This window comes from Microbacterium salsuginis, from assembly GCF_012524205.1.
Taxonomy (GTDB): domain Bacteria; phylum Actinomycetota; class Actinomycetes; order Actinomycetales; family Microbacteriaceae; genus Microbacterium; species Microbacterium salsuginis.
Genome location: NZ_JABACI010000002.1, coordinates 684,950 through 769,222, shown reverse-complemented (window position 1 = coordinate 769,222; position 84,273 = coordinate 684,950). Strand labels below are relative to the sequence as shown.

74 protein-coding genes (1 of these 74 running past the window's edge) are annotated in these 84,273 nt (G+C 69.8%); 46 read left to right on the top strand and 28 right to left on the bottom strand.

The window, feature by feature from the left end:
• The first annotated feature begins 114 nt into the window (after positions 1–114).
• The gene (locus HF576_RS10525) at positions 115–876 is read left to right on the top strand and encodes a hypothetical protein (protein ID WP_240948807.1); all 762 of its coding nucleotides are present in this window, start codon (positions 115–117) and stop codon (positions 874–876) included.
• On the opposite strand, the gene HF576_RS10520 is transcribed toward HF576_RS10525, so the two are convergent.
• Entirely contained in the window at positions 873–1,817 is a 945-nt protein-coding gene (locus HF576_RS10520) for a Ppx/GppA phosphatase family protein (RefSeq protein WP_168912730.1), read from the bottom strand. The two genes, HF576_RS10525 and HF576_RS10520, sit on opposite strands and share 4 nt — an antisense overlap.
• Positions 1,818–2,141: 324 nt before the next feature.
• On the opposite strand from HF576_RS10520, the gene coaA reads away from it, so the two are divergent.
• From coaA to HF576_RS10455, 13 genes are all read left to right on the top strand, one after another.
• On the top strand, positions 2,142–3,095 hold the full coding sequence (coaA, locus tag HF576_RS10515; protein WP_168912729.1) for a type I pantothenate kinase: 954 nt from the start codon (positions 2,142–2,144) through the stop codon (positions 3,093–3,095).
• A 394-nt stretch (positions 3,096–3,489) separates the two neighbouring features.
• A complete protein-coding gene (locus HF576_RS10510; protein WP_343234233.1) occupies positions 3,490–6,807 on the top strand; it encodes a choice-of-anchor G family protein in 3,318 nt (1,105 codons plus the stop codon).
• 75 nt (positions 6,808–6,882) lie between these two features.
• Positions 6,883–7,653, top strand: a complete 771-nt coding sequence (locus tag HF576_RS10505) for a DUF5819 family protein (RefSeq protein WP_168912728.1) — start codon at positions 6,883–6,885, stop codon at positions 7,651–7,653.
• A gap of 5 nt (positions 7,654–7,658) precedes the next feature.
• Positions 7,659–8,885, top strand: coding sequence for an HTTM domain-containing protein (locus HF576_RS10500; RefSeq protein ID WP_168912727.1), 1,227 nt, complete (start codon positions 7,659–7,661; stop codon positions 8,883–8,885).
• A complete protein-coding gene (locus tag HF576_RS10495; protein WP_168912726.1) occupies positions 8,882–10,318 on the top strand; it encodes a phytoene desaturase family protein in 1,437 nt (478 codons plus the stop codon). The genes HF576_RS10500 and HF576_RS10495 overlap by 4 nt, the downstream gene beginning before the upstream one ends.
• Positions 10,319–10,406: 88 nt before the next feature.
• Complete coding sequence (glmS, locus tag HF576_RS10490; protein ID WP_168912725.1) at positions 10,407–12,257, top strand: glutamine--fructose-6-phosphate transaminase (isomerizing); 1,851 nt, start codon at positions 10,407–10,409, stop codon at positions 12,255–12,257.
• A 104-nt stretch (positions 12,258–12,361) separates the two neighbouring features.
• Positions 12,362–12,751 carry a holo-ACP synthase gene (locus tag HF576_RS10485; RefSeq protein ID WP_168912724.1) on the top strand — a complete coding sequence of 130 codons (390 nt, stop codon included), beginning with the start codon at positions 12,362–12,364 and terminating at the stop codon, positions 12,749–12,751.
• Positions 12,748–13,872, top strand: coding sequence for an alanine racemase (alr, locus tag HF576_RS10480; protein WP_343234231.1), 1,125 nt, complete (start codon positions 12,748–12,750; stop codon positions 13,870–13,872). The genes HF576_RS10485 and alr overlap by 4 nt, the downstream gene beginning before the upstream one ends.
• Positions 13,873–14,047: 175 nt before the next feature.
• On the top strand, positions 14,048–14,494 hold the full coding sequence (gene tsaE / locus HF576_RS10475) for a tRNA (adenosine(37)-N6)-threonylcarbamoyltransferase complex ATPase subunit type 1 TsaE (RefSeq protein ID WP_205835171.1): 447 nt from the start codon (positions 14,048–14,050) through the stop codon (positions 14,492–14,494).
• Between the two features lie 77 nt (positions 14,495–14,571).
• Positions 14,572–15,231 carry a tRNA (adenosine(37)-N6)-threonylcarbamoyltransferase complex dimerization subunit type 1 TsaB gene (tsaB, locus tag HF576_RS10470; RefSeq protein WP_168912722.1) on the top strand — a complete coding sequence of 220 codons (660 nt, stop codon included), beginning with the start codon at positions 14,572–14,574 and terminating at the stop codon, positions 15,229–15,231.
• Positions 15,228–15,866, top strand: a complete 639-nt coding sequence (gene rimI / locus HF576_RS10465) for a ribosomal protein S18-alanine N-acetyltransferase (RefSeq protein ID WP_168912721.1) — start codon at positions 15,228–15,230, stop codon at positions 15,864–15,866. The genes tsaB and rimI overlap by 4 nt, the downstream gene beginning before the upstream one ends.
• Positions 15,863–16,945: a tRNA (adenosine(37)-N6)-threonylcarbamoyltransferase complex transferase subunit TsaD gene (tsaD, locus tag HF576_RS10460; RefSeq protein WP_168912720.1), complete on the top strand. Its 1,083-nt coding sequence runs from the start codon at positions 15,863–15,865 to the stop codon at positions 16,943–16,945. The genes rimI and tsaD overlap by 4 nt, the downstream gene beginning before the upstream one ends.
• A gap of 161 nt (positions 16,946–17,106) precedes the next feature.
• Entirely contained in the window at positions 17,107–17,535 is a 429-nt protein-coding gene (locus HF576_RS10455; RefSeq protein WP_240948805.1) for a hypothetical protein, read from the top strand.
• Positions 17,536–17,559: 24 nt separating this feature from the next.
• Here HF576_RS10455 and HF576_RS10450 read toward each other — a convergent pair whose 3' ends face one another.
• On the bottom strand, positions 17,560–18,747 hold the full coding sequence (locus HF576_RS10450; protein WP_168912719.1) for a THUMP-like domain-containing protein: 1,188 nt from the start codon (positions 18,745–18,747) through the stop codon (positions 17,560–17,562).
• Between the two features lie 164 nt (positions 18,748–18,911).
• Here HF576_RS10450 and HF576_RS10445 point away from each other — a divergent pair, with 164 nt between their 5' ends.
• From HF576_RS10445 to HF576_RS10435, 3 genes are all read left to right on the top strand, one after another.
• Complete coding sequence (locus HF576_RS10445; RefSeq protein ID WP_168912718.1) at positions 18,912–20,105, top strand: autotransporter outer membrane beta-barrel domain-containing protein; 1,194 nt, start codon at positions 18,912–18,914, stop codon at positions 20,103–20,105.
• 160 nt (positions 20,106–20,265) lie between these two features.
• On the top strand, positions 20,266–22,155 hold the full coding sequence (locus tag HF576_RS10440; protein ID WP_343234230.1) for a dynamin family protein: 1,890 nt from the start codon (positions 20,266–20,268) through the stop codon (positions 22,153–22,155).
• The gene (locus HF576_RS10435) at positions 22,152–23,780 is read left to right on the top strand and encodes a dynamin family protein (protein WP_168912717.1); all 1,629 of its coding nucleotides are present in this window, start codon (positions 22,152–22,154) and stop codon (positions 23,778–23,780) included. Before HF576_RS10440 ends, HF576_RS10435 begins: the two co-directional genes overlap by 4 nt.
• A gap of 662 nt (positions 23,781–24,442) precedes the next feature.
• Here HF576_RS10435 and HF576_RS10430 read toward each other — a convergent pair.
• The 3 genes from HF576_RS10430 to HF576_RS20120 all read right to left on the bottom strand — a co-directional run bounded on the left by HF576_RS10430 (position 24,443) and on the right by HF576_RS20120 (position 29,844).
• Positions 24,443–25,168: an IniB N-terminal domain-containing protein gene (locus HF576_RS10430; RefSeq protein ID WP_168912716.1), complete on the bottom strand. Its 726-nt coding sequence runs from the start codon at positions 25,166–25,168 to the stop codon at positions 24,443–24,445.
• 118 nt (positions 25,169–25,286) lie between these two features.
• Positions 25,287–27,833: a helix-turn-helix transcriptional regulator gene (locus HF576_RS10425; RefSeq protein WP_168912715.1), complete on the bottom strand. Its 2,547-nt coding sequence runs from the start codon at positions 27,831–27,833 to the stop codon at positions 25,287–25,289.
• Between the two features lie 19 nt (positions 27,834–27,852).
• Positions 27,853–29,844: an Hsp70 family protein gene (locus tag HF576_RS20120; RefSeq protein ID WP_205835084.1), complete on the bottom strand. Its 1,992-nt coding sequence runs from the start codon at positions 29,842–29,844 to the stop codon at positions 27,853–27,855.
• A 289-nt stretch (positions 29,845–30,133) separates the two neighbouring features.
• Here HF576_RS20120 and groES point away from each other — a divergent pair, with 289 nt between their 5' ends.
• Together groES and rarD are read left to right on the top strand one after the other, a co-directional pair.
• Positions 30,134–30,430, top strand: a complete 297-nt coding sequence (gene groES / locus HF576_RS10415) for a co-chaperone GroES (RefSeq protein ID WP_017203655.1) — start codon at positions 30,134–30,136, stop codon at positions 30,428–30,430.
• Positions 30,431–30,623: 193 nt separating this feature from the next.
• Positions 30,624–31,550, top strand: coding sequence for an EamA family transporter RarD (gene rarD / locus HF576_RS10410; RefSeq protein ID WP_168912796.1), 927 nt, complete (start codon positions 30,624–30,626; stop codon positions 31,548–31,550).
• Positions 31,551–32,033: 483 nt separating this feature from the next.
• Here rarD and HF576_RS10405 read toward each other — a convergent pair whose 3' ends face one another.
• The 3 genes from HF576_RS10405 to HF576_RS10395 are packed head-to-tail and all read right to left on the bottom strand — an operon-like array spanning position 32,034 to position 35,025.
• Positions 32,034–32,345 carry a metal-sensitive transcriptional regulator gene (locus HF576_RS10405; RefSeq protein WP_168912714.1) on the bottom strand — a complete coding sequence of 104 codons (312 nt, stop codon included), beginning with the start codon at positions 32,343–32,345 and terminating at the stop codon, positions 32,034–32,036.
• A gap of 35 nt (positions 32,346–32,380) precedes the next feature.
• Positions 32,381–34,816, bottom strand: a complete 2,436-nt coding sequence (locus HF576_RS10400) for a heavy metal translocating P-type ATPase (protein WP_168912713.1) — start codon at positions 34,814–34,816, stop codon at positions 32,381–32,383.
• Positions 34,816–35,025 carry a heavy-metal-associated domain-containing protein gene (locus HF576_RS10395; RefSeq protein ID WP_168912712.1) on the bottom strand — a complete coding sequence of 70 codons (210 nt, stop codon included), beginning with the start codon at positions 35,023–35,025 and terminating at the stop codon, positions 34,816–34,818. The genes HF576_RS10400 and HF576_RS10395 overlap by 1 nt, the downstream gene beginning before the upstream one ends.
• A gap of 236 nt (positions 35,026–35,261) precedes the next feature.
• Here HF576_RS10395 and HF576_RS10390 point away from each other — a divergent pair, with 236 nt between their 5' ends.
• Positions 35,262–36,542, top strand: a complete 1,281-nt coding sequence (locus tag HF576_RS10390; RefSeq protein WP_168912711.1) for an ABC transporter substrate-binding protein — start codon at positions 35,262–35,264, stop codon at positions 36,540–36,542.
• A gap of 167 nt (positions 36,543–36,709) precedes the next feature.
• Here HF576_RS10390 and HF576_RS10385 read toward each other — a convergent pair whose 3' ends face one another.
• The 4 genes from HF576_RS10385 to HF576_RS10370 are packed head-to-tail and all read right to left on the bottom strand — an operon-like array spanning position 36,710 to position 40,752.
• Complete coding sequence (locus HF576_RS10385) at positions 36,710–37,450, bottom strand: ABC transporter ATP-binding protein (RefSeq protein ID WP_168912710.1); 741 nt, start codon at positions 37,448–37,450, stop codon at positions 36,710–36,712.
• Positions 37,447–38,409 carry an ATP-binding cassette domain-containing protein gene (locus HF576_RS10380; protein ID WP_168912795.1) on the bottom strand — a complete coding sequence of 321 codons (963 nt, stop codon included), beginning with the start codon at positions 38,407–38,409 and terminating at the stop codon, positions 37,447–37,449. Before HF576_RS10380 ends, HF576_RS10385 begins: the two co-directional genes overlap by 4 nt.
• Positions 38,410–38,455: 46 nt before the next feature.
• Positions 38,456–39,436, bottom strand: coding sequence for a branched-chain amino acid ABC transporter permease (locus tag HF576_RS10375; protein ID WP_168912709.1), 981 nt, complete (start codon positions 39,434–39,436; stop codon positions 38,456–38,458).
• Positions 39,437–39,444: 8 nt separating this feature from the next.
• Complete coding sequence (locus HF576_RS10370) at positions 39,445–40,752, bottom strand: branched-chain amino acid ABC transporter permease (RefSeq protein WP_343234229.1); 1,308 nt, start codon at positions 40,750–40,752, stop codon at positions 39,445–39,447.
• 317 nt (positions 40,753–41,069) lie between these two features.
• Here HF576_RS10370 and guaB point away from each other — a divergent pair, with 317 nt between their 5' ends.
• Both guaB and HF576_RS10360 read left to right on the top strand, forming a co-directional pair.
• On the top strand, positions 41,070–42,572 hold the full coding sequence (guaB, locus tag HF576_RS10365; protein WP_168912708.1) for an IMP dehydrogenase: 1,503 nt from the start codon (positions 41,070–41,072) through the stop codon (positions 42,570–42,572).
• An 82-nt stretch (positions 42,573–42,654) separates the two neighbouring features.
• Complete coding sequence (locus tag HF576_RS10360) at positions 42,655–43,278, top strand: TMEM175 family protein (protein ID WP_168912707.1); 624 nt, start codon at positions 42,655–42,657, stop codon at positions 43,276–43,278.
• 94 nt (positions 43,279–43,372) lie between these two features.
• Here HF576_RS10360 and HF576_RS10355 read toward each other — a convergent pair whose 3' ends face one another.
• A complete protein-coding gene (locus HF576_RS10355) occupies positions 43,373–44,878 on the bottom strand; it encodes an MFS transporter (protein ID WP_168912706.1) in 1,506 nt (501 codons plus the stop codon).
• 93 nt (positions 44,879–44,971) lie between these two features.
• On the opposite strand from HF576_RS10355, the gene HF576_RS10350 reads away from it, so the two are divergent.
• A complete protein-coding gene (locus HF576_RS10350) occupies positions 44,972–45,613 on the top strand; it encodes a TetR/AcrR family transcriptional regulator (RefSeq protein ID WP_168912705.1) in 642 nt (213 codons plus the stop codon).
• A 71-nt stretch (positions 45,614–45,684) separates the two neighbouring features.
• Here HF576_RS10350 and HF576_RS10345 read toward each other — a convergent pair whose 3' ends face one another.
• On the bottom strand, positions 45,685–46,317 hold the full coding sequence (locus tag HF576_RS10345) for a TetR/AcrR family transcriptional regulator (protein WP_168912704.1): 633 nt from the start codon (positions 46,315–46,317) through the stop codon (positions 45,685–45,687).
• Positions 46,318–46,409: 92 nt separating this feature from the next.
• Between HF576_RS10345 and HF576_RS10340 the strand changes: the two genes are divergently transcribed.
• The 13 genes from HF576_RS10340 to HF576_RS10280 all read left to right on the top strand — a co-directional run bounded on the left by HF576_RS10340 (position 46,410) and on the right by HF576_RS10280 (position 62,753).
• Positions 46,410–46,811 (top strand): VOC family protein, encoded by a 402-nt coding sequence (locus tag HF576_RS10340; RefSeq protein ID WP_168912703.1) that lies wholly within the window; start codon positions 46,410–46,412, stop codon positions 46,809–46,811.
• A gap of 12 nt (positions 46,812–46,823) precedes the next feature.
• The gene (locus HF576_RS10335; RefSeq protein ID WP_168912702.1) at positions 46,824–47,171 is read left to right on the top strand and encodes a DUF1801 domain-containing protein; all 348 of its coding nucleotides are present in this window, start codon (positions 46,824–46,826) and stop codon (positions 47,169–47,171) included.
• A 117-nt stretch (positions 47,172–47,288) separates the two neighbouring features.
• Positions 47,289–47,567, top strand: a complete 279-nt coding sequence (locus HF576_RS10330; RefSeq protein ID WP_168912701.1) for a DUF2277 domain-containing protein — start codon at positions 47,289–47,291, stop codon at positions 47,565–47,567.
• Positions 47,568–48,079: 512 nt separating this feature from the next.
• Complete coding sequence (locus HF576_RS10325; RefSeq protein ID WP_168912700.1) at positions 48,080–49,768, top strand: ATP-binding cassette domain-containing protein; 1,689 nt, start codon at positions 48,080–48,082, stop codon at positions 49,766–49,768.
• Between the two features lie 251 nt (positions 49,769–50,019).
• The gene (locus HF576_RS10320; RefSeq protein WP_168912793.1) at positions 50,020–51,138 is read left to right on the top strand and encodes a GuaB3 family IMP dehydrogenase-related protein; all 1,119 of its coding nucleotides are present in this window, start codon (positions 50,020–50,022) and stop codon (positions 51,136–51,138) included.
• A gap of 80 nt (positions 51,139–51,218) precedes the next feature.
• Complete coding sequence (locus HF576_RS10315) at positions 51,219–52,076, top strand: SURF1 family protein (protein WP_205835163.1); 858 nt, start codon at positions 51,219–51,221, stop codon at positions 52,074–52,076.
• A gap of 305 nt (positions 52,077–52,381) precedes the next feature.
• Positions 52,382–54,283: a fibronectin type III domain-containing protein gene (locus HF576_RS10310; RefSeq protein WP_205835082.1), complete on the top strand. Its 1,902-nt coding sequence runs from the start codon at positions 52,382–52,384 to the stop codon at positions 54,281–54,283.
• 2 nt (positions 54,284–54,285) lie between these two features.
• Positions 54,286–57,552, top strand: coding sequence for a metallophosphoesterase (locus HF576_RS10305; protein WP_168912698.1), 3,267 nt, complete (start codon positions 54,286–54,288; stop codon positions 57,550–57,552).
• Positions 57,553–57,657: 105 nt separating this feature from the next.
• Entirely contained in the window at positions 57,658–58,203 is a 546-nt protein-coding gene (locus HF576_RS10300; protein WP_168912697.1) for a DUF3817 domain-containing protein, read from the top strand.
• Positions 58,200–59,783, top strand: a complete 1,584-nt coding sequence (guaA, locus tag HF576_RS10295) for a glutamine-hydrolyzing GMP synthase (protein WP_168912696.1) — start codon at positions 58,200–58,202, stop codon at positions 59,781–59,783. The genes HF576_RS10300 and guaA overlap by 4 nt, the downstream gene beginning before the upstream one ends.
• A 267-nt stretch (positions 59,784–60,050) precedes the next feature.
• Entirely contained in the window at positions 60,051–61,445 is a 1,395-nt protein-coding gene (locus tag HF576_RS10290; protein ID WP_168912695.1) for a glycosyltransferase, read from the top strand.
• Between the two features lie 79 nt (positions 61,446–61,524).
• A complete protein-coding gene (locus HF576_RS10285; protein WP_168912694.1) occupies positions 61,525–62,163 on the top strand; it encodes a ClpP family protease in 639 nt (212 codons plus the stop codon).
• Positions 62,160–62,753 (top strand): ClpP family protease, encoded by a 594-nt coding sequence (locus HF576_RS10280; RefSeq protein ID WP_168912693.1) that lies wholly within the window; start codon positions 62,160–62,162, stop codon positions 62,751–62,753. Before HF576_RS10285 ends, HF576_RS10280 begins: the two co-directional genes overlap by 4 nt.
• Positions 62,754–62,918: 165 nt before the next feature.
• On the opposite strand, the gene HF576_RS10275 is transcribed toward HF576_RS10280, so the two are convergent.
• Positions 62,919–63,644, bottom strand: a complete 726-nt coding sequence (locus HF576_RS10275; protein ID WP_168912692.1) for an MBL fold metallo-hydrolase — start codon at positions 63,642–63,644, stop codon at positions 62,919–62,921.
• A gap of 71 nt (positions 63,645–63,715) precedes the next feature.
• On the opposite strand from HF576_RS10275, the gene HF576_RS10270 reads away from it, so the two are divergent.
• Positions 63,716–64,240 carry a TetR/AcrR family transcriptional regulator gene (locus tag HF576_RS10270; RefSeq protein ID WP_168912691.1) on the top strand — a complete coding sequence of 175 codons (525 nt, stop codon included), beginning with the start codon at positions 63,716–63,718 and terminating at the stop codon, positions 64,238–64,240.
• A gap of 121 nt (positions 64,241–64,361) precedes the next feature.
• On the opposite strand, the gene ligD is transcribed toward HF576_RS10270, so the two are convergent.
• The 4 genes from ligD to HF576_RS10250 form a co-directional block, all read right to left on the bottom strand.
• Positions 64,362–65,606 carry a non-homologous end-joining DNA ligase gene (gene ligD / locus HF576_RS10265; RefSeq protein WP_168912690.1) on the bottom strand — a complete coding sequence of 415 codons (1,245 nt, stop codon included), beginning with the start codon at positions 65,604–65,606 and terminating at the stop codon, positions 64,362–64,364.
• Between the two features lie 60 nt (positions 65,607–65,666).
• On the bottom strand, positions 65,667–66,008 hold the full coding sequence (locus tag HF576_RS10260) for a helix-turn-helix domain-containing protein (protein WP_168912689.1): 342 nt from the start codon (positions 66,006–66,008) through the stop codon (positions 65,667–65,669).
• 70 nt (positions 66,009–66,078) lie between these two features.
• Positions 66,079–66,477: a type II toxin-antitoxin system VapC family toxin gene (locus HF576_RS10255; RefSeq protein WP_168912688.1), complete on the bottom strand. Its 399-nt coding sequence runs from the start codon at positions 66,475–66,477 to the stop codon at positions 66,079–66,081.
• Positions 66,478–66,588: 111 nt separating this feature from the next.
• The gene (locus HF576_RS10250; RefSeq protein WP_168912687.1) at positions 66,589–67,518 is read right to left on the bottom strand and encodes a Bax inhibitor-1/YccA family membrane protein; all 930 of its coding nucleotides are present in this window, start codon (positions 67,516–67,518) and stop codon (positions 66,589–66,591) included.
• 183 nt (positions 67,519–67,701) lie between these two features.
• Between HF576_RS10250 and HF576_RS10245 the strand changes: the two genes are divergently transcribed.
• From HF576_RS10245 to HF576_RS10235, 3 genes are all read left to right on the top strand, one after another.
• Positions 67,702–68,727: a glycerophosphodiester phosphodiesterase family protein gene (locus tag HF576_RS10245; RefSeq protein WP_168912686.1), complete on the top strand. Its 1,026-nt coding sequence runs from the start codon at positions 67,702–67,704 to the stop codon at positions 68,725–68,727.
• 79 nt (positions 68,728–68,806) lie between these two features.
• On the top strand, positions 68,807–69,826 hold the full coding sequence (locus HF576_RS10240; protein ID WP_168912685.1) for an ATP-binding cassette domain-containing protein: 1,020 nt from the start codon (positions 68,807–68,809) through the stop codon (positions 69,824–69,826).
• Positions 69,823–70,920, top strand: a complete 1,098-nt coding sequence (locus HF576_RS10235; protein WP_168912684.1) for an ABC transporter permease — start codon at positions 69,823–69,825, stop codon at positions 70,918–70,920. Before HF576_RS10240 ends, HF576_RS10235 begins: the two co-directional genes overlap by 4 nt.
• A 22-nt stretch (positions 70,921–70,942) precedes the next feature.
• Here HF576_RS10235 and HF576_RS10230 read toward each other — a convergent pair whose 3' ends face one another.
• On the bottom strand, positions 70,943–71,533 hold the full coding sequence (locus HF576_RS10230) for a TetR/AcrR family transcriptional regulator C-terminal domain-containing protein (protein WP_168912683.1): 591 nt from the start codon (positions 71,531–71,533) through the stop codon (positions 70,943–70,945).
• A gap of 163 nt (positions 71,534–71,696) precedes the next feature.
• Here HF576_RS10230 and HF576_RS20585 point away from each other — a divergent pair, with 163 nt between their 5' ends.
• Positions 71,697–74,675 (top strand): Ig-like domain repeat protein, encoded by a 2,979-nt coding sequence (locus HF576_RS20585; protein WP_168912682.1) that lies wholly within the window; start codon positions 71,697–71,699, stop codon positions 74,673–74,675.
• Between the two features lie 169 nt (positions 74,676–74,844).
• On the opposite strand, the gene HF576_RS10220 is transcribed toward HF576_RS20585, so the two are convergent.
• On the bottom strand, positions 74,845–75,585 hold the full coding sequence (locus tag HF576_RS10220) for an alpha/beta fold hydrolase (RefSeq protein WP_168912681.1): 741 nt from the start codon (positions 75,583–75,585) through the stop codon (positions 74,845–74,847).
• Positions 75,586–75,806: 221 nt separating this feature from the next.
• Here HF576_RS10220 and HF576_RS10215 point away from each other — a divergent pair, with 221 nt between their 5' ends.
• The 4 genes from HF576_RS10215 (at position 75,807) to HF576_RS10200 (ending at position 78,826) form a co-directional block, all read left to right on the top strand.
• Positions 75,807–76,601 (top strand): SDR family oxidoreductase, encoded by a 795-nt coding sequence (locus tag HF576_RS10215; RefSeq protein WP_168912680.1) that lies wholly within the window; start codon positions 75,807–75,809, stop codon positions 76,599–76,601.
• 26 nt (positions 76,602–76,627) lie between these two features.
• Entirely contained in the window at positions 76,628–77,533 is a 906-nt protein-coding gene (locus HF576_RS10210; protein ID WP_205835081.1) for an RNA polymerase sigma-70 factor, read from the top strand.
• Positions 77,530–77,946 carry a sigma-70 family RNA polymerase sigma factor family protein gene (locus HF576_RS10205; protein ID WP_168912679.1) on the top strand — a complete coding sequence of 139 codons (417 nt, stop codon included), beginning with the start codon at positions 77,530–77,532 and terminating at the stop codon, positions 77,944–77,946. Before HF576_RS10210 ends, HF576_RS10205 begins: the two co-directional genes overlap by 4 nt.
• Before the next feature lie 121 nt (positions 77,947–78,067).
• Entirely contained in the window at positions 78,068–78,826 is a 759-nt protein-coding gene (locus tag HF576_RS10200; protein WP_168912678.1) for an SDR family oxidoreductase, read from the top strand.
• A gap of 89 nt (positions 78,827–78,915) precedes the next feature.
• On the opposite strand, the gene HF576_RS10195 is transcribed toward HF576_RS10200, so the two are convergent.
• Positions 78,916–79,380: an SRPBCC domain-containing protein gene (locus HF576_RS10195; protein ID WP_168912677.1), complete on the bottom strand. Its 465-nt coding sequence runs from the start codon at positions 79,378–79,380 to the stop codon at positions 78,916–78,918.
• A 16-nt stretch (positions 79,381–79,396) separates the two neighbouring features.
• Between HF576_RS10195 and HF576_RS10190 the strand changes: the two genes are divergently transcribed.
• Positions 79,397–79,720: an ArsR/SmtB family transcription factor gene (locus tag HF576_RS10190; RefSeq protein ID WP_205835080.1), complete on the top strand. Its 324-nt coding sequence runs from the start codon at positions 79,397–79,399 to the stop codon at positions 79,718–79,720.
• Positions 79,721–79,728: 8 nt separating this feature from the next.
• Here the strand turns inward: HF576_RS10190 and HF576_RS10185 are convergent, their stop codons facing one another.
• The 6 genes in view from HF576_RS10185 to HF576_RS10160 are tightly spaced (each overlapping or abutting the next) and all read right to left on the bottom strand, a layout consistent with a single transcriptional unit that may run on beyond the window.
• On the bottom strand, positions 79,729–80,280 hold the full coding sequence (locus HF576_RS10185) for a hypothetical protein (protein WP_168912675.1): 552 nt from the start codon (positions 80,278–80,280) through the stop codon (positions 79,729–79,731).
• A complete protein-coding gene (locus HF576_RS10180; protein ID WP_168912674.1) occupies positions 80,277–81,350 on the bottom strand; it encodes a C45 family autoproteolytic acyltransferase/hydrolase in 1,074 nt (357 codons plus the stop codon). Before HF576_RS10180 ends, HF576_RS10185 begins: the two co-directional genes overlap by 4 nt.
• Positions 81,347–82,021, bottom strand: a complete 675-nt coding sequence (locus tag HF576_RS10175; RefSeq protein ID WP_168912673.1) for an FMN-binding negative transcriptional regulator — start codon at positions 82,019–82,021, stop codon at positions 81,347–81,349. The genes HF576_RS10180 and HF576_RS10175 overlap by 4 nt, the downstream gene beginning before the upstream one ends.
• The gene (locus HF576_RS10170) at positions 81,996–83,015 is read right to left on the bottom strand and encodes a P1 family peptidase (protein ID WP_343234225.1); all 1,020 of its coding nucleotides are present in this window, start codon (positions 83,013–83,015) and stop codon (positions 81,996–81,998) included. The genes HF576_RS10175 and HF576_RS10170 overlap by 26 nt, the downstream gene beginning before the upstream one ends.
• On the bottom strand, positions 83,012–83,791 hold the full coding sequence (locus HF576_RS10165; RefSeq protein WP_168912672.1) for an ATP-binding cassette domain-containing protein: 780 nt from the start codon (positions 83,789–83,791) through the stop codon (positions 83,012–83,014). The genes HF576_RS10170 and HF576_RS10165 overlap by 4 nt, the downstream gene beginning before the upstream one ends.
• A protein-coding gene (locus HF576_RS10160; RefSeq protein ID WP_168912671.1) for an ABC transporter ATP-binding protein crosses the window boundary here: on the bottom strand, positions 83,788–84,273 show its 3' portion. 489 nt of this gene lie beyond the right edge of the window; only the last 486 of its 975 coding nucleotides appear in the window; its start codon lies off the right edge, out of view; it ends in the stop codon at positions 83,788–83,790. Before HF576_RS10160 ends, HF576_RS10165 begins: the two co-directional genes overlap by 4 nt.

Here is an 84,273-nt window from a genome sequence, read left to right as displayed (position 1 = left end):
GCCGGGCCCCGTCGCCCGCGCGGGGGGGGGGGGGGGGGGGGGGGGTGGGGGGGGGGGGGGGGGGGGCCCCCCCCCCCACGACCATCCGCACGCCGGGTCGGGGATAATCGGTGGATGCAGCAACCAGCGCCCCGTTCTCGCCGCCCGGCCGGCGAGACCAGAGCGCTCATGCTCAAGGTCGCGGTCGAACGCGTCAACGCCGAGGGCCTGCGGCTGGGGTACGAGAACATCGAACTGGAAGACCTGATCCGCGTCGCCGGGGTTCCGCGCTCCACGGTCTTCCGCATCTGGCCCGATCGCACGGCCTTCGTCGCCGACCTCGTGCGCGCCCTCTTCGAGGCCGATCCGAACTTCGGCGCGGGCTTCGATCCGCCGACCATGTCACTCCTCGACGAGGTCATGACGGCGAACGCCGACGCGATGCGCACGCCCGAGGGGCGTCAGGTCGCCCTTCGTGAGGCGGTCCGGGCCACCGTCGCCCACAATATGGTCGCCGTCGAGACCACCGTGGCCTGGCGCGTCTATCGCACGATGTCGGCGGCCCTCGCGAGCGGGGATGCCGTGCCGGGCGGCGAGAACATCCGCGTGCAGCTCGCCGAGATCGTCGATCGGTACGTGGAGCGCATGGCCGAGGTGTATCGCGCGCTCAACGCTGCCTTCGGCCTGCGCATGCGCGACGGACTCAGCGAGCGTGACCTCGCCGTCGCGATCATCGCGGTGATCGACGGCATGGGCGACCACCGCCGCATCAGTCCCGCTCTGATCGGCAGTGCGCATGACGTCGCGCTGGGGCCGGAGGGGGCACGGGCGTGGCACCTCGCCGCCATCGCCGTCTACGGCGTGTACACCGCGATGACCGAGGGTTTGCCCGACTAAGCGTCGGGGGCGCTCCAGCTGAGCGACTCGATGTAGCGCAGCAGCACGCCCTCGCGCAGCGCCCACGGCGACACCTCGAGCTCTTCGACCTCCATCGCCTTCATCGCCTCGTGCAGCACGACGGCGCCGGCGACGATCTGGAACGTGCGGTCGGCCGTGATCCCGGGCAGCTCCTGCCGCATCCCGGCGGGAATCCGGGCGATCCGCGGGATCCACGCCTTCAGCTCCCGCCGGGGGAGCACCATGCGCTCGATGCCCGACCAGCCAGGGACCGGGTATCCGGCGAGCTTCGCGAGCGACCGGATCGCCTTGGACGAGCCCACCACGTGATCCGGCCGGGGCAGCGACCCGAACGCCTCGGCGACCGGCGCGAGCGTCGCCCGGGCATGCGCGCGCAGGCGGTCCACGGCATCCTCTCCCGGCGGGTCGTCGGGAAGGAACTCGATCGTCATACGCCCGGCGCCGAGGGGGACGGATGCCGCGGCATCCGGCAGCTCGTCGGCACCGGCGGCGAGCTCGAGCGAACCTCCGCCGATGTCGAACAGCAGGATCTGGCCGGCCGACCAGCCGAACCAGCGGCGCACGGCGAGGAAGGTGTAGCGCGCCTCGGTCTCGCCGCCCAGCACCTGCAGCGGATGACCGAGGGCGGCCTCGATCCGGGCGATGACGTCGGCGCCGTTCGCCGCCTCGCGCACGGCGCTCGTCGCCGTCGCGAGGAGTTCGTCGACGTTCTCGGCCGTCGCGAGGGCGCGGGCCTCGGCGACCGCCGACTCGAGCGCCGCGACGCCATCCTCGGTGATCGCCCCGTCGGCGTCGAGGTAGCGCATCAGGCGCAGCACGGTGCGCTTGCTCGTCGTGGCGAGCGGCCGGCCTCCCGGTCGGACGTCGGCGACGAGCAGATGGACGGTGTTCGACCCGATGTCGAGAACTCCCAGGCGCACGGGCTCAGCGTAGCGGCCTGCCGGGTGGACGCCGCTTCGCGCTCCCGTCGCGGGGGATGGGGTGCACATTTGCCGGATCCGGAAACCGGATCTCCGTCGCGTTTCCGGAGCGATTGCCGGCCGCGCGTCCGGAAACAAGCGCAATGTCCGGTTTCCGGATCCGGCGTCGGCGCGGCACCCGGCCTGGACTCGGATCGTCCGCGCGCCGCCGGGCCCGGCCGCGCGGCTGTGCCCACACGGCCGGAGGCTCCGCCCGACGCGCTAGCGGCGAGTGGAGGGGCCGTGGGGGCCGCCTTCGCTTCGTCACCGGATACGATGGGCGCGATGTCACCGGATGACGCTGCGACCCTCGCCCCCGCCCACTCGCTGTACCGCGAGATCGACCGCGCGGACTGGGCGCGGATGGCATCGGGCATGGCTCAGCCGCTCACCGAGACCGAGATCGTGCAGATCCGGGGGCTCGGCGACCGGCTCGACATCGCCGAGGTGACGCAGGTGTACGTGCCGCTCTCGCGCCTGCTCTCGCTCTACGCCCAGGCGACGAAGCGCCTCGGGGCCGAGACGGCCGACTTCCTCGGCGAGCCCGATTCGACGACGCCGTTCATCGTGGGCGTCGCCGGTTCGGTCGCCGTCGGCAAGTCCACGATCGCGCGTCTGCTGCGCGAGCTCACGAGCCGCTGGCCGGGGACGCCCCGCGTCGAGCTCGTCACCACCGACGGCTTCCTGTACCCCAACGCCGAGCTCGAGCGCCGCGGGCTCATGGAGCGCAAGGGCTTCCCCGAGTCCTACGACCGCCGCGCGCTGGTGTCGTTCCTCACGGAGGTCAAGAGCGGGGCGCCCGAGGTGCGCGCGCCGTTCTACTCGCACATGCGGTACGACATCGTGCCCGACGCGGTCGTGACGGTGCGCCGGCCCGACATCGTGATCGTCGAAGGACTGAACGTCCTGCAGCCGCCGCCGACTCCGAACGACGTCGCCGTCAGCGACCTCTTCGACTTCTCGATCTTCGTCGACGCCGCGCCCGAGCACATCACCCAGTGGTACGTCGACCGCTTCCTCGCGCTGCGGCGTGCGGCGTTCAGCAATCCGAACTCGTTCTTCAACGTCTTCGCGCAGCTCAGCGACGACGAGGCCGTCGATCGGGCGCTGCACTTCTGGAACACGATCAACCTGCCCAACCTCGAAGAGAACGTGCAGCCCACGCGCCACCGCGCGAACCTGGTGCTGCAGAAGGCCGCCGACCACACGGTGGAGTCGGTGCTGCTGCGCAAGCTCTGACGGATTCCGGATGCTGTTGCCCCGGCATCCGGATCCGGCGACGTGTGGTGGCATTTCTGTGATGTGGACAGGGGATATTAGCCAAGGCCGCGGCTGCTGTCCACCACCGGTTTCCTGACCTCAGCAATCGGGTGAAATCTTCACAGAATGCTTGCGGCAAGCTCACAGGTGTGCGCTAGGTTTGGCGACGTCCGGCCATTTTCGGCCGGTCGTCCTCGCCTTCGGCGACGACATTGTCAACTGGATAACACGGTCAGCACCTTGGGGGGTTGCTTTGCAACGCGAACGCGATGTCGCACGTGTACGGAGTAAGAATCGGATAAGAAGCGGGCGAAGTGCATTCGTTCGGGCGGGCGCTGTCGTTGCCGCGAGTTCTCTCGCCATCTTCGGCGGAGTGTCAGCGGCGCACGCGGGCCCAGGTGACTCGTCGAACGCGTCGGGCACCTTCCTCGGCGGATCGATCCTCGAGTTCATCGATCTCGATGCGATCGCCAACATCGACGGTGCCCAGGCATCGAACGATGGCACGCCCCCGGTCGTCACCGAGGCGAACAACCTCGACCTCACGGCGCTGAGCCTGGTCAACCTCGAGAGCCCGGGGGGCATCCAGATCCCCATCGACTTCGTCGACGCGGGCGTCGTCGGGCAGTACGCGAGCGCAGGTCCCAACGGCGACTCGGTCGGCGCTTCTGGGCTTGTCGGTTCGGGCGGAGCGATCGGCACCGGCGCGACGCCGCTGCCCGGCGTCGCTCCCGGACCGCTCAGCGTGGACCTCACCGGCGCCGTGGACTCTCTCATCGGTTCCGTTCCGGCGGCACTCGTCGACGAGCTCGCGGCGGTCAATCTGACCCTCGGTGCCGTGAGCGCCAGCGCTTCACAGGCTGCTCCGGACGCACCCGAGGGCGACTACGACATCGCCAGTGCCGAGCTCACGATCGAGAGTGAGACAGTCGACGCTCTCACCGACGCGCTCACCGGCACCGTCGGCGGACTCCAGACGGAACTCGATGGGCTCCAGGAAGCGATCAACGGCGGGCTCGCAGACGTCCTCGGCATCCTCGGTGGCGTGCTCGACGTCGGTGTCACTGTCGGCACGACGAGCCTCACCGACGCGATCGCGGATCTCCTGACCAACCCGTTGACCGATCCGGCTTACCCGGGTGTGTCGATCAACCTCGGTGACGGCACGATCACGGTCGACCTCGACGAGATCCACGAGCTGAACGGACAGGATCCGAACACGGAGATCCTCGACGGCGACACGATCGAGGCGATCCAGGATTCGGTGCTCGCGCTGATCGACGGTCTGCTCGACGACGTGGTGCAGGACCTCACCGACGCGATCCGCGGCCTCTCGATCACCGGAGGAGCGAGCGTCACCCTTCTCTTCGTCGAGATCCCCGTTCTGGCGATCGACACAACGATCGGAGCGCTGCTCGACGGCGACACAAGTGGTGTCGAACTGCTGGGCATCGCTCTCGACCTTCCTGACCTTCTCGAAGACGTCGTCGCAGCGTTGCTCTCGCCGGTGAACGACCTGATCACCGCAGTGACCACTGCAGCAACGGCTCTCCTCGAGCCGGTCAACGACCTCGTGCTGCCCGCGCTCGACGGGATCCTCCCGCTCGTCGCGAGCATCACCGTCAACAACCAGTCCACCTCGGCCGGCGTCTTCTCGGAGACGGCACTGCGGTTGACAGTGCTGCCAACCCTCGACGCCGTCACGGTCGACCTCGCGAACGCGACGGTCGGACCGAACGTCAACAACATCGCGGATGTGGCCATCACCGACCCCACAGAGGGTGAGGCGATCGTCGCCACCGACCCGGCCGAAACGGCGGATGTCCCGGTCACGGGCACGGGCGAACCCGGCGGGTCGGTCGTGGTGACAGTGACGGGCCAGACGCCGCAGACGGTCCCCGTCAGCGAGCTAGGTACCTGGACGGCGACGTTCACGGCCCTGCCCGTCGGCGCCTATACCGCGACGGCGGAGCAGACGCCGGGAGGCAGCACCGACACCGTGAACTTCACGGTCGTCGAGGCCGTCACCGCCGTCTCGATCACCGATCCTGCGGACGGCGAAGAGTTCACCGTCCCCACTGACGGCGACGTCACCGACGTCGAAGTCACGGGTCAGGGTGAGCCCGGTGCTTCGGTCGAGGTCACTGTGACGGGCGAGACTCCTCAGACCGTCGAGGTCGACGAGAACGGCGTCTGGACCGCGACCTTCGAGGACCTCCCGGTCGGCAACTACACCGCGACCGCGACGCAGGACGCGGGCGAAGGAAGCACCGATTCGGTCGACTTCTCGGTCGTTCCTGAGGGCGCGACGGATGCTGACGCGACGGATGCTGACGCGACGGATGCTGACGCGACGGATGCTGACGCGACGGATGCTGACGCGACGGACGCTGATGCGACGGACGCTGATGCGACGGACGCCGATGCGACCGATGCTGATGCGACCGATGCTGATGCGACCGATGCTGATGCGACCGATGCTGATGCGACGGACGCTGATGCGACCGATGCTGATGCGACCGATGCTGACGCGACGGACGCTGACGCGACGGACGCTGACGCGACGGACGCCGATGCGACGGACGCCGATGCGACGGACGCCGATGCGACGGACGCTGACGCGACGGACGCTGACGCGACCGATGCTGACGCGACCGATGCTGACGCGACCGATGCTGACGCGACGGACGCCGATGCGACGGACGCTGACGCGACGGACGCCGATGCGACCGACGCTGATGCGACCGACGCTGATGCGACCGATGCTGACGCGACGGACGCTGACGCGACCGATGCTGACGCGACGGACGCTGACGCGACGGACGCTGACGCGACCGACGCTGACGCGACGGACGCTGACGCGACCGATGCTGACGCGACGGACGCTGACGCGACCGATGCTGACGCGACCGATGCTGACGCGACCGATGCTGACGCGACCGATGCTGACGCGACCGATGCTGACGCGACCGACGCTGACGCGACCGACGCTGACGCGACCGACGCTGACGCGACCGACGCTGACGCGACCGACGCTGACGCGACGGACGCTGACGCGACGGACGCTGACGCGACGGACGCTGACGCGACGGACGCTGACGCGACGGACGCTGACGCGACGGACGCTGACGCGACCGACGCTGACGCGACCGACGCTGACGCCACCGACGCTGACGCCACCGACGCTGACGCCACCGACGCTGACGCCACGGACGCTGACGCGACCGACGCTGACGCCACGGACGCTGACGCCACGGACGCTGACGCGACTGACGGCGGTGACCCGACTCTGGCCACGGCCAACGTGACGCTCAAGCGGATCGTCCGCGGCACCGGTGTCGTGCAGGTTGTCAACGGCAGCGGCTTCGAGCCCGGTGAGACGGTATCGGCCACGGTGACGTCGACGCCGTTCGACCTCACTCCGGTTGTCGCTGACGCCTCGGGCAACGTTCGGTTCACGTTCCCGGTGGGCGCGGACTTCCAGCTCGGGCAGCACCGGGTCGAGCTGACCGGCTCGGTCTCGGGGGCGCTCCCGGTCGAGCGTGAAGACACTGGGTTCGTCGTCGTGGCCGCCACCCTGCCGGTCACGGGTGCCGACTCGAGCGGCCTGCTGGTCGGGGGTGCGGGAGCTCTTGCTCTCCTCGCCGCCGGCGCCGGCCTGCTGTTCCTCCGCAGAAGGGCGAACGCCTAAACGATAGGAGGGGTGGGTGCATCATGGATGCACCCACCCCCTCCTGTTCGTCCACGGCATCGACCCGGAATTCACGTGACCGCACCTTCACACAGCAAGAGCCGAGCTCGTCTCGGTCAGACCATCGCCGCCATCGCGACGCTCGCCATCCTTCTCGGTTACGGGTTTGTCAGCGCGACGTTCACACTGCCGCCCACGCCGGCCCGCCCTGTCGTGGCCGATGCGTTCGGGCCGTATTTCTCCCAGCGGTGGAACGTGTTCGCACCGAACATCCTTCGCACGAACCGGGAGCTGCAGATCCAGGTGCAATGGCGCGAGGACGGTGAACTCGTCCACAGCGACTGGGTCGATGTCACCGACATCGAGTTCGCCGCGGTGCGCGGCATCCCGATGCCCTCCCGGATCCAGAAGAGCAGCTTCAACGCCACACAGACGTATCTGACGCGCTACAACGCCTTGAGTGACGACCAGCGCGAACGCGTACGCGACACGTTCATCCAGGCCCTCGGTGACGGCGAGTTCGGGCCCATCCCCGACCCTGAGCTCGTCGACGAGATCGACGCTCTCGGTGAGAGTCGTGCCTCGGTGATCCGTTTCATCCGCTACGACTACATGCTGATGCGCTTCGCCGACGCATTCGGCACCGCCTACTTCGACCGCGACATCGAACGCGTGCGCTGGCGAGTGCAGTTCGAGCGTCCGAACGACTTCCTGCACCGTTTCGACGAGACGCCCCAGGTCGACACGACGCATCTGACTTTCGGCTGGCGACAGCCGACGGCCGACATCGATCCTGCGATCCTCGCCGTCTATGACGACGTGATCCAGCGATACGCCGGGGAGTGAGCGACATGACCGCCGAGACGACAACGGATGCCGCAGGGCCGGCGACCACGCGCGAGCGAATCGCCGCCGCACTGGATCCCCGCACGGTCTGGCAGCGGTTCGTCACTTGGCTGACCGCTGCCCAGCGCGCGACCGTGAGCTTCTCGCTCTTGCGGATCCTGTTCGGGCTCGCGATGCTCATCGTGCTGATCCCGAGCATGCCCGACCGCCACTATCTGTGGGGCGTCGGGTCGTGGTGGGTGGAACCCGAGGCGAGTCGGCGTGGCTGGTGGGAACCGCTCCGTCTGCTCTTCTCGAAAGAGAGCATGTTCTGGTTCGACCTCGCGTACGCCGTGCTGCTCGTGCTCGTCGTGCTCTTCCTCGTGGGATTGAAGACACGCTGGGTGACTCCACTGCTGCTGATCTTCTGGGTCGGCCTGTCGACGAACAGCACCCTCCTCACCAACGGTGGCGACACCCTCATGCGGATCGTGCTGCTGTTCGTCATCTTCGCGAACCTCAGTGAGCACTTCTCGGTCGATGCGTGGCTGCGCCGGCGTTCGGCCAAGCGGGGGCGCACGCCCCGAAGCGGGCCGGCCTGGCTACCGCGCTGGCTGGTGAACTGGGCGCACAACACCGTCCTCATCCTGTGCGTGTTCCAGATCCTCCTTGTGTATCTCGTCTCGTCGGTGCTGAAGCTGACGGGAGAGGAGTGGCTCGAGGGCACCGCCATCTACTACGCGCTGCGGATCGACGAGTTCCGGGTGTTCCCGATGATCAGCGACCTGGTGTGGCAGTTCACCCCCGCCATCGTGCTCGGCTCGTGGCTGGCACTGTGGGTGCAGTTGCTGCTGCCGATTCTGGTGATCTGGCGACCTACGCGATACACCGCCGTCGCGCTGATCACGGGGATGCACCTCGGCATCGCGGTACTGCTGAGCCTCTGGCCCTTCTCGCTCGCGATGATCGCTCTCGACCTTCTACTCGTGCGGGACGCATCGTGGCGACGGGTCGGAGCATGGTTCGCGGCGACGGGACGCGGCGTCCGCAGAGCGGTCACCGACCCTGGGAGGGGAGGCACTGCCCCGGGCTCCCGCCCGGTGGGCGCGCACACCAGTCACGACGCGCCGTCGATCGACGAGCCACTGGGCGCCGACAACGGGTCCGACCTCGGAGACGAGACCGTGCCGGCCCGACCCAGTGAGCTTCAGCCGGCCGGCCGTCTGCGCTCGGGGAGCGCGATACGGCGATGATCGACGCCGTCGTGGTGGGCGCCGGAATCAACGGTCTCGCCGCGGCCGTCGTCCTCGCACGCGCCGGCCTCGACGTCGAGGTCTGGGAAGCCAACGCGACTCCAGGCGGCGGCGCTCGCACACTGCCGCTTACAGAACCGGGGTTCATTCACGACTGGGGCTCGGCCGTTCACCCGATGGCGCTCGCCTCGCCGTTCTTCCGCGAGTTCGGCCTCGCCGATCGAATTGACGTGACCGCGCCCGAAGTGTCGTACGCGCAGCCGCTCGATGGCCGCCGCGCCGCCGTGGCCTGGCGGGAGCTGTCGCGCACAGTCGCGGGCCTCGGTCGCGACGGGCGAGCATGGCGGAGAATCTTCGCGCCCTTGGTCGCGCGCAGCGATTCACTGCTCGACACCGTCATGTCGCCGATGCTGCCGGTCCCCACTCACCCCCTGGTCGCGGCACAATTCGGCCTGCGTATCGCGCAGGCCGGCTTGCCTGGAGCGCCGTGGGGCCTTTCGGGAGATGAGGCTCCGGCCCTGCTGGCAGGCGTTTTCGCACACTCGATCGGCAGAATCCCGTCGCTGGCCTCGGCCGCCCCTGGCCTGGTGCTGGCAACGCTCGCGCACACCGTGGGCTGGCCTATCCCCAGCGGTGGCAGCCAGGCCATCACCGACGCGCTGGTGGCGGATGCGACCGCGCACGGCGCCCGCATACTCCTCGATCAACGGGCCACGTCCGTCGCTGAACTGCCGCCCGCGCGGGCGGTGCTGCTCGACACCTCCCCACGTGCGCTCGTCGCCATCATGGGCGACCGCGTGGACCCGCGCTACCGGCGTGCGGCGACGCGGTACCGGCACGGGGATGCCGCGACCAAGGTCGACTTCGCTCTGCGGGGACCTGTGCCCTGGGCCGCGAGGGACATCGCTCAGGCGGGAGCGGTTCACCTCGGCGGCACATGGCGCGAGATCGCCCAGGCGGAGGCGGACGTCGCCGCCGGCCGCCACGCGGAACGGCCGTACGTGCTGGTCTCCCAGCCGGGCATCGTCGACCCAACGCGCGCCCCCGAGGGCACGCAGACACTCTGGACATACGCGCACGTGCCCGCAGGAAGCTCCGTCGATGTGCGCGAGTCCGTCATCGCGCAACTCGAGCGGTTCGCGCCGGGATTCCGTGACCAGATCATCGCGACCTCCATCACGACCGCCGGCGACCTGGAGCGGGGAGACGCCAACCTCGTCGGCGGCGACATCGCCACCGGACGTGTCTCGCTGCGGCAGCTCGTGGCGCGGCCCGTTCTCTCGCGTGTGCCGTGGCGTGCCGGCCATGCGACGTATCTCTGCTCCGCCGCCACTCTCCCTGGGCCAGGAGTTCACGGTATGTCGGGGTATCACGCCGCGCGGCTGGCGCTGCGCGAGGTCTTCAGCCGACCCGTGCCCGACCTTCGCCCGTAGCAGCATGAGGCGTCCGGATGCTGTGGCCTCCGGCATCCGGAATATTCGTTCAGGAGCCTCGCAAAACCCCCCGCTTACCATTGAGCCCATGTGTGGAATCGTGGGATACGTCGGCCCCCGGCAGAGTCAGGCCATCCTGATCTCGGGTCTCTCCCGGCTCGAATACCGCGGGTACGACTCCGCCGGCATCGCCGTGATCGACGGCGAGGGCGGCCTGGGCATGCGCAAGCGCGCGGGCAAGCTCAAGGTGCTCCGCGACGACCTGGCCACCAGCCCGCTCGCCGACGGCACCACCGGCATCGGCCACACCCGCTGGGCGACGCACGGCGGCCCGACCGACGGCAACGCGCACCCGCACCTGGCCGACGACGACAAGCTCGCCGTCATCCACAACGGCATCATCGAGAACTTCTCCGAGCTCAAGTCCGAGCTCGTCGCCGAGGGTTTCACGTTCCTCAGCGAGACCGACACCGAGGTCGCCGCCGTCCTCCTGGGCCGCGAGTATCGCCGCACCGGGGACCTGGTCACGGCGTTCCGCAGCGTCGTCTCGCGCCTCGAGGGCGCGTTCACGCTGCTCGCGATGCACGAGGACCAGCCCGGCCTCGTCGTCGGCGCGCGCCGCAATTCACCGCTCGTGATCGGGCTCGGCGAGGGCGAGAACTTCCTCGGGTCCGACGTCGCCGCCTTCGTCGAGCACACCCGCAACGCCCTCGCGATCGGGCAGGACCAGATCGTGGCGATCACGCCGGCCGGTGTCGAGGTGACCGACTTCGGCGGCAACCCCGTCGAGGTCGAGCCGTTCGAGGTGACCTGGGATGCCTCGGCCGCCGAGAAGGGCGGCTGGTCGTCGTTCATGGCCAAGGAGGTCTCAGAAGAGCCCGAGGCCGTCCGCAACACGATCCTCGGCCGTGTCCGCGACGGCGAAGTCGTGATCCCCGAGCTGGACGGCATGGACGAGCTGTTCGCCGGCATCTCGCGCATCATCGTGATCGCGTGCGGCACCGCGGCCTACGCGGGCCAGGTCGGCAAGTACGCGATCGAGCAGTGGACCCGCATTCCCGTCGACGTCGAGCTCGCGCACGAGTTCCGCTACCGCGATCCGGTCATCGGTCCCGACACCCTCGTGGTGTCGATCAGCCAGTCCGGCGAGACCATGGACACGCTCATGGCCGTCAAGTACGCCCGCGAGCACGGCGCCAAGACGCTCTCGATCTGCAACACCCAGGGCGCGACGATCCCGCGTGAGTCCGACGCGATCGTCTACACCCACGCCGGGCCCGAGGTCGCGGTCGCCTCCACCAAGGCGTTCCTCGCTCAGATCACGGCGCTGTATCTCACGGGCCTGCACATCGGGCGCGTGCGGGGCGTGGTGACGGCAGCGGATGCGGCAACCCACGTCCGCGAGCTCGAGGCGATTCCGGCCAAGATCTCGCAGATCCTCGAGCGCGAGCAGCCGCGCATCGAGCAGTTCGCCCACTGGATGGCCGACACCCGCTCGGTGCTGTTCCTCGGTCGCCACGTCGGATACCCGATCGCGCTCGAGGGCGCGCTCAAGCTCAAGGAGCTCGCCTACATCCACGCCGAGGGCTTCGCCGCCGGCGAGCTCAAGCACGGCCCGATCGCCCTGATCGAGCCCGGCCAGCCGGTGTTCGTCATCGTGCCCTCGCCGCGTCAGTCGGCCGAGATGCACAAGAAGGTGATCTCGTCGATCGAAGAGATCCGCGCCCGCGGCGCCCGCGTCATCGCGATCGCCGAAGAGGGCGACGTCGCCGTGCTGCCGAAGGCCGACGAGGTTCTGCGCATCCCGCTCGCTGCGCCCCTCTTCGAGCCGCTCCTGGCCGTGGTGCCGCTGCACATCTTCGCGATGGGCCTGGCGACGGCCAAGGGCCTGGACGTCGACCAGCCCCGCAACCTCGCGAAGTCGGTCACGGTCGAGTAGGGCGGACGCGCCGGCATCCGTTTCGTCTCGCTCGTTCAACAACCCGGTACGACACTGCGCGATAGGGTGACGGATGCCGCGAACGCGGCGCGCAGGAGGGCTCCATGATCGTCGGAATCGGCGTCGACCTGGTCGACATCGCTCGATTCGAGCGCACGATCGAACGGACTCCGCGCCTGGTCGAGCGGCTGTTCTCCGGCTCGGAGCGCACGCTGAAACCGCATTCGCTCGCCGCGCGCTACGCGGCCAAGGAGGCGCTCATCAAGGCGCTCGGCGGTTCGGACGGCGTGCACTGGACCGAGATCGAGGTCGCGTCCGAAGCATCCGGCCGCCCTCACTTCATGCTGACCGGCTCGACCGCCGCGGTCATCGCGGAGCGCGGGATCACCGCCGTGCACCTGTCGCTCTCGCACGACGCGGGACTCGCGACCGCCTACGTCATCGCCGAATCGGACGGAACCGTCCGCAGCACGACCGCGGAGGAGGGCTCGTGAGCCGCCTGCCGGTGGGCGCGCTGCGCGAGGCGACCGTCGACGTCGGGGCGATCGCCGACAACGTGCGGCACCTGCGCCGGCTCACGCAGTCCGAGGTGATCGCGGTCGTCAAGGCCGACGGGTACGGGCACGGGGCGGTGCGCTCGGCCGCGGCCGCGCTCGAAGGCGGAGCGACGCGGCTCGGAGTCTCGGACATCACCGAGGCCCTCGCACTGCGGCGAGGCGGCATCGACGCTCCCGTCGTGGCGTGGCTGCACGCACCCGGCTCGGACTTCGCGCAGGCCGCGGCGCACGGGATCGAGCTCGGAATCTCGAGCCTGGACCAGCTGCAGCAGGCCGCGGCCGCGGCATCCGCTGATCGTCCGGTCTCGGTCCATCTCAAGCTCGAGACGGGACTGTCGCGCAACGGCATCGCGCCGGCCGATTACCGCGTCGTGTTCGCCGAGGCCGCGCGGCTCGAGCGCATCGGCAAGCTGCGCGTGATCGCGCTGTTCAGCCACCTGTCCAACGCGTCCGCCGATGACGACCGTGCAGCCCTGCGCACGTTCGAGCAAGCGGTCGGCGAGGCGGCGACGCTCGGGCTGGCCCCGCCGCTGCGACACATCGCGGCGACCCACGCGGCCATCGCGCTGCCCGAGTCACGGCTCGGGTGCGTGCGCATCGGCATCGGCATCTACGGTCTCTCGCCGTTCGACGACCGCTCGTCGGCCGACCTCGGACTGCGCCCCGCGATGACGCTGCGCGGCACGGTCGCTGCGGTGCGGCGGGTCCCCGCCGGCAAGGGTGTCTCGTACGGCTACGCCTATCGAACCGACCGTGACACGACCCTCGCGCTCGTGCCGCTCGGCTACGCCGACGGCGTGCCGCGGCAGGCGTCGGGCAACGGGCCGATCGTGATCGGCGGCCGCCGGCACTCCGTCGCCGGCCGCATCGCGATGGACCAGTTCGTGGTCGACGTCGGCGATACCCCGGTCGCGGTCGGCGACGAGGCCGTGCTGTTCGGCGACCCCACGCTGGGAGTGCCGTCGGCGACGGAATGGGCGGATGCCGCCGGCACCATCAACTACGAGATCGTCACGCGCATCGGCCCACGGGTCACGCGCCGGCAGGTGTCCGAATGAGCGCCGCCCGTGTTCGCAATTCAGTCTGCACGCGCGCGACGCGCGGGCGAGCCGGCGAAATCGCGCAGCTCGACCGGCCCTCGGTTCACGCGGAGACTGCGTTGCGAACGGGGGCGGCGTCGTGACCGGGCTGGATCCGCTGGCCGGGACGCGCGAGGTCCCCTCGCCGCACGACATGGAGCAGCTCGGCGAGGAGATGGGACGGATGCTGCGCCCCGGCGATCTTGTCGTGCTCACGGGTCCGCTCGGCGCAGGCAAGACCACCCTCACGCGCGGCATCGCCCAGGGGCTGGGCGTCCGGGGTCCGGTGCAGAGCCCGACGTTCGTGATCGCCCGCACCCACCCGTCTCTCGTCGGAGGCGCGCCCCTCGTCCATGTCGACGCGTACCGGCTCGGCTCGCCGGCCGAGCTCGACGACCTCGACATCGACTTCGAGGCCTCGGTCGTCATCGTGGAGTGGGGCCGCGGCATGGTCGACGGACTGCGGGATGCCTGGTGGGAGGTCGAGTTCGACCGCGAGTGGCACGGCCACGGCTCGGACGACGCATGCGAGGGGCCCGCCCACGAGGCCGAGCTCGACGCCGACGCCCCGCGACTGGTGACCATCGCGCGCCGCCCATAGCCCCGGCATCCCTCCTCTGCGGACCTGCGCCCCCTCATCGACCGGGGCCGGCCGTACCCGCGGTTACGCTGGAAGGCGTGATCCTGGGCATCGACACGTCGCTCGGCTCCGCGGTGGCGGTGGTCGAGCCGGACGGCGTCATCCGCTCGCAGGTCGAGAGCGCCGACCCGCGCGGGCATGCCGAAGTGATCGGCACTCTGATCGAGCGGGCGCTGGCCGAGGCATCCGTCACCGTCTCCGACATCTCCCACGTCGCCGCCGGAATGGGACCAGGACCGTTCACCGGGCTTCGCGTCGGCATCGCGGCGGCGCGCACGTTCGCGCTCGGGCGGGGTGTTCCGGTCGTGCCGGTCGTCAGTCACGACGCCGTGGCGCTCGAGCTGCTGCTGCACGACGCCCTCACCGGCGGGTACCAGGACGTCGCCGACGAAGCCTTCGCCGTCGTCACCGACGCGCGCCGCCGCGAATTCGCGTACACCGTGTACCGCGGCCTCGACGACGACGGCCTGCCCGTGCGCCTCGACGGCCCGGCCCTGACTCCGCGCGAAGACCTGGACGACGTGCTGCGCACGGTGGGCGCGATCCGGCGGGACGCCGAGCGCATCCCCGCCGCGATGCTCGCGCTCGCCGCGGCCCGCGCCCTCTCGGCCGGGCGCGCGATCGCGCCGGCCGACGCGCTCTACCTGCGCTCGCCCGACGTCACGATGCCCGGCGCGCCGAAGCGGGTGAACCTGTGACCCTCCGCCCCGCGACCCCCGACGACCTCGGCGCGATCATGGCGCTCGAGCGCGCATCGTTCCCGACGGACGCGTGGTCCGAGGCGATGATGCGCGAAGAGCTGGCCTCGCCGCACGGCTGGTACGTGGTCGACGAAGAGGCGGGACGGCTGCTGGGTTACGCGGGCCTGCGTGCCGTGAGAAGGGCGACGGATGCCGACATCCAGACCATCGCGATCGCCGAGGCCGCGCGGGGGCGTGGCCGGGGTCGCACGCTCCTTCGAGCTCTGCTCGAGGAGGCGTCCCGGCGTGACGTGCGCGAGGTGTTCCTCGAGGTGCGCGCCGACAACCCCGTCGCGCAGGCGCTCTACGTCTCGGAGGGCTTCCTCGAGATCGGCCGCAAGCCGCGCTACTACCAGCCCGACGACGTCGACGCCGTGGTGATGAAGCTCGACCTTCGCGGGTGGGCAGGGGCGGGGCATCCGGATCCCGGGACTCCCACGGAAAACCGGATCCGGAAACCGGAGAACCGCGCACTTTCCGGTTCGGATACGGCGGATGCTCCGGGAACGGACGCGAACTCCGGTTTCCGGATCGACGGCTCGAGCACGGGCGCGACCGCGGACGCGGCGTGGCAGGGCGGGGTGTGCACGTGAACCGCAGGGAACCCCTGGTGCTCGGCATCGAGACCAGCTGCGACGAGACCGGGATCGGGATCGTGCGCGGCCGCACGCTGCTGTCCAACACGATCGCGAGCTCGATGGACGAGCACGCCCGCTACGGCGGTGTCGTCCCCGAGGTCGCCGCTCGCGCGCACCTCGAAGCGCTCGAACCTGCGATCCGGGCAGCGCTCGCCGAGTCGGGCGTCGCGCTGACCGACGTCGACGCCGTCGCGGTGACCTCGGGGCCGGGCCTGGCCGGAGCACTCATGGTGGGCGTCGGTGCCGCGAAGGCGCTCGCGGTGTCGCTCGAGAAGCCGCTGTACGCCGTGAACCATCTCGTCGGTCACATCGCGGCCGACATCCTCTCTTCTGACGAGCACGGTGACCAGGCGCCGCCGCTCGAGTACCCCACGGTGGCGCTGCTCGTCAGCGGCGGGCACACGTCGCTGCTGCTGGTGCGCGACCTCACCAGCGACGTCGAACTGCTCGGCGAGACGATGGACGACGCCGCCGGCGAGGCGTTCGACAAGGTCGCGCGCCTGCTGGGACTGCCGTACCCGGGCGGTCCCGAGATCGATCGGGCCGCGGCATCCGGAGATCCGAACGCCATCGCCTTCCCCCGGGGACTCTCGCGCGCCAGCGACATGGCCGGACACCGCTACGACTTCTCGTTCTCGGGCCTGAAGACCGCGGTCGCGCGATGGACCGAGCAGCGCCAGGCCGCGGGCGAGCCCGTGCCGGTCGCGGATGTCGCGGCGAGCTTCCGCGAGGCCGTCGTCGACGTGCTCGTGACGAAGGCGCTCGCCGCCTGCCGCGACTACGGCGTGCCCCGCCTGCTGCTGGGCGGCGGCGTGATCGCCAATCGCCGCCTGCGCGACGTCGCCATCGAGCGCGCGGCGGCCGAGGGCGTGACCGTGCGCGTCCCGCCGCTGTCGCTGTGCACCGACAACGGCGCGATGATCGCGGCCCTCGCGTCCGAGCTGATCATGGCCGGCCGGCCGGCCTCGACCCTCGAGTTCGGGGCCGACTCGACCCTTCCCGTCACCGAGATCCAGGTCGCGGAGTCCGCATGAACGACGACGAGCGGATGCCTCAGCCCGGCCCCTCCCCGGACCCCGCCCCGCCCCCATCCGACAGGTTGAAGAACCACACGGAGGGTGAGGAACCACGCGGCGAGGAGAGTCTCAACCTCGATGCGGTTTCTCAACCTCACCCACCGCTGCCGGACGCCGTCGTGGAAGGGCCCTCGCCGGACGTCGCGCTCGCCGACGAGGCCTCGCCGCTGCCCGGCGCGCACCGCGGCGGGTTCCGCCGGCTGCCGACCGCTCCCGTGCCGGTGACGGTGCAGTCGGCTCCCGTCGAGCCGGGCACCGAGGAGGAGACGCCGTCTGCCCAGTGGCTCGCTTCGGGCGAGCCGGCGATGCACCGCGGGCTCGCCGGCTGGGCGCTCGCGTTCGCGATCGTGGGGCTGGTGGTCTCACTGTTCGTCGGGTGGGGCTTCCCGATCGGGCTCGTGGCCGTGATCTCGGCGATCCTCGCGCTGCGGCGGCCCCTCGAGAGCCGTGCGATGGGCATCTGGGCGATCGCGATCGGCGTCGTCTCGATCCTCTACAGCGCGGGGTGGCTCCTCTACGCGGCCACGCGCGCGAACCTCCTCGGCTGAGCTCCTGCGCGCCCGGCGCCGGACTCAGACCCGGTCGGCGAGGATCGCGGTGCGGCGCGAGCCGATACGGGTCATGAACAGCGTCGCCGACTCGGCCCCGCTCAGCTTCAGGCGGGTCCGCAGTGCCGCGGGGTCGACATCCACCCCTCGCTTCTTGATCTCGAGGCGACCGATGCCACGCTCGCGCAGCGCCTTCGACAGGTCCTTCACATCGGCGGGGAGCACCTCGCGCACGCGGAACGACGACACGAACGGCGAGGTCAGCGGGGCATCCGATGTGAGATAGGCGATGTGCTCGTCGAGCATTCCTGCCTCGAGCGAGCGGGCGACGTCGCCGATGAGGCGTGCGCGGATGACAGCGCCGTCGGGCTCGTGCAGATAGGCGGCGAGGTCGCGGGCCGGCTCGTCTTCGGCATCCGCCCCCGCCGTCAGCTCGTGCGCCGTCTCGCCGCGTATCACCAGGGCCGCCCGGCGCACGCCGCCGCGGGCGAGCGCGCCCGACCACAGCACCAGTTCCACCGTCGAGCCGTCGGCGCTCACCCACTGCGCCTCGACATCGTCGGGAATGAGGTCGCGATCCAGGCCCGGGCCGAGCTTCACGCCGACCGGCATCCGTCGCGCCAGGTCGAACACCCAGTCCAGCGAGGGCGACCAGTCCTCGGGGCGGGTGCGCTTCGTCTCGGTGTGGCCGGCGGTGCGGCGCGCGGGATCGAGCCACACGGCATCGACGGAGGACAGATCGGATGCCTCGGCCGTGTCGTGCCGCACCTCGACGTCTTCGCCGAACGGGGCCAGGTTGTACGCGGCGATCGCGGCGGTCACCTCGTCGGCGTCGACCGCCTGCACGCGCAACCCGAGCGCGGCGAGTCCGAGCGCATCGCCGCCGATGCCGCAGCCGAGGTCGGCCACCCGCTCGAACCCCGCGTCGCGGAACCGTGCCGCGTGACGCGCCGCGAGCGACAGCCGCGTCGACTGCTCGAGGCCCGCACGGGTGAACAGCATCCGCTCGGCGAAATCCCCGAACTTCGCACGACCGCGCACGCGCAGCCGGGCCTGACCGACGACCGCGGAGACGAGGTCGGGCGAGTGGCCGTTCTTTCTCAGGCGTGACACGGCTCGTGCGACGTCGTCGGCCGACTCGATGGGCGGCGTGGCGTCGAGAAGGCGAAGCCCCTCGGGCGTGAGAAGGGCGGTGAGCTCGGACAGATCCACTCGCCGAGCCTACGTGTCCATCCCGGAGACCGCCCGGCCGAAACCCCCTGCAAACCCCTAACCCTCCCGGCGAGGCTCCGGGGGGATCCCCGATGTTGCGCACCACCCCCCGGTCGCACACTGATGGAGCAGCCGCACCGGCACTCAGACAGAAGGACAGGGACATGCCTGACATCGAAATCGAAGACAACATCGTCGGAAGCGTCGTCGACTCCGGCAACGTCGAGGACAACGCCGTCGGCGTCGTCGGCAACGACGACAACAACATCGGCAACACGGTCGTCGAGGACAACAACGTCGAGGTGGGCAACACCGACGTGAACGTCGAAGACAACAACGTGGGCAGCGTCGTCGACTCCGGCAACACCGACATCGAGGACTCGGGCAACACCGACGTCAACGTCGAGGACAACAACGTCGGCAGCGTCGTGGGCAACGATGACAACAACATCGACAGCGTCGTGGGCAACGACGGCAACGTCGTGGGCAACGATGACAACAACATCGGCAACGTCGTGGGCAACGAGGACAACGGCAACACGGACTCGTACAACGACACCGATGTCGACATCGAAGACAACGGCAACACCGACTCGTACAACGACACCGACGTGGACATCGAGGACTCGGGCAACGAGACCGACATCGACGTCGAGGACTCGGGCAACGAGGACTCCTACAACGAGACCGACATCGACACCGACATCGATGTCGAAGACGTGGGCAACGAGGACTCGTACAACGAGACCGACGTGGACGTCGACATCACGGACTCGTTCAACGAGACCACGCTGAACGACGACTCGGTCACGGTCGGCGTGCGCCAGTACAACACGGGCATCGGCGGGGACCTGAACCTCGGTGGCATGATGGGCGGCGGCGCCGCTGCTGCGGCTGCTGCCGGCTCGTTGCACCTCGAGCTCGACAACCGCGCAACGGTCGTCGACCAGTCGGTCAGCCAGTCCATCGCCGCCGGCGACGACGTCAACCAGTTCTTCGGCCAGGAAGCCGTCGTCAACTCGGGTGACAACGGCGCCGCAGCGGGTGACGACGCCACGGTCGACAACTCGACCACCACCACCACGGTGGGCGATGTCAGCATCGGCAACGAGTGGATCACCACGACGATCAATGACTCGTTCCAGGACAACTCCACCAACGAGTGGAACGAGTTCGAGGTCGAGATCGACGACTCGTTCAACGACTACTCGGACGAGACCAACGTCGACGTCGAGATCGAGGACTCCTTCAACGACTACGAGGTGACCAACGTCGAGAACGAGGTCGAGTGGGAGAACAGCGGCAACTTCTTCAGCCCTGGCGGAGATGTTGCGGGCGACGACCTCGTCGACTTCTGATCTCACTCTCTGAAGCCTTGCCCGGCCGTCTCCCGAGACGGCCGGGCAAGACCATTGTCCGCAGCGATCATGCGGCCGACAGCAAACCAATCCGCCCCCGCCCGCTCGCCGAACCGATGGCGTAGCGTGAGGCGGGGGATCGCGTCGAGGGGGAGTATCGGTGACTGAGGGTACCGCCGTCCAGAAGAGCGGAGCGGATGCCGACGCGCCGGCGGCATCGCCGGTGCTGCCGGCCGCGAGCAAGGCGCTCGTCTCGATGGTCGACAACGTCGGTTCGCTGGCGAAGACGACGGGGCGCGACGACCTCGCCCAGCGACTGGAGCACACCCACGCCCGTCTGCGCGATCCCCACGTGCGGGTCATCGTCGTCGGCGAGTTCAAGAAGGGCAAGAGCAAGCTCATCAACGCTCTCGTCAACGCCCCGGTCTGCCCGGTGGACGACGACGTCGCGACGAGCGTTCCGACCTCGGTGGGCTACGCCGAGACGCCCGACGCCTGGGTGACCATCCAGGTCGCCGAGGACGGCGAACCCCGGCGCCAGCAGATCGCGATCGAGGAGCTCTCCCAGTTCGTCTCGGAGAGCGGCAACCCCAGCAACGAGCGCAAGGTCATGTCGGCCGAGGTGGTCCTGCCGCGCGAACTTCTCAAGGGCGGGCTCCGCCTCGTCGACTCGCCCGGCGTCGGGGGACTGGACTCCACGAACGCACTGGCGACGCTGGCGGCTCTGTCGTCGGCCCACGCGGTGCTGCTCGTGTCGGACGCGTCGCAGGAGTACACCGAACCCGAGGTGCAGTTCCTCAAGCACGCCATGCGCGTCTCGCCGAACGTCGCTGCCGTCCTCGCGAAGACCGACCTGTACCCCGAATGGCGCGAGATCGAACGACTCGACCGCACGCACCTGGGCGACATCGGCGACGTGCCGATCTTCTCCGTGTCGAGCGACCTGCGGCTCATCGCCGCCGAGGAGCGCGACCGCGATCTGAACTCGGAATCCGGGTTCCCCGCTCTCGTATCGCACCTGCGTCAGGAGGTGCTCGGCCGCGCCGAGATCATCCAGGCGCGCAGCGCCGTCCACGACCTCGTGTCTGTCGTCGATCAGCTGAAGATGTCGCTGACCTCCGAGCTCGAGGCGATCCTGCACCCCGAGGACACCCCGAAGCTCATCGCCCAGCTGGAGTACGCCAAGGCGCGCGCCGACGAGTTCCGCGGGCGTTCGTCCAAATGGCAGGTGCAGCTCAACGACGGCGTCGCCGATCTCATCTCCGACATGGAGCACGACCTGCGCGACCGCCTGCGCAAGGTGCAGCGTGAGGCCGAGAACGCCATCGACGAGGGCGACCCCGGACCGATCTGGGAGCAGCTCACGGAGTGGCTCGACCAGCGCATCTCGGCCGCGGTGTCGGAGACCTTCGTGTGGACGGACGAGCGGTCGCGCTGGCTCTCGGAGGAGGTGGCCGAGCTGTTCATCGAGGGCGAAGGCGACCTGCCGGTCATCCACGTCGGCGACACCGAAGGCGTCCTGGATGCCGTGGAGGACATCGCCGCTCTCGATCACCGCCAGATGGGTGCCGGTGAGAAGCTCTACATCGGCGTGCGCGGGTCGTACGGCGGCGTGCTGATGGTGGGGCTGGCGACCGGCCTGGTCGGTCTCTCGCTCATCAACCCGCTGTCGCTGCTGGCGGGTGTGCTCGTGGGCCGCAGGGCCTATCGTGAGGACATGAGCTCGCGACTCTCCCGCCGGCGCTTCGAGGCGAAGAACCTCGTGCGCCGTCATATCGACGAAGTGCAGTTCCAGGTCGGCAAGCAGCTGAAGGACCGGCTGCGGATCGTGCAGCGCGCCGCGCGCGACCACTTCGGCAGCATCGCCGACGAGCTGCACCGCTCGCTGTCGGACTCGGTGCTCGCGGCCAAGCAGGCGGCGGGCTCGTACGCCGGCGAACGCGACCAGCGGGTGCGTGAGCTGCAGCAGCAGGTGCAGCAGCTCGAAGCCCTCAAGTCGAAGATTCCCACGCTTCCCCCTCTGCGTGCCGTGGAGGCAGCGAAGCGGTGAGGCTGTCGACTCAGGAGGATGCCGGCGCGCTCATCCGCTCCGCATCGGAGCTCTACGTCGACGACCCGGTCGCCATGGAGGTGCTGTCCGACCTCGACCGGCGCCTGCGTGAGCCGCTGCGCCTGGCGCTGGCCGGCATGGTGAAGGCGGGAAAGTCGACACTGCTCAACGCGATGCTCGGCGAGCAGCTCGCCCCGACGGACGCCGGCGAATGCACGCGCGTCGTCACGTGGTACCGGTACTCGGCCACTCCGACCGTGACCATGCATCCCCACGAGGGACCACCGCGACGGATGCCGATCCGCCGCGATGACGGACACCTCGTGCTCGATCTGGGCGAGGTCGCCGCCGAGGACGTCGCGTGGATCGATGTCGGGTGGCCGTCCACCGGCCTGCGCTCGATGATCCTCATCGACACGCCCGGTATCGCGTCGCTGTCACGGGACGTGTCGGCGCGCTCGACGGACTTCCTCACCCCCGACACCGAGCCGTCGTCGGCGGACGCGATCATCTACCTCATGCGGCACATGCACGCGTCGGATCTCAAGTTCCTGGAATCCTTCCGCGACACCGCCGCCGGGGCATCCCAGACCGTCAACGCCGTGGCCGTGCTGTCGCGGGCTGACGAGATCGGCTCGGGGCGCATCGACTCGATGCTCTCGGCCGGCAAGGTCGCCCGGCGCTACGAGAAGGACGGCGATCTGTCATCGCTGTCGCTCGGCGTCGTGCCGGTGGCGGGGCTGCTGGCCGAGAGCGCGCGCACGCTGCGCGAGGACGAGTTCGCCGCGTTCTGCGAGCTGGCCGAACTCGACAGAGCCAGCCGAGAGAAGCTCATGGTCTCGGCCGACCGGTTCACGCGGCCGTCCGACCTCACCACGCTTCCCATCGACGTGCGACGCGCCCTCCTCGGACGTTTCGGCATCTTCGGGGTCCGCCTGGCCAGCGCCCTCATCCGCGGCGGCGCGCGTGACTCCACACAGCTGTCGGAGCAGCTCGTGCAGCAGAGCGGCCTGAACGAGCTGCAGCAGTTCATCCGTGAGCAGTTCCGCACGCGCGCGGGTGCGCTCAAGGTTCGCGGGGTGCTCGATGCTCTCGAGGTGCTCCTTCGCGAGCGGCCGCTCGCCGGCACGGACGACATTCGCGGTGGCATCGAGCGCATCTATGCCAGCGCGCACACGCTGCGGGAGCTGTCGCTGCTCTCGCGTGCTCGCGCAGCAGGTCTGCCGCTCGGCAAGACCGACGCGCGCACCGCGGAGCGGATCATCGGCGGAGACGGAACGTCAGCGACGGCGCGCCTGGGGCTCGACGAGACGGCGACCCCTGCGGAGCAGCGCCAGCGTCTCGACGAACTGCTGGTCCACTGGCGGACGCTGAGCCAGTCGCCGCTCGCGGAGCGGGCGACCGTCGAGGCCGCTCGTGTGGTCATTCGCAGCCTCGACGAGATCGCCTCAGAACTCGGATCCGCCGTCCTCACCGGCGCGGCGGATGTCGTGCCGGCGGGCCGTCCACTGCAGGGCGCCGCGGAAGGTGCTGAACAGCAGGGCGATGAGCGCGAGTCCCCACTGCGCGAGGAACACCTGCCGGACCAGGGGCCCGTTGTCGCCCACCGCGATGATCTCCAGTGACAACAGGAACAGCAGGATCTGCGCGGCCACGGTCGCGAGCTGCCACCACCTGACGTTGGGCTTGCGGTTCGAGAACGAGACCAGCAGCACGATCTGCCACAGCAGCAATCCCACGGCGAGGCCGAACACACTCCAGAAGATGATGTCGGCGGCGGCCGTGTACGTCTCGTCGCTGCGGCCCTCCGACACGGTGCGCACCGCATCGGCGATCAGCGGCACCTGGTCCTCGCGGATCACGAAGAGGTAGACGACCGCGATCCCACCCGCCAGCAGGCTCATCACCCACAGGAACTGGCTCACCCGGACGGTGAACGGCGGTGGGACCTTGGTGAGGACCGGCGCCGCATTCGGGCTTGTGGTGGGCGGTCGCTCGGGTGCCTCGCGCCGGGGCGGAGGAGTGCCGCGTCCGCGCTGAGGCGACTCCCGTGGCGCTTGCTGGGCCGGATGCACTTCCGACGCCGGGACCCTGGCCACCGGCACCCGGCCGATCGGCTGCGCGCCCGGCGGGGGCGTCGAAGGCGGCACCGGGACGCGCGCGACCGCGCGCTCCGGCGGTGGATCCTCGAAGGTCGGAGGAGGCGGTTTGCGACGACCGCCCGCGCGCCCCGGCTGAGCCAGGGTGCGCGGGCGGTCGTCGTCGTTCCGTGCGGTCACGTCTCGTCCTAGAGCCCGTCGTCCTCGGCCTCGATGTAGATGTCGTCCACCACAACGGCATCGTCGGACTCGTAGTTGCCCTCGTTCGATGCCTCAACCTCGGTCGCGACCTCGGTGACAGTGGCTTCGTTGAAGGAGTCGTCCACCTCGACATCGACTGCGACATCCGTCGACTCGTCGTTGAACGACTCTTCAGCGTCCACCTCGACATCCGTCTCGGTGTTCGTCGATCCGTCGTTGAACGAACCGTCGATGTTGGTCGTGGTGTCCTCGTTGCCGATCGCCACATCACCCACGGTCGTGTCGGTGTCGGAGTTGTCGACATCGGCATCCTCGCCGGCGGCTGCGCCGTTGTCGCCGCTGTTGACCACGGCTTCCTGGTCGAAGATCTGGTTGACGTCGCCGTCCGCCCAGATGTTCTGGTTGACCGACTGGTCGACGATCGTCGCCCGGTTGTCGATCGCGAAGCTGTTTGTGATGTTGAAGATCTCCTTCTCGACCGACGGGGGTCCGGGAGGGCCCGGGGGAACCGGGGGCTTGGGGTGCACGTCGGGGCGGTCGACGATGACGGGCGCAACGGCGCGCACATCCTCGACGCAGGCGTCACTCAGCCCCACGCGCGACAGCGTGCCCTGCGGATCCTCCTCGAACTCCTCGGCTGCAGACGGGTCGTTCAGCAGACTGAGGATGAACTCGATCAGTGCGTCGGCAATCGTTGCCAGCGGTGTGGTCATGACTCGGCTCCTGTCACTTCAAGACTCATTCCTGAGATTAGGTGTTTCTCACAATCAGCGAATCGGGGGTTTCCCCGAATCGGTGGGGGCTCTTTAGGGGGTTCGTGCGGGGGCACCGTCACGATGCCTGCTCGGGTGCACCCGAATGCGCCAGCGCGACGCGCAGCTTGGCGATCAGGTCCGACCGGGAGGTGGCGCCGAGGCGCCGCCGGATGCTGGCGATGTGGTGCTCTGCGGTGCGCGGCGAGATGAAGATCGTCTCGCCGATCTCGGCGTACGTCTTGCCTTGGACGACCAAGCGGGCGACATCCGTCTCGCGCTCGCTCAGACCCGCGACCGACACGGTCCGGATCGGTCCGGTGCTCTCGACGTCGGGGTCGGCGGGACGGACGTTCTCGGGCGGGTGCAGTTCCCGCGCGCAGGCGAGCAGCCGTGCTGAGACCTTGCGGTCCGACGCGCGCCCTGCTCCCTGACCGGCCAGCCGCGCGGCATCCCACTGCAATCCGATGCCCGCGAGCGCGTGCGACGCCGACTCGATCTCGTCGACGTCCACCGAGCCGGCCAGCACCGACGTCCACAGGCGTCCCGCCTTGGCCATCGTGGCGGCGACGTGACTCGTGGGTGCGGCATCGACCAGGGCGCGTGCGTGCGGGCTCAGGGCGTCGGGATGGTCGCTGAGGATTCCCTCCTGGATGCCTGCCCACCGCAGGTGCGCGGACCAGAGCGCGGGCGAGCCGAGGCGGTTGACGATGCCGAGCGCGTTCGTCAGCAGCTGATCCGTCGTGGTCGAATCTCCGACGCGGGCGCCGGCGCTGACGAACTCGGCGAGCGGCAGCAGCGTATAGAGGTCGACGTCGGCGTCGAGCAGGCCGCCGCGGGCGCTGTCCCACGCCTGCGAGAGAGCGGTCGCGTCCTCGTAGCGCCGCGCCAGGCCGATGCGGATCGCCTGCACCAGCAGGTCGTCGCGCGGCGCGGCCTTCGGCGCCAGCGCGAGAGCGGACTCCAGCGCTTCGCGGGCCTGGGGTCCTCGTGCCTGCTGGAGGGCGATCCACGAGCGCCACAGCAGCAGACGCGACAGCACCCAGGGGGTGCCGGTGTGTCCTTCGACGGCGGAGTCGATCACCGAGCGGGCCGTGGAGAGGTCACCGCTGCTGATGGCGACGACCGCCGCGATGATCGCTGGGTGCTCCGGCATCGGGGTCGAGCTCTGCGACGACGTGTAGAGGTGCGATGCGCGCACCAGATCGGCCAGTGCCGACTCGGCGCGTCCCGGGGTCAGCGTCTCCAGCAGCCCACGCCGCAGCAGCCTCATCGCGACACCGAGGGTCGAGGGTGCCGCCATCGAGGCGCTATCGGGCTCTTCCGCAGCCGACCCCGCGTCGCCGACCCCGAAGCGGGCCACCATGGCGCGGACGGATGCCTCGGCACTGGTGGGCGCGAAGACGTCGTAGAAGCCGCACCCGGTCTCGAGCATCCCGCGCATCGACCAGGTCGCCGCCGCGGTGTCGGCGACGCGCGCCGACGTGGCGGGGGAACCATCCGCGGCGGCGATCGCCTGGTCGATCAGCTGGGCGGCCCCATCGATGTCACCGCACGCCCACGCGGCCTGCGCCCGCTTGGCCGCGAGGTCGGCCGCCGAGGTCGCCCCGGCCTGAGCGGCGGCCCCGTACAGCTGCTGCGCCCGTTGGGGGTCTGCCTCGAGGAGTTGGTCGCCGCGCTCGACGAGCGCGGTCGTCAACTGCGGGTGATGCACGCCGGCGAGAACCGCCGTGCCGGCGGTGGCGAACGGATCCACGCCGCCGGGAAAGCTCGAGAACAGGTCCACCAGACGACCGACGGGAAGCCCCGACCGCACCGAGGCCTGCACGATCGGCACCGGCCGACCGCCGCGGAGCAGAAGCCCCTCCGCGTAGCCCTGCGCGGCGATGCGCTCCGGGTCGTCGAGCAGCGTGGCGGGCAATGGCCCGTCATCGGAGGTGACGACGCAGATCGTCTCGATCATGCGGCGCACGTCGTCGTCGAGCACGTCGAGCCGGTGCGCCACGTTCTGCTCGAGCACGCGAGCCAGCGCCGCGTGCGCGTCGTCGGCCTCGCAGTCCCGCTCGTCATGGGCAGCCAGTGCGGCCGACACCAGCCACGAGACCCCGCCCGTCATCTGAAGGATGGCGTCCAGGCAGGCAGGCGGCAGAGTGCGCTCCTGCGCCGCGAGGTGGTCGAGCACGTCGGCGCGCGTGAGGTGGCCGAGCACGACGGCCGGGCGGCTGCGCTCGAGATGCCGTGCGATGGACGACAGCTCTTCCGTGAGCGGCCACGGCCGGCTGGTCACGACGAGCGCGGCCTCCGGGTCGGACGCGCGGGCGCCCAGGCCTTGGAGCTGGCCCGCCGGCACGAGGTGCAGGTCGTCGACCAGCAGGATGCTCGACGTGGGCACTGCGGTCACGTCCGTGTCGTTGCTCAGCACGGCCAGCGGCATCCCGTTCTCCGAGAGGAACCGCTGCGCGCTGCGGAGCACGGTCGTCTTGCCCGATCCTGCGTTCCCTGAGACGAGCACGCGAGGCGGCGCATCGCCGGCCGTGAGGGCGTCGATAAGGGGGCGCGCGTAGCGCGGGCCTGTGAAATCCGCAGCGTCGAAGAACGACGCCACCATTGATGTCGGCGTAGGCATGATGGATCGCCGGGGCGGATCAGGTGGGCGTGTTCGGGTCGGGAGTGGCCGCGGGTTGTGGTTCGGCGGGCGGCGGGTCGGCGGGCGGATCGGTGGTGCCGGGGTCGGTGGTGCCGGGGTCGGTGGTGCCGGGGTCGGTGGTGCCGGGGTCGGTGGTGCCGGGGTCGGTGGTGCCGGGGTCGGTGGTGCCGGGGTCGGTGGTGCCGGGGTCGGTGGTGCCGGGGTCGGTGGTGCCGGGGTCGGTGGTGCCGGGGTCGGTGGTGCCGGGGTCGGTGGTGCCGGGGTCGGTGGTGCCGGGGTCGGTGGTGCCGGGGTCGGTGGTGCCGGGGTCGGTGGTGCCGGGGTCGGTCGTGCCGGGGTCGGTGGTGCCAGGGTCGGTCGTGCCGGGGTCCGTCGTGTCGGTGGTCTCGGTGTTGGTCGAGGGTGTGCTGGTGCCAGCGTCCGCGGTGGGGCGCGGCGGCGTCTGCGCGCCCTTCGTCGGCTTCGGCGCCGGAGCGGCGTCCGCCTTGGGCTTCGTGACGGGCTTCTGACTGCGGCGCGGCGGTGTGCTGCGTGGCGTGGTCTGCTGCTGCTCGGGCGCGACGACCGGTGCGGTCACGGGCGCGGTGTCGGGCGCGGCATCCGGTTCCGTCTCCAACGTCTCGGCTTCGGGCGTGGGCGTCGGCGTGGACTCCGACGCCGACGGCGCGAAGAACGCGCTCAGTCCCGAGCCGGCGGTCATCGTGCTCCCGAACACGATGGCGGCGGCCACGACGATGGCTCCGCCCGAGATCGCCATGATGTGGCGGACGCTCGGCGCCGAGCGTCCGGCGATGGGGCCGATCGGCGCGGCGAGCACCGAGGCCGGCGCAGTGGGAATGAGGTCGAGCTCGCCCGCGGCGGCGGCATCGTCCCAGAGCGCGAGTTCGCTCGAGACGCCGAGGTCGCGATCCAGAGCGCGGACGAGTGCGGTACGGGCCGCCCCGAGCGCGATGGACGATTTGGGGTCGGCATCGATCGCGGTGGGGCGATCCAGTCGCTCCGACAGACGCTGCGTGACCAGCGGGATGCGGGACGATCCGCCGATGAGGAGGATCGACTCGAGATCCTGGGCGTCGACATCGGCCGCGTCGAGGGCGTCCTCGAGCGCGTCCACGGTCTGCTCGACCGATTCATCGATCATGTCCTCGAACTCCGCCCGCGTCAGTCGCACGCTGGAGCGACCGGCAGGGAGCAGCACGGGGATCACGACGTCGGAGTCGAACGAGAGCGCCTCCTTGGCATCGACGCACTCGCGACGCAGCTGCGAGAGCGCGATGCGGGCGTCGGGGGAGGCATCCTCCAGGGCTTCGGCCGGGACCTCCGCGGCGCGCAGGACGTGGCGGAGCACGTCGTCGTCGAAGTCGGCTCCTCCCAGATTGTCGAGTCCGACCGGTTCGCCGACCACCTCGAAGGATTCGCCGTGCTTGCGCAGGATGACCGAGTCGAACGTGCCGCCGCCGAGGTCGTAGACCGCCAGGGTCTCTCCGTCCTGGAGCGTGCGAGCGGCCTCGTAGTGACGGGCGGCCGCTTCGGGCTCGGTGATGAAGGTCACCTCGCCGACGCCGACGGCGTCCAGCGCGGCGCGGACCAGCCCCAGGCGGTGGGGGCCCCACATCGCCGGATGGGTCAGGGCGACGCCGTCCGGCGCTGCGCCCTCGCGCTCGGTGACCATCTCGATCACGGAGGCGACGGTGCGCGCGTACAGCTGCTCGGTGCGGATCGCCTGACCGCCGACCATGAGCGGCACTTCGTCGCCGATGCTGCGCTTGAACTCGCGGATCAGCCGTTCCGGCTGCGTGACCCCGCGCCGTTCGGCGGCGTCGCCGAACAAGAGGTCGCCGTCTTCGGCGACGAAGACGACGGTGGCCACGCTGTCGCTCTTGCGCCCGAGCGCGAACGATGTCGCGGTGATGCTTCCATCCGCGCTGAGCGTCGCTGTGGCCGCCCCCACGCGGCTCGTTCCCACGTCGACAGCAAGGAAATATGACACACCCATGAAGACTTGCCCCCAGCAATGTAGCGGCGAGCTCCCCCGATCTCGCACCGCGGCCGACCATTCCCAGTGGTAGAGGCACGCGACGTTGCGATGATACATCCGCATCCGGCGCGGGTATAGAGGTCAGCGCCGAAAGGTTGGATTCTCGTCGCGGAAGCGTCCCGACGTCATGGATTGGCACTCACGTTGCAGGAGTGCCAATCACTTGCCTACACTTGGCGTTAGCACTCTCACTGTGCGGGTGCTAACGAGTCTTCAGTCTCAAGGAAAGAAGAGGTAGACCGTGTCGGTTTCCATCAAGCCGCTCGAGGACCGCATCGTCATCAAGCAGGTCGAGGCCGAGCAGACCACCGCAAGTGGCCTCGTCATCCCCGACACTGCCAAGGAGAAGCCCCAGGAGGGTGAAGTCGTCGCCGTCGGCCCCGGCCGCATCGACGACAACGGCAACCGCGTCCCGCTCGACGTCGCCGTCGGCGACCGTGTGCTCTACAGCAAGTACGGCGGGACCGAGGTCAAGTTCGGCGCCGACGAGTTCCTGGTGCTCTCGGCTCGCGACGTCCTGGCGGTCGTCGTCCGCTGAGCCCCGGCGCACAGCGCAGCTTCGAGAGGGCCGGATGCCGTGGCATCCGGCCCTCTCGCATTCCCGGGCGCGGCGACCCGGGGTCGGCGGCGCTCATTAGGCTGAGGTGGTGAGCCGCGAACCCTCCGAGAACCCCACCGGAGGGGACACCGACGAACTGGCCGAGTCCGCGGCATCGACGGCCGGGGTGGCGTTGCCCCCGGCATCCGCCGATCTCTCTCGCGAACGCAGTCTCGGCGGCGTGTACGCGTTCTCGGCGTACTTCCTGTGGGGCTTCCTGCCGCTGTACTTCGTGCTGCTCGCGCCGACCGGACCGTTCGAGCTGGTGGCGTGGCGCATCGTGCTGTCGCTGGTGTTCTGCGCCCTGCTGCTGACCGTCACGCGCACGTGGGGGCGGCTCGCGGCGATCTTCCGGCAGCCGCGCGTGCTGGGACTGACGGTGATCGCCGGCCTGCTGATCTATGTGAACTGGCAGGTCTTCATGTTCGGGGCGCTCAACGAGAACGTCATCGAGACCAGCCTCGGGTACTTCATCAACCCCATCGCCACGGTGCTTCTGGCGGTGCTCGTGCTGCGCGAACGGCTGCGCGTCACGCAGTGGGTCGCGATCGGCATCGCCGCCGTCGCGGTCGTCGTGATCATCGTCGGGTACAGGTCGTTCCCGTGGATCGCGCTGACGCTGGCGGCGAGCTTCAGCCTGTACGGTCTGGTCAAGAAGCGTGTCGGACCATCGGTGGATGCCGTCAGCGGCCTGACCCTAGAGTCGCTGTGGCTCATGCCGATCGCCGCGATCATCCTTGTCGTCGTCGGCACGTCCACGGGCATCACGATGGGTGCCAGTGGCTGGGGTCACGCCGTTCTGCTGAGCCTGGCCGGCGTCATCACGGCGGTGCCGCTGCTGTTCTTCGCGGCCGGCGCGCGCCGCGTGTCGCTGACCGTGATCGGCCTGCTGCAGTTCGTGGCGCCGATCTTGCAGTTCATCATCGGCGCGTGGGTGCTCGGCGAGCCGATGCCGGTCGAGCGCTGGGTCGGCTTCGCGCTGGTGTGGGTCGCGCTGACCGTGCTCACGGTGGACTCGGTGCTCCACGCCCGGCGCATGCGGGTGGCCGCGGCATCCTGATCCCGCGAGCCCGGCGGCCGCGCGGCTTCGACGGTCGCGCTGCTTCGACGCTCGCGCCGTCCGGTCCTGCGGCTCCGCATGGCGGTTGGGGCGCGGGCTTTGCTCCGCGTGCGCGCTCCTAGCTCGGCGAGCGGGGGTCCTTGAGCGGCGTGCGCGCTCCTTGAGCGGCGTGGGCAGGCTCCTTGAGCTTGAGAAACCACGCGTAGGTTGAACCACCGCGTGAGCTGTGGTGTCTGAACCGACATGTGGTTTCTCAACCGACTTGTGGTTTCTCCCGCCGGGGCCCCGAGCCCCGCCGGGCGGATCACCTCGGGTCGTGCGTGGGCGCGGCGCGCGTGCGGCGTGGGCGCCCTCGGCGCGGCCCTTGAGCTTGAGAAACCACGCGTAGGTTGAAACACCGCGTGAGCCGCGGTGCCTCAACCTACATGCGGTTTCTCAACCGAGCCCGGGTATCAACCCGCCCGGAGGCCCAGCGGCTTCGACTCAGCGGACAAGACGGGCGATGGCCTGCGTGGCCTCGGTGATCTTCGCGTCGGCCTCGGCGCCGCCCAGGCGCGCGGCGTCGACCACGCAGTGGCGCAGGTGGTCGTCGAGCAGCCCGACGGCGACGGCCTCGAGGGCGGAGGTGAGGGCGCTGATCTGCGTCAGGATGTCGATGCAGTACTTCTCGTCCTCGACCATCTTGTGGATGCCGCGGGCCTGACCCTCGATCCGCTTCATGCGATTGAGGTACTTGTCCTTGTCGGTGATATACCCGTGGTGGCCGTGGTCCACCGCGGTCGCTGCATCGGTCATGCTTCGTCCTTCAGGTTCATTGTGAATCAGGTTCATTATGTAGCTGGGCCATTGTGGGAGCGGAAGCGGCGCAGTCGCAGGCTGTTGCCCACAACGAAGACGCTCGAGAGCGCCATCGCCGCGCCGGCGATCATGGGGCTGAGCAGTCCCAGCGCGGCGAGAGGGATCGCCGCCACGTTATACGCGAACGCCCAGAACAGGTTGACGCGGATCGTGCGGAACGTCGTGCGCGACAGGCGGATCGCGTCGGCGGCGCTGCGCAGGTCGCCGCGGACGAGGGTGATGTCGGACGCCTCGATCGCGGCATCCGTTCCCGTCCCCATCGCCAGGCCCAGGTCGGCCTGCGCGAGGGCGGCGGCGTCGTTCACGCCGTCGCCGACCATGGCCACGACGCGGCCCTCCGCCTGCAGCGCGGTGATCACGGCGACCTTGTCTTGCGGCAGCACCTCGGCGGTGACCCGCTCGATGTCCACTTCGTCGGCGATCGCGCGGGCAGCCGCAGCGTTGTCGCCCGTGAGCAGCACAGGCTCGAGTCCGAGGGCGCGCAGCTGGGTGACGGCCTGACGGCTGGTCGGCTTGACCTGGTCGGCGACCACGAGCAGCCCGCGGACCTCGCCGTCCCACGCGACGAGCACCGCGGTGCGGCCGGATGCCTCGGCTCGTGCCTTCGCGTCGGCCAGCGACGACGGCAGGGTCAGCGCCCAGTCCGCGAGGAGCGCCTCGCGCCCGACGAGCACCGCGTGCCCCTCGACGACGCCCGACACGCCCTTGCCGGGCACGTTCTGGAACGACTCCACGTCGGGGAGCGGCCCGGTCTCGGTGGCGGCCGCCCGTGCGATCGCCTGCGCGATCGGGTGCTCGGACGCGTGCTCGAGGGCCCCGGCGACACGGAGGAGCTCGGTGCGACCCGGGGCTGCGGCATCCGGAATCTGCGCCACCTCCGCCCGGCGGAGATCTGCTGCCTCCCCGGCGTCCGCCCGGCGGAGGTTGGCGCCGGCGGCGGCGGATTCGGAGCCGATGCTCCGCCCGGCGACGATTTCTCCGCCCGGCGCGGCGTCGTGGCCGGATGCCAGGACGACCTCGACCAGCGCCATGCGGCCGGTCGTCACGGTGCCGGTCTTGTCGAGCACGACGGTGTCGACGGCGCGCGTCGACTCGAGCACCTCGGGACCCTTGATCAGGATGCCGAGCTGGGCTCCGCGCCCAGTGCCGACGAGCAGGGCCGTCGGAGTGGCCAGGCCGAGTGCGCACGGGCAGGCGATGATGAGCACAGCGACCGCCGCGGTGAAGGCGAGAGGAGCGGATGCCCCCGCCAGCAGCCACGCGGCGAGCGTGCCGAGTGCGATGACCAGCACGATGGGCACGAAGATGCCCGAGATGCGGTCGGCCAGGCGCTGAACCTTGGCCTTGCCGGACTGCGCCTCTTCGACGAGCCGCGCCATCTGCGCCAGCTGCGTGTCGTCGCCGACGCGGGTCGCGCGCACCACCAGCCGGCCTCCGGCGTTGACGGTCGCTCCCACGACCGCGTCGCCGGGCGCGACCTCGACGGGCACCGACTCTCCGGTGATCATCGAGGCGTCGACGGCAGAGGTTCCCGAGACCACGACGCCGTCGGTGGCGATCTTCTCGCCCGGGCGCACCACGAACTCCTCGCCCACGCGCAGGTCGGTGATGGCCACGCGGGTCTCGGCGACCCCGCCGCCGGGCGCGGGGCGCAGCACGGCGACGTCCTTCGCGCCGATCTCGAGCAGCGCCCGCAGCGCGGCCCCTGCCCGGCGCTTCGCGCGCACCTCGAAGTAGCGGCCGGCCAGCACGAAGGTCGTCACGCCCGCGGCGACCTCGAGGTAGATGGCTCCGGCTCCGTCACCCGGCTGCGCGGTGCCGCCGAGCAGCACCGGCCATTCGTAGCCGTGCGTCATGCCCGGCATCCCGGCCGTTCCGAGGAAGAGCGCGTACAGCGACCACAGGAACGCCGCCGACACGCCGAGGGAGATGAGGGTGTCCATGGTGGCGGCGCCGTGGCGCAGGTTCACCCAGGCAGCCCGGTGGAACGGCCAGGCGCCCCACACCACGACCGGCGCGGCGAGGGCCAGCGAGGCCCACTGCCAGTACGTGAACTGCAGCGCGGGGATCATCGCGAGCAGGATCACCGGCACCGACAGCACGATCGAGCCGATGAGCCGCTGACGCAGCCCGGTCAGCTCGGAGTCATGCGCGGCCGCGGGCTCTGCTTCTGCCGCGGGCGGCTGGGGGAGCGCCGCCGTGTAGCCGGTCTTGACGACCTCGTCGATGAGCGTCTGCGGGTCGAAGCCCTCCGGCGCGTTGACGACCGCCTTCTCGGTGGCGTAGTTGACGGATGCCTCGACCCCGTCCAGCCGGTTCAGGCGCTTCTCGATCCGTGCGGCGCACGAGGCGCACGTCATGCCGCCGATCTCGAGTTCGACCCGGGCGGCCGGGGCCGAGGGCACCATCAGGCGCGCACCGCGCTGTAGCCGGCCTCGTCGACGGCCGCGAGGACGGCGTCGTCGGCGACCTCACCCGAGGCGACGATGGTGAGGGAACCGGATGCTGCGCTCACGCGCACGTCCTGGACGCCCGCGATCTTCGACACCTCGCCGCGCACCGACGCTTCGCAGTGCCCGCAGGTCATGCCCGTCACGGTGTACTCGAACTCAGCCATTGGTGGACTCCTTCTTCCGGATTCTGGATACCCCTTGGGGGTACAACACCGTCGAGTTTATACCCACGAGGGGTATGCGACGCCCGCGCACACGAATTCGCCCCGAAATCCCCGGTCCCGCGGCGTTACAAACCGTTAACGAAGAGCAACACACGGCGGTGCCTGCCGCGGTTAGGTTTAGGACATTGAGGTCGGTTCCCGAGCCGATCCGCGTACACACCACAGCAAGGAGCAACATGAGCGTCTTCACCCGCTCGCGCAAGACCACCGTCCTCGGCGGTCTTGCGCTCGTCGGCGCCAGCGCCCTCGTCCTCGCCGGCTGTGCCGGTGGGGGCACCGGTGGCACCGAAGAGCCGACCGAGAATGCCGGTCCGACCGAGGAGCTGAGCCTCACGCTCGGCACCGCCCTGCCGCAGACCGGTAACCTCGCGTTCCTCGGACCGCCCGAGGAAGCCGGCGTCGCCTACGCCATGGCGCAGATCAACGAGGTCACCGCCGACACCGGACTCGACGTCGATGTCGTGTTCGGCGACTCCGGCGACACCGACAACAAGGCGTACGAGGCCGAGATCCCGCGTCTGCTGGGTGAGGGCGTCTCCGCCATCATCGGCGCCGCGTCCTCGGGCGTCTCGCTGCAGTTCATCGACCAGGTCACCGGCGCGGGAGTCATCCAGTTCTCGCCGGCCAACACCTCGGACGCGTTCACCACGTACGACGACAACGGGCTGTACTTCCGCACCGCGCCGTCGGACGTGCTGCAGGGCGAGGTGCTCGGCAACCTGATCGCCGAAGACGGCCACCAGACGCTCGGCATGATCGTGCTGAACGACTCGTACGGCACCGGTCTGGCCAAGTACGTCACCGAGGCCTTCGAGGCCGCCGGTGGCGAGGTCGTCGCTCAGCCCACCTACAACACGGGTGACACGAGCTTCGACGCGCAGATCTCGGAGGTCCTCGCGGCCGACCCCGACGCGATCGCACTGATCACGTTCGAAGAGGTCAAGACGATCCTCCCGAGCCTGTTCGGCCAGTACCCCGCCGAGAACCTGTACTTCGTCGACGGCAACCTGGCCAACTTCGGAGAAGAGTTCCCCGCGGGCTCGCTGACCGGCGCGAAGGGCACGTTCCCGGGTCTGTCGCTGGATGCCATCACGGACTTCACCGACGCGCTCGACGAGTTCGTCGAGGCCGAGGGCATGGACCCGCTGACGGAGTACACCTACGCGGCCGAGTCGTACGACGCGACCATCCTCCTCGCCCTGGCTGCGCTCGCCGCGGGCTCGACCGACTCGGCTGCCATGGCCGAGAAGCTGATCGAGGTCTCGGGCGGCTCCGGTGACGGTGAGAAGTGCGAGTCGTACGCCGACTGCGCCGCGATCATCGTGGGCGGCGGCACCGCCGACTACGACGGCGTGTCGGGTCCGATCACGTTCGACGAGGTCGGCGACCCGACCGAGGCGTCGATCGGCATCTACCAGTTCGGCGAGGACAACACGTACGGTCCGTACGAGGGCTGATCCTCTCTGACGCGACGGCCCCGGGTCCTTGGACCCGGGGCCGTTTCGCGTGCCTGGCCGGGGCATCATTCCCAACACCTCCTGCGGGGGAGGGGCGCCGCCACACAGAGTAAGCGGGGGCCGGATGCCGTGGCATCCGGCCCCCGCTTCGTGCGAGGTCGCCGGATCTAGCTGCCGAGCGTGCCGAGGTACAGCTCGGTGACCTTGGGGTCGTTCAGCAGCTCGCGTCCGGTACCCGTGTAGGCGTCGCGCCCCTGGTCCAGAACGTAGCCGCGGTCGCAGATCTGCAGGCAGCGACGCGCGTTCTGCTCGACCATGATGCAGGTCACTCCGGCCTTGTTGATCTCGGAGACGCGGATGAACGCCTCGTCCTGCCGGACCGGCGAGAGGCCGGCCGACGGCTCGTCGAGCAGCAGCACCTTGGGGTCCATCATGAGCGCACGGCTCATGGCGACCATCTGCCGCTCACCGCCCGACAGCGAGCCGGCGCGCTGCTTGAGGCGCTTGCCCAGCTCGGAGAAGATGCCGGTGACGAACTCGAGCCGCTCCTTGTAGATGCCGGGCCGCTGATACAGCCCCATCTGCAGGTTCTCCTCGATCGTGAGGCTGGGGAACACGTTGTTGTTCTGCGGGATGAAGCCCACGCCGCGGGCGACGAGCTTGTTCGCCCGAAGGCCTGTGATGTCTTCGCCCTCGAGCGAGATCGAGCCGCTGCGGATGTTCACCTGGCCGAAGATCGCCTTGAGGAGCGTCGACTTGCCGGCGCCGTTCGGGCCGATGATGCCGATGAGCTCACCCTGCTCGGCGACGAGGCTGCAGCCGTTGAGGATGTTCACGCCCGGCAGATAACCGGCGTGCACCTCGTCGATGACGACGACGGGCGTTCCCGTCGCGGTGGGAGCGGTCATGTGCGGTCCTCCTGTTCCTCTTCGGCGACGCCCTCATCGACGAGGACCGTGGCGGATGCCGCGGCGGAGGCCGCAGCATCCGTCGTCGGGTCGGCCTCGATGACGTCGATGCGCCCGGTCACGACGCCGAGGTCGAGATCCTGGTGGGCCCCGAGGTACGCGTCGATGACGGCGGGGTCCTTCATGACCGTCGCCGGGTCGCCCTCGGCGACGATGCGGCCCTCGGCCATCACGATCACCCAGTCCGCGATGTGGCGCACCATGTGCATGTCGTGCTCGACGAACAGGACGGTCATGCCCTCGTCCTTGAGGTCGAGGATCTTGTCGAGGAGCGACTGGGTCAGCGCCGGGTTGACGCCGGCCATCGGCTCGTCGAGCATCACGAGGGTCGGATCGGTCATGAGCGACCGGGCCATCTCGAGGAGCTTGCGCTGGCCGCCCGACAGGCTGGCGGCGAAGTCGTCGGCCTTGGCGTCGAGCTTGAACTTCTGCAGCAGGACCATCGCGCGGTCCTCGATCTCGGCATCCTGCGAGCGCCAGAGCGCCGGGATCATGCCCGCCCAGAACTTCTCGCCGCGCTGATTCTGCGCGCCGAGCTTCATGTTCTCCATGACGGTGAGCAGGCCCAGCGCCTTGGTCAGCTGGAAGGTGCGCACCAGGCCGCGGCGCGCCACCTTGTAGGCGGGAACGCCCGAGAGCGACTTGCCCTCGAACGACCACGTGCCCTGATCGGGCTGGTCGAACCCGGTCAGCAGGTTGAACAGCGTGGTCTTGCCGGCGCCGTTCGGGCCGATGAGGGCGGTGATCGCGCCACGCGGGATCTCGACGTGCTCGACGTCGACGGCGGTCACGCCACCGAAGGTGCGGCGGACGCCGTCGGCGACGATGATCGGGTCGACCTTCGCGACACCGGGCACCGCCTCGCCCACGTGCAGGCCGGTCGTCTTGGCGCGGGCCACGGGTGCCGACCCGGTGGCCGGCGCGGCCTCGTTCTCGGGGATGCTGTTATCGGACAAAGGTCAGCTCCTTCTTATTGCCGAGGATGCCCTGCGGCATGAAGATCACGAGCAGCATGAGCGCGACGCCGACGAGGATGAACCGCAGCGTGCCGGCCTGGATCTGGTTCAGACCCGGGAGCCAGCCGGCCGAGGCCATCGCCGGCAGCACGTTCGCGAGGAACGTCTGCAGCGCCCAGAAGATGAGCGATCCCAGCAGCGGGCCGAAGACCGTCGCGGCGCCACCGAGGAGGAGGGCCGTCCACACGAAGAACGTCAGCGACGTGACGTACACGCCGGGGCTCACCGCGGACGGCAACGCGTAGACGATGCCTCCCGCGGCGGCGAGGACACCGCCGAGCACGAGGGCCTGCATCTTGTACGCGAACACGTTCTTGCCGAGCGAACGCACGGCGTCCTCGTCTTCGCGGATGCCCTTCAGGTTGCGTCCCCACGGGCTGCGTGTGAGCATCCACACCACGAGGGCGGCGATGCCGAGCGTGACCAGGCCCATGATGCGGACCCACCAGCCGGTCTCGTTGTACACCCACGGTCCGAAGCCGTACTGCCCGTCGGGAATCGGGTTCGAGTCCCGGAAGCTGCCGTGGTACCCGCTCAACCCGTCGGCCGAGCCCGTCACCGCGTCGAACGCGGTCGTGAGGAACAGCAGGCGCACCACCTCGGCAGCCGCGATGGTCACGATGGCGAGGTAGTCACCTCGCAGACGGAGGGTGGGGATGCCGAGGATCAGGGCGAAGATCGCGGCTCCGACCAGTCCCACCAGAGCGCCGGCCCACCAGGGGAGGCCGAAGCTGAGGATGGAGATGGCGTAGCCGTAGGCGCCGATCGCCATGAAGCCGGCGATGCCCATGTTGATCAGGCCCGCGTAGCCGAAGTGCACGGCGAGGCCGAGCGCGGCCAGCGCGTAACCGATCGTCGCCGGGCTGAGGATCGACGAGGCGGTGTTCGAGAGAATCTGAATCCAGTCCATGGGTGGTCCTAACCGATCCGCTCGCGTCGTCCGAGGATTCCCTGTGGGCGGAACAACAGGATGACGATGAGGATGAACAGGGCGCTGGCGTACTTGAGGTCGGCCGGGATCCACAGGCTCGACACCTCGACCAGCAGACCCACGATGATCGCGCCGACGAGCGCGCCGTACGCGGTACCCAGACCGCCGAGCACCACCGCGGCGAACATGAGCAGCAGGATCTGGGCGCCCATGTCCCACTTGATGCCCGGGCGGTAGTACGCGTAGAGGATGCCGGCGAGGCCGGCGAGGCCGCCCGCGACGATCCAGACGACCCGCACCACCGCGTCGACGTCGATGCCCGACGCCGCCGCCAGGGACGGGTTGTCGGAGATCGCCCGCGTCGCCTTGCCCAGGCGGGAGCGCGTCAGCCACAGCGCGAAGGCGACGATCACGAGGATCGAGATCGCGAGGGAGGCCATGTCGATGATGCTGAGCTGGACCACCCCGAAGAGCGGGAGCTTCTCTTGCGACGAGAACGGGAGCTGCAGCGTGCCACCGCCGATGAACAGCTGGAACGTGTAGCGCAGGGCGAGTGAGAGTCCGATGCTGACGATCATGAGCTGCACGACTCCGACGCGCCTTCGGCGCAGCGGTCTCCACAGGATCATGTCGAGGACCAGGCCGAAGACGGCGCTCAGGACCACCGCGATGGGGTATCCGAGCCACCACGGCAGCGCGAGACTCGCGGGGCCGACCAGGAACAGCGCGGCGATCGCGCCGAAGGTCACCATCTCGCCGTGCGCGAAGTTCGAGATGCCGGTCGTGCCGTAGACCAGCGACAGGCCGATCGCGGCGAGTGCCAGCATGAGGCCGAAGCTCAGGCCCTGGACGATGCGCTGCACGAGCTGATCGAAGAAGCTCGTGACGTTGCGCTCGCCCTCGCCGATGAAGAAGTTCACCGAGACGCGGCCGCCCTGGCCCATCTCGACTTCCTTGACATTCGGGGTGTCGTCCTCGGGATCGACGACGGCGATGCCCTCGGGGAGTGTGTCTTCGTCGAGGGTGATGACGTAGGTCTCGCCGCGCTCGGGGACTCCGACGCGCCACTGCCCCTCGGCATCCGTCTCGACTTCCTGCTCACCCCCCGGACCGTCGATCGTCAGGGCGACCCCTTCGAGCGGCTCGCCGTCGAGCTGCACATTGCCGCTGATGCGGTAGGGATCGTCTTCATCTGCCAGTGCGGGCGTCGCGGTGGCGAACAGCCCGAGCAGGATGAGCAGCAGCCCGAAAAGCGCAGCGGTGGCGCGCCTTCCGGCGATGCGTCTCGTGGTCACAGTCGCAGGACCCACAGAACCTCCAGTTCGCACGACACGTACACCGAAGCTTCGGGTCGCATCGGCCGTGATGAACGACGGTACGACTGTAATGTGTCGCCGGTGTTTCGCCTACGACACCCTGTGGATACGTGATGGATTCGCAACGGGATGCCGCGGGCCGCGCTGGCCGTCCCGGCTCCGGTGCACGTGCGCGCGGGTGTCGCGCGCGGGAACAAACGGCGTCTTCGCGCGCTTAGAATCGAGTACGGAGCGTCACAAGCGCACCGGCCGCCGCCGTCCATCTCGAGCAACGCGCCGCGCGCGCAGGAGACCCCATGGAGCACAACGACCCCTTCGGCTTCGTCGGACTGACCTACGACGATGTGCTGCTGCTGCCCGGGCACACCGACGTGATCCCCAGTGAGGCCGACACATCGTCGCGCGTCACGCGACGCATCACCGTCGCGACGCCGCTGATCTCGAGCGCGATGGACACCGTCACCGAGGCGCGCCTCGCGATCGCCATCGCGCGCGAGGGCGGGCTGGGCATCATCCATCGCAACCTCGCGATCGAGGAGCAGGCGTCGATGGTCGACCGCGTCAAGCGCAGCGAGTCCGGCATGATCACCGACCCGATCACGACGACGCCGGATGCCACGATCGAAGAGGTCGACAACCTCTGCGCCACCTACCGCATCTCGGGCCTCCCGGTCATCGACGAGGAGGGGCGCCTGGTCGGCATCGTCACCAACCGCGACATGCGCTTCGTGTCGGGCTTCGAGCGCCAGACCACGAAGGTCCGCGACGTCATGACGAGCGAGAACCTCGTCACCGGTCGCGTCGGCATCAGCGCCGGCGAGGTCATCGCGCTGTTCGCGCACCACCGGGTCGAGAAGCTGCCGCTCATCGACGACGGCGGCAAGCTCGCGGGGCTCATCACCATCAAGGACTTCGACAAGAGCGAGAAGTACCCGCTCGCCACCAAGGACGAGCAGGGCCGCCTGCGCGTCGGCGCCGCCATCGGCTTCTTCGGCGACGCGTGGCAGCGCGCGGAGGCGCTGCGCGACGCGGGCGTCGACGTCCTCGTCGTCGACACCGCGAACGGCCAGTCCGCCGGCGTCATCGACCTCGTCCGCCGTCTCAAGGCCGACTCGAGCTTCGACCACATCGACGTCATCGGCGGCAACGTCGCGACCCGCGAGGGCGCGCAGGCGCTCATCGACGCGGGCGTCGACGCGGTCAAGGTCGGAGTCGGCCCCGGCTCGATCTGCACGACGCGTGTCGTGGCCGGTGTCGGCGTTCCCCAGGTCACGGCTGTGTACGAGGCATCCCTCGCCGCCCGCGAAGCGGGAGTCCCCGTGATCGCCGACGGCGGTCTGCAGTACTCGGGCGACATCGCCAAGGCCCTCGTCGCCGGCGCCGACACCGTCATGATCGGCTCGCTCCTGGCCGGCACCGACGAGTCGCCGGGCGAGATCGTGTTCCAGGGCGGCAAGCAGTTCAAGCAGTACCGGGGCATGGGATCGCTGGGCGCGATGCAGACGCGCGGCAAGAAGACGTCCTACTCGAAGGACCGTTACTTCCAGGCCGACGTCCCCAGCGACGACAAGCTCATCCCCGAGGGCATCGAGGGTCAGGTCGCCTATCGCGGCCCCGTCTCGGCCGTGGCGTATCAGCTCGTCGGCGGCCTGCGCCAGTCGATGTTCTACGTCGGCGCCCGCACCATCGAGGAGCTCAAGGCCAAGGGCAAGTTCGTGCGGATCACGGCCGCCGGCCTGAAGGAGTCGCACCCGCACGACGTTCAGATCGTGGTCGAGGCGCCCAACTACAAGCGCTGATCCGCGACGGGAGCGGATGCCCCGACCCGGCGCGAGCGCGGGTCGCGGGCTCCCGAGTCGTCCCCGCCGCTACCCTGATCCCGTGATCAGACAGCGGCGGCATCCGGCGGCGACGCAGCGCACCGTGCGACTCGAGGCGTTCACCGACGGTGTGTTCGCGATCGCCGCGACGCTGCTGGTGCTCGACCTCACGACGCACTCGATCGGCAAGGTGACCAGCGACGCCGAGATGTGGACCGCGCTCGCCGGCATGGGCGAGCTGCTGCTCAACTTCGTGCTGAGCTTCGTGCTGCTGTGTCTGCTGTGGATGGTGCACGTGCAGCAGTTCGAGCACATCGCCCGAGCGGATCCCGTGCTCATCTGGCTCAACAACGCACGGCTGCTGTTCGTCGTGCTCGTGCCCTTCGCGACCGGCCTGCTGACGCAGTACGAGGCCTACTTCGCAGGCCGCATGGCGATGCCGGTGACCTTCTTCTTCGCGATCCTGTTCGGCTGGGTGCAGTGGCAGTGGGCGGTGCGGCGCCGCGACGTCATGCTCCCGGACCTGACCGAGCAGGAGGCCGTCGCGTACGGTCGTGCCTCGCTGAGCGCGCTCATCATCGGCGGCGTGGTGGTGGCGCTGTCGCCATGGATCGGCTCGGCGGCGTTCCTGCTGTTCCTCCTCGACGGCGTCCTGACCCGAGCGCTGGGTGGCAAGAGCGACTGACCCGCAACGGGCCCGACGCCGCGGTCCCTCCGCGTCGTGGCTCACGACGCGAAGGAACCGGCGGGACCGGCGAGCGCGGATCAGCGACCCGGCGTCAACGGACCCCGGCGAGGTCGGATGCTGCAGCCGGAGCTTCTGTGTCGGCCGGGGACGAGGCTGGGCCCACGCGCCCTGGAGTGGGGACCGTCGCCGAGCGCCCTGCGGGAAGCCACAGCGCCGCGATCGTCGCGACGAGGAGCACGCCCGCGCCCGTGAGCACCGCCGGACGCGCCGCGTCGACGTACAGGTCGGGCAGCAGCTCGCCGCCGGCGCTGACGAAGATCGCCGTCATGACGGCGGTGCCGAGCGCGACGCCCAGTTCGCGGACCGTCGAGTTCACGCCGGAGGCCTTTGCGTGATCGAGCAGTCCGAGGGTGGCCAGCAGCGCCGTCGCCGACGGTGCGAAGACGAGGGCCATGCCGACGCCCGCCATGATGAACGGCGCGATGAGCGCGGGGTAGTCGAGCTCGGTCGACATGATCAGGCCGATCCAGGTCAGTGCCGCCGCCTGAAGGCCCAGCCCCAGCACCATGAGCACACGTGTGCCGACGCGGGGCGCCAGCATCCCCGCGATCGGGGCCACCACCATCGGGGCGAGCGTCCACGGTGTGGTCTGCACTGCAGCCTCGAGCGGCGATGATCCCTGCACCACCTGGAGGTACTGGATGAGGATGAACACCGCCCCGAATGTGCCGAAGCTGAACGCGAAGCCGATGATGTTCGTCACCGAGAACGAGCGGTCCCGGAACAGCCGCAACGGCACCAGCGGAGCCTTCGCGCGGGCCTGCCACGCGAAGAAGATCCCGAGCAGCACGGCGCCGAGGGCGATCTCGCCGATGACGCCGATCGAGTCCCAGCCGTCGTCGTTGCCGCGCACGATGGCGTGCACCAGGGCGAGCACGCCCGCCGCCGCGAGCACGGCGCCCGGCACGTCGATGCGAGCGCGCGCACCGAAGTCGTTGCGCAGCACGAGCAGCGCCAGCGGGATCGCGACGATCGCGACGGGCACGTTGATCCAGAAGATCGCCTGCCAGTTCCAGCCCTCCATGATCGCCCCGCCGACGAGCGGTCCGACGGCGACGCCGAGCCCCGAGACGCCGCCCCAGATGCCGATCGCGAGCGCGCGCCGGGTCTGCGGCACTGCGCCGCTCAGCAGTGCGAGCGACAGCGGCATGACCGCCGCTCCGCCGAATCCCTGCAGCGCGCGGGCGGCGATCAGCTGACCGGGGTCGGTACTGAGCGCAGCGAATACCGAGCCGATGCCGAACACGGCGATGCCGATCGCGAACACCGTCCGCCGGCCGAAGCGGTCGCCGAGGGCCGAGGCGATCAGGATCGCGCCGGCGAACGCCAGCGTGTAGGCGTTGACGAACCACTGCAGCTGCTCCACGCTCGCACCCATCTCGCGATGCAGCACGGGGAGCGCGTTGGTCATGACGAGGTTGTCGAGGGTCGCCATGAACATCGGAACGGATGCCGCGGCGATGACGAGTGCGAACGGTCGAGCGCGACGGGGCCGTGCCGATTCGGTCGGGGCGGTGGCGAGGGGATCGAGGGCCATGAGGTCTCCGTAGTAATTGGATGATTACTTATGAGAAGAAATGTAGTAATCGACTGATTACAAAGTCAAGTCATTCGCTGATAACCTTCCGGGATGAGCTCCGACAGCACCGTCGCCCTGGATGAGACGACCGATCCGGCGCGGCGTCTGACGTCGGAAGAGCGCCGCCGCCAGATCCTCCACGCCGCCCTGATGGTCTTCGGCGCGCGGGGGTACGAGGGCGCCACGACGGACGAGGTCGCCCGGGCCGCGGGTGTCAGTCAGCCCTACGTGGTGCGCCTGTTCGGCTCGAAGGAGAACCTCTTCCTCGCGACGATCGACGACGCCCTGGCCAGGCTGCTCGAGGCGTTCCGCGCGGCGCTGGTCGAGGGCGACGACAGCGACAAGCCCGTCGGCAAGCGCATCGGGGAGGCGTACGTCAACCTCCTCGAGGTCAGGGGACTGCACCAGACCCTCGCGCACGCCTACCTGCTCGGCAGCCACCCCATGATCGGCCCGGCCGCACGCAAGGGCTTCGCCTCGGTGTGGCGGTTCTTCCGCGACGAGGTCGGGTTCGAGGCCGAGGAGGCCCGCTCCTTCATGGCCGAAGGCATGCTCATCAGCACCATGATCGGGCTGCGCCTGGTCGACGACTACGGCTCGGACCCGCAGATCACCGAGCTCTTCCGGTCCTGCTTCCCGACCGAGCTCCCGCACGTGCTTGACGTCATTCCGCGCGGTACCGAGCGCTGGTAACGAGCCTGGGGGAGCGGATGATATGAGCCGAGCCTCGCCGCGCTGAGCCGCGTCGCGACGTCCCGACGCGCCTAACTCGTCACCGGTGCGTATGCGCGGAGGAAGGCGGCGACGCCGGCGGTCAGCATCCGTTCCCGTTCCTTCTCGTCGAACGGGGCGAGGTCCCCGGTGAACATCGCGCGGTTGACCGGGATCCACAGCAGCAGGCTGACGAAGTGCTCGGCGGCCAGTCCCGGGTCGTCGAGCGACAGTCGCCCGGCGGCGGCGAGCTCGGTGAAGCGCTCGGCGAGCGTGGCCAGGACGCGTTCGAATCCGTTCTCGTACCACGACGTGCCGAGCTCGCTGAAGCGCTCGGCCTCGGCGATCACGAGCCGGCGCAGGCGAAGGGTGTCGGGTTCCATCACCGCCTGGGTGAACCGGCGGGCCAAGTGGACGAGGGCATCCTGCAGATCTCGCGGGTCGCGCAGTCCGTCGGCGACCTCGTCCACGAGGACGTCGATGCGCGAGGTCGTATCGAGCACGATGCGGGTGAAGAGCTGCTCCTTGTGTGCGTAGTGCTTGTAGACCGTCTGCTTCGACACCTTGGCGGCCGCTGCCACATCGTCCATGCTCGTGCCCGCGTAGCCGCGGCGAAGGAACAGCTCGGTCGCCGCCTGTTCGATCGCGCTGCGCTTGCTGACGGAGCGCTCGCTCGTGAGGGCCATGGGTCCATCTCCCTTCAGTACTAGACGGACCAGTACTGTGCTGCTACTGTACCAGCGTCGGAGTACTGAACGGTCTAGTTCTGGAGGTAGCCATGACGACCATCACCATCAATCTGCCGGTGAAGGACCTCGCGGTCTCGCGATCGTTCTTCGAAGCCATCGGATTGACGATCAACGAGGATTTCAGCGACGAGAACATGCTCGCCGTGCCGTTGAGCGACGACATCCGCGTCCTGCTCCTCACGCGGGAGTACTTCGGCACGTTCACTCCCAAGCCGATCGCCGACACGTCGCAGGGGATCGAGACGATCCTCGCGATCGGCGTGGATCAGCGCGCAGATGTCGACGCGATGGCGGATGCCGCAGCCGCGGCGGGCGGCGAGGTTCACCGCGAGCCGCAGGACCTCGGCTTCGTCTACAGCCGCAGCTTCGTCGACCCCGACGGGCACGTGTGGGAAGCCGTCCACATGGACTTCTCGGGCGCTCAGGGTTGAGGGGACGAGATCATGCGAAACCCCGACATCGACGCCTACGGGCAGGCGCGCCTGACGCCCGAGTACCAGCAGTTCCTTGCCCGCATCCGTGACCTCATGGCGACCCACGCCCCGGACGCGACCGAGGTGATCAGCAGCGGCTCGCCGGCGTGGCGAGGCACCAGGATCCTCGCGATCATCAGCCCCAGCAAGACGCATCTGACGTTCGCCTTCGAGCGCGGCGCGTCGTTCACGGACCGGCACGGCCTTCTCGAGGGAGAGGGCAAGCAGACCCGGCACGTGAAGATCCGCCAGTGGTCGCCCGCGCTCGACGAGGCACTGCCCGACTACATCGCTCAGGCGGTCGCCGCCGACGGCTGATCCCGGCGGCTGACAACGGCGGGGTGCGTTCGCCGCCGACGCTCGCGCGCAATCGCTGGGCGCGTGGCCCAGCTGGAGGCTGGCCCGCCTTCGGAGCAGGGGCGTATCGTCGGGGGCATGTGCCGGAACATCCACACGCTCCACAACTTCGAGCCCGCGGCATCGTCCGAAGAGGTCCACGCCGCCGCGCTGCAGTACGTTCGCAAGATCGCGGGCACGACCAAGCCGTCGAAGGCGAACCAAGAAGCGTTCGACCGCGCGGTGCACGAGATCGCCCACATCACGCAGCACCTGCTCGACGACCTCGTCGCGGTGACGCCGCCGAAGAACCGCGAGGAAGAAGCGGCCAAGGCGCGCGAGCGGGCGATCAAGTCGGGCCGGTACGCCGCCGCCTGAGCCTGCGGCATCCCATTCCGTTCCTCGCCTCACGCCGGGTGCGAAAACACCAGTCCGTCATGCGACACGCCGGGGGCGGATGCCGCGGCGCGGCGTGTCGCCGTGACCGGCTGGTGTCTTCGCAGGAGAGGTGGTGCCGGTACGCCGCCGCCTGAGCCTGCGGCATCCCATTCCGTTCCTCGCCTCTCGCCGGGTGCGAAAACACCAGTCCGTCATGCGACACGCCGGGGGCGGATGCTGCGGCTCGGCGTGTCGCCGTGACCGGCTGGTGTTTTCGCAGGAGAGGGGTGCCGGTACGCCGCCGCGTGAGCCTGCGGCATCCCATTCCGTTCCTCGCCTCACGCCGGGTGCGAAAACACCAGTCCGTCATGCGACACGCCGGGGGCGGATGCTGCGGCTCGGCGTGTCGCCGTGACCGGCTGGTGTTTTCGCAGGCGCGTGAAGAGAGGCGCTCGGGGTAGGCTGGTCGGCTGCCCAGGCGCCGAGAGGGCGCGGCAGCGGACAGGAACACCGTGGGGTACATCGACATCGCCGCCGTCTCGTACGCGCTGCCGGACGGGCGGCCGCTGCTTGACGAAGTGAGCTTTCGCGTGGGCGAAGGCTCGACAACTGCGCTCATCGGCCAGAACGGCGCGGGCAAGACCACGCTGCTGCGCATCGTGCGCGGCGAGATCGCGCCGCACGGCGGGGTCATCTCGATCGACGGCGGACTGGGGGTGATGGATCAGTTCGTCGGTCACGGCGAAGCGGGCCAGACCGTCCACGACCTGCTGATCTCGGTCGCTCCCGACCGGGTCCGTCGCGCCGCTCGCGAGCTCGAAGACGCCGAAGCCGCGATCATCGAACACGACGACCTCGACACCCAGATGCGCTACGCGAGCGCGCTCGCCGACTACGCCGAGGCCGGCGGCTACGAGTACGAGACCGTGTGGGACACGTGCACGACCGCGGCGCTCGGCATCCCGTTCTCGCGGGCACGATTCCGTGAGCTCACGACGTTGTCGGGCGGCGAGCAGAAGCGGCTGGCGCTCGAGGCGCTGCTGCGTGGCCCCGACCAGGTGCTGCTGCTGGACGAGCCCGACAACTACCTCGACGTGCCCGGCAAGCGCTGGCTCGAGGAGCGGCTGCGCGAGACGCCGAAGACGGTGCTGCTCGTGTCACACGATCGCGAGCTGCTGGCGAGAGCTGCGGATCGCATCGCGACCCTCGAGGTCGGTGGCGCGGGCAGCACCGCGTGGGTGCACGGCGGCGGGTTCGGCACGTACCATCGCGCCCGCGACGAGCGCATGGCGCGGCTGGACGAACTGCGGCGGCGCTGGGACGAGCAGCACGTCAAGCTCAAGGAGCTGGTGGCGACGCTGAAGGTCAAGGCGACCGCGAACGACTCGTTCACGTCGCGGTATCGCGCGGCTCAGACACGGCTGCGCAAGTTCGAGGAGGCTGGTCCGCCGCAGGAGCGTCCGCCTGAGCAGGACCTCGCGCTCCGGCTGCGGGGTGCCCGCACGGGCAAGCGCGCTGTCGTCGCCGAGCAGCTCGAGCTGACCGGACTCATGAAGCCGTTCGACCTCGAAGTGTGGTTCGGCGACCGCGTGGCGGTGCTCGGCTCGAACGGGTCGGGCAAGTCGCACTTCCTGCGGCTGCTGGCCCGCGGCGGCACCGACCCGGATGCGCGACTGGGACACGTCACGACGACCGGCGCCGCTCTCCCGCCGGTGCCGCACTCCGGCCGCGCCGTGCTCGGAGCCCGGGTCGTGCCGGGCTGGTTCGCCCAGACCCACACGCATCCCGAGTTCACCGGGCGCACGCTGCTCGACATCCTTCACCGCGGTGAAGACGCGCGAGCGGGACTGCCGAGGGATGCCGCAAGCTCGGCGCTGGACCGCTACGGCCTCGTCGGCCAGGCGGAGCAGACCTTCGACAGCCTGTCGGGCGGGCAGCAGGCGCGCCTGCAGATCCTGCTGCTCGAGCTGTCCGGGGCGACGCTGCTGCTGCTCGACGAGCCCACCGACAATCTCGACCTGGTCTCGGCCGAGGCGCTGCAGGACGCGCTTGCGCGGTTCGAGGGCACCGTCCTGGCGGTCACGCACGACCGCTGGCTCGCGAAGTCCTTCGACAGGTTCGTCGTGTTCGGTGCCGACGGCCGCGTGTTCGAGTCCGACGCGCCGGTATGGGACGAGGCGCGGGTGGCCCGCGCTCGCTGAGCGATGACGGATGCCGGGCCCCCGGCATCCGTCACCCTCGTCCTTTGCTCGGAGCCGTGGGAGATGTGCGCTCGGTCGCCGGATCCGGAAATCGGACGTCGGCGGTGTCTCCGGAGCGGCGTCGGCGTGGCGCTCCGGAAACGCGACGAGTCTCCGATTTCCGGATCCGGCGAACGGGGCGCGGGCGCAGCGGCGGACAGCAGGCGGGCTGCGGGCGCGACAACCCCGCCCGGTAGGCTGGGGTGGTGAGCATGGACATCGAACTCGGTCGCGCCAAGCGCGCACGCCGCGCGTACACGTTCGACGACATCGCGGTGGTGCCGTCGCGGCGCACGCGCAACCCCGAGGACGTCTCCACGACGTGGACGATCGACGCGTTCAGCTTCGACATCCCGGTGCTGGGCGCACCGATGGACTCGGTCGTGAGCCCGCGGACGGCGATCATGCTCGGCCAGCTCGGCGGCCTCGGGGTGCTCGACCTCGAGGGGCTGTGGACGCGCTACGAGGATCCCGAGCCGCTGCTGGCCGAGATCTCGGGTCTCGAGAAGACCGCCGCCACCCGTCGCATGCAGGAGCTGTACGCCGAGCCGATCAAGCCCGAGCTGGTGCGTGATCGTCTCGCCGAGATCCGCGCGGCCGGCGTCACGGTCGCCGGCGCGCTCACCCCGCAGCGCACGCAGGAGCTGTACGAGACGGTCGTCGCTGCCGGCGTCGACCTCTTCGTGATCCGCGGCACGACGGTCTCGGCCGAGCACGTGTCGAGCGTCGACCAGCCGCTCAACCTCAAGAAGTTCATCTACGACCTCGACGTTCCCGTCATCGTGGGCGGCGCCGCCACCTACACCGCCGCGCTGCACCTGATGCGCACCGGCGCCGCGGGCGTGCTCGTCGGGTTCGGCGGGGGAGCGGCATCCACCACTCGTGCGACGCTCGGTCTGCACGCGCCGATGGCCACCGCCGTCGCCGACGTCGCCGGAGCGCGCCGCGACTACCTCGACGAGTCGGGTGGACGCTACGTCCACGTGATCGCCGACGGCGGCGTGGGCACCTCGGGCGACATCGTCAAGGCGCTCGCGATGGGCGCCGACGCCGTCATGCTCGGCGTGGCGCTGGCGCGCGCGACGGATGCCCCGGGTCAGGGCTACCACTGGGGTCCCGAGGCGCACCACTCCAAGCTGCCGCGCGGCCGCCGCGTGAAGGTCGACCAGGTCGCCTCGCTCGAAGAGGTCCTCTACGGCCCGGCGCCGGTCGCCGACGGCACCGCGAACCTCATCGGGGCGCTGCGCAAGTCGATGGCCACCACCGGATACTCCGACCTCAAGGAGTTCCAGCGCGTCGAGGTCGTCGTCGCGCCCTACGCCGCCGGATGACGCGAGCCGTGACCGACCCCGACCCCGCAGGCGCGGCCGCCGCCGAGCCGGAGGTCTTCCCGCCGACCCTCCGCGAGGTGATGGTCCGGCCGCAGTGGATCGGGATGCTGCTGCTGTGCCTCGTCGTCGCGGGAGTGTTCGCGTGGCTCGGTCAGTGGCAGCTGGGTCGGGCGATCGACACGGATCCGCCCCCGCCGGGCGCCACCGAACAGGTGCGGTCGCTCGACGAGGTCGCGCAGCCGGGCGAGTATCTTCCCGAGCCGCTCGTCGGGCAGCGGGTGGGGACCGCGGGCTCGTGGGTTCCCGGCGACTTCCTCATCGTCGAGTCGCGGTTCAACGACGGGGTCGAAGGCTATTGGGTCACCGGCCAGCTTCGGCTGAGTGCCGCCGTCCCCACGCCCACTCCAGACGCCGCTGGCGCGTCGTCCGGAGCCTCCGGGCGCGTGGGCCCACAGCCGACGTCGATCGCCGTCGCTCTCGGCTGGGCGTCGACCGAGGACGAAGCGCTCGCCGCCATCGAGCGGCTCGAGGCCGAAGCATCCGATCCCCGCGTCCTCGTGACTGTGAGTGGCCGTCTCATCTCGGACGAGGGGCCGCTGCCGCCGCCGTCCGGCGCGGATCCGCAGACCATGACGCGCATGTCGCCCGCCGCGCTGCTCGGGCGCTGGCACGACGTCGACGGCCTGGACGTCTATCGCCCGTACCTGGCGTCGTCGGCGCCGTTCGGAGGCCTGACCGCGATCGCGTCGCCGGCTCCCGACGAGAGCTCGAACGTCAACTGGCTCAACATCTTCTACGCCGCGGAGTGGGCCGTGTTCGCCGGCTTCGCGTTCTACCTCTGGTACCGCCTCGCTCGCGACGCGTGGGAGAAGGAGGTCGAGGACCTCGAGGATGCCGCGGCCGAAGGTGACGGCGAACCGGAGCCGACGGCGTCCTGAGCCGCCCATCCTCGGGGTCGTTCTTGCACCGCGTCCAACCTTCCTCGAGCTCCCGGAGGTTCAGAGCGAGGTGAACGACGGGTGGATTGCCACGGAACAACGGGCTCTGTACGCCGAGCCGCCGACGGTCGCACCGGAGAAATCCGGCGCGGTTTCTGAACGGTCGGGAAAGAGTCGGAGAACCAGCCGATTCGGGTAGGGCGAGGTGGAGAGACTCTCTCTGGGCCGCCATGGGGAGTGGCCTGCGCACTGTGCGCTGACCGAGCCGCGACCCGAACGGCGGCTCTGCTCGAGAGGTGTTTCGCGTGCCGAGACTTGCCCGTTCCGCTTCGATCACGGCTGGTGCCATCGCCGTGGCCGTCGGCCTGAGTTCGCTGGGCGGAGGTGTCGCGGTGGCCGCTGGAGGTGGTCTCGCGCCGCCTGCTGTGGATCCCGCGAGCGTCCACCGTCCGTCCGCGGCGCCCGACCGGGTGATCTTGACGCCGACGGAGACGCCGGCGACCAGCCAGGCCGTCACATGGCGCACCGCCACGGCAGTGGCCTCGCCTCGCGTCGAGTGGGCGCTCAGCGGACCGAGCGTGGTGGAGGGCGCGCAGTCCATCCCGGCCACGTCGACCACGAGCTTCGACACGACTCTCGGTTATGACGTCGCCTTTCATACGGCCACGATCGACGGCCTCGAACCGGACACCACGTACGTCTACCGCGTCGGTGATGGCGAGACGTGGACCGAGTGGTTCGAATTCCGTACAGCCACCACAGCAGCGGGCGGCTTCAGCTTCGTGATGCTCGGCGACGCGCAGAACGACAACAAGGCGTACACGTCCCGCGCGTTCCGCGCCGCCTTCGAGGCGCGCCCCTACGCCAAGCTCGCCGTCCACGCCGGCGACCTCATCGATACCGAGACCAGTGACGCCGAGTGGGGCGAGTGGAACGGCGCAGGTGCGCTGATGAACCAGTACGCGAATCTCATCGCGACGCCCGGGAACCACGAGTACTACCCGGGTCCCGACCTCACGGAGTACTGGCCTGCGCAGTTCGCGTTCCCGCACAACGGCCCCGGCGTCGCGGAGCTCGAGGAGACGGTCTACTTCGTCGACTACCAGGGCGTCCGCTTCATCTCGCTGAACACGAACCGCCAGAACGGCGAGCCGTTCGCGACACAGACCGAGTGGCTCGAAGGCGTGCTGGAAGACAACCCCAACGAGTGGACGGTCGTGACCTTCCATCACCCCGTCTTCTCGACGAGCGGAGACCGTGACAATGCCGTCGTGCGCAACGCGTGGCTGCCGATCCTCGAGGAGCACGACGTCGACCTCGTGCTTCAGGGACACGACCACACGTACGGTCGCGGCAACCTGGTGGCCAACGAGCAGAACCTGCCCGAGGGAGCCGACCCGGCCAAGAGCCACACCGGACCGGTCTACATGGTGACCGTCGCCGGCCCGAAGGACTACGGGCTCTCGCCCGACGGTCAAGACAACTGGACCCTCAACGATGCCCATCTGCGCGTGAAGGGTGCAAACCTTCAGCTGTTCCAGACAGTCGACGTGACCGATGACGGGCGCATGCACGTCGAGGCACGCACCGTGGACGGAGCCCTGTTCGACGCCTTCACGATCACGAAGGATGCTGCGGGCGGCAAGCTCGTGACGGACGACGTCGCCTGGACGGGGGGTCCCGGATCGACCCGCGACGGCGTCGACGCCCCCACGCTCCCAGGGGATCCCGGCACCGACCCGGGCACGGACCCGGGTACCGACCCGGGCACGGATCCCGGAACCGATCCGGACGGCGACAAGCCGACGGCATCCATCAGCGACACCACCGTCACACCCGGAGACACCGTGTCGGTGAAGGCGGCCGGTTTCGAAGCCGGCGAGCAGGTGGCGATCGAGCTGCATTCGACGCCTGTCACCCTCGCGCGCGTGACGGCCGACGCCGAGGGTGCGCTGAGTGCGAGCGTCACCATTCCGGCCGACACCGTGCCCGGCGCGCATTCGATCGTGCTGACGGGCGTGGATTCGTCGCGCTCGGTCGCTGTGGCGATCACCGTCGAGGCCGCCCCTGCCGGTGCCCGGCCCGCTCAATTGCCGGCGACCGGCGGTGCCCTTCCCCTCACCCTGATGATCCTGGGCGGCGTGCTCGTCGCCGGCGGCGGTGCCGTCGTCGTCCGCTCCGTTCTGCGTAACCGAAAGGCTTCCTGATCATGGCTCGACTTCGTCCAGCCGGCCGCGTCCTGGCCGCCGGGCTCGTGTGCGGCGTCGCGCTCACGAGCGGCATGCTCGCGACAGCATCGCCTGCGACCGCGGCAACCGTTCCCGCCGCTGAGCGGTACGCGCCCTCCCAGGTGCCCGACCGGATCACGCTCATGCCCGGCGCCGACGCCAAGACCCAGCAGGTCGTTTCGTGGCGGTCGTCCACAACTGTCTCGGACGGCATCGTCGAGTACCGCCCGATGATCTCGTCGGGCTACCCGACGGGCGTCGAGCGCCTGGTGGCGCAGCAGCGCACCGAACAGGTGACCGATCTCGGCTACACCAACGTGGTGCACACCGCCACACTCTCCGCGCTCCAGCCCGGCGTCTCGTATATGTACCGCGTCGGAGACGGCACGAACTTCAGCGAGTGGCAGGATTTCGAGACGGCCTCGGCCGAGGCCGAGAGGTTCTCGTTCGTGTACCTCGGCGACGTGCAGAACGGCATCCTGAGCGATGCATCTCGCGTCGTGCGCAACGCATTCCGAGACCGTCCGAACGCCGACCTCGTGCTGCAGATCGGCGACCTCGTCAACGACGCTGAGTCGGACGAGCAGTGGGGTGAGCTGTACGAGGCGTTCTCGTACACGCTCGGCACGCAGAATCTGCTGACCACCCCCGGCAACCACGAGTACGAGGGCGGGCTGTCGCAGCAGTGGCAGGACATGTACGCATTCCCCGACAACGGGCCCCAGGGTGAGGGTGAGGTCTATGACGCCCTCGAGGGGAGCGTCTACTACACCGACCACCAGGGCGTGCGCTTCGTCTCGCTCAACAGCAACATCGTCGACACCGAGGGTCTGCGTGTGCAGGCGGAGTGGCTCGATCAGGTGCTGACCGACAACGACCAGGCATGGACGGTGGTGTATTTCCACCACCCGGTGTACTCGCTCGACGAGGGCCGTAACAACCTGGGCATCCGTCAGCAGTGGGGTCCGATCCTCGAGGAACACAACGTCGACCTGGTGCTGACCGGCCACGACCACGCCTACGGCCGGGGCAACCTGCTCGCCAACGAGCAGAACCTGCCCGCCGGCGCCGATCCGGAACTCAGCTCGACCGGTCCCGTCTACGTCTCTTCCAGCGTCGGCTCGAAGTTCTACGACGCCGGCCCGCGTCACTGGAACGAGAACGACGGGCACCTGCGCCGGCTCGCCACGGGCCTGCAGACGTACCAGGTGGTCGACATCAACGAGGGCACCCTGCGCTTCGAGTCGCGGACGGCCGACGGAAAGTTCTTCGACGGCTTCACGATCACGAAGACCGGCGACACCAAGCTCGTGGTCGACGGCGTCGAGCCGCAGGAGATCGACCCGGGCACGCCCGCGCCGTGCCTCGGCTGCGAGCCCGGTGGACCCGACCCCACCGACCCGACGGATCCCGAGGAGCCGACGGGCGAGTTCGACTACGAGCAGACGGCGCTTCTCGACGCCGTGATGCCCAACAATGTGGCTGACGCTCCCCACCGCGCCGCGATCCCGGCCGGTGCGGCCTACCACCAGGAGCGCGACGTGCTCTATCTGGGGGACCAGAACGGACAGAAGATCTTCGAGATCGACCCCGAGACCGACACGGTGCTGCGTGAGATGACGCTGCCCGAGAACATCCGCGATCTCGGTGTCGACGAGGAGCGAGAGCTGCTTTACGTCGGTCAGCAGAACCGGAACTGGGTCGTGGTGTCGATCGCCGACGACACGTTCGGTCAGGTGGTGCGCGGGCCGTACCCGATCATCGAGTCGAATCGCTCCATCGACGTCGACCCGGTGAACGACTACGTGTACGTGGCGGTGCCGGCTCGCGGTGTGGAGGTGTTCCGTGCGTCGACGGGTCAGTCGCTCGGCGTGATCAACGGAACAGCGGATGCGTACTACGTGGCCGCCGACCCCGCCACCGGAACCGTTGTGACCACCAAGTTCCTCTCCGTGGAGGGTGAGATCGGCATCCAGGCCTTCGACTCCAAGGACGACTTCTCGATGTCGTGGGAGAAGGCGGTGCGCCCCGGCGCTCGCCAGGTCGACATCGACAGCGCGAACGGCCTGCTCTACGTCGGCTACACCGGAACCAAGGCTGACGCCGGCGGCTTCTCAGTTCTTTCGCTGGCCAGCGGAACGCTGATGGTGGACATGGTCGGCCCCGACTACGGCAAGGACGGATACGGCATCGCCGTCGACGAGGAGAAGCAGCGGGTGTTCGTGTCCAATCGCGACTTCCGGCTCAACCCGCCCGGCGAGGAGCTCGTTCCGTTCGCGGTGACCGTCAGCATCCGTGTCGCCGACGGAGAGGAGCCGGGTGGACCCACGGATCCGACCGACCCCACCGACCCGACGGACCCGACGGACCCGACGGATCCGGAGGAGTCGTGGGTGCCGCGTGCGCTCGGCGTGATCCCCTCGGAGCCCACCGACCCGGAGATTCGTCCGGTCGGCTCGGCGGTCGATCCCGAGACCGGTCTGATCTTCCTGGCGGACGAGATGCGTCCGGCGCGAGTTCACGTCATCGACCCCGAGACCGACGCGGTCGTCCGTACGATGCCCGCGCCGACGACGGATCCGGTCGAGGACGGACTGCGCGACCTGGCGTACGACGTCGAGAAGGGACTGCTGTACGTCGCGTACGGCAGCAACTGGGTCGTGATGGATGCGGCGACCGGTGCGCGAGTGCGCGGTCCGTTCGCGTTCAGCGGCGGCGTGCGCGGCATCGACGTGGACTTCGCCGGCGGGCTTGTCTACGGCGGCGTGCGCGGAACCGGGTACGACGTGGCGGATGCCGAGACCGGTGAGCTGCTGCGTACCGTGGCGGGTCCAGCCGATGCCGGAGCCTGGCGCACTCACGGTGTCGCCGTCGATGCGGCGCACGGGCTGCTGTACATCAGCAACAGCGATGCCGACGGCTCCACGGAGGGCATCCACGTGTACAACACCGCGGATGACACCCTCGTGCGGCGGCTGCCGGCGGCTGCAGCGGACTACCGCTCGATCGCGGTCGACGCTGCGGCGGGGATCGTCGTGGTCGGTCATCAGACCTCGGCTTTCGACGCATCCGGTGCGACGGTGCTGAAGGCGGACGACCTGTCGCTCGTGAAGCGACTGAGTGCCTATGCGTACGGCGACAAGGTCTACGGGGTGTCGATCGACCCCGAGCGAGACCTGCTGTTCGTCTCGGCGCGCGATCGGTACCCCGCCGGGCTCATTGAGGTGACGCTGCCCGCTGCGGGCTGACCGCCCTTCACACGTCGCCCCGTCCCGCCAGGGACGGGGCGACGTGCGTCGTCGTGGCAACCGTCGTCGAACGGCGCCGCGGAATCCCGCGGGTAGACTGGCTGCATGCCCCGCGCCCCCAAGCTCGCTTCTTTTCCGGCGATCCGCGGAGCCCTGAAGTTCTACCAGATCTGCTCGATCATCACCGGAACGATGCTGCTTCTGCTGCTCGCCGAGATGATCCTCAAGTACACGCCCATCCACGTCGAGCTCTTCGCCGGGGGATCGGGCGGTCTGCTCTGGTTCGCACCCGTCATCGCGGGCCCGGACTGCCAGTGGTGGTCGCTGTTCGCCCCCATGACGAACGCGTGCGAGATGACGTCCGTCGGCGACGGCTTCAACATCTCGCTGTTCATCCTGGTGGCCCACGGCTGGTTCTACGTGGTGTACCTCTTCTCGTGCTTCCGCGTGTGGAGTCTCATGCGGTGGCCGTTCGGTCGCTTCATCATGCTCGCGCTCGGCGGTATCGTGCCGTTCCTCTCGTTCTTCATGGAGGCACGCGTTGCGCGCGAAGTGAAGTCGTACCTCCAACGCCGCGAAGACGAGGAACTGCATTCGCGCGCCGAGCACTCTTCCCTGACCCAAACGATCGCGACGGAGAACCTGCGTTGACACAGCAGACCGAGACATCCCAGCGCCCCGTCCTCGTCGTCGACTTCGGTGCGCAGTACGCGCAGCTGATCGCGCGGCGCGTCCGCGAGGCGGGTGTGTACAGCGAGATCGTGCCGCACACCGCGACGGCGGCCGAGATCGCGGCCAAGAGCCCCGTCGGCATCATCCTGTCGGGCGGGCCTTCCTCGGTCTACGAGGAGGGCGCTCCGCAGCTCGACACCGGCGTGCTCGAGCTCGGCGTCCCGACGCTGGGCATCTGCTACGGCTTCCAGGTGATGGCGCAGCAGCTGGGCGGCGAGGTCGCGCACACCGGACTCCGGGAGTACGGAGCGACGGATGCCGCGGTCACGGGTGACGGCGGCGTGCTGCTGGGCGGCCAGCCCGCCGAGCAGAACGTCTGGATGAGCCACGGCGACCAGGTCTCGCGTGCGCCCGAGGGCTTCGAGGTGCTCGCTTCGACGTCCGCGACGCGGGTCGCCGCCTTCGCGAGCGATGAGCGTCGCCTCTACGGCGTGCAGTGGCATCCCGAGGTCAAGCACACCGACTACGGCCAGAACGTGCTCGAGAACTTCCTGCACAAGGCCGCCGGGCTCCCCGCGGACTGGAACAGCGGCAACGTCATCGCCGAGCAGGTCGAGCGCATCCGGGCGCAGATCGGGTCGGGCCGAGTGATCTCGGCGCTCTCGGGCGGCGTGGACTCGGCCGTCTCGACGGCGCTCGTGCACAAGGCCGTCGGCGACCAGCTGACCGCGATCTTCGTCGACCACGGACTGCTGCGAAAGGGCGAGCGCGAGCAGGTCGAGCAGGACTACGTCGCCTCGACCGGCGTGCGGCTCATCACGATCGACGCGCGCGAGCGGTTCCTCACGGCGCTCGCGGGCGTCAGCGACCCCGAGCAGAAGCGCAAGATCATCGGGCGCGAGTTCATCCGCACGTTCGAAGAGGCCGAGAAGGCGCTGATCGCCGAGGCCGAAGCCGACGGCGAGCCGATCCGGTTCCTCGTGCAAGGCACGCTGTACCCCGACGTCGTCGAGTCCGGCGGCGGTGCAGGCACCGCGAACATCAAGTCGCACCACAACGTCGGCGGCCTGCCCGAAGACCTGCAGTTCGAGCTCGTCGAGCCGCTGCGCACGCTGTTCAAGGACGAAGTGCGCGCGATCGGCCGCGAGCTCGGCCTGCCCGAGGCGATCGTGGGCCGCCAGCCCTTTCCGGGCCCCGGCCTCGGCATCCGGATCGTCGGTGAGGTCACCGCTGACCGCCTCGAGATTCTGCGTGACGCCGACGCCATCGCGCGCGAAGAGCTGACCCGAGCGGGACTCGACAACGAGATCTGGCAGTGCCCGGTCGTGCTGCTCGCCGATGTCCGTTCGGTGGGCGTGCAGGGCGACGGCCGCACCTACGGGCACCCCATCGTGCTGCGCCCGGTCTCGTCCGAAGACGCCATGACCGCCGACTGGACCCGCCTGCCGTACGACGTGCTGTCGAGGATCTCGAACCGCATCACCAACGAGGTGCGCGAGGTCAACCGTGTCGTGCTCGACGTGACCTCGAAGCCCCCGGGCACCATCGAGTGGGAATGATGTAGCGGTCCCCACGGCCCCTCCACTCGCCGCTGACGCGTCGGGTGGAGCCTCCGGCCGCGTGGGCCCAGCCGCGGACCCAGGTCCGCGGCATCCGTCATTCTCGCCCCCTTCCCGGTCTCGCTCTCCGCCGCGGGTCCTCGGGGCTCCCCGGGGTTTCGAATCGCGCACTTTGCAGTTCGAGGCCGGGGTTTGCCGCAAAGTGCGCGATTCGAATGCCGGGAGGGGTGGGTGGGGCGACGTGGGCGGGTGGGGGAGGATAGGACCGTGACGCAGTTTCCGGATGCCGAGTACCTGATCCTCTCGAGCAGGCTCATTCCCGATCACGACGGCGGGTACGGGCTCGCGGTCCTCGCGAGGGCGCGGCAGATGGCCTCAGCCGGCGTGCACGAGGGCCGCGGCCCGCTCATCCTGACGTTCGACCCCGGCACCGCAGCCGCCCACGCGCAGCACCGTCGGGCCTTCGACGAGCGCGACCTGATCGTCGACCCCGAGCGGATGCGCAACCTGTTCGACGAGGCATCCGATCCCCGCGGCGGAGCCGCTGACTGGCTGCGCGTCGCAGCGCGGCCCGGCGAACCCGACCCCGCCCTGGAGTACCGACGCGTCGACGACGCCGAAGGCCGTCCCGTGGTCGGCATCCCGGTGATCCACGGCGATCCCGACTGGCACATCACCACCGCGCCGGTCGCGGTGTACGGACCCGACGGGACCGTGATCGGGGTGCTGACCGGGTTCGGAGAGCTGTACCGCGCGTGGCTCGAGCACGTCGTCGCGCAGCTGCGCGCGACCGGCGGCGAGAAGCCGGTCGTCGTGATCTGCGAGTCGCGGCAGCTCGGCGAGCTCATCGCCGGTTGGAGCGACCCGGGCGTGCGGCTGATCCACTCGATCCATACGATTCACCTCGAGCCGCCCTACACCCCTGATGCGCCGGTCAACGCCCTGTGGGACCGCTGGTTCAGCATGGCCGAGCGCTTCGACGCCGTGCTGTGGCTGAGCCAGTCGCAGCGCACCGACGTCGTCGAGCGGTTCGGCGACGAGGGGGTGCACCTCGTGATCCCGGCCGGCGTGCCCGCGGCATCCTCGGTCGTGCCCGGCTCGGAGCGCGACCGTGGCCGCGTCGTCATGCTCAACCGCCTCGCGCCCGGCAAGCGCGTCGACCACGCGATCCGTGCCTTCCGGTCGGTGCTGGCAGTGGTTCCGCACGCGACGCTCGACATCTACGGCGGAGGCGTCGAGCACGACCGTCTGCAGCAGCTGATCGACGAGCTGGGTCTGGGCGCGCACGTCGTGATGCGCGGCATCACCGACGATCCGGGGCGCGTGCTGGATCAGGCATCCGCGTTCCTCACCACTTCCGCGTTCGAGGGCCAGGCGCTCGCGATCGTCGAGGCGATGGTGCACGGATGCCCCGTCGTGGCGTACGACGTGCGTTACGGGCCGCGTGACCACCTCGCCAACGGCGGCGGCGTGCTCGTGCCCGACGGTGATATCGACGCGCTGGCCGCGGCGATCGTCCGCGTGATCGACGACCCGGAGGAGCACGCGCGCCTCGCCCGCGAGGCCGCGCAGATGGCCCGCCGCGTCGACCCCGACCGTGTGACCGAAGCCCTCGCGCAGGCCGTGCGCGACGTGCTCGCGGTGCCCTCCCGCCGCGCCTGACCCCGGGGCTCCGCCCACAGCGGAGCCGCCGGGAGCGGATCCGGATGCCACGGCCTGCGCCGCGACGCAGGCTGGAGGCATGGCAGAAGAAGGCAAGATCCCGCAGTTCGGAGCCGAGGCCCGGCGCGAGCTGTACCACCAGCGCGTGCTCGTGCTCGACGGTCCGCTCGACGATGACAACGGCACCCTGCTCGCGACTCAGCTGCTGGCGCTCGCGGCGGAGGACGAGGCATCCGACATCGCCCTCTGGATCCACTCACCGGGTGGTTCGGTGCCGTCGATGCTCGCGATCCGCGACGTCATGCGGCTCATTCCCAACGACGTCGCGACGCTGGCGCTCGGCCTGGCCTGCAGTGCCGGGCAGTTCCTGCTGTCATCGGGCACGAAGGGCAAGCGGCGGGCGCTGCCGCACGCGCGGATCCTGATGCACCAGGGATCGGCCGGCATCGGCGGCTCGGCCGTCGAGGTCGAGGTGCAGGCCGACGATCTGCGATACGTCCGCGACACCGTGCTCGGCCTCACCGCGGAGGACACCGGTCAGCCGGTCGAGCGCATCTTCGAGGACTCGCTGCACGACCGCTGGTACACGGCGTCCCAGGCGCTCGAGTACGGCTTCATCGACGGCATCGTCGACGATTTCTCACAGGTCGTGCCGCGCCGGCGCCGGCCCGCCGGGCTGGGGGTTCCGGCAGAGCGGACGAATGAGGTGGCGGCATGAGCTCCTACACGATCCCGAACGTCGTGGCGCAGCATCCGCGCGGCGATCGCATCATGGATGTCTACTCGCACCTGCTCGCCGAGCGCGTGGTCTATCTCGGCACAGGGATCGACGCAGGCGTCGCAAACGCGCTGATCGCGCAGCTGCTGCATCTCGACGCTGACAGCCCGGAGCGCGACATCCAGCTCTACATCAACTGCGAGGGCGGCGACCCGGCCGCGATGCTCGCGATATACGACACGATGCAGCACGTGCGGCCCGACGTCGCGACCACCGTCGTGGGGCAGGCGATCGGCGTCGGCGCGGTGATGCTCGCCGCCGGCGCGCACGGCAAGCGCTCGGTGCTGCCGCACGCGCGCGTCGTGCTGCATCAGCCCGCCGGGCAGGGGCGCGGGACGATCCCCGACCTGATCCTTCAGGCCGACGAGCTCGTGCGCGTGCGCGGCGACGTCGAGGCGATCCTCTCCCGGCATACGGGGCAGGATGCCGCGAAGCTGCGCGCCGATACCGACCGCGACCGCGTCTTCACCGCCGTCGACGCGGTGGCCTACGGCCTCGCAGACCACGTCCTGGAGCGCGGCGTGGCCTGAGGGCGCGGCGGTCGCCCGGGACCGTGACGGCCTCTCCTCCCCAGTCGCACGCTGGTTCGTTCGTCACCTATGTACGCGAAAACGGGGTTTCGACGTACATAGGTGACGAACGAACCCTCGGGGGTGTGGCCGGAGCGCGACGCCCGCCGTACCGATGCCGGGTGCTCAGCGGCTGGCCGCCGCGGCGGCGGAGCGGACGGATGCCGCAGCCTCGGCCGGGGACCCGCGCCAGGGTGCGCCGTGGCCGGGCAGCACCCAATCCGCGTCGAGGCCGGCGAGCACCTCGAGCGAGGCCAGAGCCTCGGCGGGGTCGTCGGTGAACGGCGCCGGCTGCGGTCCGGTGCGTCCGGTGAGCACGTGCCGCGTCGTCAGCCCGTCGCCGACGAACACCGCGCGGGCGGCGGGAACATGCACGGCGATGCTGCCGGGGGAGTGGCCGGGCAGCCCGATCACCCGCGGCGCACCGGGCAGATCCAGCACATCGCCGTCGGCGACCTCGGTCACTTCGGTGAGGTAGGTGGTGCGCGCGCCGCCCTTGCGCAGCGCGTACGCGAAGAATCCGAGCGTCGGCGCGAGGCGCATGCGTCCCATCTCGGTCTTGGGCTTGTCGTCGCCGCGGGCGCGGGCGGAGTCCGCGGCGTGGACGTACGCCGGCACACCCTGCTCGCGGCGCAGCTTCTCGGCGAAGCCGACGTGGTCGCTGTCGCCGTGCGTCAGCACCACTCCACGCACGTCCGACATCGGGCGGCCGATCGCGGAGAGCTCGTTCTGCAGATCACGCCAATGTCCGGGGAGCCCGGCGTCGATGATCGTTATGCCCTCGGGCACGACGATCAGGTACGCGGCGACGATGTCATTTCCGATGCGGTGCAGATGGGGACCGAGCTTCATGATGCCTCCTTGAGTATGGCTATGATACGTAGCTATGATGGCTTACGTCAATAGCCTTCGAGGAGGAACGGATGCCGACACCCGAGCGCACGACGCTGCCCGAGATCGTCGCGGCAGGCCGGGAGCTGCTGGAGAAGGGCGGCGCCGCCGGCCTCACGATGCAAGCGGTGGCCGAACGCGTCGGCGTGCGGGCCCCGTCGCTGTACAAGCGCGTACGGGATCGCGACGCGCTGGTGCTGCTGGTGGCCGAAGCGACCGCGGACGAGCTGACCGGCCGGCTTGCGGCATCCGGTCTCGACATCGCTGGCCTCGCCCGCGTGTACCGGGCGTTCGCGCATGAGCACCCGGAAGGCTTCCGGCTGCTCTACGCCATCGACGGCGCGTCGGAGTCGCTGGGGCGCGCGGCGGGTCCGGTGCTCGACGCGACCCGCGGGCTGGTCGGAGAAGAGCATGCCCTCGAGGCGGCGCGGCTGGTCGTGGCGTGGGCGACCGGGTTCATCAACATGGAGCTGGCGGGCGCGTTCCGCCTCGGCGGTGACGTCGACAACGCGTTCGAGTACGGCCTGGAGCGGCTCGAAGCCGGTCTGCGCGCCTGATTCTCCCGTTCGTTGGAGCGTGCCGGCCCCTCGGTCGTTGGAGTGCGCCCGCCCCCGGTCGTTGAGCGAGCGAAGCGAGACGAAACGCCCGGTGCCCGGTGCGCTCACCGGCGGAACGCGGTCAGGCCTCGGGCCGCCCCGGCCAGGTCTTGCCGGCCCACGGGTCGTAGTCGGCGATGAGCTCCTCCTGGGGCGGACGTTCCGACTCGGGCACGTGCTGCAGGTTCACCCGCACGCGGTACCAGAGCGACGACGACCCGCGCATGCCGTCGACGAGCACGTCCGCCGGATGCAGCTGCTCGGTCACCGACGGATGCCGCGACTTCCACTCCTCGAGAGCCTCGAGCGCTTCGGGCTTGGTCTTGGTGCGGGCCACCTCGATGAGCGGCATCGTGGACTGCCGCCGTCCGTCCGCGCCGCCGGCGCGCGGGGGCTTCTCGGCGGGTCCCAGTTCTTCGGCCAGCCGCAGCAGACCATCGAGCGTGCCGACCGCATCGTCGATGCCCGTGTGCGGGTCGCCCGCCTCGGCGTACCGGGACGGCACCGTCAGCACGGTGAACTCCTCGGGCCTGCGGTGGCGCACCTCGTCCCAGCCGAGCGGCGTCGATACGCGCGCGTCGGGCAGCGGACGGATCGAATACGCGGATGCCACGGTGCGGTCCTTCGCGTTCTGGTTGAAGTCGACGAACACGCTCTCGCCGCGCTCCTCCTTCCACCACCGCGCGGTCGCGAGCCCGGGCGCCCGGTTCTCGACCTCACGGGCCAGGGTCTCGGCGGCGAGCCGGACCTGCTTGTAGTCCCACTGCGGCGCGATCCGCACGAGGATGTGCAGCCCGCGCGAACCGCTCGTCTTCGGCCAGCCGACGAGGCCGACGTCGTCGAGCACCTCGCGCGCGACGAAGGCGACGTCCACGATCTGCGACCAGTCGACGCCCGGCATCGGGTCGAGGTCGATGCGCAGCTCGTCGGGCCGGTCGAGATCCTCGGCGCGCACGGGATGCGGGTTCAGGTCGAGGCAGCCGAGGTTGACGATCCACGCCAGGCCCGCGGCATCCCGGATCACCGCCTCTTCGGCCGACGTGCCGGAGGCGTACTGCAGCGTCGCGGTGTCGATGAAGTCGGGGTGGTTCTCGGGCACGCGCTTCTGGAAGAACGGCTCGGCGTCGATTCCCTTGGGAAAGCGCTTGAGCACCATCGGCCGCCCGCCCGCCCCGCGGAGGGCGCCGTCGGCGACGGCGAGGTAGTAGCGCACGATGTCGAGCTTGGTCAGGCCCGGCTCGGGGAACACCACCTTGTCGGGGCTCGAGATGCGCACTTCGTGCCCGCCGACCTCGAGGATCTCGGCGGGGGTCTTCGACGGGCTCATGCCTCCGAGGCTATCCAGCCGACGGACGCCGCGGCCAGGGGTTGCGCGGCGCGCCCGGCGTCAGGCCGCGAGCGAGAACGTGGCGCGGACGCTGACCGCGGAGCGCTCGGCGGCGTTCGAGCGCAGGTCGTCGACGACGCCCGCGGTGAGCTCGATGAGCGTCACCTCGAGGGCTCCGGCGACGGCCGCGATCATCTCGCTCGACGGCTCCTTGAGGCCGCGCTCCATCTCCGACAGGTACTGCGGCGACACCCCGGCGCGTTCGGCGGTGTCAGCGAGGCGCTCGCCGCGTTCGTGCCGCAGGCGGCGCAGGCGATCGCCGAGGGCATCGCGCCACAGCGGCTCGGGGTCGCGCGCGGAGCGGCGCTCGGACGGGGTCGGCAGCGGAATGATCTCGGCCATGCCGTCACGATAGAACGCGGATGCCGCAGCCGCCCAGACGTTCCGCCCACAGCAGAACGCGCGGACCGGCTCAGCGGGTGAGGTCGTCGAAGCCGGCGAGCGGAACGATGCCCTCCGCCGCGTCGCGGAGCGCCGGATCCAGCGCGACGAGCGCATCGGCCTGGAGCTTCGCGACGGCGAGGTACTCGGCATCCGTCGTGTCGTCCCAGCCGAGCTGATCGGCGATCCGCCATGCCACGGCGCGCGAGACGCGATCGCCCAGCAGCCGGATCTTGAGGGCGGCGAGCCGCTCGAGCAGCTCGCGACCCTCGCCGGGGGAGCGCTCGCCCGACCGCACGCTGCGATACAGCTCGGACAGGGCCTGGGATCGCAGCAGGTTCGGGCCGACAAGGCTGTGCTGCGCGGGGAGGGCGACGTCGTCCTGCAGGAGCCGCATCGCCGCCGGCAGATCGATCGCGAAGCGCGTCATGCACCGATGCTGGCACGCCCCGCCGACATCGGCACGCGGCACCCCGCAGCACGCCAGGGCAAAGCGAAAGGCCGCCCGGCGAACCGGGCGGCCTTTCGAGATACGCGGTGCTTACTCGCTGCCTCGCAGGATCGCGAGGATGCGGAGGATCTCGATGTACAGCCAGACGACCGTCACCATGATGCCGAAGGCGCCGACCCAGGCGTACGGACGGGGAGCGCCGTTGCGCACACCCTGCTGGATCTGGTCGAAGTCGAGCACAAGCGAGTAGGCCGCCATGATCACGACGAGCACGCCGATGATGAGGCCCAGCGGGATGCCGAAGACCTGCTGGCTGAGCAGACCGAAGGCGCCACCGGCCACCGGCACATTGAAGAGCATCAGGCCGACGTTGATCAGCGAGAACACGAGGTAGCCGAGCATCGCGATCATGAAGACCTTGGTGGCCTTCTTCGACGCGCGCACCTTGCCGCTCGCGAAGAGTGCCAGGGTCACACCCACGACGGCGAACGTCGCGAGGGTCGCCTGCATGACGATGCCGGGCCAGATGAACTCGAAGAACGCCGAGATGCCACCGACGAAGAGACCCTCGAACGCGGCGTAGGCGAAGATGAGCGCCGGGCGCACCTTCTTGCGCGAGGTGAAGATCACGACGAGCGACAGCACGAAGCCGCCGAGTCCGCCGATGATCCACGGGAGGATCGACGGGTTGGGGTTCGCCGGCGTGACGCCTGCCATCGTCCACACCCAGCCGACGGCGGCGGTCACGAGAAGGATGGCGAAGAGACCGACGGTCTTCCACACGGTGTCTTCGACGGTCATGCGGTCGGTCTCGACGGCGCCGGCCGACGGAGCGGCGTACATGCCTTCGAGGTGCGCCTGGGCCGCGGCGTCCGTTCCGGCGTGCTGCGCGGCGCCGTACTGGGCCTGCGCTGCGGGCGGCGGGGTCAGACCCGCTGCCTGACGGCCGCCCGGGTAGGTCTGAACGGCCTTCGGATCCTGGAAGGCCGGGTTGCTGAACGCGGGGTTGTTGAGGGCCACTTGCTCTCACACTCCAATGTCAAGGAAGTCCCAGCAGGGTGCTGTGAATCCACAGTATCCGAACGCCTGTGCGCCCGCCCAGATTCCCGCTGTGAGGAGGCTATGAACGGATGCCCCGGCACGGCCCCTCCCGGCGGCTCGCGCGTCGCGGCCGGCGGTGCCGCGGGTGGTTACGCTGGGTTCGTGCCGCGCCGGACTCCGCTCGTCATCGGGCACCGCGGTGCGCCCGGCTATCGGCCGGAGCACTCGCGCTCGTCGTACGACCTCGCCTTCGCGATGGGCGTCGACGCGGTCGAGCCCGACATCGTCGTCTCGCGCGACGGAGTGCTGGTCGTGCGGCACGAGAACGAGATCTCGGGCACGACCGACGTCGCCGATCGCCCCGAGTTCGCCGACCGCCGCACCACGAAGACGATCGACGGCGCCGAGCTGACCGGGTGGTTCACCGAGGACTTCATGTGGGACGAACTCGCCTCGCTCCGGTGCCGCGAGCGGCTGCCGCAGCTGCGGCCGTCCAGCGCGAGCTTCGACGATCAGCAGCCGGTGCTGCGTCTGCGCGACGTGCTCGATGCGGTGCGGGATGCCTCGCTCGAGCACGGCCGCGAGATCGGCGTCGTCCTCGAGATCAAGCACGCGACGTACTTCCGCACCTGCTTCGGCGGTACGGGCGGCTGGGACGTCGCCGAACTCATCGATGCGGAGCTGCGCGACGCCGGCTGGGCCGCGGGGGAGCTGCCGCTCGTCATCGAGTCGTTCGAGTCGAGCGTGCTGTATGCGCTGCAGGAACGGGGCATCCCCGCCGCGTATGTGTATCTGCTGGAGGCCGCCGGGCGTCCGTTCGACCTGCTGTCGGCGCACGGCAAGGCGGCGTTGACCTATCGGCAGACCGCGGCGCCCGCAGGCCTGGATGCGCTGATCGGGCGCGTCGACGGCATCAGCGTCGACAAGCGCATGATCCTCGCGCCCGACAAGCTGGGACGACTCACAGGGCCGTCGCCGATCGTGGCCGACGCCCATGAACGGGGACTGCAGGTGTTCACGTGGACGGTCCGCCCCGAGAACAACTTCCTCATCGGGCAGTTCCGTGGTCGCGGCGGCCCGTCGGCGTTCGGCGACTGGGAGTCCGAGTGGTCGGTGATCCGGGATGCCGGGGTCGACGGCGTCTTCGTCGACCACCCCGACCTGGGCGTGGAGTTCTTCCGCTCCTGACCCTCGCCAGCCCGGGCCGGGGCGGCGCGCGGGCGGGGTGGCGAGGGAAAGAGGCGTGGTGCACCCCTAGGGTGAGAGCGTGACTTCCCAGGGCATCGTGGTCGAGGGTGTGCGCCGAGCGTTCGGCGAGGTTCAGGCGGTGCGCAACGTGACGCTGCAGGCGCACGCGGGCCGCGTCACGGGGCTCGTCGGCCCGAACGGCTCGGGCAAGACGACGCTGCTCCTCATGCTCGCGTCGCTGCTCGCGCCCGACGCGGGCACCATCCGCCTCGACGGCGTCGATCCGGTCGCCGAGCCGCAGGCCGCCCGCGCCCGGCTGGGCTGGATGCCCGACGCGCTCGGCGCGTGGGGCACGCTCACGTCGCGCGAGACGCTGGAAGTGACGGCGCGGCTGTACGGGATGCCGAGGCCCGAGGCATCCGCTCGCGCCGACGCGCTGCTGGTCGAGGTCGGCCTCGTCGAACTCGCCAATGCCCCCGCCCGTGTGCTCTCGCGCGGGCAGAAGCAGCGGCTCGGACTCGCGCGGGCACTCGTGCACGACCCGCGCGTGCTGCTGCTGGACGAACCCGCCTCAGGGCTCGACCCGCAGGCCCGTATCGACCTGCGCATCCTCCTGCGCCGCCTCGCCGCCGAAGGCCGCACGGTGCTGGTCTCGAGCCACATCCTGTCCGAGCTCGAAGAGGTCGTCGACGACGCTGTCTTCCTCGTCGCCGGTGCCACCGTGGACCCGAGCCGGGTCGAGGCGGCCTCGCGCCGCGCGCGTCCCTGGCGGGTGCGGATCGCGGGAGCCGAGGCATCCGTCGCCGCCGAACAGGTCGCGACAGCTCTGAACATCCCGGCGGAGTCCGTACGGATCGACCGTCGGGATGCTGTGGTCGCCTTCGAGACGGAGGATGCCGCGGCCGTCGCGCTGCGCGACCTCGTCGCCGCCGGACTCGGCGTCGTGGAGTTCGCGGCCGCGCAGGGCACGCTCGAGCGCACCTTCCTCGACCTCGGCGAGGGCGTGCCGCCGCAGATCGCAGCGGCCGAGCCGCCACCCGAACGCACGCCCCCGGCATCCGCCCCCTCCGCCACGGACGAGAGCGAGGCGACCTCGTGAACGGTCAGCGACTGGGCACCATCGTCGGCCTCGAGCTGACGCAGCGCACCCGCAGCGTCGCCTGGTACGTGCTGCTGGGCGTCTTCGCGCTGCTGCTCGTGATTGTGACGGCGCTGTCGTTCCTCGCATGGGGCTATACGAACGAGCCCGGCGCAGCGATCTACTCCACGATCGTCTACATCACGCTGCTGCTCGTCGTGCTGGTCTCGCCCACGCTCAGCGGCAACGCGATCAACGGGGATCGGGATGCTGCGACCCTCGCTCCCGTGCAGGTGACGCTTGCCACGACGTTCGAGATCCTCGTGGGCAAGTTCCTCGCGGCATGGATCACAGGGCTGGCGTTCGTCGTCGTGTCGGTGCCGTTCCTGCTCATCGCGACGCTCGCCGGCGGCGGCGACCCGGCGACCATCTCGGTCTCACTTCTCGTGCTCGTGTTCGAGGTGGGAGTCATCGCGGCGATCGGCGTCGCGCTCAGCGGCATCCTGTCTCGTCCGCTCTTCTCCGTCGCGACCACGTATCTCGTCGTCGCCGGCCTCGTGATCGGCACTCTCATCGCCTTCGCGCTGGTCGGGTACACGGTGCGCTCCGAGGTCACCAGTCACAACCGGTCGTTCGACTACGACTCGTACGAGGGCGACACGTACCCGTGCGCGCCGGGGGAGGAGCCACAGGGCGACTACCCCTGCGACGAGGACGTCGAGATCACGTGCGGCGACTGGCACGTGACGACGTACGAGGTGCCTCGGTTCGACCGCGTGTGGTGGCTGCTCGCGGCGAACCCGTTCGTGATCCTCGCCGACGCGACGCCGACGCAGTTCAACGCCGACGGGTACCCCGTCGACCTGTTCGGCCAGATCAAGTCCGGGGTGCGATACGCGCAGCAGCCGCCCGAGCTCGAGCAGCGCTGGGACGAATGCTCCCCCACACCGTGGGAGGAACCCGACACCGCCGAGGAGGTCATCGCCCGCACGGCGCCCAGCTGGTTCGTAGGCATGGCACTGCAGGCGCTGCTGGCCGCGGGCCTGATGTGGTGGGCCTGGGCGCGCACGCGGACGCCCGCCGGCCGCCTGCCGACCGGCACCCGCATCGCCTGAGATCCGGGCGGAGGTTTGCGCGTCAGTTCGACGCGCGCCCCTCAGAGATCAAGCCGTGGAGGAGGATGTCGAGCGTCCGGATGAACTGGCAGGGGGGCGGGCCCTCGCTGGGGTCGAGCACATCGATCACCTGCACGTAGTGGGGATGATCGTCGGGATCCATATCTCGCAGGGCTTTCTCGCGCTGAGTGCGGCCATCGTGCTTCCTCGTCGGGCCGGGATGCCGGTCCAGCAGCTCTCCGAGCACAAGATGCCAGCACGCGCCGTAGCTGTAGATCGCGTCGGCGGGAGCCAGCCCGAGCTCGATGAACTCGCCGATGCACGCGTTCGCGAAGGGGAACGAATTGGTGGGGACGAGATCACCCGACGTGACCAGCTGCAGCGCCCACCGATAGTCCGCCAGATGGTCGTGAAGACCGTGCATACGGGTCGTCAGGCGTGTCAGCGCGTCCGTTCCCTCGACCTCGACGGGCAGCCCAGCGGTGACTGCCTCGAGCATCGCGAGCTCGAGAGCCTGGCGATTCTGGACGTAGTTGTACACGGACATGGGAGACGCGTCCAGCCGGGTCGCGACCGACCGGATCGTCAGCGCCGGCAAGCCGTTCTCGGTCACGATCTCGATCGCAGCACCGACGATCTCGTCGAGGCTGAGGCTGTTACGCGCACGACGACTCCGCGCAGTCGCGGGCCCGGTTCTCGAAGGAGGCTGTTGACCGGCTGCGCTCATAATGTACATTGTACGTGTTCGGCAACGGGGCGACGCATGGGGGATCATCGTGGGTGCACGGCGGGGGAAACGCGGCTGGGGGCGGTACGCGGGCGTGCTGGGGGCGATGGTTCTCGCGCTGGGGCTCGCGGGTCCGCCGGCCGCAGCGTCGGCGGCACCGCTGCCCGGGGATCAGATCACGATCACGCCGTTCTATTGCGATCCGAGTAAACCGACGCAGCCCTACACGGTCCCGGCGGGCGTGACCAGCGTGTACATCGAGGTCGTGGGTGGCCAGGGCCAAACCCCCAACCCGGCGCACACCGGGCTCGGCGGGCTGGGAGGCCAGGTCACCGGGGGACTGAACGTCACTCCCGGCCAGGAGCTGCAGGTGCAGGTCGGCTGTCAAGGAACATCGATCGGCGGTGCCTCGGCCTACGCGCCCGGTGGCGCGCGCGGCACCGGCTGGTCGAACCTCAATGACTTCTTCACGATCTACTCGTTCGGGTACGACGGCGGCGGCGGCGGCGGAGCGTCGGCGATCCTGGACGCCGCCGGCAACCCGCTGGCTGTCGCCGGCGGAGGAGGCGGCGCCGCAGGCGACGCCCCCAACTGCCTGGAGAGCAGCACCCTGCACGACGGCGGTGGAGCGTTCTTCTACTACTGCGGCCCGGGATTGGCGCTCAAGTCCGGCGGTGACGGCGGCGACGGCGGGGGCGACAACACTGAGGGGGGCGCCGGAGAGAACAACACTGCGGGAACCACCGCAGATGGCTCTGAGTGCGGGGGACCGAACGCGGGCGGCAAGGGCGCAGACTTCCACACGACCGGAGGTGGCGGAGCCGGCGGTGGTGGTGGTGGTGGTTACGGCGGCGGGTGCGGCGGTGCCGCCGGGCAAGAGGCGCAAATCGACCCGGGTCATGAGGAGATCGCTCCGGGGTCGGCCGGAGCGGGAGGTGGGGGCGGGGCCTCTTATGCGGCCTCCGCGGTGAACAATCCGCAGATCTCGGTCGCGGACGACTCCGGCGACGGCTACGCCCTCATCCTGACGTCGGCGGACGGCGTGCGGACGTCGCACTTCGACTTCACAGGCCAAGCTCAGACCTTCTGCGTGCCCGATGGTGTGGACGAGATCTTCGTCGACGCGCTCGGTGGTGGCGGCGGCGGCGGTGGATCGGACTTCCCGGACCGCACCGGGATCGGCGGTGCCGGCGGTGGGGTGCAGGCCGTGGTGCCGGTGGTCGAACGGACGCAGCTCGAGATCCGCGTGGGACAGTACGGTCATGCCAGCGGCGGTTGGGGCGACGGCCACGGCGGCCACCGCGGAACGAGCGACAGTGAAGGCGACGGCGCCGGAGGAGGGGGCTCCACCGCCGTGAAGCAGTCGAGCACCGCCTGTGGTGTCACGACGGGTCTGGAGAACCTGCAGTACCTCGTCGTCGGAGGTGGCGGCGGTGGTGGCGGCGGTCACGCGGTCAGCGCGGACGGAGGAGACGGCGGCGATGCCGGTTCACCCGGCGCAGACGGCTCGGTGGGTGGCGATCCTGACGGCGGCGCGAGCGGATGCGGCGGCCAGCACCCCGGCGACGGCTGTGAGAACAGCGTCAACGGCGGTCACGCCACCAGCGCCACCGATGGCGGGGGTGGCGGCGGGGGCGGCGGTGGCTACCACGGCGGTGGCAAGGGCCACGGGGCGCAGGATGGCCGGCTCGGCGGTGGCGGTGGCGGTGGCGGCGGCGCCTCGTACGTGACGCCTCACTCTCCCGACCCCGTGCACTACTACACCGGACCCCGCGGCGACCACAGCAACAGGGATCGACTCAACGAAGGCAAGGTCGACCTCATCGTGCCGGTCCCGACGTCTCGCAGCGCGGTGAACATCGTGAGCGGCAACAACCAGAGCGCAACGACGGGCAGCCCGTTCGCGGAGCCGCTCGTAGTCGAGTACGTCGATGCGATTCACGGACCGACGAGCATGATCGCGATAGAGCTGACGATCGCTCAGGTCGACGGTCGCCTTCCCGCGACCTTCGTCGGGGGCTCCGGCGACGGATCGACGTTCCGTGCGAACACCGACGCCGACGGACGGATGCAGGTCCAGCTCACCGCCGCGCCGGGCGCGCCCCTCGGCAAGTTCACGGTCGAGGCGCGGGTCGCGGACGACGCCGCTCACCTGATCAAGACCGCGGAGTTCAGCCTGTTCTCCGTGCCGTGGCCCACGACCTTGGCCTTGACATCTGACGCCGTCGCTGTCGACGGCAGCGGTGTCGCCGCCGTCGGCGAGCAGATCACCTACACCGCCACGGTCACCTCCGCCGCCTTGGACGAGCCGATTGACAGCGGTGCGATCCAGTTCAGCGTCGACGGGGCGAATCTCGGATATCCGGTCCCGCTCGCGGCGAACGGAGTCGCCTCCAGCATCCCCAGCCCCGCGGGCGCCGCAGGGCAGCACCACGTGCTCGCCACCTACACCGACGCCCCCACCGGCCATCAGGCCAGCACGTTCACCAACTACGCGCTGACGGTCGTGCCGCCCGCGACGAGTGAAACATCTCTCACCTCGAGCGCGCCGGACGGACTGTACGGAGACGAAACCGTCACCTTCCCTGTGTCGGTGACCGCGATCGGTGATGCCCCGTTCGACCCCACGGGCACGGTGCAGCTCTTCCGCGGCACCGATCCGCTGGGCGACCCGATCCCGCTGTCAGGGAGTGTGGGCACGTCGCAGAGCTTCCCGGCTTCGGCGTTCGACCTGGGCGACAACGAGATCACAGCCGTGTACTCGGGCAATGATCGGGTAGACGGGTCGACAAGCGGGGTGTACACACTGCTCGTCGTCGATCTCGACGACCGGCCTCCGCCCACCGATCCGTCCGACGGCGGCGGGGCCGACCCCCGCCCGGGGGCCGGCCCCAGTGGCTCCGGCCAGGGCGGGCTCGCGGCGACGGGACTGGCATCCGTCCCGTTCCTCCTCGGGCTCGGGTTGATCATCCTCGGCGTGGCGTTCACGCGCACGCGTCGTCACAATCTGCACCGTCCACGAGCCTGAGCGGCGCGAACACCGCGCGAGTCGCCGGCGCCCGCCGAGCGGCACTTGCAGCACGTAGCGACGCCTCGCGGCGCGGGCCGGCGTCACACGACGTGGGCTTCGCGCTGCAAGGTGAGATGGTGGCGGCGCCCCCGAGACCGGACCGTCATCGGGGGCGCCGCCGGTCGGATCACGCGGCTTCGGACACGCTCGCGAGGTAGGCCTTGCCGGCCTCGGCGATGATCGCGGTGACGGCGTCGGGCTGCGACACACCGACGGCGTGCGAGGCGCCGGCGATCTCGCGCGTCCCGCGCGAGCCAGCGCGCTCGGCGCCGGCACGCTGGACCGCGGCCGGGATGTTGAGGTCGAGCTCGGCGATCACGTGCCAGGACGGGATGTCCTTCCACGCCGGGCGCTGCGCGACAAGGGCGTCCGACAGGGCGGCCTCGGTGACGGGGCGCTGCGTCGCCGCCATGAGCGCCGTGACGTCTTCGGAGACGTCTGCGGCGAACTGGTGGTGGAACACGTCGGGGCGGATGACGAACTCGTTGCCGCCCGTCGCGACCGGGTAGGCCGCGAGGGCCTCGCCGAGCGTGCTGCCCGGAGCGCTGGTCGAGAGGGTGAAGGCGCTGTCGCCGGTGTCCGGAGTGAACGCGGCGACGTAGACCAGGCCGACGACGGCGCTGTTCTCGGCGGCCGCCTCGGTGATGACCATCCCGCCGTACGAGTGGCCGACGAGGATGACGGGGCCGCCGACGGACGCGATCACGTCGCGAACGTAGGCGGCGTCGATGGCGAGGCTGCGCAGGGGGTTGGCGGCGGCGACGGCGCGCACGCCGTGCTCCTGCAGGCGCAGGATCACGCCGTTCCAGGAAGAGGACTCGGCGAAGGCGCCGTGGACGAGGACGATGGTGGGCTTTTCTGTGGTCATGATCGTTCCTTGCGAATCTGTCGAGAGAGCAGGGCCGGGATCGGTCGAGCGGGGGAGACGTTCCCTTGCCAAAGAGGACCGCTCACCCTGCCGAGCTGTGACGCCCGACATGAATTTCCACGAGTTCTCGCGAATCCGTCACATCGCGTCGAGGCATCCGGTCATGGCTGATGAGCCCGTGCGCGCCCGCGCGCGGACCGCTGCGACGGAGAGGGATCATCATGAGAATCGCTGTCATCGGAGGAACGGGCCTGATCGGCACCCGCGTGGTCGCGCGGCTGCGAGAGACGGGCCATGACGTCATCGTCGCCGCGCGAGCGACCGGCGTGAACTCCTACACCGGGGAAGGGCTCGAAGAGGCGCTCGAAGGCGTCGAGACCGTCGTCGACACGTCGAACTCGTCGTACCTCGACGAGGAAGGCGCGCGGGAGTTCTTCTACGCCTCGACCATGAACCTGCTCACCTACGGCGACGCGGCCGGCGTGCGGCACCACGTCGCACTCTCGGTCGTCGGCACCGACCGGCTCGCGCGTTCGGAGGGCGGGTACTTCCAGGCCAAGGCCGCGCAGGAGCGTCTGATCGTGGCATCCGGTCGGCCGTACTCGATCGTGCACGGCACCCAGTTCTTCGAGTTCGTGCGCAGCATCACCGCCGCGGCGATGCACAGCGGCATCGCGCACGTCGCCGACGCACTCGTGCAGCCGATCGCGGCCGACGACGTCGCCGCCGCCGTCGCCCGCACCGCGCTGGGGCGGCCCACCAACTCGATCGTCGAGCACGCCGGCCCCGAGATCTTCGAGCTGCGCGAACTGGCGGAAAGGGAATTGCAATGGACCAGCGACGAACGCGAGGTCGTCGCCGACCCGCTCGCCACCTACTTCGGAGCGCGACTGGACCGCTGGGAGCTGCTGCCCGACGCCGACGCGATCATCGCTCCTACGACCTTCCACCAGTGGCGCGTGCAGGCGCCCGACAACTCCGGTCTGGTCACGCACACGTCTGCGGGCGTACGCTGAGCGCGGCAACTGGGGTGAGAGGCAGCATGGGGTCGAGTACGGTGCCCGCGGCGAACGCGGGCGACATGGACTCGGCCGTCGACGTCTTCGAACAGCACCGGCGCCGGATCTTCGGCATCGCGTACCGCATGCTCGGCACCGTCGCGGATGCCGAAGACATCGTGCAAGAGACCTGGATCCGCTGGCAGAACACCGACCGCGACAGCATCCTCGAGCCCGCCGCCTTCCTCGCGACGATCGCGACGCGGTTGTCGATCAACGCGACGCAGTCCGCTCGCGCTCGCCGCGAGACGTACATCGGGCCGTGGCTTCCCGAGCCGGTGAACACGGATGCCGACCCCGCGCTGGGCGCGGAGCGCGGCGAGGCGCTGCAGTTCGCCATCCTGCTCACACTCGAGAAGCTCACCCCCACCGAGCGCGCGGCCTACATCCTGCGTGAGGCCCTCGACTATCCGTACGAACGGATCGCCGACATCGTCGGCGCCACCGTCGAGAGCGCCCGGCAGCTCGTCAGCCGTGCGCGCAAGCACCTGGCGTCGGCCAAGCGCGCGCAGGTGGCGGAATCCGAGCATCGCCGGCTCCTCGAGGCGTTCCTCGTCGCGGCGCAGAAGGGCGACGTCTCGGCGCTCGAGCAGCTCTTCGCCGATGACGTGGTCAGCTACACCGACGGCAACGGCGTCAAGCTGGCCGCCCGGATCCCCGTTGCCGGTCGCCACCGTGTCGCGCAGTTCATCGCGTCGTGGTCGAGCCACTTCTGGATCGGCAAGACGATCGACTGGGTCGAGCTCAACGGCCGTCCCGCCGCGACGATCTCGGATGCCGACGGCGTGATGACCACCTGCGCGCTCACGATGTCGGACGACGGCATCATGCAGGTGTTCTGGACGATGAGCCCCGACAAGCTGGGGCACGCCGCCCCGGTTGGGGCATGAGCCGCCGACGGGCGACGTGGCTGAAGGATCTGCGCACCAGGGCCAAGTCCGTCGCCTGCGAGCATGAGCGCGCGGCGCGAGCGCTGATCACCGCGACGAGGAACGCGGATGCCGCGGCCCTCGCGCGCGCGCTTCATCTGGACGCGTCGCTGACCGTGGACGGCGGCGGCCAGGTACCGGCTCCCCGGACGCCAGTGCGGGGTCGTGTCGCGGTCGTCCGGCATCTCATGCGGGCGCTGGGCGACCCGGAAGTCGACACGGTGATCGAGTCCGTGAACGGGATGCCGGGCATCGTGGTTCGTCGCGACGGCACCGTGGTCGGAGTGCTCGTGCTGCGGGTGCGGCGGTCGCTGGTCTGCGAAGCCTGGCTCGTCGCCAACCCCGACAAGCTCGAGAGCTGGAACCGCCGGTAGAGGCACGGGACGGGGCATCCGGAACCGACGGATCGGCCGGATCCGTCACACCGAGGCGGTCCGTCCTGTCGTAGCTGGTGAGCGTCTCCACCTCCCGCGCTCGTGACACGAAAGGCACATCATGGCAAAGATCATCGTCATCGGCGGCACCGGACTCATCGGCTCGAAGGTCGTCGCGAAGCTCACCGAGCACGGCCACGAGGCGATCGCCGCGTCGCCCAACTCGGGTGTGAACACGCTCACCGGCGAGGGCGTGAAAGAGGTGCTGCAGGGCGCCGACGTCGTCGTCGACGTGTCGAACTCGCCCTCGTTCGAGCCGGATGCCGTCATGGAGTTCTTCACGACCTCGACCGGCAATCTCATCGCCGCCGAGCGCGAGGCCGGTGTCGGGCACCACGTCGCGCTGACGGTGGTCGGCACGAACCGTCCGCAGAACATCGCCTACTTCCACGCGAAGGCCGCGCAGGAGAAGCTCATCCGCGAATCGGGAATCCCGTACTCGATCGTGCATGCGACGCAGTTCTTCGAGTTCATCAGCGGCATCGCGGCAGTGTCGGCCAAGGACGAGGCGATCCACCTGTCGCCGGGCCTCATGCAGCCGATCGCCGCGGAGGACGTCGCGACGGCTGTCGCCCGCACGGCTGCGGGCGCCCCGCTGAACGCCGACATCGAGATCGCGGGACCCGAGGTGATGGGTCTGGACGAGCTGGTGCGTCGCGGTCTTTCCTTCCGCGGTGACCCGCGCGAGATCGTGACCGACCCCGAGGCCCCCTACTTCGGTGCCCGCATCGACGAGCGCACGCTCATGCCCGTCGACGGCGCGCAGGTCTTCGAGACGACGCTCGAGGAGTGGCTGCCCGTCAACCCGCCGCGCAGCTGACCAGACCGGTCGACTGATCAGGCAATGTCACCGGCGGTCGTCTTCGGACGGCCGCCGGTGACGCGTGCCGGCCACATGCGCGTCGGATGTCAGGCGTAGAAGCCCTCCCGCAGGTTGACGCCGTGCTCGACCCAGGCCTTGAGTGCGTTCAGCATCCCGGTCCAGCCCTCGCAGTTGCCGAAGGCGTTCTTCGCGCCGTCGGGCGTGAGCTGCCAGGCGGACTCGGTGATCGTGACGAGGGTGCGGGAGTCGCCGTCGATCGGCTCGAACTCGAAGGTCGTGGTCGTCTCGCTCTCGAGAGCGGAGCGACCCTCCCAGCGGATGACGAGCTTGCGGGGTGGGTCGGCTTCGACCACGGTCACGGGGAACCGGCCAGGAAAGTCGGCGAAGTCCCACGTGACGTCGGCGCCCGGCTCGAGGCGGCCACGCGCCCCGCCGGTGGTGAAGTACTTCGACAGCTGGTCGGGGTCGGCGACGGCCTCGTAGACCTGTGCGACCGGACGGGCGACCCGCCCCGACACGGTGAAAGACAGAGCGTTCAGTTCGTTCGACATGTTGTATTTTTATAACATGACGGATGCTGAAGGCAAGGGGCCTGACGATGATGCGGTGTTCAAAGCCCTCGCGTCACCTTTGCGTCGCCACATGCTGGACGCGCTCAAAGAGGAGCCGCTGACCACGGGGGCGCTGTGTGCGCGGTTCCCCGAAGTGGATCGCACCACAGTGCTGCAGCACCTGCGGGTGCTCGAGAGCGCCGAGCTCGTCTCAGGACGCAGAATCGGCCGCGAGCGTCACCTCTCGCTCTCGCCCCTGCCGATCAAGCGCATCCACGACCGCTGGATCGGCGAGTACGCGCGCGCGGCCGTCGACCTGCTCGACCGGCTGGGGGACTGAGGCGGAAGTCAGGCGAGCGTCATCGCGCCCATCGTCACGGCGGAGACCGCCATCATCCAGTAGTGGAGGCGTCCGCCGGACCGGTGCCGCGCCGAGCGGCTGCACCACTCGGTGAGGAGCACGTAGCCTGCGCAGAGCGCGAGCGTCATGAGGCGAATGCCGTCGACACCACCCCCGCATGAGTGACAGTGGCCGTCGACGGTGGATGCTGGGGGTGCGCTGGTCGCGCCGGCCACGAGCAGAGCGGCCATGACCACGAGTCCGAGTGCAACGTGTGCGGTGAGAGCGACGTGCGCCCCGACGTCGCGTGCAGGGGTCGAGCGACCGCGCGCGAGCGGGCCGCGACGCCGTCCCACGACGAGCCCCAGAGCCACGACGACGAGCGCGGCGCTCCAGTACACGGGGGCGACAACGTGCCACAGCATCGCGTCGGCCATCCCGACCAGCATGAGAATCGACGCGACGACCTCCGGTACGGGCCGCAGACGACGGTCGCGCACGAGCGCGCCCGTGCCCAGGACCGCAGGCAGGAGCGCGCCGGCGTGCAGGAGCTCGCTCACGCGGCGCTGACGCGTACCCAGGTCGCGTCGGCGAGGTCGGCCGGTGCCGCGGCCGCGTACTCGAGTGCGCCATCCACCACGTCGAGCGCCACGGTCAGCTTGCTCTCCCAGCGCAGATGGGCTGGCTGATCCGCGCGCGGGCGGACGGAGATCGGTGCGTCGCGGATGGCGCCGAATGCCATCGCCCGCTCGTGGTGGTCCGGGATCCGCGCGAGGTCGGCCGCGTCGACGAGGCAGTCGTACCGTGGAACGCTCGTCGTCTCGTAGGGCGAGAACTCACCGGCAGCGAGAGCCGGATCGAGGAAGTGGTTCGTGTGTGCGAGCGTGTGCCCCGGCTGCGCCGCTATGACGGCGACGGCGGCGGGGGCGACCTCGATGGCTGCCGCCTCGGCAGCGCCGTCGTGAAGCGCCGCCACCGTGAACACGCTCGAGGCGGCAAGAGGCACGCTCTCGGCGATCGAGACGGCCTCGTCGACGGTACGGGCGTCCTCGAGGATCATTCGCGCGAGGACGTGCACAGGGATTCCGGTCCGGGTGCCGTCGGAGCGGTGATGCAGGATGTTGAAGTGCAGGCCGAGCCCTCGGTCGTTCACGCCGATCTTGGCAGGCTGACCGAACTCGCAGAATGTCGCGATCCGCGCGCCGGACGGCGCGCGGAATCGCCGCACCACGGTCTCGTTCGAGAGCGTCTGGTGCCAGTCCCACGTCTGCAGCGTGCGTGGGCCGCCACCGTCGGAGGGGACGTGCACGATCGTCGAGCACTCCATCGACGGCGCCATCCGCGCCAGCACCTCGGTCCGAGACGCCAGGAGGTATACGTCCCGGACGGACAACCCGCTCCCTTCCGCCGTGCCACGGAACTCGGCGGCCACTGCCGGGGCGTGCTGCTCTGTCGCCTCACGACAACCCTCGGCAATCTCGGTCGCGACGGGGCGCGAGACCCCCGACTGGTGGAACAGCTCGAGGTAGGACGCGAGCGCTCCCGTCAGCTGCGGCGCCCACGCGGCTCCGAACCTGCGGCCTTCATCAAGGCTGTCATCACCGAGCGCCGTCCACCCGTGCACGATCATGTGTCTCCTCCGATGCGCTCGACGAGCGCAGCCACGTCGCCGTGAGGGCAGCTCCGAGCCCTGGCCGCTGCCGCCACCTTGTCACGGACGTCCTTCGGCTTGTCCTGGCTCACCTTGAACACGGCACGCTGCTCGATCACCTCGAAGCGGAACGACACGATGCCCCCGACGATGCGCTCGAACGTGGGCAGCGACGTTGTCATGTCCCATGGCGTGGCCTCGAGCTTCTCGAGCTCCTCCACCGTCCGGGTGACGACGTGCATCCCGTCGCCACGGTCGTCCAGCACCGTCACGTGAGCCGTCAGATGCACGGCGGCGTAATCCCACGTCGGCACATTCGGGTCGTCGGCGTAGGTCGTGGGCGAGACGTAGCCGTGCGGACCTGAGAACACCAGCAGCACCGGGTCGCCGTCCGTCAGCTGGTGCCACTGCGGGTTCTTCCGGGCGATATGGCCCAGCAGCTCAGCGCCGACGAAGTCGCCTCGCGGCGGCATCCGCTCGATGATGACCGGTGCATGCGTGACGGTCGGTGCTCCCTCCGCGCCGCCGCCGTTGGACACGATGAGCGCGAACGGGTTATTGCGCACCAGATCGTGCACCTCGTGCTGCGACGGCGCGCGGTACTTCTCGAACTCGTACACGCGCTCAGCCCGCCGCGCAGAGGATGGCATCCCACGCGGTCTCGCCGGCGAGTGTGGCCACGGCCGTGGAGTTCAGGGACAGCCGGCCGCGCGGCGTCGCCGGATCCTCCGGCAGCGACACCTCGTCGGTCGTGAGTGCGAAGAGAGTGTCGCCGTCGAGGGGGGTGTGGAAGGGCTGGATGCCACGATGCATCGAGCTGTGAACCTGCAGGCCGAACTGCTTGAGCTCGACGTCGCTCAGCCGGACGTTCGTCACGACGGCCGTGATCGTGGTGTTGCCGGCCATGGAGTCGACGAGGCGCGACTCTCCGATCGCCGCCTCGTAGTCGATGGCCGGATGCCGGCGCTCGCCGCTGGACGCATCGTAATTGCCGCGGACGATCCGGCCGTCCCTGTCCAGGATCACCCCATAGGGGTTGAGCACAGTCACCACGAGCACCTTGACGTCGCCCACCTGGCGGAACGCGGCGCCCTGACCGGTGAACTCAACGCGTGCGGCATCCACCTTTCCTGAGGATGCCGAAGCGCCGCCGCCGACGCGGCCCACCTCGATGACACCGGGCCGCGCGGCGGAGAGCGCGGCCTTGCCGAGCGCGGCGTCGGGGAAGACGGAGTTGTCGCGCACCGAGTAGTCGTAGATGATCGCGCCCGACACCAGCTGGAGCTGGTCGAAGCCGGAGCGGTGATCGACCCGCTCGAAGAGCGCCTCTGAGACGCCCGCCACCGCAGACAGGCCGTAGACCGAGCCGCCGGCGAGGCAGATTGCGTGGTTGAAGCCGTACAGGCCGCTCGCGCCGACGGCTCCACCCCGCCGGTCGACGAAGGTGCGCGCACCCTCCGGCAGCCACAGCACGGTCGCTCCGGTCGGTCCCTCGGCGTACTCCGCGGTTCCGACGAGGACGCCGGGGAAGTCGTAGTCGACCTGCCCGCGGTCGCTCCCGTGCACGGGCTCCAGCGCGAAGTCGCCGTTCGAGTGACGGGGGCCCATGGGCAGAACGGGGGCGAGGCGATGGGTGTCGGTCACGGTGAGAGCTCCTGGAACAGTTGACGCGAATAGGGATGACTGGGCAGTTCGTAGAAGACCTCGGTCGGCGCCAGCTCGACGATCTCGCCGGCGCGCATGACCGCGACCCGGTGCGAGATGTACCGGACTGCCGCGAGGTCGTGAGAGATGAAGAGCGCGGCGAAGGAGTGCTCGCGCTGGAGGTCATGAATCAGATTGAGGATCTGCGCCTGCACCGAGACATCGAGCGCGCTGACGGCCTCGTCGAACACGATGAAGGCGGGATGCGTGACGAGGGCCCGCGCGATGCTCACGCGCTGCAACTGGCCGCCCGAGAGCTGATGCGGCCGGCGATCACCGAACGCAGCCGGCAGCCCGACGTCTTCGAGCATCGCCAGCGCGCGCGCCTCGACGCGGGGGCCGCGCCGTTCATGCACGAGCAGCGGTTCGAGGACGGATTCCACCACCGTCGACCGGGGATCCAGCGCCCACCGCGGATGCTGCAGCACCGCCTGCATCCGGCCGGCGCGCGAGCGCAGGCTTCGGTTCAGGGGCTCGCCCTCGAAACGCACCACGCCGGAGTCCGGCCGCTGAAGTCCCAGCACGACGGCGCCCGTGGTCGTCTTCCCCGATCCGGATTCGCCCACCAGGCCGAGCGTCTCGCCGGGCGCGACCGCGAACGACACCGCCGACATCGCGCGTACCTCGCGACGGGCCCGGCCGACGCCCGACGAGAACGTCACCGAGACGTCGGCGAGCTCGACCACCGCGCCCGAAACCGACACCGGACCGCTCATGCGCTCACCTCCAGTCGAACCTGTGCCCGCATCTCCTCGGTCCGGATGCACAGGCTGTGGCGCGTGGCCGCGGGTTCGGGCCGGGTCGTTGTGCAGGCGTCGATCCGCGCAGCGCAGCGGGGCGCGAACGCGCAGCCCGCAGAAGCGCCGTGGAGCACGGGCGGCGCCCCAGGGATGCTGGCGAGCCGTTCCCCTCGACGAGCTCGTGAAGGATCCGTGGCGGCCAGGGCCCTCGAGTACGGGTGCACGGGCTGACCGAGCACGGCCTGCGCCGGTCCCCGCTCGACCACGCGGCCGGCATACATCACCGCCACCTCGTCGCACCACCGGGCCACCGCCGGCAGGTCGTGGCTCAGCCAGAGCACCGTCGTTCCCTGCGCCCGGGCCTGTTCGAAGAGCAGCCTCACGACCTCCTCGCGCACTTGGCTGTCCAGGGCCGCGGTCGGCTCGTCGGCGATCAGAAGCTTCGGAGCACGGCACAT

What these genes read in the sequence shown, in the direction of transcription:
- HF576_RS10260 (WP_168912689.1), bottom strand. Translation starts at nt 66,008, where the DNA reads ATGGCCGAGATCATTCCGCTGCCGACCCCGTCCGAGCGCCGCTCCGCG.
- HF576_RS10275 (WP_168912692.1), bottom strand. Translation starts at nt 63,644, where the DNA reads ATGAAGCTCGGTCCCCATCTGCACCGCATCGGAAATGACATCGTCGCC.
- HF576_RS10395 (WP_168912712.1), bottom strand. Translation starts at nt 35,025, where the DNA reads ATGGCTGAGTTCGAGTACACCGTGACGGGCATGACCTGCGGGCACTGC.
- HF576_RS10305 (WP_168912698.1), top strand. Translation starts at nt 54,286, where the DNA reads ATGGCTCGACTTCGTCCAGCCGGCCGCGTCCTGGCCGCCGGGCTCGTG.
- HF576_RS10175 (WP_168912673.1), bottom strand. Translation starts at nt 82,021, where the DNA reads ATGCCATCCTCTGCGCGGCGGGCTGAGCGCGTGTACGAGTTCGAGAAG.
- HF576_RS10195 (WP_168912677.1), bottom strand. Translation starts at nt 79,380, where the DNA reads ATGTCGAACGAACTGAACGCTCTGTCTTTCACCGTGTCGGGGCGGGTC.
- HF576_RS10525 (WP_240948807.1), top strand. Translation starts at nt 115, where the DNA reads ATGCAGCAACCAGCGCCCCGTTCTCGCCGCCCGGCCGGCGAGACCAGA.
- ligD (WP_168912690.1), bottom strand. Translation starts at nt 65,606, where the DNA reads ATGAGCCCGTCGAAGACCCCCGCCGAGATCCTCGAGGTCGGCGGGCAC.
- HF576_RS10390 (WP_168912711.1), top strand. Translation starts at nt 35,262, where the DNA reads ATGAGCGTCTTCACCCGCTCGCGCAAGACCACCGTCCTCGGCGGTCTT.
- HF576_RS10270 (WP_168912691.1), top strand. Translation starts at nt 63,716, where the DNA reads ATGCCGACACCCGAGCGCACGACGCTGCCCGAGATCGTCGCGGCAGGC.
- HF576_RS10340 (WP_168912703.1), top strand. Translation starts at nt 46,410, where the DNA reads ATGACGACCATCACCATCAATCTGCCGGTGAAGGACCTCGCGGTCTCG.
- HF576_RS10350 (WP_168912705.1), top strand. Translation starts at nt 44,972, where the DNA reads ATGAGCTCCGACAGCACCGTCGCCCTGGATGAGACGACCGATCCGGCG.
- HF576_RS10280 (WP_168912693.1), top strand. Translation starts at nt 62,160, where the DNA reads ATGAGCTCCTACACGATCCCGAACGTCGTGGCGCAGCATCCGCGCGGC.
- HF576_RS10400 (WP_168912713.1), bottom strand. Translation starts at nt 34,816, where the DNA reads ATGGTGCCCTCGGCCCCGGCCGCCCGGGTCGAACTCGAGATCGGCGGC.
- HF576_RS10300 (WP_168912697.1), top strand. Translation starts at nt 57,658, where the DNA reads ATGCCCCGCGCCCCCAAGCTCGCTTCTTTTCCGGCGATCCGCGGAGCC.
- HF576_RS10210 (WP_205835081.1), top strand. Translation starts at nt 76,628, where the DNA reads ATGGGGTCGAGTACGGTGCCCGCGGCGAACGCGGGCGACATGGACTCG.
- HF576_RS10220 (WP_168912681.1), bottom strand. Translation starts at nt 75,585, where the DNA reads ATGACCACAGAAAAGCCCACCATCGTCCTCGTCCACGGCGCCTTCGCC.
- HF576_RS10285 (WP_168912694.1), top strand. Translation starts at nt 61,525, where the DNA reads ATGGCAGAAGAAGGCAAGATCCCGCAGTTCGGAGCCGAGGCCCGGCGC.
- HF576_RS10315 (WP_205835163.1), top strand. Translation starts at nt 51,219, where the DNA reads ATGGTCCGGCCGCAGTGGATCGGGATGCTGCTGCTGTGCCTCGTCGTC.
- HF576_RS10165 (WP_168912672.1), bottom strand. Translation starts at nt 83,791, where the DNA reads ATGAGCGGTCCGGTGTCGGTTTCGGGCGCGGTGGTCGAGCTCGCCGAC.
- HF576_RS10485 (WP_168912724.1), top strand. Translation starts at nt 12,362, where the DNA reads ATGATCGTCGGAATCGGCGTCGACCTGGTCGACATCGCTCGATTCGAG.
- HF576_RS10425 (WP_168912715.1), bottom strand. Translation starts at nt 27,833, where the DNA reads ATGCCTACGCCGACATCAATGGTGGCGTCGTTCTTCGACGCTGCGGAT.
- guaB (WP_168912708.1), top strand. Translation starts at nt 41,070, where the DNA reads ATGGAGCACAACGACCCCTTCGGCTTCGTCGGACTGACCTACGACGAT.
- HF576_RS10320 (WP_168912793.1), top strand. Translation starts at nt 50,020, where the DNA reads ATGGACATCGAACTCGGTCGCGCCAAGCGCGCACGCCGCGCGTACACG.
- coaA (WP_168912729.1), top strand. Translation starts at nt 2,142, where the DNA reads ATGTCACCGGATGACGCTGCGACCCTCGCCCCCGCCCACTCGCTGTAC.
- HF576_RS10215 (WP_168912680.1), top strand. Translation starts at nt 75,807, where the DNA reads ATGAGAATCGCTGTCATCGGAGGAACGGGCCTGATCGGCACCCGCGTG.
- HF576_RS10500 (WP_168912727.1), top strand. Translation starts at nt 7,659, where the DNA reads ATGACCGCCGAGACGACAACGGATGCCGCAGGGCCGGCGACCACGCGC.
- HF576_RS10375 (WP_168912709.1), bottom strand. Translation starts at nt 39,436, where the DNA reads ATGGACTGGATTCAGATTCTCTCGAACACCGCCTCGTCGATCCTCAGC.
- glmS (WP_168912725.1), top strand. Translation starts at nt 10,407, where the DNA reads ATGTGTGGAATCGTGGGATACGTCGGCCCCCGGCAGAGTCAGGCCATC.
- HF576_RS10445 (WP_168912718.1), top strand. Translation starts at nt 18,912, where the DNA reads ATGCCTGACATCGAAATCGAAGACAACATCGTCGGAAGCGTCGTCGAC.
- HF576_RS10405 (WP_168912714.1), bottom strand. Translation starts at nt 32,345, where the DNA reads ATGACCGATGCAGCGACCGCGGTGGACCACGGCCACCACGGGTATATC.
- HF576_RS10190 (WP_205835080.1), top strand. Translation starts at nt 79,397, where the DNA reads ATGACGGATGCTGAAGGCAAGGGGCCTGACGATGATGCGGTGTTCAAA.
- HF576_RS10385 (WP_168912710.1), bottom strand. Translation starts at nt 37,450, where the DNA reads ATGACCGCTCCCACCGCGACGGGAACGCCCGTCGTCGTCATCGACGAG.
- HF576_RS10355 (WP_168912706.1), bottom strand. Translation starts at nt 44,878, where the DNA reads ATGGCCCTCGATCCCCTCGCCACCGCCCCGACCGAATCGGCACGGCCC.
- HF576_RS10345 (WP_168912704.1), bottom strand. Translation starts at nt 46,317, where the DNA reads ATGGCCCTCACGAGCGAGCGCTCCGTCAGCAAGCGCAGCGCGATCGAA.
- HF576_RS10495 (WP_168912726.1), top strand. Translation starts at nt 8,882, where the DNA reads ATGATCGACGCCGTCGTGGTGGGCGCCGGAATCAACGGTCTCGCCGCG.
- tsaE (WP_205835171.1), top strand. Translation starts at nt 14,048, where the DNA reads ATGGAGCAGCTCGGCGAGGAGATGGGACGGATGCTGCGCCCCGGCGAT.
- HF576_RS10430 (WP_168912716.1), bottom strand. Translation starts at nt 25,168, where the DNA reads ATGACCACACCGCTGGCAACGATTGCCGACGCACTGATCGAGTTCATC.
- HF576_RS10335 (WP_168912702.1), top strand. Translation starts at nt 46,824, where the DNA reads ATGCGAAACCCCGACATCGACGCCTACGGGCAGGCGCGCCTGACGCCC.
- HF576_RS10255 (WP_168912688.1), bottom strand. Translation starts at nt 66,477, where the DNA reads ATGACGCGCTTCGCGATCGATCTGCCGGCGGCGATGCGGCTCCTGCAG.
- HF576_RS10200 (WP_168912678.1), top strand. Translation starts at nt 78,068, where the DNA reads ATGGCAAAGATCATCGTCATCGGCGGCACCGGACTCATCGGCTCGAAG.
- HF576_RS10205 (WP_168912679.1), top strand. Translation starts at nt 77,530, where the DNA reads ATGAGCCGCCGACGGGCGACGTGGCTGAAGGATCTGCGCACCAGGGCC.
- HF576_RS10180 (WP_168912674.1), bottom strand. Translation starts at nt 81,350, where the DNA reads ATGATCGTGCACGGGTGGACGGCGCTCGGTGATGACAGCCTTGATGAA.
- HF576_RS10330 (WP_168912701.1), top strand. Translation starts at nt 47,289, where the DNA reads ATGTGCCGGAACATCCACACGCTCCACAACTTCGAGCCCGCGGCATCG.